Origin of the sequence: Janthinobacterium sp. TND4EL3, from assembly GCF_900156175.1 — a bacterium.
Classification (GTDB): domain Bacteria; phylum Pseudomonadota; class Gammaproteobacteria; order Burkholderiales; family Burkholderiaceae_D; genus Janthinobacterium.
In genome coordinates this window covers 56,266-170,161 of the sequence record NZ_FTMV01000001.1, presented here as the reverse complement: position 1 = coordinate 170,161, position 113,896 = coordinate 56,266, and the positions used below count along the sequence as shown (strand labels likewise).

The 113,896-nt window shown below is 62.8% G+C and carries 100 protein-coding genes and 1 pseudogene (1 of these 101 cut by a window edge); 45 read left to right on the top strand and 56 right to left on the bottom strand.

The window, feature by feature from the left end; genetic code table 11:
- Positions 1-769 precede the first annotated feature (769 nt).
- Positions 770-1,664 (top strand): annotated as a pseudogene (locus BXA07_RS00765) (IS5 family transposase).
- A 290-nt stretch (positions 1,665-1,954) separates the two neighbouring features.
- On the opposite strand, the gene BXA07_RS00760 reads toward BXA07_RS00765, so the two are convergent.
- Together BXA07_RS00760 and BXA07_RS00755 are read right to left on the bottom strand one after the other, a co-directional pair.
- Entirely contained in the window at positions 1,955-3,586 is a 1,632-nt protein-coding gene (locus tag BXA07_RS00760) for an NAD(P)-binding protein (protein WP_076564779.1), read from the bottom strand.
- The gene (locus tag BXA07_RS00755) at positions 3,586-5,097 is read right to left on the bottom strand and encodes a polyamine aminopropyltransferase (RefSeq protein WP_076564778.1); all 1,512 of its coding nucleotides are present in this window, start codon (positions 5,095-5,097) and stop codon (positions 3,586-3,588) included. Before BXA07_RS00755 ends, BXA07_RS00760 begins: the two co-directional genes overlap by 1 nt.
- Before the next feature lie 60 nt (positions 5,098-5,157).
- Here BXA07_RS00755 and BXA07_RS00750 point away from each other — a divergent pair, with 60 nt between their 5' ends.
- From BXA07_RS00750 to rsgA, 7 genes are all read left to right on the top strand, one after another.
- Entirely contained in the window at positions 5,158-5,544 is a 387-nt protein-coding gene (locus tag BXA07_RS00750) for a DUF350 domain-containing protein (protein WP_076564776.1), read from the top strand.
- 31 nt (positions 5,545-5,575) lie between these two features.
- Positions 5,576-6,610 carry an SPFH domain-containing protein gene (locus tag BXA07_RS00745; protein ID WP_076564775.1) on the top strand — a complete coding sequence of 345 codons (1,035 nt, stop codon included), beginning with the start codon at positions 5,576-5,578 and terminating at the stop codon, positions 6,608-6,610.
- A gap of 20 nt (positions 6,611-6,630) precedes the next feature.
- Entirely contained in the window at positions 6,631-8,094 is a 1,464-nt protein-coding gene (locus BXA07_RS00740) for a DUF4178 domain-containing protein (RefSeq protein ID WP_076564773.1), read from the top strand.
- Positions 8,091-8,267 carry a hypothetical protein gene (locus BXA07_RS30720; protein WP_157792409.1) on the top strand — a complete coding sequence of 59 codons (177 nt, stop codon included), beginning with the start codon at positions 8,091-8,093 and terminating at the stop codon, positions 8,265-8,267. The genes BXA07_RS00740 and BXA07_RS30720 overlap by 4 nt, the downstream gene beginning before the upstream one ends.
- A 2-nt stretch (positions 8,268-8,269) precedes the next feature.
- The gene (speD, locus tag BXA07_RS00735; RefSeq protein WP_076564771.1) at positions 8,270-8,635 is read left to right on the top strand and encodes an adenosylmethionine decarboxylase; all 366 of its coding nucleotides are present in this window, start codon (positions 8,270-8,272) and stop codon (positions 8,633-8,635) included.
- A gap of 69 nt (positions 8,636-8,704) precedes the next feature.
- Positions 8,705-9,259, top strand: coding sequence for a hypothetical protein (locus BXA07_RS00730; RefSeq protein WP_070218932.1), 555 nt, complete (start codon positions 8,705-8,707; stop codon positions 9,257-9,259).
- A gap of 268 nt (positions 9,260-9,527) precedes the next feature.
- Positions 9,528-10,592: a ribosome small subunit-dependent GTPase A gene (gene rsgA / locus BXA07_RS00725; RefSeq protein WP_076564770.1), complete on the top strand. Its 1,065-nt coding sequence runs from the start codon at positions 9,528-9,530 to the stop codon at positions 10,590-10,592.
- A gap of 74 nt (positions 10,593-10,666) precedes the next feature.
- Here rsgA and BXA07_RS00720 read toward each other — a convergent pair whose 3' ends face one another.
- From BXA07_RS00720 to mnmG, 13 genes are all read right to left on the bottom strand, one after another.
- A complete protein-coding gene (locus tag BXA07_RS00720; RefSeq protein WP_065307860.1) occupies positions 10,667-11,086 on the bottom strand; it encodes a F0F1 ATP synthase subunit epsilon in 420 nt (139 codons plus the stop codon).
- A gap of 62 nt (positions 11,087-11,148) precedes the next feature.
- A complete protein-coding gene (gene atpD, locus BXA07_RS00715) occupies positions 11,149-12,549 on the bottom strand; it encodes a F0F1 ATP synthase subunit beta (protein WP_034752705.1) in 1,401 nt (466 codons plus the stop codon).
- Between the two features lie 29 nt (positions 12,550-12,578).
- Complete coding sequence (gene atpG / locus BXA07_RS00710; RefSeq protein ID WP_034783836.1) at positions 12,579-13,454, bottom strand: F0F1 ATP synthase subunit gamma; 876 nt, start codon at positions 13,452-13,454, stop codon at positions 12,579-12,581.
- A gap of 62 nt (positions 13,455-13,516) precedes the next feature.
- Complete coding sequence (gene atpA, locus BXA07_RS00705; protein ID WP_034752701.1) at positions 13,517-15,058, bottom strand: F0F1 ATP synthase subunit alpha; 1,542 nt, start codon at positions 15,056-15,058, stop codon at positions 13,517-13,519.
- 78 nt (positions 15,059-15,136) lie between these two features.
- Positions 15,137-15,682 carry a F0F1 ATP synthase subunit delta gene (locus BXA07_RS00700; protein WP_076564768.1) on the bottom strand — a complete coding sequence of 182 codons (546 nt, stop codon included), beginning with the start codon at positions 15,680-15,682 and terminating at the stop codon, positions 15,137-15,139.
- A gap of 2 nt (positions 15,683-15,684) precedes the next feature.
- On the bottom strand, positions 15,685-16,155 hold the full coding sequence (locus BXA07_RS00695; protein WP_071325906.1) for a F0F1 ATP synthase subunit B: 471 nt from the start codon (positions 16,153-16,155) through the stop codon (positions 15,685-15,687).
- 43 nt (positions 16,156-16,198) lie between these two features.
- Complete coding sequence (gene atpE, locus BXA07_RS00690; RefSeq protein WP_034752695.1) at positions 16,199-16,477, bottom strand: F0F1 ATP synthase subunit C; 279 nt, start codon at positions 16,475-16,477, stop codon at positions 16,199-16,201.
- Positions 16,478-16,536: 59 nt separating this feature from the next.
- Positions 16,537-17,346: a F0F1 ATP synthase subunit A gene (atpB, locus tag BXA07_RS00685; RefSeq protein WP_046681851.1), complete on the bottom strand. Its 810-nt coding sequence runs from the start codon at positions 17,344-17,346 to the stop codon at positions 16,537-16,539.
- Positions 17,347-17,397: 51 nt separating this feature from the next.
- A complete protein-coding gene (locus tag BXA07_RS00680) occupies positions 17,398-17,766 on the bottom strand; it encodes an ATP synthase subunit I (protein ID WP_076564767.1) in 369 nt (122 codons plus the stop codon).
- A 281-nt stretch (positions 17,767-18,047) separates the two neighbouring features.
- Positions 18,048-18,935 (bottom strand): ParB/RepB/Spo0J family partition protein, encoded by an 888-nt coding sequence (locus BXA07_RS00675; RefSeq protein WP_076564765.1) that lies wholly within the window; start codon positions 18,933-18,935, stop codon positions 18,048-18,050.
- Positions 18,936-18,999: 64 nt separating this feature from the next.
- Positions 19,000-19,770, bottom strand: coding sequence for a ParA family protein (locus tag BXA07_RS00670; protein ID WP_076564764.1), 771 nt, complete (start codon positions 19,768-19,770; stop codon positions 19,000-19,002).
- Positions 19,771-19,938: 168 nt separating this feature from the next.
- Positions 19,939-20,583 (bottom strand): 16S rRNA (guanine(527)-N(7))-methyltransferase RsmG, encoded by a 645-nt coding sequence (rsmG, locus tag BXA07_RS00665; protein ID WP_076564762.1) that lies wholly within the window; start codon positions 20,581-20,583, stop codon positions 19,939-19,941.
- Positions 20,580-22,517, bottom strand: coding sequence for a tRNA uridine-5-carboxymethylaminomethyl(34) synthesis enzyme MnmG (gene mnmG, locus BXA07_RS00660; RefSeq protein WP_076564761.1), 1,938 nt, complete (start codon positions 22,515-22,517; stop codon positions 20,580-20,582). The genes rsmG and mnmG overlap by 4 nt, the downstream gene beginning before the upstream one ends.
- 317 nt (positions 22,518-22,834) lie before the next feature.
- On the opposite strand from mnmG, the gene sugE reads away from it, so the two are divergent.
- From sugE to BXA07_RS00645, 3 genes are all read left to right on the top strand, one after another.
- On the top strand, positions 22,835-23,155 hold the full coding sequence (gene sugE / locus BXA07_RS00655) for a quaternary ammonium compound efflux SMR transporter SugE (RefSeq protein WP_076564759.1): 321 nt from the start codon (positions 22,835-22,837) through the stop codon (positions 23,153-23,155).
- A gap of 11 nt (positions 23,156-23,166) precedes the next feature.
- Positions 23,167-23,526: an NADH-quinone oxidoreductase subunit A gene (locus BXA07_RS00650; protein ID WP_076564757.1), complete on the top strand. Its 360-nt coding sequence runs from the start codon at positions 23,167-23,169 to the stop codon at positions 23,524-23,526.
- An 83-nt stretch (positions 23,527-23,609) separates the two neighbouring features.
- Positions 23,610-24,767, top strand: coding sequence for an iron-containing alcohol dehydrogenase (locus BXA07_RS00645; protein ID WP_076564756.1), 1,158 nt, complete (start codon positions 23,610-23,612; stop codon positions 24,765-24,767).
- A gap of 3 nt (positions 24,768-24,770) precedes the next feature.
- Here BXA07_RS00645 and BXA07_RS00640 read toward each other — a convergent pair whose 3' ends face one another.
- From BXA07_RS00640 to BXA07_RS00610, 7 genes are all read right to left on the bottom strand, one after another.
- Positions 24,771-26,828 carry a 3-hydroxybutyrate oligomer hydrolase family protein gene (locus tag BXA07_RS00640; protein WP_076564754.1) on the bottom strand — a complete coding sequence of 686 codons (2,058 nt, stop codon included), beginning with the start codon at positions 26,826-26,828 and terminating at the stop codon, positions 24,771-24,773.
- Positions 26,829-26,904: 76 nt separating this feature from the next.
- A complete protein-coding gene (locus tag BXA07_RS00635; RefSeq protein WP_076564753.1) occupies positions 26,905-27,885 on the bottom strand; it encodes a branched-chain amino acid ABC transporter permease in 981 nt (326 codons plus the stop codon).
- Between the two features lie 31 nt (positions 27,886-27,916).
- Complete coding sequence (locus BXA07_RS00630) at positions 27,917-28,801, bottom strand: branched-chain amino acid ABC transporter permease (RefSeq protein ID WP_076564751.1); 885 nt, start codon at positions 28,799-28,801, stop codon at positions 27,917-27,919.
- Positions 28,802-28,964: 163 nt separating this feature from the next.
- Entirely contained in the window at positions 28,965-30,173 is a 1,209-nt protein-coding gene (locus BXA07_RS00625) for an ABC transporter substrate-binding protein (RefSeq protein ID WP_076564750.1), read from the bottom strand.
- 74 nt (positions 30,174-30,247) lie between these two features.
- A complete protein-coding gene (locus BXA07_RS00620; RefSeq protein ID WP_076564748.1) occupies positions 30,248-30,976 on the bottom strand; it encodes an ABC transporter ATP-binding protein in 729 nt (242 codons plus the stop codon).
- Positions 30,976-31,746 (bottom strand): ABC transporter ATP-binding protein, encoded by a 771-nt coding sequence (locus BXA07_RS00615; protein WP_076564747.1) that lies wholly within the window; start codon positions 31,744-31,746, stop codon positions 30,976-30,978. Before BXA07_RS00615 ends, BXA07_RS00620 begins: the two co-directional genes overlap by 1 nt.
- 133 nt (positions 31,747-31,879) lie before the next feature.
- Positions 31,880-33,505: a GMC family oxidoreductase gene (locus BXA07_RS00610; RefSeq protein WP_076564745.1), complete on the bottom strand. Its 1,626-nt coding sequence runs from the start codon at positions 33,503-33,505 to the stop codon at positions 31,880-31,882.
- Positions 33,506-34,977: 1,472 nt separating this feature from the next.
- Between BXA07_RS00610 and BXA07_RS00605 the strand changes: the two genes are divergently transcribed.
- Entirely contained in the window at positions 34,978-35,754 is a 777-nt protein-coding gene (locus tag BXA07_RS00605; RefSeq protein WP_076564744.1) for a 5'-methylthioadenosine/adenosylhomocysteine nucleosidase, read from the top strand.
- Positions 35,755-35,920: 166 nt separating this feature from the next.
- On the opposite strand, the gene putA is transcribed toward BXA07_RS00605, so the two are convergent.
- On the bottom strand, positions 35,921-39,574 hold the full coding sequence (putA, locus tag BXA07_RS00600) for a trifunctional transcriptional regulator/proline dehydrogenase/L-glutamate gamma-semialdehyde dehydrogenase (RefSeq protein WP_076564742.1): 3,654 nt from the start codon (positions 39,572-39,574) through the stop codon (positions 35,921-35,923).
- Between the two features lie 207 nt (positions 39,575-39,781).
- On the opposite strand from putA, the gene BXA07_RS00595 reads away from it, so the two are divergent.
- Positions 39,782-40,237, top strand: a complete 456-nt coding sequence (locus BXA07_RS00595; RefSeq protein WP_010393827.1) for an Lrp/AsnC ligand binding domain-containing protein — start codon at positions 39,782-39,784, stop codon at positions 40,235-40,237.
- 205 nt (positions 40,238-40,442) lie between these two features.
- Positions 40,443-42,008 (top strand): methyl-accepting chemotaxis protein, encoded by a 1,566-nt coding sequence (locus tag BXA07_RS00590; RefSeq protein ID WP_076564741.1) that lies wholly within the window; start codon positions 40,443-40,445, stop codon positions 42,006-42,008.
- Positions 42,009-42,059: 51 nt separating this feature from the next.
- On the opposite strand, the gene BXA07_RS00585 is transcribed toward BXA07_RS00590, so the two are convergent.
- A complete protein-coding gene (locus BXA07_RS00585; protein WP_034783859.1) occupies positions 42,060-43,040 on the bottom strand; it encodes a LysR family transcriptional regulator in 981 nt (326 codons plus the stop codon).
- A 196-nt stretch (positions 43,041-43,236) separates the two neighbouring features.
- Between BXA07_RS00585 and BXA07_RS00580 the strand changes: the two genes are divergently transcribed.
- On the top strand, positions 43,237-43,542 hold the full coding sequence (locus BXA07_RS00580) for a hypothetical protein (RefSeq protein ID WP_076564739.1): 306 nt from the start codon (positions 43,237-43,239) through the stop codon (positions 43,540-43,542).
- Between the two features lie 66 nt (positions 43,543-43,608).
- Here BXA07_RS00580 and BXA07_RS00575 read toward each other — a convergent pair whose 3' ends face one another.
- From BXA07_RS00575 to BXA07_RS00555, 5 genes are all read right to left on the bottom strand, one after another.
- Positions 43,609-44,205: a chalcone isomerase family protein gene (locus BXA07_RS00575; protein WP_076564737.1), complete on the bottom strand. Its 597-nt coding sequence runs from the start codon at positions 44,203-44,205 to the stop codon at positions 43,609-43,611.
- Between the two features lie 100 nt (positions 44,206-44,305).
- Positions 44,306-44,572 (bottom strand): YfhL family 4Fe-4S dicluster ferredoxin, encoded by a 267-nt coding sequence (locus tag BXA07_RS00570; protein ID WP_070218911.1) that lies wholly within the window; start codon positions 44,570-44,572, stop codon positions 44,306-44,308.
- A 14-nt stretch (positions 44,573-44,586) separates the two neighbouring features.
- The gene (gene coaD / locus BXA07_RS00565; RefSeq protein ID WP_034752633.1) at positions 44,587-45,084 is read right to left on the bottom strand and encodes a pantetheine-phosphate adenylyltransferase; all 498 of its coding nucleotides are present in this window, start codon (positions 45,082-45,084) and stop codon (positions 44,587-44,589) included.
- Positions 45,085-45,196: 112 nt separating this feature from the next.
- A complete protein-coding gene (gene rsmD, locus BXA07_RS00560; RefSeq protein WP_170909588.1) occupies positions 45,197-45,856 on the bottom strand; it encodes a 16S rRNA (guanine(966)-N(2))-methyltransferase RsmD in 660 nt (219 codons plus the stop codon).
- Between the two features lie 196 nt (positions 45,857-46,052).
- Positions 46,053-46,949 carry a DUF6279 family lipoprotein gene (locus BXA07_RS00555; RefSeq protein ID WP_076564733.1) on the bottom strand — a complete coding sequence of 299 codons (897 nt, stop codon included), beginning with the start codon at positions 46,947-46,949 and terminating at the stop codon, positions 46,053-46,055.
- Positions 46,950-46,977: 28 nt separating this feature from the next.
- Between BXA07_RS00555 and glmU the strand changes: the two genes are divergently transcribed.
- Positions 46,978-48,354 carry a bifunctional UDP-N-acetylglucosamine diphosphorylase/glucosamine-1-phosphate N-acetyltransferase GlmU gene (gene glmU / locus BXA07_RS00550; RefSeq protein WP_076564732.1) on the top strand — a complete coding sequence of 459 codons (1,377 nt, stop codon included), beginning with the start codon at positions 46,978-46,980 and terminating at the stop codon, positions 48,352-48,354.
- A 586-nt stretch (positions 48,355-48,940) separates the two neighbouring features.
- Here the strand turns inward: glmU and BXA07_RS00545 are convergent.
- Both BXA07_RS00545 and BXA07_RS00540 read right to left on the bottom strand, forming a co-directional pair.
- Positions 48,941-50,941, bottom strand: a complete 2,001-nt coding sequence (locus BXA07_RS00545; protein WP_076564730.1) for a sensor histidine kinase — start codon at positions 50,939-50,941, stop codon at positions 48,941-48,943.
- A gap of 412 nt (positions 50,942-51,353) precedes the next feature.
- Positions 51,354-51,827, bottom strand: coding sequence for an Lrp/AsnC family transcriptional regulator (locus BXA07_RS00540; RefSeq protein WP_076564728.1), 474 nt, complete (start codon positions 51,825-51,827; stop codon positions 51,354-51,356).
- 161 nt (positions 51,828-51,988) lie between these two features.
- On the opposite strand from BXA07_RS00540, the gene glmS reads away from it, so the two are divergent.
- Positions 51,989-53,818, top strand: a complete 1,830-nt coding sequence (gene glmS / locus BXA07_RS00535; protein ID WP_076564726.1) for a glutamine--fructose-6-phosphate transaminase (isomerizing) — start codon at positions 51,989-51,991, stop codon at positions 53,816-53,818.
- Positions 53,819-53,963: 145 nt separating this feature from the next.
- The gene (locus BXA07_RS00530; protein WP_212592257.1) at positions 53,964-55,106 is read left to right on the top strand and encodes a serine hydrolase domain-containing protein; all 1,143 of its coding nucleotides are present in this window, start codon (positions 53,964-53,966) and stop codon (positions 55,104-55,106) included.
- Between the two features lie 27 nt (positions 55,107-55,133).
- Here BXA07_RS00530 and BXA07_RS00525 read toward each other — a convergent pair whose 3' ends face one another.
- Complete coding sequence (locus tag BXA07_RS00525; RefSeq protein ID WP_076564724.1) at positions 55,134-56,033, bottom strand: LysR family transcriptional regulator; 900 nt, start codon at positions 56,031-56,033, stop codon at positions 55,134-55,136.
- Between the two features lie 127 nt (positions 56,034-56,160).
- Here BXA07_RS00525 and msuE point away from each other — a divergent pair, with 127 nt between their 5' ends.
- The 4 genes from msuE to BXA07_RS00505 all read left to right on the top strand — a co-directional run bounded on the left by msuE (position 56,161) and on the right by BXA07_RS00505 (position 61,615).
- On the top strand, positions 56,161-56,742 hold the full coding sequence (msuE, locus tag BXA07_RS00520) for an FMN reductase (RefSeq protein ID WP_076564723.1): 582 nt from the start codon (positions 56,161-56,163) through the stop codon (positions 56,740-56,742).
- A 70-nt stretch (positions 56,743-56,812) separates the two neighbouring features.
- A complete protein-coding gene (locus BXA07_RS00515; protein WP_076564721.1) occupies positions 56,813-57,793 on the top strand; it encodes a DUF1852 domain-containing protein in 981 nt (326 codons plus the stop codon).
- 23 nt (positions 57,794-57,816) lie between these two features.
- Positions 57,817-58,842, top strand: coding sequence for a methionine synthase (locus BXA07_RS00510; RefSeq protein ID WP_076564719.1), 1,026 nt, complete (start codon positions 57,817-57,819; stop codon positions 58,840-58,842).
- A gap of 307 nt (positions 58,843-59,149) precedes the next feature.
- The gene (locus BXA07_RS00505; protein WP_244556136.1) at positions 59,150-61,615 is read left to right on the top strand and encodes a DUF3772 domain-containing protein; all 2,466 of its coding nucleotides are present in this window, start codon (positions 59,150-59,152) and stop codon (positions 61,613-61,615) included.
- Between the two features lie 9 nt (positions 61,616-61,624).
- Here the strand turns inward: BXA07_RS00505 and BXA07_RS00500 are convergent, their stop codons facing one another.
- Positions 61,625-62,113, bottom strand: coding sequence for a DUF2938 domain-containing protein (locus BXA07_RS00500; RefSeq protein ID WP_076564717.1), 489 nt, complete (start codon positions 62,111-62,113; stop codon positions 61,625-61,627).
- Positions 62,114-62,170: 57 nt separating this feature from the next.
- On the opposite strand from BXA07_RS00500, the gene BXA07_RS00495 reads away from it, so the two are divergent.
- The 4 genes from BXA07_RS00495 to BXA07_RS00480 all read left to right on the top strand — a co-directional run bounded on the left by BXA07_RS00495 (position 62,171) and on the right by BXA07_RS00480 (position 66,197).
- On the top strand, positions 62,171-62,821 hold the full coding sequence (locus BXA07_RS00495) for an ArsR/SmtB family transcription factor (protein WP_244556135.1): 651 nt from the start codon (positions 62,171-62,173) through the stop codon (positions 62,819-62,821).
- The gene (locus BXA07_RS00490) at positions 62,821-63,333 is read left to right on the top strand and encodes a ClbS/DfsB family four-helix bundle protein (RefSeq protein ID WP_076564714.1); all 513 of its coding nucleotides are present in this window, start codon (positions 62,821-62,823) and stop codon (positions 63,331-63,333) included. The genes BXA07_RS00495 and BXA07_RS00490 overlap by 1 nt, the downstream gene beginning before the upstream one ends.
- Before the next feature lie 96 nt (positions 63,334-63,429).
- Positions 63,430-65,145 carry an NAD+ synthase gene (locus BXA07_RS00485; RefSeq protein WP_076564712.1) on the top strand — a complete coding sequence of 572 codons (1,716 nt, stop codon included), beginning with the start codon at positions 63,430-63,432 and terminating at the stop codon, positions 65,143-65,145.
- Positions 65,142-66,197, top strand: coding sequence for a bifunctional nicotinamide-nucleotide adenylyltransferase/Nudix hydroxylase (locus BXA07_RS00480; RefSeq protein ID WP_076564710.1), 1,056 nt, complete (start codon positions 65,142-65,144; stop codon positions 66,195-66,197). Before BXA07_RS00485 ends, BXA07_RS00480 begins: the two co-directional genes overlap by 4 nt.
- Positions 66,198-66,221: 24 nt before the next feature.
- Here the strand turns inward: BXA07_RS00480 and BXA07_RS00475 are convergent, their stop codons facing one another.
- Complete coding sequence (locus tag BXA07_RS00475) at positions 66,222-67,055, bottom strand: hypothetical protein (RefSeq protein WP_076564708.1); 834 nt, start codon at positions 67,053-67,055, stop codon at positions 66,222-66,224.
- Between the two features lie 138 nt (positions 67,056-67,193).
- Entirely contained in the window at positions 67,194-68,096 is a 903-nt protein-coding gene (locus BXA07_RS00470) for a LysR family transcriptional regulator (protein ID WP_076564705.1), read from the bottom strand.
- A gap of 127 nt (positions 68,097-68,223) precedes the next feature.
- On the opposite strand from BXA07_RS00470, the gene BXA07_RS00465 reads away from it, so the two are divergent.
- The 3 genes from BXA07_RS00465 to BXA07_RS00455 all read left to right on the top strand — a co-directional run bounded on the left by BXA07_RS00465 (position 68,224) and on the right by BXA07_RS00455 (position 70,515).
- Complete coding sequence (locus BXA07_RS00465; RefSeq protein WP_076564703.1) at positions 68,224-69,660, top strand: MFS transporter; 1,437 nt, start codon at positions 68,224-68,226, stop codon at positions 69,658-69,660.
- The gene (locus BXA07_RS00460) at positions 69,648-70,058 is read left to right on the top strand and encodes a DUF4440 domain-containing protein (RefSeq protein WP_076564701.1); all 411 of its coding nucleotides are present in this window, start codon (positions 69,648-69,650) and stop codon (positions 70,056-70,058) included. Before BXA07_RS00465 ends, BXA07_RS00460 begins: the two co-directional genes overlap by 13 nt.
- 112 nt (positions 70,059-70,170) lie before the next feature.
- The gene (locus tag BXA07_RS00455) at positions 70,171-70,515 is read left to right on the top strand and encodes a hypothetical protein (protein ID WP_076564699.1); all 345 of its coding nucleotides are present in this window, start codon (positions 70,171-70,173) and stop codon (positions 70,513-70,515) included.
- Between the two features lie 25 nt (positions 70,516-70,540).
- Here the strand turns inward: BXA07_RS00455 and BXA07_RS00450 are convergent, their stop codons facing one another.
- Genes BXA07_RS00450 through BXA07_RS00430 form a run of 5 tightly spaced genes read right to left on the bottom strand, consistent with a single transcriptional unit; the run spans position 70,541 to position 77,285 of the window.
- Positions 70,541-71,116 (bottom strand): DUF1349 domain-containing protein, encoded by a 576-nt coding sequence (locus tag BXA07_RS00450; protein WP_076564697.1) that lies wholly within the window; start codon positions 71,114-71,116, stop codon positions 70,541-70,543.
- 25 nt (positions 71,117-71,141) lie between these two features.
- Positions 71,142-72,545, bottom strand: a complete 1,404-nt coding sequence (locus BXA07_RS00445; RefSeq protein WP_076564695.1) for an efflux transporter outer membrane subunit — start codon at positions 72,543-72,545, stop codon at positions 71,142-71,144.
- Positions 72,542-75,634: a MexW/MexI family multidrug efflux RND transporter permease subunit gene (locus BXA07_RS00440; protein ID WP_076564693.1), complete on the bottom strand. Its 3,093-nt coding sequence runs from the start codon at positions 75,632-75,634 to the stop codon at positions 72,542-72,544. Before BXA07_RS00440 ends, BXA07_RS00445 begins: the two co-directional genes overlap by 4 nt.
- A gap of 12 nt (positions 75,635-75,646) precedes the next feature.
- Positions 75,647-76,747, bottom strand: coding sequence for an efflux RND transporter periplasmic adaptor subunit (locus BXA07_RS00435; protein ID WP_076564691.1), 1,101 nt, complete (start codon positions 76,745-76,747; stop codon positions 75,647-75,649).
- A gap of 55 nt (positions 76,748-76,802) precedes the next feature.
- Positions 76,803-77,285 (bottom strand): DUF2165 family protein, encoded by a 483-nt coding sequence (locus BXA07_RS00430; RefSeq protein WP_076564689.1) that lies wholly within the window; start codon positions 77,283-77,285, stop codon positions 76,803-76,805.
- Between the two features lie 125 nt (positions 77,286-77,410).
- On the opposite strand from BXA07_RS00430, the gene BXA07_RS00425 reads away from it, so the two are divergent.
- Positions 77,411-78,070 carry a helix-turn-helix transcriptional regulator gene (locus BXA07_RS00425; RefSeq protein WP_076565589.1) on the top strand — a complete coding sequence of 220 codons (660 nt, stop codon included), beginning with the start codon at positions 77,411-77,413 and terminating at the stop codon, positions 78,068-78,070.
- Here the strand turns inward: BXA07_RS00425 and BXA07_RS00420 are convergent.
- Positions 78,067-79,326 (bottom strand): MFS transporter, encoded by a 1,260-nt coding sequence (locus tag BXA07_RS00420; RefSeq protein WP_076565587.1) that lies wholly within the window; start codon positions 79,324-79,326, stop codon positions 78,067-78,069. The genes BXA07_RS00425 and BXA07_RS00420 overlap by 4 nt on opposite strands.
- A gap of 112 nt (positions 79,327-79,438) precedes the next feature.
- Between BXA07_RS00420 and BXA07_RS00415 the strand changes: the two genes are divergently transcribed.
- Positions 79,439-80,338: a LysR substrate-binding domain-containing protein gene (locus BXA07_RS00415; protein ID WP_076564687.1), complete on the top strand. Its 900-nt coding sequence runs from the start codon at positions 79,439-79,441 to the stop codon at positions 80,336-80,338.
- Here BXA07_RS00415 and BXA07_RS00410 read toward each other — a convergent pair.
- Together BXA07_RS00410 and BXA07_RS00405 are read right to left on the bottom strand one after the other, a co-directional pair.
- A complete protein-coding gene (locus BXA07_RS00410; protein WP_076564685.1) occupies positions 80,335-81,087 on the bottom strand; it encodes an SDR family oxidoreductase in 753 nt (250 codons plus the stop codon). The genes BXA07_RS00415 and BXA07_RS00410 overlap by 4 nt on opposite strands.
- Positions 81,088-81,204: 117 nt before the next feature.
- Positions 81,205-82,248, bottom strand: coding sequence for a methyltransferase domain-containing protein (locus tag BXA07_RS00405; protein ID WP_076564683.1), 1,044 nt, complete (start codon positions 82,246-82,248; stop codon positions 81,205-81,207).
- Positions 82,249-82,376: 128 nt separating this feature from the next.
- Here BXA07_RS00405 and BXA07_RS00400 point away from each other — a divergent pair, with 128 nt between their 5' ends.
- Both BXA07_RS00400 and BXA07_RS00395 read left to right on the top strand, forming a co-directional pair.
- Complete coding sequence (locus BXA07_RS00400) at positions 82,377-83,267, top strand: helix-turn-helix domain-containing protein (RefSeq protein WP_076564681.1); 891 nt, start codon at positions 82,377-82,379, stop codon at positions 83,265-83,267.
- A 57-nt stretch (positions 83,268-83,324) separates the two neighbouring features.
- Positions 83,325-83,729 (top strand): VOC family protein, encoded by a 405-nt coding sequence (locus tag BXA07_RS00395; RefSeq protein ID WP_076564679.1) that lies wholly within the window; start codon positions 83,325-83,327, stop codon positions 83,727-83,729.
- 28 nt (positions 83,730-83,757) lie between these two features.
- Here BXA07_RS00395 and BXA07_RS00390 read toward each other — a convergent pair whose 3' ends face one another.
- On the bottom strand, positions 83,758-86,628 hold the full coding sequence (locus BXA07_RS00390; protein ID WP_076564677.1) for an insulinase family protein: 2,871 nt from the start codon (positions 86,626-86,628) through the stop codon (positions 83,758-83,760).
- A 279-nt stretch (positions 86,629-86,907) separates the two neighbouring features.
- On the opposite strand from BXA07_RS00390, the gene BXA07_RS00385 reads away from it, so the two are divergent.
- The 5 genes from BXA07_RS00385 to BXA07_RS00365 all read left to right on the top strand — a co-directional run bounded on the left by BXA07_RS00385 (position 86,908) and on the right by BXA07_RS00365 (position 92,084).
- Positions 86,908-88,320 carry a HAMP domain-containing sensor histidine kinase gene (locus BXA07_RS00385; protein WP_083707974.1) on the top strand — a complete coding sequence of 471 codons (1,413 nt, stop codon included), beginning with the start codon at positions 86,908-86,910 and terminating at the stop codon, positions 88,318-88,320.
- Positions 88,317-88,859, top strand: coding sequence for a hypothetical protein (locus BXA07_RS00380; RefSeq protein ID WP_076564673.1), 543 nt, complete (start codon positions 88,317-88,319; stop codon positions 88,857-88,859). The genes BXA07_RS00385 and BXA07_RS00380 overlap by 4 nt, the downstream gene beginning before the upstream one ends.
- Positions 88,856-90,223: a sigma 54-interacting transcriptional regulator gene (locus BXA07_RS00375; protein WP_076564671.1), complete on the top strand. Its 1,368-nt coding sequence runs from the start codon at positions 88,856-88,858 to the stop codon at positions 90,221-90,223. The genes BXA07_RS00380 and BXA07_RS00375 overlap by 4 nt, the downstream gene beginning before the upstream one ends.
- Positions 90,224-90,490: 267 nt before the next feature.
- A complete protein-coding gene (locus BXA07_RS00370; RefSeq protein WP_076564669.1) occupies positions 90,491-90,853 on the top strand; it encodes a BON domain-containing protein in 363 nt (120 codons plus the stop codon).
- Positions 90,854-91,070: 217 nt separating this feature from the next.
- Entirely contained in the window at positions 91,071-92,084 is a 1,014-nt protein-coding gene (locus tag BXA07_RS00365) for a bile acid:sodium symporter family protein (protein ID WP_076564667.1), read from the top strand.
- Here the strand turns inward: BXA07_RS00365 and BXA07_RS00360 are convergent.
- Together BXA07_RS00360 and BXA07_RS00355 are read right to left on the bottom strand one after the other, a co-directional pair.
- Positions 92,036-93,499 (bottom strand): UdgX family uracil-DNA binding protein, encoded by a 1,464-nt coding sequence (locus BXA07_RS00360; protein WP_076564665.1) that lies wholly within the window; start codon positions 93,497-93,499, stop codon positions 92,036-92,038. The two genes, BXA07_RS00365 and BXA07_RS00360, sit on opposite strands and share 49 nt — an antisense overlap.
- Entirely contained in the window at positions 93,496-94,728 is a 1,233-nt protein-coding gene (locus tag BXA07_RS00355; protein ID WP_076564663.1) for a putative DNA modification/repair radical SAM protein, read from the bottom strand. Before BXA07_RS00355 ends, BXA07_RS00360 begins: the two co-directional genes overlap by 4 nt.
- Positions 94,729-94,865: 137 nt before the next feature.
- Here BXA07_RS00355 and modA point away from each other — a divergent pair, with 137 nt between their 5' ends.
- Genes modA through BXA07_RS00335 form a run of 4 tightly spaced genes read left to right on the top strand, consistent with a single transcriptional unit; the run spans position 94,866 to position 97,826 of the window.
- A complete protein-coding gene (gene modA, locus BXA07_RS00350) occupies positions 94,866-95,624 on the top strand; it encodes a molybdate ABC transporter substrate-binding protein (protein ID WP_076564661.1) in 759 nt (252 codons plus the stop codon).
- A 15-nt stretch (positions 95,625-95,639) separates the two neighbouring features.
- Positions 95,640-96,311 (top strand): molybdate ABC transporter permease subunit, encoded by a 672-nt coding sequence (modB, locus tag BXA07_RS00345; protein WP_076564659.1) that lies wholly within the window; start codon positions 95,640-95,642, stop codon positions 96,309-96,311.
- A gap of 5 nt (positions 96,312-96,316) precedes the next feature.
- Positions 96,317-97,018: a sulfate/molybdate ABC transporter ATP-binding protein gene (locus BXA07_RS00340; protein ID WP_076564657.1), complete on the top strand. Its 702-nt coding sequence runs from the start codon at positions 96,317-96,319 to the stop codon at positions 97,016-97,018.
- A gap of 40 nt (positions 97,019-97,058) precedes the next feature.
- Positions 97,059-97,826: a TOBE domain-containing protein gene (locus BXA07_RS00335; RefSeq protein WP_076564655.1), complete on the top strand. Its 768-nt coding sequence runs from the start codon at positions 97,059-97,061 to the stop codon at positions 97,824-97,826.
- Position 97,827: 1 nt separating this feature from the next.
- Here BXA07_RS00335 and BXA07_RS00330 read toward each other — a convergent pair whose 3' ends face one another.
- Complete coding sequence (locus tag BXA07_RS00330) at positions 97,828-100,902, bottom strand: response regulator (RefSeq protein WP_076564653.1); 3,075 nt, start codon at positions 100,900-100,902, stop codon at positions 97,828-97,830.
- A gap of 240 nt (positions 100,903-101,142) precedes the next feature.
- On the opposite strand from BXA07_RS00330, the gene fnr reads away from it, so the two are divergent.
- Positions 101,143-101,901 (top strand): fumarate/nitrate reduction transcriptional regulator Fnr, encoded by a 759-nt coding sequence (fnr, locus tag BXA07_RS00325; protein ID WP_076564651.1) that lies wholly within the window; start codon positions 101,143-101,145, stop codon positions 101,899-101,901.
- 124 nt (positions 101,902-102,025) lie between these two features.
- On the opposite strand, the gene BXA07_RS00320 is transcribed toward fnr, so the two are convergent.
- The 6 genes from BXA07_RS00320 to ccoN all read right to left on the bottom strand — a co-directional run bounded on the left by BXA07_RS00320 (position 102,026) and on the right by ccoN (position 107,215).
- A complete protein-coding gene (locus BXA07_RS00320) occupies positions 102,026-102,550 on the bottom strand; it encodes a FixH family protein (RefSeq protein ID WP_076564649.1) in 525 nt (174 codons plus the stop codon).
- A 102-nt stretch (positions 102,551-102,652) separates the two neighbouring features.
- Entirely contained in the window at positions 102,653-104,035 is a 1,383-nt protein-coding gene (gene ccoG / locus BXA07_RS00315; RefSeq protein WP_139335391.1) for a cytochrome c oxidase accessory protein CcoG, read from the bottom strand.
- 4 nt (positions 104,036-104,039) lie between these two features.
- The gene (ccoP, locus tag BXA07_RS00310) at positions 104,040-104,960 is read right to left on the bottom strand and encodes a cytochrome-c oxidase, cbb3-type subunit III (protein ID WP_076564648.1); all 921 of its coding nucleotides are present in this window, start codon (positions 104,958-104,960) and stop codon (positions 104,040-104,042) included.
- Complete coding sequence (locus tag BXA07_RS00305; RefSeq protein WP_076564646.1) at positions 104,953-105,156, bottom strand: cbb3-type cytochrome oxidase subunit 3; 204 nt, start codon at positions 105,154-105,156, stop codon at positions 104,953-104,955. The genes ccoP and BXA07_RS00305 overlap by 8 nt, the downstream gene beginning before the upstream one ends.
- Before the next feature lies 1 nt (position 105,157).
- On the bottom strand, positions 105,158-105,772 hold the full coding sequence (ccoO, locus tag BXA07_RS00300; RefSeq protein ID WP_070223252.1) for a cytochrome-c oxidase, cbb3-type subunit II: 615 nt from the start codon (positions 105,770-105,772) through the stop codon (positions 105,158-105,160).
- 15 nt (positions 105,773-105,787) lie between these two features.
- Positions 105,788-107,215, bottom strand: coding sequence for a cytochrome-c oxidase, cbb3-type subunit I (gene ccoN / locus BXA07_RS00295; protein ID WP_046681775.1), 1,428 nt, complete (start codon positions 107,213-107,215; stop codon positions 105,788-105,790).
- 246 nt (positions 107,216-107,461) lie between these two features.
- Here ccoN and BXA07_RS00290 point away from each other — a divergent pair, with 246 nt between their 5' ends.
- Together BXA07_RS00290 and BXA07_RS00285 are read left to right on the top strand one after the other, a co-directional pair.
- Entirely contained in the window at positions 107,462-109,597 is a 2,136-nt protein-coding gene (locus tag BXA07_RS00290) for a T6SS effector phospholipase Tle3 domain-containing protein (RefSeq protein WP_076564644.1), read from the top strand.
- Between the two features lie 134 nt (positions 109,598-109,731).
- Positions 109,732-111,069, top strand: a complete 1,338-nt coding sequence (locus BXA07_RS00285; protein WP_348532944.1) for a hypothetical protein — start codon at positions 109,732-109,734, stop codon at positions 111,067-111,069.
- Here the strand turns inward: BXA07_RS00285 and ccoS are convergent.
- The 3 genes in view from ccoS to BXA07_RS00270 are tightly spaced (at most 22 nt apart) and all read right to left on the bottom strand, a layout consistent with a single transcriptional unit that may run on beyond the window.
- The gene (gene ccoS / locus BXA07_RS00280; RefSeq protein ID WP_076564642.1) at positions 111,057-111,239 is read right to left on the bottom strand and encodes a cbb3-type cytochrome oxidase assembly protein CcoS; all 183 of its coding nucleotides are present in this window, start codon (positions 111,237-111,239) and stop codon (positions 111,057-111,059) included. The genes BXA07_RS00285 and ccoS overlap by 13 nt on opposite strands.
- Positions 111,240-111,241: 2 nt before the next feature.
- Positions 111,242-113,683, bottom strand: coding sequence for a heavy metal translocating P-type ATPase (locus tag BXA07_RS00275; RefSeq protein ID WP_076564640.1), 2,442 nt, complete (start codon positions 113,681-113,683; stop codon positions 111,242-111,244).
- 22 nt (positions 113,684-113,705) lie between these two features.
- On the bottom strand, positions 113,706-113,896 hold the end of the coding sequence (locus BXA07_RS00270) for a sulfite exporter TauE/SafE family protein (RefSeq protein ID WP_076564639.1). Its footprint extends 580 nt past the window's final position; only the last 191 of its 771 coding nucleotides appear in the window; its start codon lies beyond the right edge, outside the window; its stop codon occupies positions 113,706-113,708.

Genomic DNA, 113,896 nt, shown 5'->3' with positions numbered 1-113,896 from the left:
TCGAGATCCGCTTGGCTATTCACAAGTCACCACCTGCACAATCAAAAACGTAGGTCCAATGTGGGATCTAAAGAAGCTCGATCGGTCAACAAAACCACGGAGCGCGACCAAGCCCAGTTCGTGGAGCTGAACGCTGGCTGTCAGTCGCTCTCGCAGCTTTCGGCCCCGTTCGGGACTGGCAAACGCGAAATCATTCTCTGCGATAACGGCCCTTTAAAAAAGAACGCTACCTGATTTCATCTTCGGTGTGCGTATTGATACCACTCGACGCGGCGCATCTTAGACTCCAAAATCGGAATTGTGCCAAATTGCGCGGCTGATCGAACTAGGTAAACGGCCAAAGCATTTAGCAATAGTTCGGACGCTACCCACGTCATCGAGCATCGTCATCACGACGGTGCACTCTTAAAATCGCGTGTCGTCTCGTACCCGTTCAAGTACACTTCTTCGTGCCTGACGTTGCACCATAGACGCCACTTTCAGATGTTGATTGTGAACACAGATCATGACATGGTTGCAGTAGGGAAAGTCTCTCCAAAACTATCATCTTCACAAATATGTTAATTTATCAATGTTACCCAGATCTGCCAGGCGACTCACCAGGTTTAACCTACACGTCGGTCACTATGACACTTAGGAAGGCACTGATTTATTCATCAAACACCGTTCCCTGCGGTGGACCTACCTGAGACAATAACGGCATCCTGACTGTTCGCCATCAGTCATGCAAAAGAGTTTTTCCGACCTTTAATACGCCGCCAAGAAAAAGCTGACGCGGCGCGACCGCTTCCTGGCCGAGATCGACAGCGTGACGCCGTGGGGCAAGCTGCACAAACTGATCGAGCCGTTCTATCCGAAGGTCGAAGGCGCCGGCCGGCCACTGATCGGACTGGCGCGCATGCTGCGCATTTATGTGGCCCAGCAATAATTCGGCTTGTCTGACGAAGGCATCGAAGACGCGATCTACGACAGCCAATCCACTCGCTCCTTTGTTGGCATCGATCTGGGCTGCGAGTCGACTCCGGACGCAACCACCTTGCTGAAGTTCCGCCACCTGCTTGAAGCCAACGGGCTGAAGCGCAAGGTCTTAGATACGATCAACGGACATGATGATGCGCGAAGGCACCATCGTCGACGCCACGCTAATCGCCGCGCCGCCGTCGACCAAAAACAAGGACGGCAAGCGCGATCCAGAGATGCACCCGTCGAAGAAAGGCAATGACTGGCACTTCGGCATGAAGGCCCACGTCGGCGTCGATGCCGCTTCGGGCCTGGTGCACACCGTCATCGGCACGGACGGAAATGTCGCCGACGCGACGCATGCGCTGCCGCACGGCGACGCCGGCTACCAGGGCGTGGAAAAGCGGCTTGAAAATATCTGCAAATCGGTGACGTGGCATGTGGCCATGAAGCGCTCCAAACGCAAGGCGCTGCCCAACAATAAACTGGGACGCTTGATGGAAAAGCTCGAGCATCTGAAGGCCAGCGTCCGGGCGAAAGTCGAGCATCCGTCCCATGTCGTCAAGAACCGGTTTCGTCATCGAAGAATGCGTTATCGAGGCCTGGCGAAGAACACCACACAGCCCTATACGCTGTTCGCCTTTGCCAATCTGCTGCTGGCCGGCAGGCGCTTTACGATCACCGAATCCCATAGTCCGTCCTGATGACAGAAAGACGCGAAACATCGCGTCGAATGGAGCGAGAAATGGGCTTGAGCAACTAGTCAGTCGACCATTTGGCACGCCAAAGTCGCTACGAAAGCGAATTGATCAGTACTTCCCTAACGCCAATCGATGATCTATGTCAGCGAGGGTGTCAAACTGGCACGCACGCCGCTGCGGTTGCTGGTGGGATGGTTGATAAACTGACTGCCATAGCCGAGAAGCAGTATCTCGTTCTTGATCGGGTATTCCTCAGACACCTTGAGCAAGAATCCGGTACTGCTTTCAATCTATCATGCAGTCGCCAGCCGCGCGGCCCTGTCCCCCCACCACGCCGCTTCCTCGAACACGGAAAAGCCCGACAAATCGGCATGCGCGAACAGGATCGCGCCATCGTGCTCGCGCAGCGCCTTCAAGCCCGCGTTGCTGCGAAATCCCGGTAAGGGAGCCGCCATGGCGTGGCCGCGCACGGTGATGTCGACGCGCTCGACGCAGCTGGCAAAATCGCGCCCATACGCCGTCTTCAAATCGACGCTGGCCAGCGCCAGCAATTGCTGCGGCGTGGCTGTGTCGAGCCACTTGCGCGCTTCCTGCGGCGTGCGGTCGGACAGGGCCACGTAGGCGCTGAAGACGGTTTTCTCGGGCGGGCGCACGCGGATATCCTGGTGGGTCGAGACGACGTAGCCCAGGCCCGGTTCCTGGTACACCACGTTGTCCCAGCACAGGGGCGCATGCGGCAATTCGTCGGGAAAGCGCTTAAGTAAAAAATTCGCCACCATCCACGGCGCATACGCGGGCGTATCGCGTTTCGCGTCAAAGCCATAGTCGGCGATGTTGTTCACCACGCGCGATGCCACGTACAAAGGCATGGCGCAGATGGCCTTGCGTGCGCGGACCAAATAGGTGCGCGGCTGACCGTCGACCAGCTCCAGGCACAGCGCCTCCACGCCCTGTTTTGTGGTGGTCACGGAAACCACCGTGCCCGCATGACGTTTGACGCCCGACGCCTGCTCCATGGCCGTGGCGACCGGTTGCATGCCACCCGGCCAAGTCAGCCAGGCGCCGTTGCCGGCGTTGGCCGCCTGGCCCCAGCGGCTGCAGTAGTAGTGCAGGCCGGCCCAGGCCGACACCTGGTCGTAGCGCGTGCCATAGTCGTCGCGGCAGCAGTAGTTCAAGTACCAGTGCAGGGTGGGCGAGGTATAGCCGTGTTGCTCCATCCAGGCTTTCAAGGTGATGGTGTCGAGCGCCTGCCAGGCCGGGTCTTGCGACGACTCCACGGTGGGGAACACGAACACGCGCTTGCCGTCGTTGCCGCGCGCCTGGCGCAGCTGCTCTACCTGCGCGAAGAAACGCCGGTGCTGCGCCAGCTCTTCCGCCTGCACGCCTTCGGTGGGAATAAAGCCGTCCTGCCACTGGCCGTTGAACAGCAATCGTTCCTCGGGCGCGTGCAGGATGTAGCGTTCGTCGTAATATGGCTTTTCCGCCTGCGGATCGCGCTCGATGATCCCCAGGTCGAACAGGATCTCGCGCACATGGGTCGATTCGGGCGAAGGCAGCGGCAGGTAATGGCCACCGGTCGGATAAGCGAGGTCGCCGAAGTGGCCGCCGGCCGCATTGCCATACGGTTGCGGGCCGTCGACCATCAGGAAATCCGTGTGCCCCAGCTTGTTCAGGCGCCAGGCGGCCGTCAGGCCGGCGATGCCGGAGCCGAGGATGGCCACGTCGGTCGTCATGGTGCGCGATGGCGGCGGCAGCGCCGTGCGCTCGCGCAGCAGCTTGCGCAAATAGTGTCCCTCGCTGCGGCCCGGATACAGCACCCTGGGCGTGATTTCCTGCCAGCGCAGATACGCGGCGATGCTGCCGATGCCGGCGGCGGCCGCCGCCGTGCCACCGGCAGCCCACAGCATGAAGGAGCGGCGCTGCATCAGCGGATCACCCGGTTCCAGTCCTGCTCGAATTCATGCACGAGCGACTGGGTATTCAAGCGGTTCGGCGCCATCGGCAGCGGCTGCATGTCGGGCGGGAAGATGAACATCTCGCGCGTGGTGTCCGCATTCAGGTAGCGCATGGACAGGCGGTATTGCGTCGGCGGTGTGTAGTCGAGCTGGGGCGAGGCAAGGATAAAACCCCATTCGCCGAACGAGGGCACGTAAGCGTGGTAGGGCCAGGTGCGCATGCCCACTTCGCGCAGGGTCGAATTGATGGTCCAGTAGGCGTGCGGGGCAAAGAAGGGCGAGGTCGATTGCACCACCATCAAGCCCTTGGCCGCCAGGTGCTTTTTCACCAGGTCATAGAACGGTACCGAATACAGTTTGCCGAGCGCGAAGCTCGATGGATCGGGAAAGTCGACGATGGCCGCGTCGAACATGTCGCCGTTGTTGCGCAGCCAGACGGCGGCATCGGCATTGACGACGGTGACGCGCTGGTCCGAGAACGCGTTGTTATTTAACTTTGCCAGTTCCGGGCGCGTGGTAAACGCGGCCGTCATGGCCGGGTCGAGGTCGACCACGGTGACGTGTTCGATCTGTGGATAACGCAGGATTTCGCGCAGCGCCAGGCCATCGCCACCGCCCAGCACCAGCACGCGGCGCGCCCATGGCAATGCTTCCAGCACGGGGTGCACCAGCGCCTCGTGGTAACGGTATTCGTCGCGCGAGGAGAACTGCAGGTTGCCATTGATGTACAGCCGCGTATCGTCCTTCCAGCGCGTGATCACCAGGCGCTGGTAGGGCGTCGTGGTGGAATACACGATCTGGTCGCCGAACAGGCCGTGCTCGCCCCACTCCACCATGCGGTCCGACATGGCAAAGCCGGTCACCAGCAGCAGCAGCACGGCGCAGGCGCGCAGGAAGCGCCCCGTGAGGTTCTTCAGCTCGGCGCGAAACACGTAAATGCTCCACAGGCCCACGCCCACATTCAGCATGCCGAACAAAAAGTCCGTGCGCACCAGTCCCAGGTAGGGCGACAGCACCAGCGGAAACAGCAGGGAGACGGCCAGCGCACCCAGGTAATCGAAGGTGAGCACGCGGCTGACCAGTTCGGAAAATTCGGTTTGCCGCGTGTTCAGCGCGCGCATCACCAGCGGCACTTCCATGCCGACCAGTGCGCCGATCAGGAACACCATCACATACAATAAGGTGCGAAAGGGCGCGGCCATCCACGAAAACGTCATGAACAGGATGGCGGCCGACAAGCCGCCGATCAGGCCCACGGCCAGCTCGATGTCGACGAAGCGCGAAAGCACGTCGTCGTCCCGCACATACTTGGAAAAGTGAGCGCCCACCCCCATGGCAAACAGGTAGCAGCCAATGATGGTGGAAAACTGCAGGATCGAATCGCCGAGCAGGTAGCTGGACATGGCGCCGGCGATCAGTTCATACGCGAGGCCGCAGGAGGCGACCACGAAGACGGACAAGATCAGAATCTTTTTGTTCATTGGACTTTTTTTTGTTCTAATATGCGTTGACGTTATCAAATACTCATTGCGAGGAAAGCCGTGCCCGCCATCCTAAACTATCTGATCCATCTTATACTGGCCGCCGCGCTGCTGATTGCCTTTTTTATCATCTACACGCGCGTCACGCCGTATAACGAAGTGCTACTGGTTCGACAGGGCAACCAGGCGGCGGCCCTGTCGCTGGGCGGCGCGCTGCTGGGATTTTCCGCCACCATCGCCTCGTCCCTGATGCACACGGCCGACTACCAGCAATTCTTCGCCTGGGCCTTCGGCGCCATGGTGGTGCAATTGCTCGCCTATGTGGTCACCACGCGCCTGCTGCGCATGTCGAAGGACCAGATCGAATCGAACAACAGTGCCTTTGGCGGCTTGCTGGGCGCCATTTCCCTGTCGATCGGCGCCATCAACGCCGCCTGCATTTCCTGACACCGTTTTATCTTATTCAAGGATATCCAACATGAGCCTCGGCAGCTTTATCAAGAAGCAGTTTATCGACGTACTGCAGTGGAACGAAGAAACGGAAGGCGTACTGGCTTGGCGCTTCCCCATGCAGGACTTCGAAATCCAGAACGGCGCCATCCTGAATGTGCGCGAATCGCAGGTCGCCGTCTTCGTCAACGAAGGCAAGATCGCCGACGTCTTCGGTCCCGGCACGCACAAGCTGACGACGCAGACCTTGCCGCTGCTGACCAACCTGAAAAACTGGGACAAGCTGTTCGACTCGCCCTTCAAGTCGGACGTGTATTACTTCAGCACCCGCGTGCAGACTGGCCGCAAGTGGGGCACGCCGCAGCCGATCACCATCCGCGACAAGGATTTCGACATGATCCGCGTGCGCGCCTTCGGCATGTACTCATACCGCATCGCCGACGCCCGCACCTTCTTCACCGAGATCAGCGGCACGCGCGAAGTGTATACGCGCGACGAGGTGGAAGATCAATTGCGCGGCATTCTGATGTCGAGCATGGCCAGCTCGCTGGGCGGCGCGAATGTTCCCTTCCTCGACATGGCGGCCAACCAGGCGCTGATGGCGCAGGAAGTCAAGGATGGCCTGGCGCAGGCGTTTGCCCGCTACGGCGTGGGCCTCGATGAATTCAACGTGGCCAGCATCAGCCTGCCCGAGGAATTGCAGGCGGCGCTCGACGAGCGTATTTCCGCCGGCATGAAGGGCGGCATGGGCGCCGACAAGATGAGCGGCTACACCAAATTCCAGGTGGCCAATGCCATCCCGCTGGCGGCGCAGAATGAGGGCGGCATGGCCGGCATCGGCGCCGGTCTCGGCGCCGGGCTGTCGATCGGCCAGGTGATGGCGCAAAGCATGGGCGGTGCGCTGCAGCAGCCCGCCCCGGCCCCCGCTCCGGCGGCGCCACCTGCCGAGGAACCGATCGAGGCGCGCCTGGAAAAACTCAAGGGTTTATTGGACAAGGGACTCATTTCGCCGGCCGACTACGACGGCGCCAAGGCTGAACTGCTGAAAAAACTGATCGGCTGATTAGGGCGAAATACGACTGCATGCAAACTGTTTCCTGTCCCAGCTGCGGCGCGGAAGTGCATTTCCGCTCGCATGCTTCCGTGCTCGCCGTGTGCGAGTACTGCCACAGCACCATCCTCAAGGACGCCGATGCCGTCAGGGACCTGGGCAAGATGTCGGCCGTCCTGGAAGACTATTCGCCGATCCAGATCGGCACGGCTGGCGTGCACGACGGCGTGCACTTCACCGTCGTCGGGCGCATCCAGCAGCGCTACAGCGCCGGCACGTGGAACGAGTGGTATCTGCTGTTCGACGACGCCAGCACGGCGTGGCTGGGCGACTCGTCCGGCCTGTACACGCTGACGCGCGAGCGCGGCACGCAGGATGCCCTGCCCGCCTTTGGCGAGCTGGCGCCGGGCAGGCGCTACACGATCTGCGGCGAACCATACACGGCCGCCGAGATCCGCAGCGCCGAATGCATCGCCGGCCAGGGCGAGCTGCCCTTCAAGGTGGGCGCCGGCTGGCGCATCCAGGTGGCGGACTTCCGCAACTACGCGAGCTTCGTCACGCTCGACTACACGGATGGCCCGCAACCGGTCGTCTACCAGGGCGTCGCCGTCACCCTGGACGGTTTGCAGTGCCAGCTGCTGCGCGACGACGATGCTATCGCCAAAAGCGCCGGCAAGTACCGCGGCAAGCTCGATGCACTCGACTGCCCCTCCTGCGGCAGCGGCATCAAATACGTCCCTGGCGCGGCGGCGCAACTGGTGTGTCCTGCCTGCCATGCGCAGCTCGATGCCAGCGGCCCCGAAGCGCAGGTGCTGGCCATCGGCAAGCAGGTGCACGACAACGCCGACATCACGCTGGAACTGGGCGCCAGTGCGAAGATCGGCAATGTGGATTTCACGGTGATCGGCATGATGCGCCGCGCCGACGACGAAGGCAGCGAGTGGAACGAATACCTGCTGTACAACGCACGCGCCGGCTTCTTCTGGCTGGTGGAAACGGACGAGGGCTGGTCGCGCTCGAACGTGCTGCCGAACTGGCCCAACTGGGCCTCGCTGGACGCCGCCAGTTGCACGCTCGATGGCGTCACCTACCGCAAACTGTATGACTACGGCTCGCAGGTCGTGTACGCGGCGGGCGCCTTCAACTGGAAGGTGGCCGTCGGCGACAGCACGCGTGTGTTTGAATTCGAGCAGGGACAGACCAAGCTGGCGGCGGAACTCACGGACGAGGAAATGACCTGGTCGCGCTCCGTGCCCGTCGCCTATGACCAGATGGCCGCCTGGTTCGGCGCCGCCTTCCATGGCGGCGCCAAGGCGCAGAACATCCAGCTGAGCCACCGTGGCATCGCCAAGGTCTTCATGGTCATCGTGCTGGTCCTGAATGCGATCCCCATGTTCGTGTCGTTCTCCAGCACCTTGATGTGGAGTTTGCTGGGCTGCCTGGCGCTGTTCCTGCCCGCCGTTTTCCTCGACAAGAATGCAAAGAATCCCCCATGAGTAAATACGTGATCTATGCCCTGATGGTGACGTTTTCCGTCACGGCCGCCAACTGGGTGCGCATGTTCAAGGTGGCCGGCAGCGGCAGCAGCGGCGGCAGCAGCTGGAGTTCGCGCACGGGCGGCGGCGGCGGCAGCTATGGCGGCGGCTCCAGCGGCGGCAGCCACAAATAAGCATGGCGTCCGCACCGCATCTCCCCCTGGGTACCCATCTGCTGGCCGACCTGTCGGGCATCGCGCCGGAACGCCTGCGCGATTGCGCCGCGCTCGAGCGCCTGCTGCGCGACGCTGCCGTCGCGGCCGGTGCGCAGGTACTGCACGACCATTTCCACAGCTTTGGCCCGGGGCAGGGCGTCACGGGCGTGCTGCTGCTAGCCGAATCGCACATCTCGCTGCATACCTGGCCCGAAGTGGGCTTTGCCGCCGTCGACATCTTCATGTGCGGCGCGGCCCGGCCGCAGCTGGCGCTGGACATCATCCAGGCGGCGCTGCAGGCGGCGCATTGCCAGCTGCAGTCCGTGCGGCGCGCGCCGCCCGGGTAGGCCTGGCGTCGCTGGTGGATCGCGCGGGGATCGCTTACACTGTCGGCTGATCCTCCAACCGTGACTCCCATGCGCCGTTCCGCCCTCCTTGCCCTGCCCCTGCTGCTGCTGGTTTCCGCCTGCGATGACTACACGGCGCCTAGCCTGTACCAGGCCACCACGCCCGAGTGCAAGACGTGGACGGATGGCTCGCGTTTCGAACTGCCGCGCGGTATCAGCATCTACGCCACGCCGCCTGTCACCTTGAAGGAAGGCGGCACGGAGCTGGCGCTGATTTTTACCTTGCCCGTCGGCACCCAGGCCAGTTTTACGCGCCTGTCCTTCCTGCTGGAAGAACCGAAAAAGCCGCCTTTCGCGGAAGCCAAGATACTCACCATTTACCAGCGCGGCATGAACCAGAAGGCGGAGATCGTCGACGTCATCGAGCAGCTGCCCATCATGTTTGCCGCCGTCGGTAACAGCAAGGAAACGCAATGGCGCTTGCGCCTGCAACTGCCGCGCCAGCTGCCGCAGCGCTTTGATCTGTCCATGCCCGACATGCTCGTCGGCGGCAAGCGCTACCCGGTACGCACGTTCACGTACCGCTATTTTCCCGAACGCCAGGCTTACGGCATGTGCAGCTGACGTTGACGGCGGCGCGTGCCGCTGGCACACTGGCGTTTTCCATCACACAGCAGGAGTAGACAACATGCGCCATTCGGATACTGCCGTGCTGTCGGCTGCCTGATCACTGTTTTCCCCCTGCTAAGCATTTTTTAGCTCGCCATTCCCCATACGCGTGATCGCGTAGCCGACGTTCCCCTTCTTTCGTGCCAGTCATCGCGACTGGCGGTGCCTGCACGCGCAGGCTACACGTCCGCATGCGGACGACAGAATCTGGAATCACGCTACCATGATCGCATTCGATTTTGCGCAACTACGCCTTATCGGGCTGCAGCAGGCTATCGCCGGCGCGGCCACCCAACTCAACGTATCTTCCCCCGCCGCGCAGCTGATGCGCGTGAGCGCCGTGCACCGCGACAGCATCGACGTGCACGACGGCAGCCTGGAACAGCCGGCGCAGATCCTGCCGCGCCTGCTGCACGCACTGCTGGAACACGACACCATCCTTGCTGTCGGCGACTGGATCGCCGCCGAACCCGATCTTCACGGCACGCTGTGGATAACGGCGCACTTATCCCCAGTCACGCAGATCGCGCGGCGCGGCAATGACGGCCGGCGCCAGGTGCTGGCCAGCAATGTCGACACGGCCCTGCTGGTGATGGGACTCGATGGGGATTTTAATCCGCGCCGCCTGGAGCGTTACCTGGCCATCGTGCTGGCGGCCCAGGTCAGCCCCGTGGTGGTGCTGAGCAAGGCCGACGTGGCCGACGACGTGCCGGGCAAGCTGGCGCTGCTGAAACAGCGCCTGCCGCCCCACGTGCCGCTGTTCGCCATCGACACGCGCCATGCGTATGACGTGGCCATCCTGGAACCCTGGCTGGGTGCCGGCCAGACCCTGGTCCTGCTCGGCTCATCGGGCGCGGGCAAGTCCAGCCTGACCAATACCTTGTGCACGGCCGGGCAGGCAACGAATGGCGTGCGCCATGGCGACGGCCGCGGCCGGCATACGACGACGGCCCGTTCCCTGCACCTGTGCGCCAGCGGCGCCTGCATCATCGACACGCCGGGCTTGCGCAGCTGGCGCGCCGATGCCGATGCGCAGACCCTGGCCGCCACGTTTGACGACATCGCGGCGCTGGCAGCGACGTGCCAGTTCCGCGATTGCCAGCATGCCAGCGAACCCGGTTGCCAGGTCCGTGGCGCCGTCGACGACGACCGCCTGCGCAACTATCACAAGCTGCTGCGCGACGCGCGACGCAGCGAGGAAACGCCGCTCGAGCGCATCGCCGCGCGCGCCAAATGGAAGACGATCTTGAAGGCGGGGCTGGAAAGAGGAAAGGACAAGCGCCGCTAGTTTTGAGTGAAATCCGTTTGCTGAAAAAAAAGGCAGCCCACGGGCTGCCTTCTGTATTACTGCGTGCGAGCAAATTAATGCTTGCGCAGCTTCTGGATCGCTGCAAGCTGCGCAATCGCGCTGGCCAGCTCGGCTTGCGCTTGCGCGTAGTCGATGCCCGAATCCTTGTTGTGGATATTTTCTTCCGCCAACTTCTTCGCTTCCAGCGCTTTCGCTTCGTCGAGGTCGTGACCGCGGATTGCGGTATCGGCCAGGACGGTCACGGTATCCGGTTGCACTTCCAGCAGGCCGCCGGCAACGAAGACGAACTCTTCTTCAGCCTGGCCGACTACCTTGATGCGGACCGCGCCCGGACGGATGCGGGTAATCAAAGGCGTGTGGCGTGGGTAGATACCCAGCTCGCCCTGTTCACCCGGCAACGCGACGAATTCTGCTTCGCCTGAAAAAATCAGTTCTTCAGCGGAAACCACGTCAACGTGAATTGTGTGTGCCATGTGTGTCCTATCGGGTTGAAGAACCCCGCCGTGTAAGGGGCGGGGTTAGGCCCAGACTTAACTTAGTTAAGTTTCTTGGCTTTTTCGATTGCTTCTTCGATCGTGCCGACCATGTAGAACGCTTGTTCCGGCAGGTGATCGAGTTCGCCCGAAGCGATCATTTTGAAGCCCTTGATCGTGTCTTTGAGCGAAACGTATTTACCAGGCGCGCCGGTAAAGACTTCAGCGACGTGGAAAGGCTGCGACAGGAAACGCTGCATCTTACGTGCACGGGCAACCAGCAGTTTGTCTTCCGGTGCCAGCTCGTCCATACCCAGAATCGCGATAATGTCGCGCAATTCCTTGTAGCGTTGCAGGGTCGTTTGCACGGCACGCGCGGTGTCATAGTGCTCTTGACCAACGATCAACGGATCCAGCTGACGCGAGGTCGAATCCAGTGGGTCCACGGCTGGGTAGATACCCAGGGAAGCGATGTCACGCGACAGCGCAACGGTCGAATCCAAGTGAGCAAACGTGGTAGCAGGCGACGGATCGGTGTAATCATCGGCTGGAACGTAGACGGCCTGGATCGAGGTGATCGAACCGGTCTTGGTCGACGTAATACGCTCTTGCAGACGGCCCATTTCTTCAGCCAGGGTCGGTTGGTAACCCACAGCCGACGGCATACGACCCAGCAGTGCCGATACTTCGGTACCTGCCAGCGTAAAGCGGTAGATGTTGTCGACGAAGAACAGAACGTCCTTGCCTTCATCACGGAACGATTCAGCGATCGTCAGGCCGGTCAGCGCGACGCGCAGACGGTTACCTGGCGGTTCATTCATCTGACCGTAGACCATCGCCACTTTGGAGTTCTCTGGGTTTTCCAGATCGACCACTTTCGCGTCAGCCATCTCGTGGTAGAAGTCGTTACCTTCACGGGTACGCTCACCGACGCCGGCGAACACGGACACGCCGCTGTGCGCCTTGGCGATGTTGTTAATCAGTTCCATCATGTTCACGGTCTTGCCTACGCCAGCGCCGCCGAACAGACCAACTTTACCGCCTTTTGCAAACGGGCAAACCAGGTCGATCACCTTGATGCCGGTTTCCAGCAGTTCTTGCGATGGCGACAGTTCGTCGTATGCAGGAGCGGTGCGGTGGATCGACGCGATCTGCTCGTGCGACACGGGGCCGCATTCGTCGATCGGGTTGCCCAGCACGTCCATGATGCGACCCAGGGTTGCTTTACCGACTGGCACCATGATAGGTTTGCCGGTATTTTGAATCATCATGCCGCGACGCAGGCCATCGGACGAGCCGAGTGCAATGGTACGGACAATGCCGTCGCCCAACTGCTGTTGTACTTCCAGGGTCAGTTCCGAGCCTGCCATCTTCAAGGCATCAAATACCTTAGGCATCGCGTTGCGGGGAAACTCAACGTCCACCACAGCGCCGATACACTGAACGATTTTGCCATCAGCCATGTTCGTTCCTTCAATATAGTTAAATTCGTTTAAACCGCAGCCGCACCGGCGACGATTTCGGAGAGTTCTTTGGTAATCGCAGCTTGGCGGGTCTTGTTGTAGATCAGCTTCAATTCGCCGATCACACTACCCGCGTTGTCGCTTGCAGCTTTCATCGCGACCATCCGTGCCGATTGCTCGGACGCCAGATTCTCCGCGACTGCCTGGTACACCAGCGCTTCTACATAGCGCTCCAGCAATTCGTCGATCACGCTTTGCGCATCCGGCTCGTAGATGTAATCCCACGAGTGGGCACCCTTGTCGGCGACCATCTTGTCGGCCGTCAGGGGCAGCAATTGCTCCACGACTGGTTCCTGCTTCATCGTGTTGATGAATTTGGTGTAGCACAGGTACACTGCATCGATCTTGCCTGCCTGGAACTCTTCGAGCATGACCTTGACAGGTCCGATCAATTTGTCCAGGTGGGGCGTATCACCGGTTTGAATGGCGTGCGCAATGATCTTGACGCCGATGCGATTCAAAAAACCCAAACCCTTGTTACCGATGGCAACTGCTTCAACCCGGTTGCCAGCTGCTTCCAGCTCGCGCGACTTCGACGTCACCTGGCGCAGGATGTTGGTGTTCATGCCGCCGCACAGACCCTTGTCGGTCGTGACAACGATGAAACCCACTGCCTTCGCTTGCGTACCCTGGGCAGCTGCCAGGAACGGGTGCGTGTATTCCGGATTGGCGGTCGCCAGATTGGCGGCGATATTCCGAATCTTGTCACTGTAGGGACGGGCGGCGCGCATACGGTCCTGCGCTTTGCGCATTTTCGATGCGGCAACCATTTCCATCGCCTTGGTGATCTTCTTCGTATTCTCTACGCTCTTGATCTTGCCACGTATCTCTTTGCTTGATGCCATGAGTCCTTACTCCTTCTGCGCGTAGGGCGGCGCCTCACTCGGGGTGGGCGCCGCCTGGCCGCTTAATATGCGCCGGATTTCTTGAAATCAGCAATGGCCGCCGACAGAGTTGCTTCGCTGTCTTTGTCGAGTTGCTTGGTTTCTTCGATCTTGGCCAGCAGAGCAGCTTGCTTGGTCTTCATGTAAGCGTGGACACCAGCTTCGAACGACAGCACTTGCTTGACTGGCACGTCGTCCATGAAGCCTTTGTTCACCGAGAACAGCGATACGGCCATCAGCGAGATCGACAGTGGCGAGTACTGGGCTTGCTTGAGCAATTCCGTCACGCGTGCACCACGGTCCAGCTGCTTGCGGGTCGATTCGTCCAGGTCCGAAGCGAACTGTGCAAACGCGGCCAGTTCACGGTACTGCGCCAAGTCGGTACGGATACCGCCGGACAGGTTTTTGATGACCTTGGTCTGGGCGGCGCCACCGACGCGCGATACGGAAATACCGGCGTTAATTGCAGGACGGATACCGGCGTTGAACAGCGAGGTTTCCAGGAAGATCTGACCGTCGGTAATCGAAATCACGTTGGTTGGAACGAATGCGGACACGTCGCCAGCTTGCGTTTCAATGATCGGCAGGGCCGTCAGGGAACCGGTCTTGCCTTTGACGGCGCCGTCGGTGAACTTCTCGACGTAGTCGGCGTTCACGCGTGCTGCGCGTTCCAGCAGGCGGCTGTGCAGGTAGAACACGTCGCCTGGGTACGCTTCGCGACCTGGTGGACGGCGCAGCAGCAGCGAGATTTGACGGTATGCAACAGCTTGTTTGGACAGATCATCGTAGACGATCAGTGCATCTTCACCGCGGTCACGGAAGTATTCGCCCATGGCGCAACCGGAGTACGGCGAGATGTATTGCATGGCGGCCGATTCCGAAGCGGAAGCGGCGACAACGATGGTGTACTCCATCGCGCCGTGCTGTTCCAGCGAGCGCACGATGTTCTTGATCGACGAGGCTTTTTGGCCAATCGCGACGTAGATACACTTCATGCCCTGGCCTTTTTGATTGATGATCGCATCAATCGCCACGGCCGACTTGCCGGTTTGACGGTCGCCGATGATCAGTTCGCGCTGGCCGCGGCCAACTGGAACCATCGCATCGATCGACTTCAGGCCGGTTTGCATCGGTTGCGAAACGGATTCACGGGCGATCACGCCCGGCGCGATTTTTTCAATCGCGGCCGTCAATTTGGTCTCGATGGCGCCTTTGCCGTCGATCGGCTGACCCAGCGCGTTGACAACGCGGCCGAGCAGCTCAGGACCGACTGGCACTTCCAGAATGCGGCCGGTGCATTTCACCGTGTCGCCTTCGGAGATGTGCTCGTAGGCACCCAGAATCACGGAACCGACGGAGTCGCGTTCCAGATTCATTGCCAGGCCAAACGTGTTGCCTGGGAATTCCAGCATCTCGCCTTGCATCACGTCCGACAAACCGTGGATGCGGCAGATACCGTCGGCGACGGAAATAACCGTGCCTTGATTACGCACTTCAGCGCCGCCGTCAAGACCTTGGATCCGGCTCTTGATCAACTCGCTGATTTCAGATGGGTTGAGTTGCATACTAACTCCTAAAAGTGTTTCTCTCAGCTTGCGCGAGGGGTAAGGGTCTGTCTTAGCTGGCCTGCCGAAGCGCGTGTCTTACGACACCAGTGCAGCGTGCAGTTGCTGCAGCTTGGCGCGCACCGAGGTATCGAGCACTTGGTCGCCAACAACCACGCGCACGCCGCCGAGCAGCGATGGATCCACTGTGACGGCAGGGTTGAGCTTACGACTGAATTTCTTTTCCAGCGTTGCGACCAGCTCGGCCGTTTGGCCTTCGCTCAGATCGAAAGCGCTCGTGATCTCGGCGTCAGCCGCACCTTCCACACTGTTTTTCAACGTATGGAATTGCGCGCCGATTTCCGGCAGCAGGCTGATGCGGCCATTTTCGATCAACATGGTGACGAAGTTTTTCACTTCCTCATTGAGCGGCGATTTCAACAACGACAGGATGGTGGCGGCGACGTCGCTTTCCGAAACTTTCGGATTGCGCGCGTACGCCTGTACCTCGGGGTGGCTACCGATCTGTGCCAGTTCGGACACCAGTTCGGACCACGCCGCGAGGTTGCTTGACTCCTTACCAGCTTGGGCTACGCGGAACAAAGCTTCCGCGTAGGGACGGGCGACGGTTGCGAGTTCTGCCATGATTACAGCTCGACAGCAAGACGCTGCAACATTTCGGCGTGAGCCGTTGGGTTTACTTCACGCTTCAAGATCTGCTCGGCACCCTTGACAGCCAGGTCAGCCACCTGAGCGCGCAATTGTTCGCGTGCTTTCGACAGTTGCTGTTCGGCGTCCGACTGGGCTTGCGCAATGATACGCGCAGCTTCAGCTTGTGCATTTTGCTTGATCTCTTCAGCAACCAGCTGCGCGCGCTTTTCAGCGTCCGCAACGCGTTGCGAAGCTTCTTCACGTGCACTGTTCAATGCCTCTTGCGCACGCTTTTCAGCGACAGCCATCGAAGCCTGACCTTGATCGGCAGCAGCCAATCCATCCGCGATTCGTTTGGCACGCTCATCCAGCGCGTTGTTCAGCGCTGGAAATACGAACTTCATCGAGAACCAGACCAACACCGCGAAGGTGATCATCTGGCCGATGAGCGACATATTGATGTCCATACCTTTGCTCCTAACTAAAAGTTTCTCCTAGGGTTGGAGCGAATTACTGAGCAACAGCCGTCAGAGCGGACAGGAACGGGTTAGCGAACGTGTACAGCAGGGCAACACCAACGCCGATCATCGAGATAGCATCCAGCAGACCAGCGATAACGAACAGTTTGGTTTGCAGTTGTGGCATCAGTTCTGGTTGACGTGCCGAAGCTTCCAGGAATTTGCCACCCAGAATAGCGAAGCCCAGAGCGGTGCCGATTGCGGCCAGGCCGATGATGATTGCTGCTGCCAGAACGGTCATGCTTTGTACTTGTGCGATCAGAGCTTGCATAAAATTCTCCTAAATTTAAAAACGAAAGATACTAAAAAAACAAAATATAAAGTTAATGATTAATGTTTCTCAACCGCAAGGCTCAGATACACAACCGTCAACGCCATAAACACAAAAGCTTGCAAAGTTACAATCAAGATATGGAAAATTGCCCATGGACCACCCAACGCCCACTGTGCCCACCAAGGCAACAACGCGATCAAGATGAAAATCAGTTCGCCGGCATACATATTGCCGAACAGTCGCAGCGACAGGGAGATCAGTTTTGCAACCAGCTCAACCATTTGCAGCAGGAAATTGACGGGTGCCAGGGCGATCGTACCGATCAGGCCGCTCGCATGGAATGGCGCCGTGAACAGTTCCTTGATCCAGCCGCCCAGGCCCTTGGCCTTGATCGAGAAGGCGATCACGCACAGCACGACCGACAGCGACATGGCGAAGGTGTGGTTGACGTCGGCGGTCGGCACGGCGCGCAGTTTATGCACGCCAAACCAGCTCAGGATCTTCGGCAACAGGTCAACCGGCAGGAAGTCCATCGCGTTGAGCAGCCAGACCCACACAAAAATCGTGATGGCCAGCGGCGCGATGACCTTGCTTTTCGCGTGGAAGGCCCCATTAATAGTGTCATTGACGATTTCCATGACCATTTCGACGAAGTTTTGCAACTTGCCAGGGACACCAGCCGTCGCGCGGCGCGACGCCATGTAGAAAACAGCCAGGAAAACAAAGCCCAGGATGGCCGAAATCCAGAACGTATCCAGATTGATCATGCCGTCGGCACTTCTCAGGTGGGCCAGATGGTGACTGATGTATTCTGTGGCGTTGGCTGGGGCAGCATGGCCCGCTTCAATAGCGTGTTCTGTGGTCATAATGAATTTAGATTTGTCGTTTCAGAGCACAACAGGCCCCAAAACCAATGATTAAACAGCGAGCAATGAAAACCAGTATGCTAAGGTTGCCACCGCGAAACCCAAGATCAGCCATAACCAGGCGGCCGACTGAAACAACACCAGTGCCAATATAAACAGCACCGCTGTGATAAATATTTTCACCACTTCTGCGCGCAAATGCGCCCGGAATGCCTTGTTGGCGTCGCTAGAACCGCGAACGACCAGCATGGCATACACCAGGCTACCGATGACTGCGATAGCGCCGCCGTATGCGGCGGACCAGCCTTTGACACTGCCACCAAAAAACAGGGTGACCGTTGCAAAACTGATAGCGATTGCAAGCTGCAGAGCAACTACTTTGTAGACTGGTTTGGCAATATTTTGTTGTGAATCACTCAATTACCAAGTTCCCAGAAAAATCTACACACGCAAAGACACGGGATTATAGTTGGCTTTGATCTATAGAGTCAAACGTTGCTGCACCGCAGCAGGGCAATTGCTGCGCGAAACTGACGCTTTACCGACTATTCGCCGCCATTTGCACCACTATATGGCAAAGCCGCTTGCAGGGCCGCTTCCGGCCGTGTTATCAAGGAATTACGTGATGCGCCCGGAAAGCATGGCCAGTTTGTCCAGCCCGCTTCTGAAGCCACTTTCCCGCCGCTTTGCCAACTTGCTATTTAACCACGCAAGCGGGTCAACAAACCATCGAGCACGTCAAGATCGGCAAAATCGATGACCAATTGGCCACGGCCTTTGTTGCCCATTTTGAACACCACGGGTGTCGCCAGCGCGTCGGACAGCTCTTCTTCCAGGCGCGCGATGTCGCCGGACTTTTCCTTTTGGCGCGGCTCGACCGGGTTGGCCGCTTCCTCGACCGTGCGCGTGACGAGCTTTTCCGTTTCGCGCACCGACAGGCGCTTGGCCACGACCTGATTGGCCAGCGTAATCTGAGTGGCCGCATCGACGGCCAGCAGTGCGCGCGCATGCCCCATGTCGATATCGCCGGCCATCAGCATGGTCTGCACGGGACTGGCCAGATTCATCAGGCGCAGCAGGTTCGACACCGCGCTGCGCGAGCGTCCCAGCGCAGTGGCCGCTTGCTCATGCGTAAAACTGAAGTCGGCGATCAGGCGGTGGATGCCCTGCGCTTCTTCCAGCGGGTTCAGGTCTTCGCGCTGGATGTTCTCGATCAGCGCCATGGCGGCGGCAGCCAGATCGTCCACATCGCGCACCAGCACCGGCACTTCCGTCAAACCGGCCAGTTGCGAGGCGCGGAAGCGGCGCTCGCCCGCGATGATTTCATATTTGACAAGTCCGCTCAGGGTGTCCTGCCCGATCGGGCGCACCAGGATGGGCTGCATCAGCCCTTGCGCCTTGATCGAGGCGGCCAGTTCATTGAGGGCGCCTTCATCCATGCGCGTGCGCGGCTGATATTTGCCGGCTTGCATTTGTGATACGGGCAAGTTCGACGGTTGAGTCGTGTCCGGGCTGGCGAAGTCGCCGCCGCCACCGCCCAACAGGGCGTCGAGTCCGCGGCCCAGTCCTTTTAGTTTTTTCGTAGCCATGCTGTCCTAATCGTGTTTTCAGAGTAAGCGCTCACACCATATTGCGTTCGCGCTTGCCCCTTGTTTACATATGTTTGATGCGCTCGACCATTTCGGCGCCGAAGGCGATGTAGGCCTGGGCACCTTTCGAGCTGGGGTCGAAGGTCACGCCGGGCAAGCCGTACGATGGCGCTTCGGCCAGGCGCACATTGCGCGGAATGATGGTGGTAAACACCTTGTCGCCGAAATGCTGTTCCAGCTGGACCGACACTTGTTGCGATAATGTCATGCGCGGATCGAACATCACGCGCAACAAGCCGATGATCTTCAGGTCCGGGTTCAGGTTGGCATGCACCTTCTTGATGGTGTTGACCAGGTCGGACAAGCCTTCCAATGCGTAGTACTCGCACTGCATCGGGATGATCACGCCATGCGCGGCGCACAGGCCGTTCAGGGTCAGCATCGATAATGCCGGTGGGCAATCCACCAGGATGAAGTCATATTCACTGTCGACTTCGGCCAGCGCATCCTTCAGCCGGCGTTCGCGGTTGTCGAGTTCGACCATCTCCACTTCGGCGCCGGCCAGTTCGCGGTTCGACGGCAGCACATCGAAGCGCCCCGCTTCCGAACGCTGGCGTGCCGTCTTGACATCGGACTCGCCCAGCATGACTTCATAGGTGGACGCCTTCAGGCCGGCCTTGTTGATGCCGGCGCCCATGGTCGCGTTGCCCTGCGGGTCGAGGTCGACCAGCAGCACGCGCTGGTTCAACTTGGCCAGACCGGCGGAAAGGTTGACGCTTGTTGTGGTTTTACCAACACCACCCTTTTGATTTGCTACACAAAAAATTTTGGCCATGTATCTTCTAGTTGTAAAGAGATGCAAACTTCATCGTGCGCCCCGGTATGCGACCGAAACGATTTATACTATTTATTTCATTTATACGATATAAATCGTTTATACGGTTTATATTATTTATACCGTATAAACTATTTATATGATTTATACCGTTTATTTCTTCAGTCTTTAAATTCTTGCTATAAAGACCAGATGACGCTCTGCATTTAGCCCTGGCACCTGGATAGGCCGTAATTGCGTCACTTGCCAGTCTGCCGGCAGTCTCTCTCTCTCGTCCGGTGGTGCCACCCCTTTCAAGGCGATGAATTGCCCGCCCTCGGCCAGCACGTGGTGCGACCAGTTGACGAAGTCGGACAGGTCGGCAAAGGCGCGCGAGGTGATCACATCGAATTTCTGCGCCACTTCCAGCTGTTCCACCCGTTTCGTGTACACGGTGACGTTGGCCAGGCCCAGTTCCGCCTTCACCTGCGTCAAAAATGCCGTCTTCTTGTGCACGGTGTCGATCATCGACACCTTCACGTCGGGCCGCGCGATGGCCAGGACCATGCCCGGCAAGCCGCCGCCGGCACCCACGTCGAGCACGTTTTTGGCATCCGCGAAGGCCGGTACGGCCGCCAGCGAATCGAGCACGTGCAGGGTCAGCATCTGCAGCGGATCGCGCACCGACGTCAGGTTGTACACGCTGTTCCATTTGGCCAGCAAGGCCAGGTAATCGAGCAGTTTTTCCGTCTGATCCGCGCTCAGGTCCAGTCCCAGCGCGGCAATGCCTTCATTCAAAATCTGGGCCAATGCGGCCCGGTCAAACTGCTTCATTCAACAACCTCGTCCTTTAAAGTGGTGATCTGCGCGGCGCCAAAGCCGCGCTTTTTCAGGTGGACCAGCAGCAGCGAAATCGCCGCCGGCGTCACGCCGGAAATGCGCGATGCCTGGCCCAGGGTTTCCGGGCGCTGCTTGTCGAGTTTTTGCCGCACTTCGACCGACAGCGCACCGATATCCAGGTAGTTGAAACCGGCCGGCAGGGCCAGGTTTTCATAGTGTTCGTGGCGCTCGATTTCCTTGCTCTGGCGCTCGATGTAGCCCGCATATTTGAGCTGGATTTCCACCTGCTCGCGTACGGCCGGGTCTTCCACGCCGGGGCCGGCCAGGGCCTGGCCTTCGATGCCCGTCATGCTCATCAGGGTGTCGTAGGCCACGTTCGGACGGCGCAGCAGGTCCGCCAGCGAGTACTCGCGCTCGAGGGCCTGGCCGACGATGCGTTCCGATTCGGCTGCCGCCAGGATGCGCGGATTGACCCACGTGGAACGCAGGCGCTCTAGTTCGCGCGCCACTGCTTCGCGCTTGGTTTCGAACGCCTGCCACTGGGCGTCGCCCACGCAGCCCAAGGCGCGGCCGATTTCCGTCAGGCGCATGTCGGCATTGTCTTCGCGCAAGCTCAAACGGTACTCGGCGCGGCTGGTGAACATGCGGTACGGCTCCTGCACGCCCTGGGTGATCAGATCGTCGACCAGCACGCCCAGATAGGCCTCGGAGCGGCCCGGTACCCAGGCTTCCTTGTCCTGCGTCAACAAGGCCGCATTCAGGCCCGCCAGCATGCCTTGCGCGGCCGCTTCCTCGTAGCCGGTGGTGCCGTTGATCTGGCCGGCGAAGAACAGGCCGGCCACGGCCTTCGTTTCCAGCGAAGCCTTCAAGCCGCGCGGGTCGAAATAATCGTATTCGATGGCGTAGCCGGGGCGCAGGATGTGGGCGTTTTCCATGCCCTTCATCGACTGCACCAGGGCGATCTGCACGTCGAACGGCAGGCTCGTGGAGATGCCGTTCGGATAGAACTCATGCGTCGTCAAGCCTTCCGGTTCGAGGAAGATCTGGTGCGATTCCTTGCCCGAGAAGCGGTGGATCTTGTCTTCGATCGACGGGCAATAGCGGGGGCCGACACCCTCGATCACGCCCGTGTACATGGGGCTGCGGTCCAGGCCGGCGCGGATGATGTCGTGCGTCTGGCTATTCGTGTGCGTGACCCAGCACGGCACCTGGCGCGGGTGCATGGCCGTGTTGCCCATGACGGAAAAGACCGGCACGGGATCGAGGTCGCCCGGCTGTTCTTGCATCACGGAAAAGTCGATCGTGCGGCCATCGATGCGCGGCGGCGTGCCCGTTTTCAAACGGCCCTGCGGCAGTTTCAGCTCTTTCAGGCGGGCCGACAGCGAGATGGCGGGCGGGTCGCCGGCGCGGCCAGCCGAATAGTTATTCAGGCCCACGTGGATCTTGCCGTCGAGGAAAGTGCCGGCCGTCAGCACCACGGCGCGCGACAGGAACTTCAAACCGATCTGCGTCACGGCGCCGACGACCCGGTCGCCTTCGACGATCAAATCATCGACCGCCTGCTGGAACAGCCACAGGTTAGGCTGGTTTTCCAGGCGCGTACGGATGGCGGCCTTGTAAAGAATACGGTCGGCCTGGGCGCGCGTGGCGCGCACCGCCGGGCCTTTCGAGGAGTTCAGGATGCGGAACTGGATGCCGGACTCGTCGGTGGCAATCGCCATCGCGCCGCCCATGGCATCGACCTCCTTGACCAGGTGGCCCTTGCCGATGCCACCGATGGAGGGGTTGCACGACATCTGGCCCAGTGTCTCAATATTATGCGTGAGCAATAGCGTCTTCTGCCCCATGCGGGCGGAAGCGAGGGCCGCCTCGGTACCGGCGTGACCACCACCGACAACGATGACGTCGAATTCTGTAGGAAATAACATGATAAATAGGTAACAGTGCAAGTAAAAATGCGGGAAGAGAGCTCCGATTATAGAGTCTTTTTGCGAGCGTAACCTTCCACGGGCCAATTTTTGCTTAATTTTTACTCAGCAAGGGCGAGTCAACGGCTGTTTCTGTTTCACGTGGAACACGCAGCATGGCCAGGCAGACGGCTGCGGTACCGTGAAATGTTTGCTACAATTGCCGCATCGTCCGCTACCGTGGTCACGCCAGCGGCCAGCGGGACGATCATCCAGGAGGACGGCCTCCCCCATCATGGGAACACACCGGGACGGCCCGCTCTGTATAAGGAGCCGCCATGGCCTGGATACTGTTAATGATTGCCGGCATGCTTGAAGTCGTGTGGGCATACTCGATGAAACTCTCCGCGGGTTTCACCAGACTCACCCCTTCCATTGTCACCATCGTCATGATGATCGCCAGCTTCGGCTTGCTGTCGCTGGCCATGCGCACCCTGCCCCTGGGTACGGCCTACACCATCTGGACGGGCATCGGCGCCGTCGGCGCCTTCGTCGTCGGCATCGTCTTTCTGGGCGAACAAGTCAACGCCATGCGCGTGTGCGCCGCCGTCCTCATCGTGTGCGGCATCGTGCTGATGAAACTATCATCGAGCCACTGAGAGGAATCCCCATGCTCCTCGAAAACTATTTTCCCGTGCTGCTGTTCATTCTGATCGGCATCCTGGTCGGCATCGTGCCCATGCTGCTGGGACGCGTACTCGCTCCGCACAAGCCCGATCCGCACAAACTGTCCCCGTATGAATGCGGCTTCGAGGCGTTCGGCGACGCACGCATGAAGTTCGACATCCGCTTCTACCTGGTCGCCATCCTCTTCATCCTGTTCGATATCGAGGTGATCTTCCTGATGCCGTGGGCGGCCAACGTCAACGCACTGGGCCTGGTCGGCTTCTGGGCCGTCATGGGTTTTCTGGCGATACTGACCATCGGCCTGGTGTATGAGTGGAAACGTGGCGCGCTGGAGTGGGAGTAGCCCCCGCATCTGGTTCCACGTGAAACAGGCGCGGAGCGGGAAAGCGGAGTAAGCTTGGCGCATGTCCATCTTCAGGAGTATGCATGCCCGCCTTCCAGTTCCGCACCGTGCCGCATCTGATCGTTGAACCGGGCGCTGCCGCCCAACTGGGCGCGCACATCGCCCATCACTTTCCCTCGGTGCGCCGCGCCCTGCTCGTCACCGACGCGGGCTTCCTGCGCACGGGCCTGGCCGACGCTCCCCTGCACAGCCTGCGGGTGGCAGGCATCGACGTCCACGTATTTTCCGACGTCCAAGCCGATCCCTCTGAAGCCGTCGTGCTGGCCGGCGTGGCCCAGGCCCAGATGTTTCACGTGGAACTGATTATCGGCCTCGGCGGCGGCAGTTCGCTCGACGTCGCCAAGTTGATCGCCATCCTTGCGCCCGGCCACCAGGAGCTGGGTCAACTGTATGGCATCGGCAATGTCCATGGCCGGCGACTGCCCCTGGTGCAATTGCCGACCACGGCGGGCACGGGTTCGGAAGTCACCAACATCGCCATCGTCACCACGGGCGCCACCACCAAGATGGGCGTGGTCGCGCCGCAGCTGTATGCGGACCTGGCCATCCTCGACGCCAGCCTGACCCTGGGCTTGCCGCCCGCGATCACAGCCGCCACGGGCATCGATGCCATGGTGCATGCAATCGAAGCCTACACCAGCCGGCTGCTGAAAAATCCCCTGTCCGACATGCTGGCACGCCAGGCGCTGTCGCTGCTGCACCCGAATATCGTCACGGCGTGCAGCGATGGAGCCAACTTGCCGGCGCGCCAAGCCATGCTGCTGGGCGCCATGCTGGCCGGCCAGGCGTTTTCCAATGCGCCCGTCGCGGCCGTGCATGCGCTCGCCTATCCCATCGGCGGCCTGTTCCACGTGCCGCATGGCCTGTCGAATGCGCTGGTGCTACCGCACGTACTGCGCTTTAATTTGTCCCATGCGGCGCCCCTGTATGCGCAGCTCGCCACCCTGCTCCGTCCCGGCATGACGGGCAGCGAGGAAGCGCGGGCACAGGCGCTGATCGACGTCATGCAGGATATCGCCGCAGCCACCGGCATCGCGCGCACCCTGCGCGAGGTGGGCATCGCGGCCAGCGACCTGGACCGACTGGCCGACGAAGCCATGCTGCAGACGCGCTTGCTGGGCAACAATCCCCGGCCTGTCACGCGCGCGGATGCGCGGGCCATCTACGCGGCCGCGCTCTGACACTCAGTTGGGCACATCGACCGCGCTGCCCGTCACGCTGATCGCATTGCCAGCTGCCGGCGTTGCCGCTATCGCCGGCACATTCACATTGGTGATCAAGGTCGACGCATCGGCCCGCGTCACCGTGCGCACCACCTGCGACGGCGGCAAGGCTTGCTGGGCATTCAAGTGCGCATACATGGCATCGAGCGCGCGGTTCAGGTAAACGTGCAAGGGCACGATCAAGGACGGCAAGGCGCTGCTGAAGGAATCGAAGTGGTTGGCATGCGTCACCTCAATATAGCGCAGCTTGCTATTTGCCCCCTCCACCGCGGCGTTCAAGCCTAGATAGGCGCGCGACGCGTGATTGACGGGAATCAAGGTATCGCTGCGGCCGTGCACGATGATGGCCGGCTTGCCATTCAATTTTCCGCTGGCAACGACCTCGGCCATGCCGGCGCGCACGCGCACGCTTTGCGCGGCCAGAGTGCCGTCCAGGTTGGCGCCGCTGACGGCGTCGCGTCCCGTCGCCAGGCTGCGCAAGCACAGGAAGCCATCGAGCGACTGATCCGCCAAGCTCGTCGATGGCGACACGCCGGCCGTGTACACCCTGGCGCCGCCCACGCTGTTTTCATATACGACATTGCCGACGATGCCGCTCTGGGTGGCAAAGCTGGCCGCCTTTTGCGCCGACGTGAACGCGATCGGGTTGCCGCCGCCATCCGTCTGCGCAAACGTGAAACCGCATACTTTATCCGTCACGGAAAATTTCCCGTAGGCATACGCATACGTGACGGCCACCAGAATGTTCGTGCCCGCATGCGCCGCCTGCAGGGGATCGGAGTCCGGCAGCCAGCCATACGCCTGCAAGCGCAGTTTTGCATCCGCCTGCTGCGCCGCCAGGTCGGCACCGTTTAACAAGCCTTTGGCCACCAGCGCCGTGCAGCGTCCCGCATTGCCGGCCACGGAAGCGATGCAGGGCTGGTACAGGGCCGCGTAGGTGGCGTAGTCGAACAGGGCACGGCCGGGATTGGCCATCACTACCCCGCCCTGGCGCACGCTGTAGGCCGTGGAAGGCTGCGGTTGCACCTGCGGCTCGCTGGCCGCCACGCCGCTGATCAAGCCCTTCGTATCCTGCTCCGCCGCCAGCAGGGCCGAGCCGGCGCCGTTGGAAATGCTCGACGCGATCGTGATCGTGTTCTTCGGCGTCAGGCGCACGATGCGCGAACTGCCGTCGCGGGCCAGCACGCCGTAGCGCTCGTTCAACACGTAAAACGCCATCTCGACCGCCTGCAGTGTCACCTTGCCCCAGTCCTTTTCCGGGTTCTGCTGCGAGTGCGCATGCTTGAAGGCGATGCGGTTCGGATAGGCGCCGGCCCAGGCCAGCCGGTCGGCGTCGCTCAAGTCCGGCGCGAAGAGCGCGTTCTTGCCGGCAGCCACCCTGCCCGCGCGCACGCCGTTCTGCAGGTTGACGCTGTCATCCTCGAACACATACAGGCCCGTGCCAGAACCCTTGTCCGCATACGCGACGGCGCAGCCCTTCTTCAGGCCCCATTCGCCCGAGCTGCCGATGGCGCCGTAGATGCCGCGCGAACCGCTGGACGTGCCCGTGACGATGCAGGCGCGGTCCGGGTCGAAGCTGGCCGGCACCTGCACCATCAGGGTGACGTTCTTCTTGCCCGTGCCATCGTCGGCATAGGCAATGTATTCGCTGCCCGCGACCAGGCCCTCGCCCGTGCCGATGCTACCGTTGGCATCGACGTTCGGTCCGTACAGGGTGCCGTAGCCGCTGTTGGCGGCGATGTCGAGCACGGCGCGGTAGTTGGCATAAATCGCATTGCGGCGCAGTTCCACCGGCGTCGGCTGTTCGGCATTCGCATACGCGGGCGTGGCACCCGCCAGCCCCGACTTGCCCAGGCCGGCCGTCAGCAGATCGTTTGTCTTGCCATCGTAGTCGGCGCGGGCAATCGTCCCCAGGTAGCCGGGCATCTGGTTCAGCTCTTCGGGTGCATGGTTGCTGCCGCAGGCTGCCAGCAGCAGCGTGCACAGGCCGATGGCCGCGCGCGTACTCGTCGTTTGCATGGTGGTTCTCTCCGATGAAGTCCCAGTGGACGCACAATGAAAAACGCCGGACGATCTGTCCGGCGTTGCTTGAAAATCAGACCGCGGCCTTGGCTGGCCTGGCGCCGAAGCGCGCGATGGCTTCGCCGACGATGCCGCGCCGGAACAGCAGCACGCAGATGACGAAGATCACGCCCGTGACCATGCCCACCGATTCGCCCAGGGTGCCGAACCATTCGATGCCCGTGTGCGTGGCCAGGTAGGTGCCGACATCGCCCAGCTTGTTTTCCAGCGCGATGATCAGCACGGCGCCGAGGATGGGACCGGACAAGGTGCCCATGCCGCCCACCAGTGTCATCAGCACGACCAGGCCCGACATGCCCCAGTACACGTCGGTCAAGGTCTCAAAGCCCAGCACCAGCGTCTTGGTGGCGCCGGCCAGGGCAGCCAGCGAAGCGGACAGCACGATGGCCATCAGCTTGTACTTGTTGACGTCGTAGCCGAGCGAAATGGCGCGCGGTTCGTTTTCCTTGATGGCCTTGAGCACTTGTCCGAACGGCGAATGGATGGTGCGCACGATCAGGGCGAAGCCGGCAATGAAGATGGCCAGCACGACGTAATACAGCACCGTGTCGTTGCCCAGGTCTATCGTGCCCAGCAAGGTTCCACGTGGAACACCCTGCAAGCCATCTTCGCCGCCCGTGAACGGCAGGCGCAGGGCAAGGAAATACACCATCTGCGCCAGCGCCAGGGTGATCATCGTAAAGTAGATGCCCTGGCGGCGGATCGCCAGGCCGCCCATGACCAGACCCAGCCCCGCCCCGGTGAGCACGCCGGCCAGCAGACCGAGTTCCGTCGGCCAGCCCCAGGTGCGCAGCGCGTAGCCGGTGACATAGCCGGCGCCGCCAAAGAAGGCCGCGTGGCCGAACGACAGCAAGCCCGTATAGCCGATCAACAAGTTAAAGGCGCAGGCAAACAGGGCGAAGCACAGCAACTTCATCAGGAAGACGGGATAGCCGTAAAACGGGGCGGCCAGTGCCAGCAGCAGGGCAATGGCGTAGCCTACATTCTTATTCATCGTGGTAGCTCCAATACATGACTGATGAGAATTACTTTTCTTTGCCGAACAGGCCGGCGGGACGCAGCAGCAGCACGATGACCATCACCACGAAGACCACGGTGGCCGAGCCTTCCGGGTAGAACACGCGGGTCAGGCCCTCGATCACGCCCAGGCCCAGGCCCGTGAGGATGGAGCCCATGATGGACCCCATGCCGCCGATCACCACCACGGCGAAGACGACGATGATCAGGTTCGAGCCCATCAGCGGCGAGACCTGGATGATCGGTGCGGCCAGCACGCCGGCGAAGCCGGCCAGCGCCACGCCGAAGCCGAAGGTCAGGGTCACCATCAGCGGCACGTTGATGCCGAACGCTTCCACCAGTTTCGGGTTTTCCGTGCCGGCCCGCAGGTAGGCACCCAACTTGGTTTTTTCGATGACGAACCAGGTGGCCAGGCAGACGGACAGCGAGGCGATCACCACCCAGGCACGGTAGTTCGGCAGGATCATGAAGCCGAGGTCCGTCGCGCCCGCCAGCGCTTCGGGCACGGCATACGGCTGGCCCGAGACGCCGTAGAAGGAACGGAACACGCCTTCCATGATCAGGGTGATGCCGAACGTCAGCAGCAGTCCATACAGGTGGTCGAGTTTATACAGCCAGCGCAGCATGGTCTTTTCGATCAGGATGCCGATCAGGCCGACGAGGATCGGAGCGATGACCAGCATGGCCCAGTAATTGATGTCGAAATAACTGAGGCCCATCCAGGCCAGGAAGGCGCCCATCATGTACATGGCGCCATGCGAGAAGTTGATGACATTGAGCAAGCCGAAGATGACGGCCAGTCCGAGGGACAACATGGCATAGAACGAGCCGTTGACGAGGCCCAGCAGCAGCTGGCTCATCATTGCTGGTAATGGAACGCCGAAAATTTCCATGGCATCACAGTATAAAAAGCACCGCCGAACGACGGTGTGGTATCAAGGGAAACACGCCACCGCAGACGGGCGCGGCGGCGCAAGGCGAACCCTGCAGGCAAAGCGCCTGCAGGAAAGACTGCTCGCACCGGGCGGGCAATCCGTTTGACGGACTGCTACAGCGTTACTTCCACAGCGAACACTTCGATTCAGCCTTGGTCACATACGCTTGCGCGCCGGGCACGGTGGCCACGACCTTGTAGTAATCCCATGGGTATTTCGATTCGGACGGCTTCTTCACTTCCATCAGATACATGTCGTGCACCATGCGGCCGTCGGGACGTACTTCACCGTTCTGGGTGAACATGTCGTTGATCTTGGTCTTCTTCAGATACGCCATGACCTTCTCGGTATCGTCCGTGCCGACGGCCTTGACGGCTTTCAGGTAATTGGCCGCGGCCGAATAATCGGCCGCCTGCAGCATCGACGGCTCCTTCTTCATCTTGGCGAAATAGCGTTTCGACCAGGCGCGCGTTTCCGCATTCAAGTCCCAGTACCAGCCATCGGTCAGGTACATGCCCTGCGTCAGGTTCAGGCCCAGCGAATGGATGTCATTGATGAAGATCAGCAAGCCGGCCAGCTTCATGGACTTCGTCAGGCCGAACTCGTTGGCCGCCTTGATGCTGTTGATGGCGTCGCCACCCGCATTGGCCAGGCCCAGGATCTGCGGCTTGGCTGCCTGCGCCTGCAGCAGAAAGGACGAGAAATCCGAAGCACCCAGCGGATGCTTGACGCTGCCCAGCACCTTGCCGCCGGCCGCCTTGACGACTTCGGCCGTGTCTTTTTCCAGCGAATGGCCGAACGCATAGTCGGCCGTCATGAAATACCAGTTCTTGCCGCCCTGCTTGACGATAGTGCCGCCCGTGCCGCGCGCCAGCGCCACCGTGTCGTAGGCGTAATGCACGGTGTACGGCGTGCATTCCTCGTTCGTCAGGCGCGAAGAACCGGCGCCGATGGCGATGAAGATTTTTTTCTTTTCCGCCGCGACCTTGGCCATGGCCAGGCTGGCGCCGGAATTGGTGCCGCCGATCAGCATGTCGACGCCCTGCTGGTCGAACCATTCGCGCGCCTTCGAGGCGGCGATATCGGCCTTGTTTTGATGGTCGGCGGAAATGAACTCCACCTTCTTGCCGGCGAGAACGACGCCGGCATCGGCGATCGCCATCTTGATGGCTTCCGCGCCGCCGAGGCCGTCGACGTCGGAATACACGCCCGACATGTCGGAAATAAAGCCGATCTTGATGGTGTCGCCCGATACCTGGGCATGCGCGGCAGCGGAAAAACCCAGTGCGCACAGGGTGGCGGTGGCAATGGCGATAGCGTTACGTTTCATAGTGTCTCCGTTGGGATTATTGTTTGCTATTCAGTCGATTGCTGGACGATGACGAGTAAAAAACTACATGGGCACTACACGCCAAGCAGCTCGGTCAATACCGGCATCTTGGCCTCCAGTTCGGATGCAGCAAAAGTCTCGACGATCTGACCGTGCTCCATCACATAAAACCGGTCCGCCAGCGGTGCGGCAAACCGGAAATTCTGCTCCACCATGACGATGGTGTATCCCTTCGCTTTCAGGGTGGTGATCATGCGCGCCAGCCCTTGCACGATGACGGGCGCCAGGCCTTCGGATATTTCATCGAGCAGCAGCAGGCGGGCGCCCGTGCGCAGGATGCGCGCCACGGCCAGCATCTGCTGTTCCCCGCCCGACAATCGCGTGCCCTGGCTGTGCCGGCGTTCCTGCAGGTTCGGGAACATGGCGTAGATTTCTTCCACCGACATGCCCTTCTCGCCGCTGGCCAGGGTCGGCGGCAGCATCAGGTTTTCCTCGGTCGACAGCGAGGAAAAAATACCGCGCTCTTCGGGACAATAGCCGATGCCCAGGTGGGCGATCTTGTGCGTGGCCAAACCTATCGCTTCGGCGCCATGGACTTTGATCGAACCCGTGCGCGCACCCGTCAGCCCCATGATGGCGCGCAAGGTCGTCGTGCGGCCGGCGCCGTTGCGGCCCAGCAAGGTCACCACCTCGCCCTGCTCCACCTTCAAGTTAACGTCGTGCAGGATGTGCGATTCGCCGTACCACGTATGCAACTGTGCAATTTCCAGCGCCGGTGCGTTGCCATTCACTTGTGTCGCCATCAATGCGCCCCTTCCAGTTCGGCGTGGGTGGTGCCCATGTACGCTTCCATCACCTGCGGATTACGCGACACTTCCGCGTAGCTGCCTTCGGCCAGCATGGCGCCGCGCTGCAGGACAGAAATCTTGTCGCAGATGCCGGACACCACGTTCATATTGTGTTCCACCATCAAAATCGTGCGCCCGGCCGAGACCTTCTTGATCAGTTCGGTGACGCGGTGCACGTCTTCGTGGCCCATGCCTTGCGTCGGTTCATCGAGCAGCATCATTTCCGGTTCCATCGCCAGGGTGGTGGCGATTTCCAGCGCGCGCTTGCGCCCGTAGGGCATGTCGACCGTGATGGTGTCGGCGAACTCCGTCAGGTCGACTTCGGCCAGCAAGGCCATGGCGCGGTCGTTGAGCTGGCTCAATGAACGTTCGCTTTTCCAGAAGTGAAACGAGGTGCCCAGCTGGCGCTGCAAGCCGATGCGCACATTCTGCAGCACGGATAAATGGGGGAAGACGGCGGAAATCTGGAATGAACGGATCACGCCCATGCGGGCGATCTGGGCCGGTTTGGCGGCCGTGATGTCTTTCCCGTTGAACAGGATCTGTCCGCCGGTGGGGACCAGGAATTTGGTGAGCAAGTTGAAACACGTGGTCTTGCCGGCGCCGTTAGGACCGATCAAGGCGTGGATATGGCCCCGCTCTACCTTCAGGTTCACCTCGCTGACGGCGGTGAAACCCTTGAATTCCTTGGTCAAATTTCTTGTTTCCAAGATTACGTTTGACATCGTGTCTCCTAGTTGTACTTTTTGTACTACTTAGTCATTTTTATAATACACAACTTAAATTTAACGCACAATACAGTATAACTACGGGGATTTTTCGCCAGTCCGAATGGCGCAAACTCGCGCGCTTGCCCAGCTATTTCCAGGCCGCATGTATCATTTGCGCCGCTTTTTCCGCAATCATCACGGTGGGCGAGTTCGTATTACCAGAAGTAATGTAGGGCATGATGGAAGCGTCGACGACGCGCAATCCAGCCACGCCGATCACGCGCAAGGTGCTGTCGACCACGCTCAAGGCCTCGCCGGCCAGGCCCATGCGGCAAGTACCCACCGGGTGAAAGATCGTGGTGCCGATCTGGCTGGCCGCCTGCGCCAGCTCTTCCTCGCTCTGGAATTGCACGCCAGGCTTGTATTCCTGCGGCGCAAACTTCTTCAGGGCGGGCGCGGCCACGATGGCGCGCGTCAGGCGCAGGGCGTCGGCCGCCACCTTGCGGTCCTGCTCGGTACTCAGGTAATTGGGCACGATCTTCGGCGCCGCATAGCTGTCGGCCGAGGCGATCTGCACATGGCCGCGCGATGTCGGGCGCAGATTGCAGACGCTGGCCGTAAACGCGGGAAACGCGTGCAAGGGTTCGCCGAATTTGTCCAGGGACAAGGGCTGCACGTGGTATTGCAGGTTCGGCGTGGCTTGCTGCGGATCGGACCTGGCAAACGCCCCCAGCTGCGACGGCGCCATCGACATGGGCCCGCTCTGGAACAGCGCATATTGCAGACCGATCTGCATCTTGCCGACGATATTGCTGGCCATTACGTTCAAAGTCTTGACGCCCTGCACCTTGTACACCATGCGCAGCTGCAAGTGGTCTTGCAAATTGCCCCCCACGCCAGGCGAATCCAGCACGGGCGTAATGCCGTGTTCGCGCAGCAAGGCGGCCGGGCCGATGCCGGACAATTGCAGCAATTGGGGCGAGCCGATGGCGCCCGCCGTCAGCAAGGTTTCCCGCCGCGCCGTCGCCTGCCACTGCGTGCCGCCACCGGTCAACACGATGCCCGTGCAGCGCGGCCCCGATGCCGTCGTTTCCAGCAGCAGACGTTCCACGTGGCAGCCGGTCATGATGGTCAGATTCGGGCGCCGCGACGCCGGTTTCAAAAACGCTTTCGAGGTATTCCAGCGGATGCCGCGACGCTGGTTGACGTCGAAATACGCGCTGCCGCTATTGTCGCCGCCATTGAAATCGCTGGTTTTCGGGATGCCCACCTGCTGGGCCGCGTCGCGGAAGGCGTTGAGGATATCCCACGACAGGCGCTGCTTTTCCACGCGCCACTCGCCGCCCACGCCATGGTTTTCCGACGCGCCGCCATAGTAATCTTCGCTTTGCTTAAATAGCGGCAAGACTTTGTCCCAGCGCCAGGAAGCATCGTCCGTCAGGTCCGCCCAGTGGTCGTAGTCGCCGGCCTGGCCGCGCATGTAGATCATGCCGTTGATGGATGAGCTGCCGCCCAGGACTTTACCGCGCGGATACATCAGGCTGCGCCCGCCCAGGCCTGCGTCCGCCTGCGTGGAATACAGCCAGTCCGTGCGGGGATTGCCGATGCAATGCAGATAGCCGACGGGGATGTGGATCCACACGTAATCGTCCTTGCCGCCCGCTTCCACGAGCAAAACGCTGGCGTCCCTGTCGCGCGTGAGCCGGTTGGCCAGCACGCAACCTGCCGTGCCGCCGCCCACGATGATGTAGTCGTATTCGCCTGCCGATTCCAATGAAGCTCCTTTCGGTATGCCATCAAGCTGTCGCGCGGCGTGTCTCCCCGCCGCGTCCCTTTACCAGAGTCTGTCTTTCTTCATCCATGCATGGCTGCTGAGCCGCCTTGAGATTACCACCAGTGCCGGGCCAGGGCGACATTAATCGCATGGCCATCACGATCACCACGTAAACGAACTCGTCTGGCAGCTAAAAAACCGTCCCGAACAGGGGCTGCAAGCTGTGGATAACCGTATGGATATCCACAGGTACGATATGTGAGTAAACGAAATTTTTTTTGGACGACTTTTTTTTATCCCAAAACCATCCCAAGCCGATACAACGCTTACTCAGCGCTTATCCGTACGCCAAGCGATTGTTTACAAGGATAAATCAGGACTTATCCACAGAAGTTGTCGCCGTTAACTACTATTACTATTCTTGTATACGATCTTGTTAAGGTAAACCCGACAACGCGCGCGTTGCCTGACCTTCGCCTTCGGAAAGGTTGACTAGCCTGACTTCAAAACCGCCGAACTGCGTTGGCTGACAAAAAAAAATCCAGCCAACAACTGAGCGACGAAAACCGGCACGGCCGGCATCACGCAGACAGCACTGCCAAACCGTTTTGCAAAATGGAAACGTCAACTGGCTTGAGCAGGCACAGTGCCAGCAAGCGCGTCGATGTCGAAAAGAGGAGGAATTTACAACGATTGTGGATAAGTCATTTGATATCCACAGGATGACTTGTGCGTAAACATGAAGTTATGCGCAGGCCCGCATTTTATACAATTTTGCTCCTCGCGTGATACAGCGATTATGCACGCTTTATTTTGCGCGTAAACGGTTGATCCTGTTGAAAAAAAGCGACTTATCCACAGAAAAAAACGCGTTTACTATTACTACTATTTTTATATATAGATCTATTGTAAACCGACAAAAAAAGCGGAAGTCCGGGGATATTTCCAAGAAGCATGCAAAAAACGTCAAAAAAAAAGCCAACGACAACAGCACGACCCACTGCCAAACCGTCTTCCAGGAAGTACCTGGATGCCGATGTGCGTGAAAGAACCGCGCTCCTGATCGCTCAACTTTGATTGCCAGACAATGATCAGTGCACGCAAACGCCGTCAAACATGTCACTGCAGCAAGAAAAAACGCGATTTTTGCTTGCCGTTGTGGATAAGTGCCTGCATATCCACAGGATGAGATGTGGGAAAAGTCGTTCTTTGTCCACAAGCCAATTTTTATCCCAAACAAGTCCTCCGTAGATACAATGCTTGTGCGCCTACTTTTTTGTGCGCCAAGTCGATGATTTTTATACGGTATACCGACTTATCCACAAAAAAATGGCCGTTTACTATCACTACTATTTTTATGTATACATCTTTATTTAAAACACAGAAACAAACGCGGACGGTGGAAAAGTCGCCGAAACGGCTGTTTTCACTATGTAAACCGTTTTGCAATCTCAAAAACCTGTAAAAACAGCATGAATTCACACAAAAAAATGCGTTTGGGCATCATCAGTGCCTTGCACGAAGAACAGCAGGGGCTGGTAGAGGCCATGCAAGGCCCCCAGAGGCGTTCGCACGGCATGCGCGACTACACCCTGGGAACCCTGTGGAATATCGACGCTGTGTGCGTCCTGTCGCGTCTGGGCAAGGTTGCCGCTGCCATGACAGCTTCTATCCTTGTGGAAAAGTACGGAGTTACCCACATCGTCTTCACCGGCGTGGCCGGCAGTGGGGCTAAACACGTGAAAGTGGGCGATATCGTGGTGGCGGAATCGCTGCTGCAGCACGATATGGACGCCCGACCTCTATTTCCCCGCTTCGAAGTGCCGCTGACGGGACTGCAGCGCTTCGCTACGGATCTGGAACTGAGCACGCAACTGGCAGCTGCCGCGGAAGATTTTTTGCGTGACGATGTCTCCAGCGTGCTCAAGGCGGCCGATATCGCGGCATTTGGCTTGCAGCACACGCAGGTGCACCGCGGCCTGATCGCCAGCGGCGACCAGTTCATCAGCAGCGCCGCGCATCTGCACCAGCTCAAAGTGGATATCCCCGACTTGCTGGCCGTCGAAATGGAAGGCGCCGCTGTGGCGCAAGTGTGTTTTGAACTCGGTGTGCCGTTTACCGTCATGCGCACCATTTCCGACAACGCCAATGAAGAGGCGGCCGTCGACTTCATGCGTTTCGTGCAAACCGTCGCCTCGCCATACGCGTTGACGGTGATCCAGCAATTGTGCCAGCGCCTGGCCGGCTGATTTTTCAGCTAGCGTGCATAAAAAAAGGGCAGAACCACTGGTTCTGCCCTTTGTATTTAAAAACAAAGGAGCCTGAAAAATGTTCAGGGCTAGGCGCCTTGCTGCAGGCAGTACGAATGTACGGCCAGGCAAGGCAACAACGCCATGGACTTTTTCTCAGGTTCCTTTAGACACTGAGCATCATCAAACTGGCGTTTCCGCCCGCTGCCGTCGTATTCACGCACAGCGCCCGCTCGGCGACGAGGCGCCACAGGGGGATGACATCGTCCTGCGTGGTGGCGATGGTGGCCACCAGGGCCCCTTCCCGTGCCGCCAGCAGCGGTTTGAGCTGGCCATCGAGACTCGGTTCGATCATGGCGATCTGGAAATCCTGCTGGACCGACTCCAGGCTGCTGACGACCTGGATGCGGTCCTTCAGCGCCGCCGGCAAGTCGGCCGGGATCAGGTCCGGCGCTTGCGCCAGCACCAGCGCCTGGTTGCCCGTCGCCAGCACGGCTGCCAACTGGTTCATCAAGGTGCCGGACGTGCCCGCCGCGCACAGGATCGTGCCCCGTGCGGCAAAGCTCAGGGTATTGCGCTCGCCCGTCGGGCCTGGCAAGACGGTGGTGCTGCCCAGCAAGGTGGTGCGCGCGTATTCCTGCGCCAGTTGCTGCACCTTGTCGTGGCCGTGCATCTTGGCCCACACGGTCAGCGCGTCGAGCGCCGGCGGCGCCTGGCGCTGATGCTGGGCGCCGGGTGGCGCATTGCGCTGCAGCCGTTTCAGATACAGGGGACCGCCCGCCTTCGGGCCGGTGCCGGACTTGCCTTCGCCGCCGAACGGCTGCACGCCGACGACGGCGCCGACGATGTTGCGGTTGACATAAATATTGCCCACGTGCGCGCGCTGGGTGATGAAAGCGATGGTTTCGTCGATGCGCGTATGGATGCCCAGGGTCAAGCCGTAACCGCTGTCGTTGATCGATTGCACCAGTTGCGGCAGTTCTGCCCGCTTGTAGCGGATCACGTGCAGCACGGGGCCGAAGACTTCGTGCGTCAGCTGCGCCAGCGACTTGATTTCCAGCACGGTCGGCGCGACGAACGTGCCTTTCACGGTCGGCAAATCGAGCGAATAATGGTCGATGGCCATGGTTTTCATCTTGTTGATGTGCGCCAGCAAGTTACTTTGCGCTTCCGCATCGATGACGGGACCGATATCGGTCGCCAGGCGGTCAGGATTGCCAACGCGCAATTCCTGCATGGCGCCTTTCAGCATGTGGATGGTCTTGTCGGCGATTTCCGTTTGCAGGAACAGCACGCGCAAGGCCGAGCAGCGCTGGCCGGCGCTGTCAAACGCCGACGACATCACGTCCTGCACCACTTGCTCCGGCAAGGCCGACGAATCGACGATCAGGGCATTCTGGCCGCCCGTCTCGGCGATCAGGGGAAGGTCGATGCCTTCGGCCACGGCGCGGGCGGCCAAGTTGCGGTTGATCAACTGCGCCACTTCTGTCGAACCCGTGAAAATCACGCCTTTGACGCGCGCGTCGTTGCACAGGCCGGCGCCGACGACTTCTCCGCTGCCGGGCAAGAATTGCAGCGCACCGCGCGGCACGCCCGCCGCGTGCAGCAGCTGCACGGCGCGCCAGGCGATCAGCGGCGTTTGCTCGGCCGGCTTGGCCAGCACGACGTTACCGGCGGCCAGGGCGGCGGCCAGCTGGCCCGTAAAGATGGCCAGCGGGAAATTCCACGGGCTGATGCAGGTGACGGGACCGAGCGCCACGGTGTTTGGCGCGTGTTCCACCTGCGCCGCGTAATAGCGCAGGAAATCGACGGCTTCGCGGATTTCCGCGATGGCGTTCGGCAGCGACTTGCCCGCTTCGCGCACGGCCAGGGCCATCAGCTCGATGTGGTGTTCTTCAAACAGGTCGGCGGCGCGCAGCAAGGCTTGCGCGCGCAGCGACGGCTCCGTTGTCTGCCATTCCATGGCGTAGGCGCTGGCGCTGGCCAGGGCCGTTTCCACGTCGGCCGGCGCCGCTTCCATGACCTTGCCGACGACATCGTCGTGCTGGGCCGGATTGTGGATCACTTGCGTTGGCGTATTCAGGCTGACGGCGCCGTCGATCAGCGGCCCGGCCTGCCATTGCTGCTGCTGCGCCAGGCCGGTGGCCAGGGTGCGCAAGGTGTCTTCATTCGACAGGTCCAGGCCGGCCGAGTTCCTGCGCTCGCTGCCAAACATGTCCAGCGGCAGCGGAATCGACGGATGCGGCAAGCCGCCCTGCAGGCGCGCCTGTTCCAGCGGATCGCGGATCAGGCTATCGATGGCCACGCTTTCGTCGACGATCTGGTTGACGAAGGACGAGTTGGCGCCGTTTTCCAGCAGGCGGCGCACCAGGTAGGCCAGCAGCGTTTCATGCGAGCCGACGGGCGCGTAGATGCGGCAAGGCTTGTCCAGGTTGGCGGGGCCGACGACCTGGTCGTACAGGGTTTCGCCCATGCCGTGCAGGCACTGGAATTCGTAGTCGGTAACGCCGTCGCGCTTCGCCCAGGTAAAGATGGTCGACAGGGTTTGCGCATTGTGCGTGGCAAATTGCGGGTAGATGACGCTGCTGGCATCGAGCAGTTTTTGCGCGCAGACGAGGTAAGACACGTCCGTGTAGACCTTGCGCGTGTAGACGGGATAGCCTTCCTGGCCGTCCACTTGGGCGCGTTTGATTTCCGCATCCCAATATGCGCCCTTGACGAGGCGCACCATGAACTTGCGGCCGCTGCGGCGCGCCAGGTCGATCAGGAAATCGATGGCGAACGGGCAGCGCTTCTGATACGCCTGCACCACGTAGCCGATGCCGTCGAAGCCGGCCAGGTCCGGATCAAAAGCGAGGGCTTCCATGAGGTCCAGTGACAGTTCCAGGCGGTCCGTTTCTTCCGCATCGATATTGAAGCCGATGTTGTACTGTTTGGCCAGCAACAGCAGCGCTTTGACCTTCGGCAGCAATTCTTCCATGACGCGGGCGCGCTGGGCGCGGCTGTAGCGCGCGTGCAGGGCCGACAGTTTCACGGAAATGCCGGGGCCATTCTTGATGCCGCGCCCGTTCGAGGCCTTGCCGATGGCGTGGATCGCCGTTTCGTACGAGGCGTAGTAGCTGGCCGCGTCGGCTTGCGTCAGGGCCGCCTCGCCCAGCATGTCGTACGAGTAGCGGTAGCCGCGCGTTTCATTCTCGCGGCTGTTTTTTAACGCTTCCTCGATGGTCTGGCCCGTGACGAACTGGTTGCCCAGCATGCGCATGGCCAGGTCGACGCCCTTGCGGATCAGCGGCTCGCCGCCTTTGGCGATGAGCTTGGTCATGGCCGAGCCGAGGCCCGACTCGCTGCTGGTACTGACCAGTTTGCCCGTGATCAGCAAGCCCCAGGTGGCGGCATTGACGAACAGCGACGGCGATTCGCCCAGGTGCTTGCGCCAGTCGCCCTTGCTGATTTTGTCGGCGATCAGGCGATCGGCCGTTTGACTGTCGGGTATACGCAACAGCGCTTCGGCCAGGCACATCAGCGCAACCCCCTCTTCCGATGATAGCGAGAACTCGTGCATCAGCGCATCGACGCCGGACGCGCGCGTGCGTTTCTGGCGCACGGCCGACACCAGCCGGTGCGCCAGGGCCTGGCCTGCGGCCGTCGTTTCGGTGCTGCTGGCGCGCACTTGTTGCAACAGCCACTGCACGGCGGAAACCTCGTCGCGCCTATAGGCGGCGGTGATGGCGGCGCGGTGGGGCGTCGCTTCGGGCAGGATTTCCGCCTGGAGCGCGGCAAAGGGAATCGGGGTAAAAGCCGAGGGGCCTGCAGGGTGCATAAGTGCTCTTTACAAGGAAAAAGGGGACGAAAACGCCCGCCTTGCCTGCTCTTTTTTGGTGCAAAAAAATACAGAAAGTCGGACGTTAAGATGATTCGATTGTAAAGGGGATTCTTATGGATTAATTCTGGTAATACAGGGGGCTAGCAATAGATAGTTTTTGATGCGACAATTTAACCAAATAATATTAATTTGGGGGTGATGGTAATGCTGGACAAGATCAGTAAGAAAATCTTGATGGAATTGCAGAGCGATGGACGCATCAGCAATGTGGAGCTGGCCGCGCGCGTGAACTTGTCGCCGGCGGCCTGTCTGGAGCGCGTGCGCAAATTGCACGAATCCGGGTACATCATGGGCTATACGGCCCAGTTGAACCCGCAGCTGCTCGACGTGTCGCTGCTGGTATTCATCGAAGTCGTGCTCGATCGCACGACACCGGAAGTGTTCGACGCCTTCAAGCATAGCGTACAAATCATTCCAGAGGTACTGGAATGTCATATGGTGGCCGGCGGTTTCGATTACCTGGTCAAGGCGCGCGTCAAGGACATGGCTGCCTACCGCGAATTCCTGGGCAAGACGCTGTTGCAAAAAGGTGTGCGGGAAACCCACACTTATGCCGTCATGGAAGAGGTCAAAAACACCACCAAATTGCCGATTAAGTGACCGCGGTGTAGTGCTCCCGTTTTTCTGATTGAGCTATCGGAACAAATGTTGTAGGGTAGAACTACAATTCTGCCATCCGGTAGCCGCCTGAAACGACGCGCAGACGTCAGGTTCAGGGTGCAAGGTGGGCAATCGTGCCCATGCGCATACGGTTACGGCCTCTCCCCCCGCGGGAGGGGCGACGGGTTCTCGCAGCGGGGGACAAATGAAGCAGTTGCAGCATCAGCTGGTGCGTTTCTTTGTATTCACTGTTCTGGCCATGGCCGTGGCCTGTTGTCTGGCCTATCTGTTGCTGCTGGCGCTGGGCGGCGGCGACCATCCCTATCTGATTGCCTGCGTGGCGGCCGTCACGGGCGCCGCGCTGCTGGCCTTCGCCGGCCGCTCGCGCGGCGAGCCGGGCTTGCACCAGTTTGCCGACACCGTCGGGCACGCCATCGACGCCATCATGATCGGCGCGGCGGAAACCTCGTATTTTGTCGATTCCGTCAAACAGAAGGTGGACCTGGACGTGCGCACGGCCAGCGAGATCGCCGACAGTTCCGGACAGAACGCCGTGATGACGGAAAAGATCGCCGCCAATGCGGAACGGGCCGCCAAGGTGGCCGCCGGCGTGCGCGTGGAAAGCGTGGCGGCGCGCGCCGAAGTGGACCAGGGTTTGCGCCGCATCAACAAGGCACGCGAAGAAGCGCAAGGCGCCTCCAGCGCCATGCTGGGCCTGCAGGAAAAATCCAGACGCATCACGGGTTTTACGGAAGCCATTTCCGATATTTCCGCGCGCACCAACTTGCTGGCGCTGAACGCCGCCATCGAGGCGGCGCGCGCAGGTGAACACGGTCGCGGCTTTGCCGTGGTGGCCGGCGAAGTGCGGCAACTGGCGCAGCGCACCAAGGAAGCGTCCGATGAAATCAGCGTGATGGTGCGCGAAATCAATGAACAGGCGGAAAAAGCCGCGCAAGGCATGACGGCGCTGGCCAGCGGCGTGACGGAAGCGGCGCGCAACGTGGAAAGCGTGCACGGCTCGCTCAGCCATATCGAGGAATCCTCGGGCGTGTCCGAGGATGAGATCGGGCAAATCGCCCGCGCCTCGCGCGAACATGTCGAGACGACGCAGCTGATCGCCGACGCCATCGGGCAAATCCGCGACAGCATGCTGTCGACGAATGCCGAATTGCCGCGCGCCACGCAGTCGGCGATGGCCCTGGCCGAGCGGGCCGAAGTGATCGCCGGCGCCCTCGGCGAAGCGAACGTGGCCACGCCGCACGATGAGATCCGCGAGGCCGCCCGGCGCGCCGCGCGCGAGGTGGGCAAACTGTTCGAGCAAGCGATCGCCTCGGGGCGCATTACGCGCGAAGCCCTGTTCGACCGGCATTACCGCCCCATCCCGAACACCAATCCGCCCAAGCACAACACGAAGTTCGACGCCTTTACGGACAAGGTGCTGCCGGACCTGCAGGAAGGCGTGCTGGCGGCATTGCCCCACCTGGCCTATGCGGGCGCCGTCGACAACAATGGATATTTTCCAACGCACAATAAGAAGTTCTCGCAGCCGCTGACGGGCGATTACGCCACCGATATGGTCAATAACCGTACCAAGCGCATCTTCAGCGACCGCACAGGCAAGCGCTGCGGCAGCAACACCAAGCCCTTCCTCTTGCAAACCTATAAACGCGACACGGGCGAAGTCATGCACGATTTATCGGTGCCCATCCACGTCGAGGGCAAGCACTGGGGCGGCTTTAGAATTGGCTATAGATCCAGCACTCACGCATAAAAAAAACGCCTGATGTTTTTCATCAGGCGTTTTTTTGTTCCGTACCGGGTTCTATTCGACGTGCGGCTTCGGCGCCACGCCGCCGCCGGCCGCCGTGGCCGTCCGTAACGTGGGCGTGTTCATGCTTTCCAGGTGGTTGCGCAGCCACTTGTGGGCAGGGCTGCGGGCGTCGCGCTCGTGCCACAGCATGTCCAGGTGCACGGCCGGCAAGGTCAAGGGCAAATCCTTGTACAGCAGGGACTCCGTCATGCCCGTCGAGGCGATCAGATGGCGCGGCAAGACGGTGATCAGGTCGGAATTGGCGACAACTCTGCCTGCCGTGAAGAACTGGTTGACCGTCAACAGGATGCGCCGCTCGCGGTGGATCTGCGACAGCGCTTCGTCGATCAAGCCATGCGCCCGGCCGGAAAAGCTCACCAATAAATGGTTGGCCGCGCAATAGTTATCCAAGGTCAATTCCTTGTCGGCCAGTGGATGGCCGCGCCGCATCACGCATACATATTTGCCGGAATACAGGCGCTCGTGGCGGATGGGCGAACCCGTTTCGCTCGACAGTTGCGCCGCCACGCCGGGAAAGAAGCCCACGGCCAGGTCGATGTCGCCGCGCAGCAGCATGGGCCGCGGTTCGCGCGTCGTCAGCGGCATCATGCGCACGTTGACGCCCGGCGCTTCGCGTTCGATCGAGCGCATCAGCGAGGGCAGCCAGAAGGCGGCTGTCGCATCGGCCATGGCCATGCGGAACGTGGCGTGCGTTTTCGACACATCGAAGGTTTCCGGCGTGACGGCCGCTTCCAGGCTGGCCAGGGCCGAGCGCACGGATGGCCACAGGGCTTCGGCGCGCGGCGTGGGTTTCACGCCATATGCCGTGCGGATCAGCAATTCGTCACCGAGGCTTTCGCGCAGGCGTTTGATGGCGTTCGATACCGCCGGCTGCGTCATCGCCAGGTGGCCCGCTGCGCGCGTCAGGTTTTGTTCCGTCATGACGGCGTCGAAAACACGCAGCAAGTTCAGATCCAGCGTCAGAAAACTCATGGAAAGCCCAAGATAAAAGTTGAATTCAGATAATTAGTCAGAGTGTAAACCGCGCCGGGCACGAATATTTTCACTCGTAAAAAAATATTACAGTTTTCCATTCACGATTCATATAATTGGTATCAAGAAATGGAATTAGATTTATATGTTGCACTGCACTATAGTACCGTCAAATTCTATAATGCACTGGAACAGTATGTCTACCTTCGCCTCCGCCCTGTACGCAGTATCCGCACCCGTGCTGGAGATTTCCCTGCTCAACACCCTGCAAATCGCCCTGGTGATCGTGGCCGTGGGGGCTTTCGCCCTGCTGTTCAAGCCTTTGCTGGTGGGCATAGCCCGCGCCATGGTACTGGTCGTGCGTCCCAAGCTGAGCCGCGAAGAGCGTTTGGCGCGCCAGCAGATGCGCGAAGCGCAGGCGCTCAAGCGCACGCTGGGCAAGATGGATGGCGTATCGCCCAGCAATGCCGCCGAACTGCGCGCCCTGTCGACGCGTGCCTGAGCGTTAAACTGTTGCAGAAAGACAAGCCGGTGCATGCACCGGCTTTTTTTACGCCTGCGTCGTGCTTCAGGCCACCTCGCCCAGCAGGTGGGCGCGCAGGATGGTGTCGGCCGGATGGGCGCCGATCCAGATTTTCAGCAGCGCATTGTAGAAGGCCAGGTCCGGCACCTTGTCGCCCACCTGCTTGCCATTGAGTTTGCACAAGGTTCCCTCGTCCGGCAGCCAGTCCACGGTGAGAATGTCGCCCTTTTTCAGGCCCTGCACCATTTCGAACATGGCGCCGAACTGCATCGTCTGGCTCAGCAAACGCGTGCGGTCGGCCTGGTCGGAACTGCGCTTCAAGCCCTGCATGAAGGCCTGGCCCAGTTCGTCGGAGGTGATATTGCGCAACATGACGATTTCCAGGCGGCGCGGGCCGGGCAGCGCCAGGATGTCGTCCAGCTGGGTTTTCTTTTCCGGCAGGTACAGCGCGATCGTGTAGACCTTGAAGATGATCTTGTAGCGCACGCCGGCGCCGTTGAGCTTGAGTTCACGGCTGGCCAGGTGCACCGTCTCGTCGAGCTTGACGCCGCCCACGTCGACGGCCAGCGCAGGCTGCGCCAGGCCGGCGCACAGGCAGGCGGCTGCCAGGGAGAGGCCAAAACGGGATGTGCTGATATGCATCTTCTACCTCCGTGAAACCGTGTGCTGCGGATACGTCAGCACACAGTGTAGAACAGTTGGCAGAAGCTGGCGCCACGCAGGAGGGGCGAGGGCGAAATGCTCAGGGTTTGGCGGCAGGCAGTTCCGCCTGCAGGCGTTCATACTTGGCCATCAATTGCTCCGGGCTTTCGCGCCAGGCGGGATTGAAGGGGATGCAGCTGACGGGGCACACTTGCTGGCATTGCGGCTCGTCAAAGTGACCCACGCATTCGGTGCACTTGTTGGGATCGATTTCGTAGATTTCCGCGCCCATGTAGATCGCGTCATTCGGGCACTCGGGCTCGCAGATGTCGCAATTGATGCATTCGTCGGTGATCAGTAATGCCATGATTTCACTCTTACTTATTGCGATGAGGCAGCGTTGGCGGCGATCTTGTTTTGCAGCCAGCGGTTCACCGAGGGGAAGACAAACTTGGAGACGTCGCCGCCCAGCGCCGCGATTTCGCGCACGATGGTGCCCGAAATGAACTGGTACTGGTCGGATGGCGTCAGGAACATGGTTTCGACATCGGGCAGCAGGTAGCGGTTCATGCCCGCCATCTGGAATTCGTATTCGAAGTCGGAAACGGCGCGCAAGCCGCGCACGATGACGCGCGCCTCGTGCTTGCGCACGAAATCCTTGAGCAGGCCGGAAAAGCTTTCCACCTGCACGTTCGGATAGTGACCGAGCACTTCGTTGGCGATTTCCAGGCGTTCGTCGAGCGAGAAAAACGGTTGCTTGTTCTTGCTGTCGGCCACACCGACGATCAGCTTGTCAAACAGACCCGATGCGCGGCGCACCAAATCTTCATGACCGCGCGTGAGCGGATCGAATGTTCCTGGATAAACGGCTACAACCATTGCGGCTCCCTGATGATGCACCAATATAGACGCGCATTATGCCTGAAATTGGTGACCACCTTGGTGCTGAGCCTCGGGCCAGGGCGCTTTTTTGCCTCATTTATAGGCAGATTCAGGCAGTTGCCGGCACTTTGTTGTAAGTTAGCAAATGATAATAAACGGTGCCCGCCTTGTCGGCGCGGATGACTTCCCATGGCGCCATCCACTCGGGCTTTTCCAGTGCGCTGGTTTCATCGAAGACCAGCGGCAAGCCCGATTCCGCGTACACGATGCCGCCTTCCTTGAGCAGATTCGCGCACAGCGGCAGCACCTTGGCCAGGAAATCCTGCTGGTACGGCGGGTCGAGGAAGATCAGGTCGAAGCGCTGGCCGCGCGCTGCCAGGCCTTGCGCCGTCAGCAGGGCGTCGCCGCGCAGCAATTGGACATTCTCGGCGCGCAATTTCGTCTTGTTTTCTTCCAGCTGGCGGATCACGGGCGTGTGGGTGTCGACCATGGTGACGGAGCCTGCGCCGCGGCTGGCCGCTTCAAAACCCAGTGCGCCGCTGCCGGCGAACAGGTCCAGCACCTGGGCGTTGGTCCAGTCGCCGTCGCGCAAGTGGTTGATCCAGTTGAACACGGTTTCGCGCACGCGGTCCGGCGTCGGGCGCAAGCCCAGTGCCTGCAAGACAGGCAGCACGGAGCGCTTCCACTGGCCGCCGATGATGCGCACCTGGTTCGGTGGCGGAGCGTGGTGGACGGGGACTTTGGCGGGTTTCTTAATTTTCTTTTGCATGGGCATTTGAAACACCTAACAAAACCTACTGCGCGTCGCGACTTGCGGCCTGCGATGCTCACTGTGCATTCGCACAGCTGCGCTTCTTAGCCACAACTCACTGCCGCTCGCTACGGTTTGTTAGGCGTTCCATTTCTTCAATTTGATGGCGGCCACTATAGCATATGGCCCCCTCCCCCCTGCTGGCGCTGCCTGGCTATTTGGCTTGCGTGGCCAGCGAGTTGAAATCGTCGATCCAGCCCTGCATGCGCTTGACGGCGTGGGCTTTTTGCGCCGGCGTGGCGATCTTGATCACCGTCAAGACCATCTGCGCCGTGCTGTCCTGGTAAGCGTCGAAGAAGGCCTTGCGTTCGGAGTGTTCGAGGCGCTCGAAACTGTCCTTGATCAGGGTATTGATCAGGGTCACGGTGGCGTCCTTGCCGAGCTTTTCCTGCTGTACTTTTTTGACCAGGTTCAATACATTCTGCTGGCGCCGCATGCGTTCGTCGAGCCAGATCTCGTTGTTCAGCGGACGCGCGTCGGACGCCTTGCGGATGATGGCTTCCTGCTCGCTGCTGAAACCGCCGAACCACAGCTCGAATTGCTCCATGGCTTTCTTGTAGCGCAGCTTCTGGCGCTTCTCCTGGTCGCCGCTCAGGTATTTCTTGCGGTAGTCGTCATTGTTCGACTTGAACTTCTTTTCCATCTGCGCGATCTGTTCCGGCTTGAGCGAACGGGCCAGCTCGGCCAGGTCCGGCGCCGCCTTCAGCAGCAGCGTCTGCGTGCGGTGCTTGATCTCGCCGTAGTCGGCCAGCAGATCGGCCTGCGTGATGTTGCCCTGTAACTGCTTCTGGGCCGTGTGCAGGATTTCCACATAATCCTTCAATTGCGTCTTGCGGTGCCAGTCGAACAGCTTGCCGATATCGTCGCGCACCCAGCCCTTCTGGTCGCGGTCCAGGTCGACATACGCGTTCAGCCACCAGTACAGCACGGTGTCGCCATTGTTGTAGGCCAGGCGCAAGCCGCTGCAGCCGGCCATGACGACCAGCATGATGGCCAGCACCGCAGTGCGAAAGCGGCGGGAGAGGGGGGCGTGCGTGTTAAACTTTTCCATATTCTTAACTTTTAAAAAATTACGGTCTATGAACGTTGTCATTCTCGCCGCCGGTATGGGGAAACGCATGCAGTCGGCGCTGCCAAAAGTACTGCACCCGCTGGCTGGCAAGCCGCTGCTGTCGCATGTGATCGATACGGCGCGCAGCCTGGCGCCGTCCCGATTATGCGTGATTTACGGGCATGGGGGCGCTGCGGTGCTCAAGTTGCTTGACGACTACAAGACCGGGCACGGCCTGGCCGTCGACGCCGCCGAGCAAACGCAGCAACTGGGCACGGGTCATGCGGTGCAGCAAGCCGTGTCCCTGCTCGACGAATCGGTGCCGACCCTGATCCTGTACGGCGACGTGCCGCTGACGAGTGCTGTTTCCCTGCAAAAACTTGTGGATGCGGCCGGCAGCGACAAGCTGGCCATCCTGACGGTGGAACAGGACGATCCTTTCGGCCTGGGCCGCATCGTGCGCGAACAAGGCGCCATCGTGCGCATCGTCGAAGAAAAGGATGCCACGCCCGAGGAGCGCGCCATCCGCGAAATCAACAGCGGCATCATGGTCGCGCCCACCGTGCCCCTGAAGAAATGGCTGTCGTCCCTGTCGAACAATAATGCTCAAGGGGAATATTATCTGACCGATATCGTTGCCCAGGCTGTCACCGATGGCGTGGCCGTCACTTCGGCCCACCCGGCTGCCGTGTGGGAAGTGGCGGGCGTCAACAGCAAGGTGCAGCTGGCCCAGCTCGAACGCATCCACCAGAACAATATCGCGCAAGCCTTGCTGGAACGGGGCGTGACCCTGCTGGACCCGGCCCGCATCGACGTGCGCGGTGAACTCATCTGCGGCCGCGACGTCACCATCGACGTCGGCTGCGTGTTCGAAGGCCGCGTGGAACTGGGCGACGGCGTGCGCGTGGGCGCCAACAACGTGATCATCAACACCACGGTGGCGGCCGGCGCGCACATCAAGCCCTTCTGCCATCTCGAGGACGCCGTCGTCGGCGCCGCTTCCCTCATCGGCCCCTACGCGCGCCTGCGCCCCGGCGCCGTGCTGGCGGAAGACGTGCATATCGGCAACTTCGTGGAAGTGAAAAACAGCCAGATCGCCGCGCACAGCAAGGCCAACCACCTGGCCTACATCGGCGACGCCACCATCGGCTCGAAGGTCAACATCGGCGCCGGCACGATCACCTGTAACTACGATGGCGTGAACAAGTTCCGCACGGTGATTGAGGACGACGCTTTCATTGGCAGCGACAGCCAGCTGATCGCCCCTGTCACCGTCGGCAAGGGCGCCACCCTGGGCGCCGGCACGACCTTGTCGAAGGATGCGCCGGCAGGCAAGCTGACTGTTTCGCGCGCGCGGCAAGTGACCATCGACGGCTGGACGCGTCCCGTGAAAATCAAGAAGTAAACAGAAAGTCCACTTTGGCACACAGGCAGGCCTTGCGGCCTGCCTTTTTTATTGGCTCTGTCCCCGTCAAGTAGGGGATTTCCTGGAATCCTGCTCCGTCCCGGCTGTCTGACTGTACATGGCAGGCCAACTGGCATGGCGCTCGATACGCGATGCCAGCCGTATCCGCTCGCCAGAAGCGTTATTAAAAGCAACGCTGGATGCATGCCCACACCTGACGGTGACATAGCCTTTTTGTTTGTGGATAACTATGTGGGTAAGCCTATCAGCAAGTGCGGGATAAGCTTGTGGGCAAGCCTGCGGACAAGCTGTGTGTAAAATTTCCGGACTCGCCTGTCATGCGCCTTGCGCTTCCCTTCCTTTGGATTTTCAGCATTTTTCTGCCCGGCGAGCCGGTTTACCGATCCATTGTGGGTAAGTTTGTGCATAAGCCTGAGGATAAGCCGTGCATAGCCTTTGCATAAATGGGGATAAGTGCCACCTCGCCCATTTTGCCTGAAGCCATCTTGTGGGTAAGTCTGTGGACAAGAGCCTGGAAAGGGGGTGGATAAGTATTGTTTGATATCAAGTCAATATCGGCATCATCTCAAGCCGGCAGGTGCAGGGCGAAACTGATGGTGCCGTTGGCCCCGGCGCTGGCCAGCGTGACCTGGCCGCCGTGCAGTGTGGCGATGCGCTGCACCAGGTACAGGCCCAGCCCCGCGCCCGGCTTATGCTGGGCGATGCGGCCACGGAAGTATTTCTGGAACAGGCGCGGGATTTCATCGGCGGGCAGCGGCTCGCCCTCGTTGCTGACGACAATCTGCACGCGGCCGTCCCCGAGCGTGGCGGCCTGCATGCGGATCGCCTGGGTCTGCGGCGCGTGCCGGTCGGCATTGCTGAGCAGGTTGCGCAGGGCTACGCGCAGCAGGCTGGCGTCGGCCACGATGTTGTCGGGCAGCGCCTGCACGCTGGCCTCGATGCGTCCTTCCGGCCACTCGGCCAGCACGGCTGTCAGCAGGGCGCGCAAGTCGCATGGCTGGGGACGGAACGTCGCCGCGCTCGTTTCCATGCGGTCGGCACTCAGGTATTCGTCCACCAGCGCGGTCATGCGGCCGCTCGCTTCGCGCAGGTTCTGGCAGCGCTGCAGGGTTTTTTCCCTGGTCGCATCCGTATTGCGGGCGATTTGCTGGGCCGTCGTATTGATGATGGCCAATGGCGTGTGAAATTCGTGCGACACCATGGCAACAAAATCCAGTTGCTCTTCGCGCGTACGGGTTTCCACCGCCAGGGCCGTGCGCAATTCACCCTCGAGTGCGGCGCGCCGGCCGATTTCCTGCTGCAGCGCCGTCGTGCGCAGGGCCACCTGCTCTTCCAGCCGTTCATTGAGGGCCTGCACGGCGCGCACGGCCTCGGCCTGCGCCCGGTCCTTGGCGCGGCGCAATTCGGCATAGCGGCGGTTGAGGCGCAGGCTCATCAGCATCATGTGCACGAAGGCGCCCAGGGTGGCCGCATGGTTGGTCCAGAAATTCGGCGGCACGATCGCCATATTGCGCAGGAAACTGATCACCACGCCCGCGTAAAAGATGCCGAAAATAAATAGGAAGGCGTGCGCCGGCCGATGTCCGCGCAGCGCCAGCCAACTGGCCAGGCCGATGAACAGCACGATCAATGGCAAGGCCGTCATTTGCACGACAAGCACGCCCGCCGCATAGTTGCCCCCCAGTACCAGCAGTGCGCCGAACAGCGCCGCAACAGCCGTCGCCGCCACCACGGCGCGGCTGAAACGCGGATACAGCGCGGGCAATTCCAGTTGTAGCGTGGAAAAGCGTGCGCCGACGGCGATCGACATCGCCATCGACATGCCCAGCATGGGGTCGGACAGCCAGTTCGGCATGGCGAAGATCTGCTGCGGAATGGCGATCGTCAGCGCTTCCGTCGTGGCGTTGGTCAGCACATACAGCAGATACCAGCCGCTATGGGCTTCGCGCGTCATGCGCCAGAAAAAGACATGGAACAGTATCAGCAGTAAATAGCTGCCGAATTGCAAACCGTAATACAGATATTCGCGGCGCGAGGAAGCGTCGAAGCTGGCGCTGGGCAGCAAGGTCAGCTCCGTCGACATGGCTTTCTTGCTGTGCAGGCGCACCAGCCAGCGCTGCGGCTGCTCCGCCTGCAATTGAAACGGAAACACTGCCTGGCGCGCATCGATGGGCCAGGCATCGTGGGCCACGTCGGCGCCCGCCTGCTGCATGAGCCAGTGGCCTGCCTGATCCTGGCGGTACAGGCGCACGTCATCGAGTACGGCATTGCTAAACCGCAAGACCCATTCGTCGGGCGACTGCGTTGCGCGCGCCACGTCCAGGCGCAGCCAGATCGCGTCCTGCGTGTAGCCGGCGCTGACGGGGCCAGGCAGCGGGCGCCAGCCCGATGCCGCCAGCGCGGCGTCCGGTCCCAACTGGCCGGTCGTATCGCGCAGCATCTGCAGGTGGCCGCTGGCAGAGACGGGCCGGCCATCGGCCGGCAATACCAGTGCTGCGGCTGCCGCGTGTCCGGGAAGCGCTTGCAGGGCGGCGAGAATCAGGCCAATGGCGAACAGGATTTTCATGGCGGGGCAGCTTACCATGGACGGCATGCACCGCTTGCCACGCCGCTTGTCGGCCGGCAGGGATTTCCCCGACGATGAGAATACCGACGCGCAAGGGCGTCCCTGAACTTGCCGTCCGTGCATGCTTGTGGATAAACCTGTCGATAAGTAGTGCAAAAGCCTGTTGGCAAGCTGTGTGAAAACGGTGCAAAAGTCACCTTGTTTCCTCCGAGAGATCTGACTTTTGATAAGGGGGGGCTTGATTGCGCGGGGGGCTGGCGGCCCGCCAGTCCGTTCAATGGAAAAAAGCATGCTGTCATCGGCTGTTTGCTGTCACAGCCCTGTGCATAAGCCTGTGCAAAAGCGCCGTATAAAGGGTGGGCAAGCCGCGTATAACATTGTGCGCAAGCCGTGGATAAAGATACCTGGCCCATCAGACGGCGATGCGCGTCTCGAATTTGCTGCGAAATGTGGAAAAATAGCTTTTCACGTTGCGCACATTGGCGTGCGCGGCAAACAAACGGTGCGCCAGCGCGTGGTAGGCGGGCATGTCGGCCACCTGCACCATCAGCACGAAGTCGGGGCCGGGCGAGACGCGGTAGCATTGCAGCACGGCAGGTTCGTCCGCCACGAGCTGCTCGAATTCCGCCATGCGTTCCGCCGCCTGCACGTCGAGCGTGATTTCGACGATGGCCGTCAGGCGCGCGCCCACCAGCTGCGGTGCGACGATGGCCACTTGCCGTTCGATGACGCCACTTTCCCGTAAATGCTTGACCCTGCGCAAACAGGTGGGCGCCGAGACATGCACGGCCTGGGCCAGCTCGCTGTTGGTTTGCGATGCGTCAACTTGCAAAGCGTTCAGGATGCGACGATCGATCTCGTCGAGAGCAATGTTGTTCTCGTTCATGATTTTGATGAATTGGAAAATATGTCGAGTATAAATGAAAGAATATTTCATCTTAAAATGGATGTGAAATATTCGGTCAAAAATACACAGATTTAGAAAGCATATTTCATCTGCTCTGCATTAGCATGCGTGCATTGATGAATTTTTAGACAGAGGTTTCCATGTGCGGCATCGTCGGCGCAGTAGCGCAACGTAATATCACTCCCATCCTGCTCGAAGGCTTGAAGCGCCTGGAATACCGCGGCTACGATTCCTGCGGCATCGCCCTGCATGCCGACGGCCGGCTGCAGCGTTCGCGCTCCACCTCGCGCGTGGCCGAGCTGGAAAAGCAGATCGGCGAAGAAGGCCTGGGCGGTTTTACGGGCATCGCCCACACGCGCTGGGCCACGCATGGCGCCCCTGTCTCGTTCAATGCCCACCCGCACTTTTCCCCGACGGAAGAAAACGCCCGCGTGGCGCTGGTGCACAACGGCATCATCGAAAACCACGACGAACTGCGCGCCGAACTGACGGCCTTGGGTTACGTCTTCCAGAGCCAGACGGATACGGAAGTGATCGCCCACCTGGTCGAGCACATGTATAACGGCGACCTGTTCGAGACCGTGCAGCAGGCCGTCAAGCGCCTGGACGGCGCGTACGCGATCGCCGTGTTCTGCCGCGACGAGCCGCACCGCGTCGTGGCCGCGCGCCAGGGCTCGCCCCTGATCGTCGGCCTGGGCAACGGTGAAAACTTCGTCGCGTCCGACGCCATGGCGCTGGCCGGCACGACCGACCAGATCATCTACCTGGAAGAAGGCGATGTGGTCGACCTGCAACTGTCGCGCTGCTGGATCGTCGATGTCGATGGCAAGCCCGTCGAGCGCGAAGTGAAAACCGTGCATGCGCACACGGGCGCGGCCGAGCTGGGCCCGTACCGCCACTACATGCAGAAGGAAATCTTCGAACAGCCGCGCGCCATCGGCGACACGCTCGAAGGCGTGACGGCCATCATGCCGGAATTGTTCGGCGACGGCGCCTATAAAATCTTCAAGCAGATCGACCGCGTGCTGATCCTCGCCTGCGGCACCAGCTCGTATGCGGGCATGACGGCAAAATACTGGATCGAGTCGATCGCCAAGGTGCCTGTCAGCGTGGAAGTGGCCAGCGAATACCGCTACCGCGACAGCGTGCCGCACCCGAACACGCTGGTCGTCACCATTTCGCAAAGCGGCGAGACGGCCGATACCCTGGCCGCCCTGAAACATGCGCGCAGCCTGGGCATGCAGCACACCCTGACCATCTGCAACGTGGCCACCAGCGCCATGGTGCGCGAGTGCGCGCTGGCCTACATCACGCGCGCCGGCGTGGAAGTGGGCGTGGCCTCCACCAAGGCGTTTACGACGCAGCTGGCGGGCCTGTTCCTGCTGACGCTGTGCCTGGCGCAAGTCAATGGCCACCTGTCCGAAGAGCAGGAAGCGGCGCACCTGAAAGCCATGCGCCACCTGCCCGTCGCCATCGCTTCCGTGCTGGCGCTGGAACCGCAGATCATCGCCTGGTCCGAAGAATTCGCGCGCAAGGAAAACGCCCTCTTCCTGGGCCGCGGCATGCACTACCCGATCGCCCTGGAAGGCGCGTTAAAGCTGAAGGAAATCTCGTACATCCACGCCGAAGCGTATCCGGCCGGCGAGCTGAAACACGGCCCGCTGGCCCTGGTGACGAATGAAATGCCGGTCGTCACCATCGCACCGAATGACGCCCTGATCGAAAAGCTGAAATCGAACATGCAGGAAGTGCGCGCCCGCGGCGGCCAGCTGTACGTCTTTGCCGACGTCGATTCGCGCATCAACTCGGGTGAAGGCCTGCATGTGATCCGCCTGCCCGAGCACTACGGCGATCTGTCGCCGATCCTGCACGTGTGCGCCTTGCAATTGCTGGCCTACCACACAGCCCTGGCGCGCGGCACGGATGTGGACAAGCCAAGAAATCTGGCCAAGTCGGTGACGGTGGAATAAGCCGGGCCGGCGCCACCCGGACCATCCAGCATGAACGCCACCTCCGGGTGGCGTTTTCTTTTAATCTGGAAACCAGGCGCGTGTCTTTTTTCTGCCGCCGCCGAATCCCTTGTGCGAGAATGCCCCTCCCCCTTTGATGGTGCGCATGATGACCAAACTCGCCGCAATCATGACTGGAATGACCCTCGTGCTGGCAGCTTGCAAGCCCGCTGCCACGGCACCTGCGCACGACGTTCCTGCGGCCATGCGCCAGACCGCGACCACCCTGCTGCAATCGCCATTGCTGCACGCGACCTCGATTGCCGTCGTGTATCGCGGCAAGCAATTCATGCTGCATCAAGGCGAGCTGAAGACCGGCAAAGCCAATCCGCCGGACGATACGACGCTGTATGAAATCGGCTCGGTCAGCAAGACTTTTGCCGGTCTGCTGCTGGCGAATGCCGTGCTCGACGGCAAGGCGGCGCTCGACGATCCCATACAAACGTACCTGCCGGCCGCCTACCCGAACCTGCAGTCGCAAGGGGAGCCCATACGCTTGCGCCATTTGATCACGCACACGAGCAATATGCCGGGCATGCTGCCATTGCAGGTCAACACGGTCCTGAAGGATTTCACGGCACACGCCACGCCGGCCAAGCTCAATGCCGCCTACGCCGATTACGGACAACGGCAATTCTGGCAGGACTTGCACACCGTCAGCATCCAAGGTCCGCTCGGCAAGGACTACGCCTATTCCAGCGCCGGTACGGAACTCGTGGCGCACACGCTCGAAACAATCTACGGCATGCCCTATGCAGCCCTGCTTACGCAATGGCTTGCGCGCGAAGCGGGCATGCAGGATACCAGGCTGAGCATCACCGCCAACGATGCCGGCCGGCTGGCGCCCGGCTACCACAGCGACAATCCCGCCGTCACCACGCCGATGCCGCAACTGCCCTGGGGGGCGGCAGGCAACCTGAAGTCGACGATGCCGGACATGGCGAAATACCTGCGCCTGCAATTGAGCACCCATCCCGCCGTCGTCGAATCGCACCAGCCGCTGGTCCGCTTTCAGGACGACTTCAGCATCGGCTATTTCTGGAACATCGGCAACAATCGCCAACTGGGCACGCATTACGTGCACCATGGCGGCGTGCCCCGTGCGCAAAGCTACGCCTACGTCGTTCCCAAGTATCAGCTTGGCGTCTTCATCATCACCAACCAGAGCGGCGACGCTACGGCCGGCGCCATGGAAAGCGCGCTGGCGCATCTTTTCGACACCGTGGAAGCCATGGAAGGCGCGCGGTAGCCGGCCCCGGCGAACAGGCGTGCGCGCTTAGCTTCCCTGCGCAACGACAGGCTGGCGCGCCAGTGCGATGAAGGCGCGCACGTAGTCGATGGCCGTGTCCGTCTCGCGTGCGCCCAGGAAGATCTGCTTGGCGATGCCGCGCGCGCCCAGCCGCACCGGCACCACGTCCATCTTGGCCGCATATTCCTCGACCAGCCAGCGCGGCAGGGCCGCCACGCCGCGGCCGCTGGCCACCATCTGCAGCATGATGTCGGTCGTTTCGATGGCCTTGTGCCGCTTCGGCGTGACGCCGGCCGGCAAGAGGAACTGGTTGTAGATGTCCAGGCGTTCGATGTCGACGGGGTAGCTGATGAGCACTTCCCGGGTCAGTTGCTGCGGCTGCACATACGCCGCCCCGGCTAGCGCATGGCCCTTGGCCACGACGAGCACCTGCTCGTAGTCGAACACGGGTTCGAAGGTCAGCCCCGGCTTGTACAGCGGGTCGGGCGTGACCAGCAGGTCGATCTCGTAGCCGAACAGCGCGCCGATGCCGCCGAACTGGAACTTTTGCTTGACGTCCACATCCACGTCGGGCCAGGCGGCCAGATACGGCGACACGATCTTGAGCAGCCACTGGTAGCAGGGGTGGCATTCCATGCCGATGCGCAGCGCACCGCGCTCGCCCTGCGCGAATTGCCCCAGGCGCTCTTCGGCCAGGTCCAGCTGCGGCAGCACCCGGTTCGCCACCGCCAGCAGGTACTGGCCGGCCTGCGTCAGGCGCAAATTTCTCCCTTCGCGCAGCCAGACGTCGGTACCCAGCTGCTGTTCCAGCTTTTTCATGCTGTGACTCAGGGCCGACTGGGTCAGGTGCAGCACGCCTGCGGCGGCCGTCAACGACCCTTGTTTTTCGACCTGCTGGACGATGCTGAGGTGGATGCGTTCAAGCATTGGAATGAGCCATATTCATGGATGTATGAAATATGACCATTATACTTCATCGATTCCTCCCGCTATCATCCACTTCCCTGTTGCCGGCATTCTTCGCCCTCGCGCATCACTCCCTATGAAAGCAAACATGACACGTCCACTGCGTCTAGTCGCCGTCTCCGGCGGACTGCAACGCCCGTCCAAGGCGGCAGCCCTGGCCGAGCACCTGATGGACCTGATCGCCGATGAAGTGCTGTGCGAACAACGCCTGGTCGAACTGGGCCAGCTGGCACCGCAACTGGCCGGCGCCGTCTGGCGCTCGCAGCTGCCCGAGACGGTGGAGCGCGAACTTGCTGCCGTCGAGCAAGCGGACATCGTGGTGGTGACCACACCGGTCTATCGCGGCGCCTACACGGGGCTGTTCAAGCACTTCTTCGACTTCATTCATCAGGACGCCTTGATCGACAAGCCAGTGTTGCTGGCGGCCACCGGCGGCAGCGAGCGCCATGCCCTGATGATCGATCACCAGTTGCGGCCGCTGTTCAGCTTCTTCCAGGCTCGCACCTTGCCGCTGGGCGTCTACGCGACCGACAAGGATTTCCTCGACTACCGTCTGCAGGACGAGGCCTTGATCCAGCGGGCCGCACTGGCGGTGCAGCGGGCCTTGCCCTTGATCGCATTGACGCGCCCTGCGAGCTCGGCCACGACGCAAGAGCTGGCCGCCGCCTGATACGCATCAACCCGGTCGCCAAGCAATCAACACATTCATTCTTTCTCAGAATTCAGGACAGCAGATCACCATGAGCAACGATTTCATATTCAGCATCAAGAGCATTGTTTTCGATGAAAACTATCATCCATCGGATAACACGCGCCTGACGACCAACTTTGCCAATCTGGCCAGGGGAACGAGCCGCCAGGAGAACTTGCGCAATACCCTGAAAATGATCGACAGCCGCTTCAACAGCCTGGCGCACTGGGACAACCCGAAGGCGGACCGCTACTCTGTCGAGCTCGAAATCATTTCCGTCGAGTTGAATATCGATGTCCAAGGCGGCAATATTCCGCTGATCGAGATATTGAAGCCGAATATTGTTGATCAAAAAACCGGAGAACGCATCGACGGCATCGCAGGGAATAACTTCTCGTCCTACGTGCGCGATTACGACTTCAGCGTGCTGCTGCCAGAGCACAACAATAATAAATCCACCTTCAGCACGCCAGAGAACTTCGGCGATTTTCATGGCAAGCTGTTCAAGCACTTTGTCCGATCCGATGTTTACAAAGAGCACTTCAAGAAGCTGCCGGTGATCTGCCTCAGCGCATCGAGCAGCAAGACCTATCGGCGCACGGACAACCAGCATCCCATCCTGGGCGTCGAGTATCAGCAAAATGAGTTCTCCTCGACGGATGCCTATTTCGAAAAAATGGGCATGCAGGTGCGCTATTTCATGCCGCCAGACAGTGCCGCCCCGCTGGCGTTTTATTTTATCGGCGACCTGCTGGCCGACTACAGCAATCTGGAGCTGATCGCCACCATCAGCACGATGGAAACATTCCAGAAGATTTATCGGCCCGAGATTTACAACGCCAATGCCGCGGCGGGCAAATGCTATCAGCCCAGCCTGAAGAATCAGGATTATTCATTGACGCAAATCGTCTATGACCGCGAAGAGCGCAGCGAGCTGGCTGTCAAGCAGGGCAAATATACGGAAGAGCACTTCATCAAGCCCTACAAGCATCTTCTTGAACAGTGGGCTGCCGCCACGCTCGTTGATTAATCACCATACACGAAACCACCATCATGAAAAAATTGTTACCTACTTCCACTGCCGGCAGCTTGCCCAAACCTTCCTGGCTGGCGCAGCCTGAAAAACTCTGGTCGCCGTGGAAATTACAGGACGAGGAATTGATCGAGGGCAAACAGGATGCCTTGCGCTTGTCGCTGCAGGAGCAGCAGCAGGCAGGCATCGATATCGTCAGCGATGGCGAGCAGACCCGCCAGCATTTTGTCACCACGTTCATCGAGCACCTGAGCGGCGTCGATTTCGACAAACGCGAGACCGTCCGGATTCGTGACCGCTACGATGCGAGCGTGCCGACCGTCGTGGGCGCCGTGAGCCGCCCCAAGCCGGTGTTTGTCGACGACGCCAGATTTTTGCGCCAGCAAACCACGCAGCCGATCAAATGGGCGCTGCCAGGTCCGATGACGATGATCGATACGCTGTATGACAGCCACTATAAAAGCCGCGAAAAGCTGGCCTGGGAATTTGCCAGGATCCTCAATCAGGAAGCGCGGGAACTGGAAGCGGCCGGCGTCGACATCATCCAGTTTGACGAACCCGCCTTCAATGTGTTCTTCGATGAAGTGAACGATTGGGGCATCGCCACCCTGGAGCGGGCAATCGAAGGGCTCAAATGCGAAACGGCCGTGCATATCTGCTATGGTTACGGCATCAAGGCCAATACGGACTGGAAAAATACGCTGGGGTCAGAATGGCGCCAATATGAGGAATCGTTCCCCAAGCTGCAGCAGTCGAATATCGACATCATCTCGCTGGAATGCCACAACTCGCGTGTGCCCATCGACCTGATTGAACTCATACGCGGCAAAAAAGTGATGGTCGGGGCCATCGACGTGGCCAGCAATACCATAGAAACGCCGGAAGAAGTCGCCAACACCCTGCGCAAGGCGCTGCGCTTTGTCGATGCCGACAAGCTCTACCCGAGCACCAACTGCGGCATGGCGCCCCTGGCGCGTGGCGTGGCAAGAGGCAAATTGCATGCGCTTAGTGCCGGTGCGGAAATCATCCGAAGGGAAATCGCCTAGCCGGCTGGTGAAGTACCGAAGTTTTGGTGAAAAGCAAGGAATTCGCTCAGCGAATTCCTTGCTTTTTCGTTTGGCAATTCGCTGCGTGCTTGCGCGGACATGCTCATCTATATCCTGCAACTTCTTGCCGCACGAAAATTTCCGCCATCTATCGCAGGAGTGCGCTAGTCTGTCGCTGTTTGCCGTACAGTTCAGCAACTCCCGTAACACCCATCGCCCCGCTGCCGGCCGCCGCTGCTCTTTGCTGCTGCGCCTGCCGGCGATGCCGTTCCGCTTTCACCCGTATTGACCTGGCCCATAGGACCGCATGATTTCATTCCCTCCCTCCCACTCCTTGTCCGCGCGCCCGCGCTGGCGCGGCTGGCTGCTGCCGCTGCTATTGAGCCTGCTGCTGGCTTGTTCCCTATCAACACCTGCCGCCTGGTCGCAACCCGTCGACGATGCCGCCACGGCCGACCAGCGCCTCGACGGCTTGCGCAAGCAGATCACGAGCATCCAGAAGGCGCTCGATGGCGACGCCGACCTCGATGACGCGACCCTGTCGCAGATGCGCGCCGACGCGCTGGCGGCCAGCGCCGAGGCCGACAAGGTGGCCGATTCGCTCGCGCCCACGCTCGCCAGCGTGCAGGCGCGGCTCGCCGAGCTGGGCAAGCCGGCGGCGGGCACGAAAGATGCCCCGGACGTGGCAGCGCAGCGCAGCCAGCTCGACCGCACCAGCAGCGCGCTCGACGCGCAGGTCAAGCTGGCGCGCCTGCTGGCCGTGGAAGCGACGCAGGCGTCCGAGCAGGTGTCGACGGCGCGCCGCGCGCAGCTGCAGGCGCGTCTGGGCGAGCGCACGGCCTCGATTTTGGCCGGTTCTTTCTGGAAACAGCTGCATGCGGAATTGCCGCAGAATCTGCAGCGGCTACGGGCGCTGGAGGGGGAATTGGCGAACGCGGCGCGCGCCACGCCGTGGTCGGCCTGGGGCGGCTTGCTGGCGGGCATCGTGGCCGTGATCGGCGCCAGCATCTGGGCTTCGCGCTACCTGCTGGTGGTGACGGCCACGCGCGTGCCGCATGGCCGCCTGCGCCGTTCGTTGCATGCGCTGGCCGTGCTGGTGCTGGCGGCCGCCACGCCGGGACTGGTGGCGGAATTGCTGGCCATGGGCTTGCGGTGGGAGGGCGGCCTGTCCGAAAAAACCTCGACTTTCCTCAGCAGCTTGATCGGCATCATCTGTTTTGCCGGTTTTACGGCGGGCCTCGGTCATGCGCTGCTGTCGCCGTGGCGCGTCTCGTGGCGGCTGCTGCCGCTGCCCGACGCGCTGGCGCACCGCATGCGCAATTTCCCGTCGATGTTTTCCTTCATCGTCGTGCTCGTGTGGGCGACGGAACGCGTCACCATCGTCATCAACGCGGGGCTATCGACGGCCGTGGCCGTCAATTGCATCGTCGCCCTCGTGATGAGCACGACGATCGCCTATGGCCTGATGCGCGCCGAGCGCTGCTGGCGCCAGCTGCGCGAGGCCGACCCCGCCACCCTGCTCACGCCGCTGTGGCTGCGCTGCGTCACGGTGCTGCTGTGGCTGGCGCTGGCATCCAGCGTCATCAGCTTGCTGGTCGGCTATGTGGCCTTCGGCAGTTTTGTTGCCAAGCAAATCGCCTGGGTCATCGTGGTGGTGGGCAGCACCTATCTGCTGACGGTGCTGGTCGACGATATCTGCATGCTGCTGGCCTCGACGCCGCCGCCGCCGGACGCCGTCAACCCCGTGCTGGCCACGCCCAAGGCGCGCGACCAGGCGGCCGTGCTGCTGTCGGGCATCGGCCGCGCCATCGTCGTGCTGCTGGCGCTGATGCTGCTGCTGGCGCCGTTCGGCGAAGGGCCGGGCGAGCTGTTCCAGCGCGTCGGCAAGCTGCAGGATGGCCTGGCCATCGGCGAAGTGGCGATCCGCCCGTCGGCCCTGATCCAGGCGCTGCTGGTGCTGGTCGTCGGCTTCGTTGCGCTGGGCCTGTTCAAGCGCTGGCTGCAAAACAGCTATTTGCCGACCACCAATCTCGATTCCGGCATGCAAGTGTCGTTCATCACCCTGTTCGGCTATATCGGCGGCGTGCTGGCCGTGGCGCTGGCCCTGTCGGCGGCCGGCATCGGCCTCGAACGCATCGCGTGGGTGGCGTCGGCCTTGTCGGTGGGTATCGGCTTCGGCTTGCAGGCCGTGGTGCAGAACTTCGTTTCCGGCCTGATCCTGCTGGCCGAGCGCCCCGTGAAAGTGGGCGACTGGGTGTCGCTCGGCGGCGTGGAAGGCGATATTCGCCGCATCAATGTGCGCGCCACGGAAATCCAGTTGGGCGACCGTTCGACGGTGATCGTGCCGAACTCGGAATTCATCACCAAGACGGTGCGCAACGTGACCCTGGCCAATCCCCTCGGCCTGGTGCAGGTCAAGCTGCCGCTGCCGCTGGGCACGGATGCGCAGGCGGCGCGCGCGCTGATCCTGTCCGCGTTTGTCGACAATCCCGACGTGCTCGACACGCCGGCGCCCAGCGTGCAGCTCGACGGTATCGACAACGGCCTGCTGCTGTTCAACGCCACCGGCTATGCCTCGTCGCCGCGCCTGACGTCGGGCATCCGCAGCGCCCTGCTGTTCGAGCTGCTCAAGCGCCTGGACGCGGCGCATATCGCGATCGCCAAGCCCAGCACCATGGTGCTGAGCACCGTGCCGGCGCAGTCCGAGGCGCCGCTGATCCCGGCGGTGGCCGCCGCCCCGGCGCCCGCCCCCGTGCCGCCGCTGACGAGCTAGCCGGACAAGTCAGCGCACGGTGGACCACAGCAGGGCCGCCAGGTACAGGCCGACGCCGAACGCCGTGTGCGCCATCAGGCTGCGCAGGCGGGCAGCCGCCGGATGCGGCGTCTTGCTGGCGGCCAGGCCGGCGCCCATGCCCGGCTGCAAGATGCAAAATGGCGCGGCCACGCTCACGAGGCCCGCCAGCAAGGCCGGCGCGAACGTCGGCCCTTGCACCCACTCCTGTCCCGCCAGCGCCAGCAGCATGGCCGCAAACAGCACGCCGACCGCATAGTGAAACGTCCAGCCCAGGATGGCTTCATCGCGCACGGGCGCCGCCTGGGCGATGTTGACGTGGCGCAAAGTGCCGCGCGACAAATGACCGAGCCAGCGCCCCACCATGGCAAAGTTCAGCGAGGGTATGCACCAGAAACGTTTTAATGCCACCGCCCATATGTCCATCACCGCCGTCGCGCCCACGCCGATCGCCAGCGCATCGAGCCAGAGTATTTGCATCGTGTCTCCCTTATAACATTCAATTAATTGCTTGAATGTTATAAGGGTGCTAGCATCATGTCAATGAAAAATGCCGATATCGAATTGCTCACCGGTTCCGCCGGATTTGCCCATATTTTAGGCAGCGCGCCGCGCTTGCGCCTGCTCGAACAGATCGCGCACGGCGAACATGCGGTGGAGCAGCTGGTGGAGTTGACGGGCCTGTCCGTGGCGAATACCTCGCAGCACTTGCAGCAGTTGCGGCGCGCCGGTTTCGTGCAGGCGCGGCGCGACGGCAAGCGCGTGCTGTACCGCCTGGGCAGCGGCCCGGTCATGCAGCTGCTTGCCGCGCTCGACGTGTATGCGCAGCACCAGCGCAGCGAATTGCAGGCGCTGGGCCGGGGCGACCACGTGGAAGCGATCACGGGCGACGAGCTGCTGGAACGCATGCAGGAAGCCAGCATCACCGTGCTCGACGTGCGGCCCGCGCAGGAATTTGCCGCCGGCCACTTGCCCGGGGCGATCAATATTCCGTTTGACGATTTGCAGCGCCGCCTGGGTGAATTGCCCGCGAACGCGGAAATCGCCGCCTACTGCCGCGGTCCGTACTGCGTGCTGTCCGTGCAGGCCGTGGCGGCCCTGCGCCAGCATGGCTTGCCTGCGCGCCGCCTCGGCAGCGGCTACGACGACTGGCAGGCGGCCGGCTTGCCGGTGATCCGGGCGGCGTGATGGCGATCCCCAACAGCAAGCAGGAGCTGGTCGAGGCGATGACCACGACGTATGCCAAGCTGATGCAGGAACTGGCGTGCGTGCCGCCGGCCCTGGCGCGCGATCCCGTGCTGGAGGGGCAAGTGCAAGGCACGCGCATGAGCGTGTGCGATTTGCTGGCCTACCTGGTGGGTTGGAACGAGCTGGTCTTGCACTGGCACGCGCAGCTGCGCGATGGCAAACGCATCGAGGACATCGCCTTTCCCGCCGAAGGTTTCACGTGGAACGCTCTGGGAAAACTGGCGCAGCGCTTTTATGCGGACTATGCTGAGCTGAGCATGGACGACTTGCTGCAGCGCCTGGAGCAGGCGAAAGACCGGCTGCTGGCGCTGATCGACGCGCACGACGATGCGCAATTGTATGGCCAGCCGTGGTACACGCATTACACGATGGGGCGCATGATCCAGTTCAATACGTCGTCCCCGTATGCGAATGCGCGCACGCGCTTGCGGGCGTGGCGCAAGACCTTGTAGGGGCAGGATCGGCAGGCTTGCACGATTGCATCAGTACGCTCAGAAAATTTTTCAGGCAGGATAGTGGTTTCAAGCGGAACCAATTGAAGGATCACCATGCTGACCATCGCCCTCGCCCAGATGAATCCCACCGTGGGCGACTTCGACGCCAATGTCGCCGCCATCACCGCGCGCATGGCCCGCGCGAGCGGCGATGGCGCCGACCTGCTCGTGTGCCCGGAACTGTCGCTGTGCGCGTACTACCCGGGCGACCTGTTCGAGGACGCCGCCTTCCTGCGCGCCATGCAGCAGGCGCTCGACACCCTGCTGCAGGCATCCACGCGCTGGCCGGCGCTGGTCACCGTCATCGGCACGGCGCGGCCCAATCCCGGCGTCGGCAAGCCCCTGTACAACGCCCTGCTGGCCATCCGCGACGGGCATATCGTCGCCGAATACTACAAGCAGCTGCTGCCCACCTACGGCATCTTCGACGAGGGCCGCCACTTCGAGCCGGGCCCGCCCGGCGCCTGCACCCTCGCTATCGCCGGCTGCAAGGTCGGTTTCATGATCTGCGAGGATGGCTGGAATGACGACGGCCGCGCCTACGCCGTCAATCCGTTCGAGGCCCTGCACGCGGCGCGGCCGGACCTCATCGTCAGCATCAACGCCAGCCCGTCCGACATCGGCAAGCGCGCCCAGCGCCACGCCGTGTTTGGCGCCGCCTGCCAGCGCGTGCACCTGCCCTTGTTGTACGTCAACCAGGTGGGCGGCCAGGACCAGCTCGTGTTTGACGGCGCCTCGTTCGCCATCTCGCCGGGCGACGGCCTGCAATTCGAGGCGGCCCGCTTCGTCGAGGATTTTCCATTGCTGCGCTTTGCCGATGGCCGTTTCGCGCGGCCCGATGGTCAGCCCTTCCCCGTGCCGGACCCGGACGGCATCCCCGCCGTCGAGTTTGCGCGGCGTCAAATCGTGCTTGGCTTGCGCGACTACGCGCGCCGCTGCCGTTTTAGTAAAGTCGTCGTCGGCTGCTCGGGCGGCATCGATTCGGCGCTGACCCTGGCCCTGGCCGTCGAGGCGCTCGGTGCCGACAGCGTGGTGGCCATCACCATGCCGTCCGTGTTTTCCAGCGCCGGCTCCGTCACCGATTCCGTCGCCCTGTGCGCCAACCTCGGCATCGCGCTGTACACGCATGCCATCCGCGACATCGTGGCGCAGTACGAAGCCGGCTACGCGGCGGCCTTCGACGGCAAGCTGCAGGGGCTGCCGCTGGAAAACCTGCAGGCGCGCGTGCGCGGCACGATACTGATGGAATACTCGAATGCGTTTGGCGCCCTGCTGCTCACCACCGGCAACAAGAGCGAAATCTCGGTCGGCTACTGCACCCTGTACGGCGACACGAACGGGGGCCTGGGCTTGATCGGCGACCTGTACAAGACGGAGGTGTTCGCCCTGTCGCGCCACATCAACGCCAGCGCCGGGCGCGAACTGATTCCTGTCGCCGTGCTCGAAAAACCCCCGTCGGCGGAGCTGGCGCCGGGCCAGCGCGACACCGACAGCCTGCCGCCGTACCCGGTGCTCGATGAAATCTTGAAGTGGCATATCGAGGGACGGCGCCTGCCGGCGGCCGAAAGCGCGCAGGCGCTGACCCTGGTCGACCAGCTGCGCGAGACGGACGAGGGGCGCGCGCTCGTGACGCGCATCCTCGGCATGGTCGCCCGCAACGAATACAAACGGCGCCAGGCGGCGCCCATCATCCGCGTGCGTTCGCGCGCCTTTGGCAGCGGCCGCCAATTGCCGATCGCCGCCCACTACCCCACCGGAGACGACGCATGACCTTCGCCTATCCAGCCGACGCGGCCATCCTGATCGGCCGCTTCCAGCCTTTCCATAACGGCCATGCCGGCTTGCTGCAGAAGGCGCTGGCGACGGCGTCTCAGGTGGTGGTGGTGCTCGGTTCCGCCTTCCATGCGCGCAGTCCCAAGAACCCGTTCACGTGGCAGGAGCGGGCCGCCATGATCGCCGCCACCCTGCCCGAGGCGCAGCGCGACCGCGTGCATTACGTGGCCGTGCGCGACTACTACGACGACGGCCTGTGGGCCGACGCCGTGCGGCACGCCGTGGCCGGCGCCGTGCCACGGGCGCAGCGCGTGACCCTGGTGGCCTGCTTCAAGGACGCCACCAGCTATTATCTGCACCATTTTCCGCACTGGCAGCTGCTGAACCTGGAGATCGATCCCGGCGCACCGATAGGCGCGACGGCCATCCGCAACGTGCTGTTCGAGGCCGAGGACGTGAACGTGTCGCTGAGCGCCGTGGCGCAGCTGCTGCCGGCGGCCATCGGCCAGTACCTGAAGGCGTGGACCTTATTGCCGTGGTACGCGCCGCTGGTGCAGGAATACCGCGCCATCGAGGCCTACAAGGCGCGCTGGAAGGTGGCGCCGTATCCGCCCATCTTCACCACCGTCGACGCGCTGGTGCAGACGGGCGGCCACGTGCTGCTCGTGCGTCGCGGCGGCTATCCGGGCAAGGGATTGTGGGCCTTGCCGGGCGGCTTCCTGGAGCCGCGCGAACGCCTGCTGCAGGGCGCCCTGCGCGAGCTGGCGGAAGAGACGCAGCTGGGCGTGCTGGCGCCCACCCTCGTCGAGGCGCTGGTCGGCGTGGCCGTGTTCGACCACCCGGACCGCAGCCAGCGCGGGCGCACCATCACGCATGCGCATTATTTCGACCTGAAGACGCGCCAGCTGCCGGCCGTGACGGCCGCCGACGACGCGGCGCTGGCGCAATGGGTACCGGTGACGGTGCTGCCGGCCATGGAAGAGGAATTCTTCGAAGACCACTTCCATATCCTGAACCACTTCCTGCACCTCACGCACGAGGGGCGCTGAAGGACGGGGCCGGCCCGCAGCGCGTCAGGACGTCATGCGCTCCCAGCCATGCTTGACGGCCGCCTTGAAGTCGTCCCACGCCGACTGGGGATACGTGTGTTCCCAGTTGCTGCGCAGCTCGGGTTCGACCTGCTCCCAGTGCTGGCCGCGGTAGCTGTCGCTGCCCGCCATCGAGTGGCCGTAGCGGTAGGCGGGATCGTAGTCCTCGAAGCGCGCGCCGCTGGCCGCATACACGCGGTTCCAGTGCGCCTGGTAATACTGCTCGTCGTCGTCGCTGGTGCGCGGCAGGTTGTCGGCGCTGGGATAGTGGCGCACGGTGGCGCCGCCGCGCGCTCCTTCCGGCGGCATGCTGCCGGCAAATTGCTGCGATGACGAGGCATCCTGCCGGTTCACGTTGCCGGCCGGCATGCCCTGCTGCGACGGCGCGCCCGACTGCATGCTGGCGCCCTGGCGCATCGCGCTGTCGTAGTGCGGCGCACCCTGCCAGCCGCCGGCGCGCCAGCTGTCCGCGTGCGCATCGATGTCGATGGGCGCATAGCGCTCGACGAGGTCGGTGGCGCGCTGGATGTCGGCGTCGCTGGCCTCTTCCAGGGTCAGCACGATATGGCCGCGCCGCACGGCTTCCGCATAGATGTGGCGGTCGGCGTGGCTGCCGAACAGGTCAGTAAAGAAATGCTTGACGCTGTCGAGCAGCGTCTCGCCATCGTCGTGGCGGGCGTCCGCCGTGCCGGACGCCGCGTCGCTGCCCGCATCGTGCAGGCGGATGTTGGCGCTGGGAAAGCCAGCGGTGATGAGGTCTAGCCGCGCATGCTCGGCCATGTCGCGCTGCGCGAAAACTGCTGCCAATGTATGTGCCATGATGGTCTCCAATCGGTGAACAACGTCCCTTCAGTGTAGGCCGTGAAAAACGAAATGGGCGCTCGTTTGCCCCTTGGAAATCGTTGTATGCAACAAGTATTGACGACGTGACACTGGCGCCGTGGCGCCACGTGAAACTTATGCGGGCGTGCCCACGAAAGCGCGCAAAAAGTCGATAAAGGCGCGCACCTTTTCCGCAATATGCTGGGTGTTCGGATACACGGCATACACGCCCTGCTGGGGAAAGGCGACGTCGGGCAGCAGGCGGCGCAGGCGTCCCGCGCGCACCTCCGCCTCCACCTGCCACTGCGGCAGCAGGGCCACGCCGCAGCCGCCCAGGGCAAAGCCCAGCAGGGCCGAGGCGGAGTCGGACTGGATGACGGCGTCGTCCTGCACGGCAAAGGCGGCCGGGCCGTCCGGCGTCTGCACCTCCCAGCGCAGCGGCGAGGCCAGGCGGCTGTGCGCCAGCCAGCGCGCGCGCTGCAAGTCGGGCAAGGTGGCGATGCCCTGGCCCGGCAGGCTGGCCAGGTAGGCGGGCGAGGCGACGGGCCAGATCGCATACGGCTCGATCAGCGCGGCGCGGTAGCTCGAATCGTTGAGCGAACCCATGCGGATGGCCACGTCGTAGCGGCCCGAGATCAGGTCTTCATGCGAGGATGACGACGAATGCTGGATCTGCAGCTGCGGATGGGCGGCGGCAAAGGCGATCAGCGCGGGGATCACCGTGCGGCTGCCGTATTCGACGGTGGTGGTCAGGCGCAGGGTGCCGCGCAAGCCCTGGTGGCCCTGGCGCGCCGTCTCGATGGCGCCGTGCGCTTCGCTCAGCACGCGCTGGCAATCCTCGTAAAAGCGCCGCCCCACGTCCGTCAGCGCCAGGCTGCGCGTGCTGCGCGTGAGCAGCGACACGCCCAGCTCCGCCTCCAGCTGTTTCAAATTAAAACTGACGACGGCCTTGCTCTGGCCCAGCACGGCGGCGGCGGCCGTCAGCGAGCCGGCGTCGACGATGGCAATAAAAATACCCAGGCGGTCGAGACTGATCATAAATAAGAATGAGTAAACATGCGGCTTCCAGAGGTTTGTCAAAAATTATTTGACAGTGTAATCGGGGCTGGCCCGTTACGCAAACGGCCTGCGGCGCTTAAGCTGGCCGTTTGCCATTCGGAGCACCATGGACTACCGCAAAAAGGTCGCCGCCATCTATCTGCTGGGGTTTTTCGTCGACCTGATCAACATGTTCATCACCAGCGTGGCCTACCCCGACATCGGCCATGCCCTGCACGCGTCGGTGGCGCAGCTGGCCTGGATCAGCACGGCCTACATCCTCGGCTTGACCATCGTCATCCCCGCCAGCGCCTGGCTTGCTGCTTATTATGGCAGCAAAACCGTGTTTATGTCTTCTTTGCTAATCTTTTTATGTGCCAGCGTGGGCGCCGGGCTGGCGCCATCGATCGAGGCCCTGATCGCCTGGCGCTGCGTGCAAGGCCTCGGTGGCGGCTTGCTCATTCCGCTCGGGCAAAGCATGACCTACCAGCTGTATCAACCTGCCGAGCGTCCCGGCCTGTCCTCCGTCATCATGCTGGTGGGCTTGCTGGCGCCCGCCCTGTCTCCCGCCTTGGGCGGCGTGATCGTCGACAGCCTGTCGTGGCGGGCGATTTTCTACCTGAACGTGCCCATCGCCGCGCTGGCGCTGCTGCTGGCCGCCTGCTGGCTGCGTCCCGACCCGCCGCGCGTGGCCGGCTCGGTGCCCCGGCTCGACGTGGCCGGCCTGCTGGCGGGCAGCACGGCGGTGTTGCTGCTGTTGCTGGGCCTGACCATGCTGGGCACGCCGGGCGCGCTGCTGACAGGCGCCGGCGTGCTGGCGCTGGGCGCCGCCTGCGCCTGGGCCTACGTGCGCGGCGCCTTGCGCAAATCCGCGCCGCTACTGAACCTGCGCCTGGCCGCCGAGCCGCTGCTGCGCATCTCGATGCTGATGTATCTGCTGGTACCGGGCGTCTTCATGGGCGTGAGCCTGCTGGCCATGCTGTACCTGCAGGGCGTGCTGGGCATGCCGGCGTCGACGGCGGGCGCCTTGATGCTGCCATGGGCGCTGGCCTCGTTTGGCGCCATTGCGCTGACGGGCAAGAGCTACCGCCGCGTGGGTCCGCAGCCGCTGTTTATCGCTGGCGCGCTGCTGCAGGCGGCCGGCATGCTGATGCTGCTGCGGGTGGACTCGGCGGGCCAGTTATTCTGGCTGGCGGGAGCATATGCCGTGATGGGTTTTGGCGGCGGCTTGTGCAGCAGCACGGCGCAAAGCACGGCGTTTTTGCGCACGCCGGACGCGCAACTGAGCCAGGCCAGCGCCGTGTGGAATATCAACCGCCAGCTGGGCTTTTGCCTGGGCGTGGCGCTGCTGAGCGTACTGCTCAACAGCCTGCTGGCGGCGCAGGCAATTGCGACGCTGGACGACCCCGCCCTGCATGCGCGCGCGGCGCACATTTTTCACTGCTGTTTCGCCCTCGCCGCTGTCTCGTGCGTGCTGCCTTTGGCCCTGTGCCTGCGCATCGACAACCGCGCCGTTCTCGACCTTTTATCCCGCCCTAAGGAAAGTAAAAAATGCGTGCCATGACCCCCTGTTTTGACGATGTTTTATCCACGCATGTGCTGATCCGCGAGTGGCTCTCCGGCGGCGCCACGGCGCCCGACCATTGCGCTGCTTTGCTTGCCCGTTTCTCGCCTGATTTCACGATGGTGGCGCCCGGCGGAAGGCAGCTCGATCGCGCTGGCCTGGCGGCGTTTTTCCAGGGCGCCGGCGGCAGCCGCCCGGGCTTGCAGATGCGCATTTCGGATCTCGTTCTGATACAGGACAGCGCGGCCGGCGCCACCGTCTCCTACCGCGAATTCCAGTCCATGCCCGGCGCAGAAAACACGGTGCGGCTGTCGACCGTCTTGTATGAAAAAACGCCTGCCGGCGAGCTGCTGTGGCGCCATTTGCACGAGACGTGGGCGGCGCCGGCGACTGCGTAAAGCAGCACCGCGCGCGGCATTTTCCTACAGGAAGACTAGGCGCGCGCTGGCTGCGTAGTAGGAATTATCGGCTCAAGATGGGATTTTATCGACTATTGGCAGGAGAAGCGCGATGAACGATACCCCCTTGAAGCCCGCAGACCAGGCCCGCAATCGCGGCACGGACAAGACCGCTGCCGCGCAAGCGGATGGCGACGCCTATGCCAGCCAGGGCGGCGGCAAGCCCGCCAGCGGCAATGTCGCCAGCGGCCACTGGGCGAACAATGTGATCACGCCGCAGGGGCCGCCCGACGCCGTGGAGCAGGAAAACCTGTCCACCCTGGGACAGCCGGAACACCGCGACCGCGTCAAGGGCGTGGCGCAGCAGCCGCACAGCGAAGCGGGCAAGCTGGCCGATGACAGGCCGGGACGCAACGAGTCGAAGGACGTGCACCGCTCGCTCAACCAGCACGAATGAACAGCTGCGATTTTTTGCTGGAAGATCAGCTCAAATCATGCAACGCTTTTTGCAGCGCGGGACCGGTGGAAAACTGCGAAAACACCACCTCCAGCCCACCGCGTTCCGGTGTGCAGCACATGGGACCCACGCGGTAGCGGGGGGCCTCGGGAAACGGCGCCAGGCGCAGTAGCGGCCACAGCTTGCCGTCGATCGAATACTGCACCCGGATCACGCCCTGTTCCACCGTCACGCGCAGCCAGAAACCGTCCGCCATGGCGGGCGCGATACCGACGGCCCAATCCGATTTGTCCAAGGTCAATACGGTGCTCAATAACAGCTGGCCGTCGGAGAATTCGACGCCGCACTTGATCCAGTTTTGTTCATCGATGCGCACCATCATGCCGGCCTGGTCGTACAGCGCGGAGTACTGCGCCGCCACGTGCAGCTGCGCCGTAAAATCGCCGGCGATTTCCGTGCCGAAGAAGTGGCCGCTGTCGCGGATAAAACCATATTGAGTCTTGCGCCAGAAATCCGTTTTTTCATCCGTCATCACGCGCAACTGCGCGCCGTCGGCGGACCAGGTTTCCGGTGGATTGAGCCAGCTGCCTTGCGTGAACATCGCATCTCCTCGTGAGCAAAAAATGCTACATAGTTTGCCCCCATCCCAGCGCCTTGTACAGGGCGATCGCATCGATGTAGGACGCCGTTTCCGCCTGCAGCGCTTCGCGCCGGATATCGTACAAGGCGCGCTGGTTTTCCAGCACGGCCTGGTAGCTGCCGGCACCGCCCTGGTAGCGCGTCGTGGCGATGCCGAGCGCCGCGTTGCCGTGGCGCGCCGATGCCAGCAGTGACGCGAGACGCGTCTGGTTTTCCGCCAGCTGCGTGATGGCGTTTTCCACGTCTTCCTGCGCCAGCAGCATCGTGTGTTCATAGCGCGCCAGCGCGCCCTGCGCCTCGGCCCGCGTGCCGCGCAGGCGGGCCTTCACACTGCCCAGGCGGAAGGCCGGATAGCTGACGGAGGGCGCCACCTCAAAGGCGCGCGCGCCGCCGTCGAACACGCCGCTGCCGCGCAGGGCGAAGAAGCCCAGAAAGCCGCCGAGGCTCAGGCGCGGATACAGGTCGGCCGTGGCGGCACCCACGTCTTCGCTGGAGGCGGCCAGCAGGCGCTCGGCGCGCACCACGTCGGGCCGCTGCTTGATCAGCCGGTTCACGTCGCCCAGCGGCAGCTGGCCCGCCAGCGGCGCCTGCTGCCGCGGTGTCGTCGCCAGGGCGATGGCGCCCGCAGTGTCTGTGCCAGGTCGTTGGCCGCTCAAGACATCGAGCCGGTACTGCGCCTGGCGCAGGCCCGCCTGCAACGGCGGCAATGCCGCCTCGCTGCGCGCCAGGTTGGCCAGCGCGTTGTGGCGTTCTTCCGGCAAGCCGCTGCCGGCGCGGATGCGCGCGTCGGTCAATGCCACCGTGTCGCGCCAGCTTTGTATCTGCGCCTGCGTCAGCGCCAGGTTTTGCTGGTAGCCCAGGGCCTCGTAGTAATTGCGCGCCACCTCGGCGGCAATCGTCAGCTGCATTTGCCGCAAGTCCGCCTGCGCCGCGTCGGCGCGCGCCTGCGCCGAGCGGGAAATATGCGCGAGGCGGCCGAACAGGTCGATCTCCCATTGCGCGTCGAAACCCACGCGCGTATTCGTGCTGGCGGCGCGGCTATCGGGCGTGTCCTGTTGCACCGTGCGCTGCCATCCCGCCTGGCCCGTGACGGCAGGCAGTTCATCGAGCCGGCGCTCGTCGAAGACGGCGCGCGCGGCCAGCAGATTCGCCTGCGCTTGCGCGATATCAAGGTTGTGTTCGAGCGCGCTGGCGATCAGCTGCGACAGCCGTGCATCGTCAAAAAACGTCCACCAGGCGGCGTTGCTGGCCGCTGTTTGAGTTGGCGCAAACTGCGCCTGCTGGGGGCTGGCCAGGGTGATGGCGGGCGTGCCCGGCGTGACGTAGGCGGGGCTGACGGCGCAGCCGGCCAGCACGGGGAAAAGGGCAATAAGATAGCGGTAATTTTTCATGGGGATTCCTTCAGCGCCTGCGACAAATCGCGGGCGCGCGGCGTGGCATGGTCGGCCGTGTGGCGGCGGGCCAGAAAGGTGTACACGGTGGGCAGCACGAACAGGGTAAAGAAGGTGCCGATCAACATGCCCGAGACGATCACGACACCGAGGCCGAAGCGGCTGTTAGCGCCCGCGCCGGAAGCGAACAGCAGCGGCACGAGGCCCACCACCATGGCGGCCGTCGTCATCAGGATCGGGCGCAGGCGGATCTGCGCCGCCTTGCGGATGGCGCTGATGCGGTCCAGCTGCTCATGCACCTGCAATTCGTTGGCAAATTCCACCATCAAAATGCCGTGCTTGCTGATCAAGCCGATCAGGGTCACGAGGCCGATCTGCGTGTAGATGTTGACGGTGGCATAGCCGAGCGCCAGCGGAATCAGGGCGCCGCAGATCGATAGCGGTACCGTGATCAGGATGATCAGCGGGTCCGTCAGGCTTTCGTACTGGGCCGCCAGCACCAGGTAGATGACGACGACGGCCGCCAAAAAGGCCAGCAGCAGGGCATTGCCTTCCGTGGCGAACTGGCGCGCATCGGACTGCCAGTCGTAGCTGAAGCCGGGTGGCAAAGTCTTCGCCACGCCGTCGAGGAAGGCGACGGCGTCGCCCAGGGTCACGCCCGGCGCCGGCACGCCCTGGAACGTGGCCGCGTTTTGCTGGTTGAACTGCGTCAGCATGTTCGGCTCGATCTGTTCCGTTACCGAGACGACGGCGGACAGGGGCAGCAGGCTGTCGTCGTCGGCGCGCACGTACTGCTGCGTCAGCGCTTGCGCCGTGAGTCGCTGTTCGCGCGGGCTTTGCGCGATGACGTCATAGGCGCGGCCATCCATGCCGAAGCGGTTCAGGTAATTCTCGCCCACCAGCACGGCCAGCGATTCGCCGATGTCCTGCATGCGGATGCCCAGGCTGTTCGCCTTCGAGCGGTCCACGCGCACTTTCACGACGGGGTTGTTGTAATCGAGGTCGCTGTCGACGACGGCAAACAGGCCGCTATCGCGCGCGCGCTGCTTGACGTCTTCCATGGTGCGGAACAGGGTGGCGTAATCCTGCGCGCTGCGCAAGACCATCTGCACGGGCAAGCCGCCGCTCGATCCGGGCAAGGGCGCCAGCTGGAAGGCGAAGATGCTGGTGCCTTCCACGTCTCCCGCGGCGTGCTGGAGTTCGGCCTGGATGACGGCCGCGTTGCGCGCGCGTTCGGCCCACGGCGTGAGGTTGATGCCGCCGATGCTCGATGCGGGTCCTTCGCCGCCGTTGATGATCCAGCGCGAGTGCGTTTCGGGGATATTCTTGTAGATGGCATCGAGCTTGTACGAAAAGCGCTCGACGTAATCGAGGTTGGCGTGCTGCGGCGCCTTGATCGCCGTCAAGACGCTGGCCTGGTCTTCCGCCGGCGCCAGTTCGCGCTGCGGCAGCAGGTACAAAAACGGCAGGCTCACCATCACCAGCGCGGCGAAACCGGCGCTGAGCCAGCGGTGATGCAGCGAGCGGTCCAGCAGGCGCGCATAGCGGCTGGTCAGACCTTCGAAGAAATGCTCGGCGGCGCGCGCCATGCGCCCTTCCGATTGTTTCGGCTGCAGCAGCAAGGAGCTCATCACGGGCGACAAGGTCAGGGCCACCACGCCCGACACCACCACGGCGCCGGCCAGGGTCAGCGCGAATTCCTTGAACAGCGCGCCCGTGAGGCCCCCCATCATGCCGATCGGCGCATACACGGCCGCCAGCGTGATCGTCATGGCGATCACGGGGCCGGCCACTTCGCGCGCACCGACCAGCGCGGCGGCCACGGGCGTCTTGCCTTCCTCGATATGCCGGTGCACGTTTTCCACCACGACGATGGCGTCGTCGACCACCAGGCCCACGGCCAGCACCATCGCCAGCAGGGTGAGCAGATTGATGCTGAAGCCGAAGGCCAGCATCAGCGCCGCCGCGCCCAGCATCGACAGCGGTATCGTCACGACGGGAATCAGCACCGAGCGCAAGGAACCCATGCACAAATAGATGACGATGACGACGATCAGCAGCGCTTCGAGCAGGGTGTGCGCCACCTCGTCGATGGACGACTGGATGAAGCGCGCCGTCTCGAACGCCAGCTCCACTTTCACGCCGGGCGGCAGGGTTTTCTGGATCTCGGGCAGCAGCTTCTTGATGCCGTCGACGATCACCAGCGGGTTGCCGCCGGGCGTGGGCGACAGGCCCAGGTACACGGCCGGCACGCCATCCATGATGCCGCTCGTTTCCGTCGCGGCCGCGCCCAGTTCCACCGTGCCCACGTCCTTCAGACGCACGAGCGATGCGCTGTCATCGCCGCCCTTGGTGATGACCATGTCGCGGAACTCGGCCACGCTGGTCAGATCCGTGTTGACGCTGATGTTGGAGACGACAAACTGCCCTTTGACTTTGCCCGGTGCCGCCTGGTAGTTATTGCGCCGCACGCTATCGGCCACGTCGGCCGCCGTCAGGCCCCGCGCCGCCAGTTTTTCCGGGTCGATCCACAGGCGCATGGCCAGCTGCTGGCCGCCATACACGTCGACTTTCGCCACGCCGTCGATGGTGGCGAACATGGGCTGCACCACGCGCGCCAGGTAGTCCGTCAGCGCGGGCGCCGAGACGCTCTCGCTTGCAAAGCCCACGTAGGCCACGGCCGAGGAATCGCCGGCCGAACGCTCGATGACGGGATCAAAAGCGCCCTCCGGCAATTTATAGCGCACCTGGTTGACCTTGGCCATGACTTCCGTCAATGCCTGCGTGGAATCGCGGTTCAGTTCCATGCGCACGGTGACGGTGCTGCTGCCCTGCACCGACGACGAGGTCAGGTAATCGATGCCTTCCACGGACGACACGGCTTGCGCAATCGGCTGCGTGACAAAACCCTGCATCAGTTCCGCCGAGGCGCCCGGATACGTGGTTTTCACGGTGATGGTCGATGATTCGAGCATCGGATACTGGCGTATCGGCAGTTGCAGGATGGCGATCACGCCCAGCATCAGGATCAGGGTGCTGATCACCAGCGCCAGCACGGGGCGGCGCACGAATAGGTCGGTAAATTTCATGGCGGCCTTTCCTTACGAACCGGCCTTGGGCGCGGCGCGCTTGGCCTCGTCCAGGGTGTTGGCGACTGCCTGCACGGCCATGCCGTCGGCCAGTTTCAGCTGGCCCGAAGCGACCACGCGCTGCCCTTCGCGCAAACCGTCCAAGATGGCGACACGGCCCCCTGCCCGCTCGCCCAGTTTGACGCCTACGCGCTTGACGGTGAGCGGCTGTTTGCCCTCCTGCTGCGCCACAAACACCGTGTCGCCGTAGGCGCTGTAGGTCACGGCCGTTTCCGGCACCGTCAGCTGCTGGCCCGCCTCGCGCGCCACGCGCACATTCGCGTACATGCCCGCTTTCAGCGCGCCACGGGGATGGGTCAGCGCCGCCTGCACCTGCACCATGCGCGAGCGGGCGATCAGCGGGTCGATGGCGTTGATCTTCGCCGTAAAGACGTCGCCCGGATATGCGTCCACCAGCACTTGCACGGCCTGGCCCGGCGCCAGCTTGGCGCTGCTCTGTTCATCGAGGGCGAAGTTCACCAGCAGCGACTTCGTGTCGATCAGGCTGGCCACCGTGTCGGCCGCGTTCAGGTACTGGCCCGCGTGCACCTTGCGGATGCCCAGCTGGCCCGCGAACGGGGCGCGAATGGTCTTTTGCGCGATCAGCGCCTCCGTCTGGCGCACGTCGCCCAAGGCCGCGTCGCGCGCGGCCAGGGCGCTGTCGAGTTGCTCCTGCGTGGCCGCCTTGTCCCTGACCATCTGCGCCGTGCGCGCATGGCTGCTTTCCGCGTTTTTCAGCTGTGCGCGCTGGCGCAGCAGGGCTGCCTGTTCCTGCGCATCATTGAGCTTGACCAGCACGGCGCCAGCGGCCACGCTTTGTCCCGATTCGAACAGGATCTGCGTGACCCGGCCGCCCGTTTCGGCGGCCACCTGCACCTGGCGCGCCGCTTCCAGTTCGCCCACGCCGGTAAAAAAACGTTCCTGCGTGCCCAGCACGACGGGCACCAGCGCCACCTTGGTGGCCGGGTAGGCGGCGGCATCGGCCGCATGCGAATCTGCCCGTGGATACAGGGCGGCGCCCGCGATGGCGAGCGTGATGGCCAGCGCGGAAGCGCCGACGATTTTCGTATTCATGATGAAGTCCTTTACAGCAGTAAAAGGGAGAAAGAAGAGGCGCAGCGGAGGCTGGTCAGGTCCGCTGCGCGTTGAAGAGGACGAACAGGGCGATGGTCCACAGCAGCAGCACCAGGTGCGTCGTCTGCAAGCCTTCCTGCGCGATCCAGTAGCCGAACCACAGGCCGCCCAGGTGCATCAGCAGCAAGAAGGCGGCCATGGCGCACAGGGCCAGGTTCAGCCAGGGCAAGCCGGCGGCCAGGCCATCGCCGAGCAACAGCGCCACGCCCGTCCAGGCGGCGATGGCGGCCAGCAGTTGCAGCGCCAGCACCACGCCCAGCGAGAGCCGGTGCAAGGTCAATGAGGTGAGCGCACGGCGCAGCAGCGGCGTCTGGATGGTCGGGTCCTGGCGCAACGGGTCCATGCGCATGGTGTTGCCGATGGCCCAGACGGAACCGTGGAAGGCGTGCAGGTTGTTGATGGCAGCCAGGGTGAGCCAGGTGGCCAGGCCGGTGGCGAGGATGGCGTGAAACAGCCAGATGGAGTGAGACAGTTGCATGGGAAAATCCTGTCAAAAGAGTACCTTGCCGACGTGCAGGCGTGGAAATTCCTCGACAGCGGGGAGCTACCGGCCTATTATGCAAGCAATTAGTTGGTTAACTGGCCCCATGATAGTTGAGCGAAATGAATTACACAAGTAAACGTTTGGATAATAGCGAGGCGCCGCAAACGACGGAGCGCATCCTGTATTTCATCAAGACCAAGGGACCCGTCTCCACGGCGACCCTGGCCAAGACCCTGGACATGACGGGCGAGGCGGCGCGCCAGCAGGTGCAAAAGCTGGTGGCGGCGGGCCTGATCGAAGGGCGCCAGGAAGCGCAGGCGGGCGCGGGCCGGCCGCGCCAGAACTGGGTCTTGACGGAAGCGGGCAATGCGCGCTTTCCCGATACGCATGCGCAGCTGACGATCAAGCTGATCGGCTCCGTGCGCCAGCTGTTCGGCGAGGCGGGGCTGGACAAATTGATCACGCAGCGCGAAGAGGAAAGCCGCAGCGCGTACGCGCTCGCATGCTCGGCGCCGGACTTGCCCACGCGCTTGCAGCAACTGGCGGCCGTGCGCGATGAAGAGGGGTATATGGCGCGCGTGGAAGCGGACGGCGGCGACTGGCTGCTGATCGAAGACCACTGCCCCATCTGCGCCGCCGCGCGCACCTGCCAGGGCTTTTGCCGCTCGGAACTGCAGCTGTTCCAGGAAGTGGTGGGCCCAGGCGCCAGCATCGTGCGCGAACAGCACGTGCTGGCGAACGCGATGCGCTGCGTCTATCGCATTTCGCCGCTGCCTTAAGGCTTGGGAAACAGGGGCCGGGCGGCCAGCGCCACCAGCCCCGCCAGCCACCACACGACGGCCCAGCTGCTGGCCGCCAGCACGTGCGGCAGCGTGACGGGCGTGAGGAACAGGCCCACGTAGACGGCCGTGTTCGCCATACCCAGGGCCGTGCCCGCGCTGGCGCCACCCGCTTCCGTGGCCAGCTCCGTGTAGGCCACGCCATGCCAGGCGGACACGGCGATACCGGCGGCGACGACGCCCGCCATCAGCAGCCAGCCCGGCGCATCGCACGCGGCGGCCAGTCCCAGCAGCATGAACGCGGCCAGCGCCACCAGGGCCGAACCGCGCAGGTAGGCGGGCCGGTTGGCGCGGCGGTCCGTGTGGCGCCCGCTCCAGATGCGCATGATCATGGCGCCCGCCTGCAGGGCCACCATCACGGCCGTGATTTCCGCCAGGCCCAGGTGGCCGTCATCGTGCAGGAAGACGGTGGCATAGCTGAGCACGGCGAACTGCGGCACGCACAGCAAGCCGATGGCGGCCACCATGCGCCAGACCCGGCGATTCTTCAGGGGCGACCCTGGCTTGCCCTGCAACAGGCGTTTGGACGCGTTTTGCGGGGCCGTGGCGGCCTCGGCAGAGAAATGAGGCTCATGCATCCAGCGCCATGTCAAAAACGCCGACAGGCCGCATACGAGGGCCAGGGCGCCAAACACGGGCATGAAGCCATGGCGCGACGCGAGGCTGGGCAGGATCAGCGCGCCGAGGCCGCCGCCGAGCGGCACGGCCGTCTGGCGGATGCTCATGGCGAAACCCCGTTCGCCCGCGCCGAACCAGCGCATCACGGCACGCCCGCTGGCGCCGTTCACGCTGCCGCCCAGCACGCCGACCAGGGCCAGCCCCGCCGACAGCGCCCATAAGGGCGGCACGGACCCGTCAGCGGGGGTGATCCACAGCAGCAGGGCCAGCAGTGCCAGCATGGTGCCCAGCAAGCCCGTCAGCAGCACGGGTCGGTCGCCCCAGCGGTCGGTGGCCATGCCCCATGGCAGTTCGGTCAGCGCCACGCCCAGGCCCATGGCGCCCAGCGCCACCCCCAGTTCCGTATTGCTCAGGTGATAGCCGCTGCGCAGCCAGATGGCCGTGGTGGGCATGCCGTTGGCGGCGGCGGAAAAGCTGGCGTTGGCCGCCACGCCGACGGCCAGCACTTTCCAGCGGTGGGCGTCGCCCGGCGCGGTGACGGAGACAGGAACAGGAATGGCTTGGCAGCTGGTACGCATGGCAGGGACGGGAAAGTGGTTGACCCTGGCAGTGTGGCGCGCTACGATCATTCTGAATATCAGATTATTTACATCAAACCATCCCATAAAACAGGACGATTGCCGTCACGCCATGCACCAGCTGAATTTTGACATCGCCTTCCTGCGCAGCTATGTGGCTGGCATCGAGCTGGGCAGCTTTGCCCGCGCGGCCGACAAGGTGGGCCGCTCCACCTCGGCCGTCAGTGCGCAGCTGAAAAAACTCGAGGAGCAGGCGGGCCTGCCCCTGTTCCGCAAGGATGGCCGGGGGCTGGCACTGACGCCGGCCGGCGAAGTGCTGCTTGGCTATGCGCGTCGCCTGCTGGAACTGAACGACGAGGCGGCCGTCGCCTTGCGCGGCGTGGAACTGGACGGCTGGATCAAGCTCGGCCTGCAGGAGGATTTCGGCGAAGCCTTGCTGCCCGACGTGCTGGGGCGTTTTGCCCGCGCCCATCCGAAGGTGCGCATCGAGGCGCACGTGGCGCGCAACACGGAACTGATGGACCGGCTCACCATGGGCCAGCTGGACCTGGCCCTGCTGTGGGGCGGCGCGTGCATCGCCGACGTGGCGGCCTATCCGCCGCAGCTGCGCCGGCGCATCGCCGAGCCGGCCATGCGCTGGATCGCCTCGTCCAGCCTGGCATGGCGGCCCGAGCCGGGCGAAGCCTTGCCCCTGATTATGTTCGACCGCGAATGCCTGTTCCAGCGCTGCGCCACGCAGGCGCTGGACCGGGCCGGCATCGCCTGGCGCATCGCGTTTACCAGCCCCAGCCTGGCTGGACTGTGGGCGGCCGCGGCAGCCGGGCTGGGCGTGACGGTGCGTACCGGCCTGGGCTTGCCGCCGTCCGTGCGCGTGCTCGACCACGCGGAGGCGGGCTTGCCCGCCCTGCCCCCGCTGACGCTGGAATTGCTGCATGCATCAAACGTGCCCGGGCCTCCCGTCGAGCGGCTGGCGGCCCTGATCGTCGAGTCGCTGCAGCAAGACGCCGCTTAAAACGCCTGTGCCGTGGGGCGCAGCACGATTTCATTGATATCGACGTCGGCCGGCTGCTCGATCGCATACGCGATGGCGCGCGCCACGGCATCGGCGGGAATGGCGATCTGGTAGAACTCCTTGACGGCCTTGGCGCTCTCGGCGTGGCTGCTGCCCTCGCTCAATTCCGTGTCGACGGCGCCCGGTGCAATGACGGTGGTGCGGATGGTGCCGCCGCTGGCCGCCAGCTCGTGGCGCAAGCCTTCCGAAATGGCGCTGACGGCAAACTTGGTGCCGCTGTAGACGGTGCCGCCCGGGCTGAAGACCTTCAGCCCCGCCACCGACGAGATATTGATGAAGTGGCCGCTGTTCTGCGCCTGAAAATGCGGCAGGACGGCGGCGATGCCGTTGAGCACGCCTTTGATGTTGATATCGATCATGTTGTTCCATTCATCGACCTTCAGGGCGCTCATCGGCGCGATGGCCATCAACCCCGCATTGTTGATCATCACATCGACCTTGCCGAACACGGCCAGGGCCGTGTCGACCAGGCGCTTCAGATCCTCGGGCTGGGTGACGTCGGTCTGGGAAATGGCGGCCTGCCCGCCGGCGGCCGTGATTTCCTCGGCGATGGTAGTGAGCAAATCCATGCGGCGCGCACCGAGCACGACGCAGGCGCCCAATGCGGCCAGATGGCGCGCGGTGGCTTCTCCGAGGCCGCTGCTGGCACCGGTGATGACGACGACTTTCCCTGCAATAGCTTGACTCATGATGGGTTCCTTGTGAAGGCAGCACAGTGCTGCGGATGACATCGATCAATGCCGGCACAGCTTAGCGCATTTGCGTCCTTTTTTGCTATAAAAAAGATAATTACTAAATGGTAATTGTTAGGCGCGAGCAATCAGCACTTGCACGGGCGCCATGGGAAAATCGCTGGCGCCGTACTGCTCTACTTGCTGCCAGCCCGTGTCGCGCAGCAGCTGCGCCAGTTCTCCCTGGCGCGTGACGGCGCGGCCCAGCATGCGCATCGGCAAGTAATACGGCAGCACGCGCGCCGCCTCGCCCGCCGTCGCGGCGATTTCCGCCTGCACGCAGACGAACACGCCGCCGGGTTTCAAGGCCGCATGGATCTTGCGCAAGGCCGCCGCCATGTCGGGCACGAAGTGCAGCACGGATGAGCACCAGACGAGGTCGTAATCGCCGCCGATATCGTCGCTGTCCAGGTCGCCGCCCAACGTTTCCAGGCGGTCCGATAGTTGCGCATGGGCGATGTTCGCGGCCGCCACGGCCACCGTTTCCGGCCAGTCGAAAACGCAGCCGTGCACGCCCGCGTGGGCTTGCGCCAGCGCAATGGCCACCCAGCCGGGGCCGCCGCCAAGGTCCAGCAAGTTCATGGGCGTAGCGCGTGCCGCGAACGGGGCGATGCGCTGCATCACGGACAGCGCGGCGCGCATGGTGACGGCGCGCTGTTCCTGGCCGATCTGCTGCTGCGCGGCGGCGGCCCAGTTGCTGCCATTGGCAGCGCGGTACGGCGCCGCTTTGCCGCCGTCGCGCACCAGCGCGTTCAGCTGCGTGGCGAAATGGCGCAGCGCGTGCAGCCGGTACAGCCAGGCGTCGCCGCAAAAGGCAAGGGAGTCGCGGCAGAAATACTGCACGGTGGCGGCCGTGCAGCGGTAGCGTTGATCGCTGGCCTGCGCACCGGCATCGGCCCCGTCGCGCTCCAGCACCTGCATGCTCCACAGCAATTCGAGCAGCAGGGCCGTGTGCGGCGCATGCAGCGACAGGGCCTGCGCCAGTTGCGCCGGCGTGTGCGGCACGGTCAGTACATCGAGTATGCCCAGTTCCAGGGCGGCGGCCAGGCCGTCCGCCTGCACGGGCGCGACGGCCAGGTCCCAGTACGGCTGCAGGGCGTGTTGCGTATCAAATGACATGATCTTCCTTTCGGTGAAGTAGGCATCAGCGTCATTTTATGCAACAATGAGAATAATAATCATTTGCATTTGTATGCGGCGCGGCGTTTTTCGTATGCGGGACGGCGCGCGGGAAAACGGGAGGAGCGATGATGGAACAGGACAGGGCTGCGGCAGGCTGGACGCGGCGCCAGCTGGACCCGGGATTGAAAGAGTGCCGCGCCGACCAGCGCCAGGTCGACCAGGGCGTGCTGCTCGTGCATTCCGACTACCGGCCGCGGCTGGCGCTCGTCGAGCCATCGCAGCATGACGACGGGGGCGGCATGGTGATCACCATCGGGCTGGCAGGCGCCTCCGGCTACGTCACGCGCGATGGCGGGCAATTGCGTTTCCAGGGCGGCCATACGACCATGACGGTGTTCCAGCACGTCAGCGGCGAGCGCCGTTTCGAGGCGCAGCAACGGGCGGCGCAGTTGCGCGTGCTGGTCGACGAGCAGGCGCTGGCGCGCTACTGTCCGCAGGGCCTGGCATCGCTGCTGCCCCATGGCGGCGCGCGCCAGCTGGCGCATGCGGCCACCACGGCAGCTGTCGCCCAGCACGCGCGCGCCCTGCTGCGCGCGGCGGACCCGCTGGCCGTGCATATCGGCGTGCTCAGTATCCTGGCGGAACAGCTGCGGGGCTTGCAGCCGCCGCCGCTTGCCATGCCGCGCTGGAGCGAGGCCGACATCATCAAACTGGAGCGCGCCTACGCGCTGATGCAGGAACAGATGGCGCAGGCACTCACGCTCGATTACCTGTGCGCGCAGGCGGGCCTGAGCTTGTTCAAGCTCAAGCAGGGATGGCGCTACCGCTATGGCGACAGCCCGCAGCGCACCCTGCTGGCGCTGCGCATGCAGCGGGCAAAGTTGCTGCTGGAAAATGGTTGCCAGGTGGCGCAGGCGGGCTGGCAGACGGGCTACCGCCATCCGCCCAATTTCAGCGCCGCCTTCAGCCGCTATTTCGGCTACGCGCCGAAGACCGTGGGACGCGCGGGCGGGTAAACAGCCGGTGTAGAATCGGCGGGCAGCAACTACTCATACGACCCACAAGGAGACATGATGGCCCGCAAAATCTTTGTCAATCTGCCCGTCCAGTCGCTCGAACGTTCCGTCGCGTTTTTCACGGCGCTGGGCTTCAGTTTCAACGCCCATTTCACCGATGAAACGGCGACCTGCATGATCGTCACCGACGACATTTTCGTGATGCTGTTGACGCACGACAAATTCAAGCAATTCACGCCCAAGCAGCTGTGCGATACCACGGTGGCGACGGAAGTGCTCGTGTGCCTGTCGGCCGAGAGCCGCGGCGAGGTCGATGCGCTGGTGGCCAAAGCCGTTCAGGCGGGCGGCAGCATCTACAAGGAGCCGATCGATTACGGCTTCATGTATGGCCACAGTTTCCAGGATCTGGATGGACATCAATGGGAATTGATGTACATGGAAGCGGATTCAATACCGCAATAGTTGCGGTATTGAATCCGGTACAGCGCGCTTAGCTGGCCAGCGCCAGCAGATCGACCACGTCCAGCCCGGCCAGGTCTTGCGTCGTGTTGCCCGCAAACGCGGCGCGGCTTTGCTGGCCGTTTTTCAGCCAGGTGCGCGTGACTTCCTTGATCTGGCTCAGGGTGCAATTGAGCACGCCGGTGCGGAATTGCTGGCGCACGGCTTCCGTCGTGCCCCGTTGCTGCATGTTCCACGCCGTCAGCGCTTCCGCGTACGGCGAATGCGGCTTGTCGAGGCCCTTGATGACGCAGATGATGGCTTCTTCCACCTGCTCTTGCGAGAAATCGCCGGCTAGGATCTGGTCCAGCGTCGTGCCGAAGTCGGCGAACGTGCCGGCCAGGCGCGGATCGCGGTAGGAGCTCAGCGTGAACGTGCCGGCGCCGGCCGCGTAGCTGGCGCTGCCGCCATACGCGCCGCCCTTTTCGCGCAGGGCCGTATGCAGCACCTGGTTGGTCATCAGTTCGGCGGCGACGGCCAGGGCCGAGGCGTCCGGATGATGCACGCCCGGCACGGCCCAGGAAACGAAGCAATGGTTGATCTGGCTTGTCGCATGCAGGGCCGAATTAGCCAGCGGCAATGCTGCCGGCGTTGCTGCTTCAGCAGGCGCGGCCGCGCCAGTGGTGGCGGCCGGCAAGTCCAGCAGGCGGGCCAGGATTTCTCCATCCTGCTCCAGGCCTGCGCACAGCACGGTCGGCGGCTGGGCGATGATGTGCGCGTGCAGGGTGTCGAGCTCGCGCGCGATTTCCTGCAAGCCCTCGGAGGTCTTGCTCAGCTGCTGCAAGCGGCGGTAGAACGGCAGGGCGGCGGGGCCGCCGACGATGTCGTCGAAGCGGCGCGTGGCCGACAGCGGCGCCGTCGAGGCCAGCATGGCGTAGCGGTTGCCCGACTCTGCCAGGCTGCTTAATTTGTCCTGCACTAGGCTTTCGATCAGGAAGGCCAGGCGCTCTTCTTCGTCGAAGCGGGGCTTGGCGATCCAGGCCGACAGCACGGCGGCAATCGCTGCGTGTTCTTCGCGCAAGCCGCTGGCCGAGAACGACAATTCCACGCGCATCGCCTGTTGCGGGCGGGGAATGGCTTCCAGGCCGATGTGGAACGAGGGCACCATGCTCTGGCGCCAGGCGCTGGCGTCGTCGAAGGACATGTCGCCCACGCCCAGTTCCGGCGCCAGGTCCGTGTACAGGCGCAGCCATGGCCACGACGCTTCCGGCAGGCCCGACACGTCGTACAGCACGTTGGCGTAGCTGATGCCGTTCGAGGCGATGGAAAACGCCACGGCGCCGTCGACGGCCGGTGGAATCGGCAAGGCCGGGCGCGGCGATGCGCTGACGTCGCCCGGGCGGATGCGCGGCAGCACTTCCGAATTCGACGGCAGTTGCTGATGCGCTTCCAGCGCGGCCGATTCGGCGACGATGTGTTCGCGCTCGGCATCCGTCAGCTTCGCCTGCAGGGCCGCCAATGTGGCGTCTTCCTGCGCGGCGCGGTCCGTGAAGAAGGCGGCATCGGGCACCACGCGCGTCGTCAAGCGGGTCGGGTTGGCAATGAGATCGCGCACCAGCTGCTTGAAGAATGCCGGGTCCTCGATCTGCTGTTCCAGCGTTTCCAAAATCGCCGCATTGTCGAAGGCGTCCATGACGTTGCCGTCGTACATGGCCAGCGGCAAGGCGTGCAGCAAACGGCCCAGGCCGTAAGGCATGCGGCCGCTGCTGATTTCGCGCTGGCTGTATTTGATGTCGCGCAAGGCCGCGTGCAGCACGGCGGCGGGTATGCCCTCTTGCGCCGTTTCTTCCAGGGCCGTCCAGATGCGCTGGTGCGCATCGGCGATCTGTTCTTCCGTCAAGCCTTCCATGCCGATGTGGAACACCATCTGGCGGATGCCCGCGTCGCGGCCATTCATGTCCGATGGACGGCCATAGCCGGCCGATTCCATGGCGCGCATGACGGGCGCCGACGATTCGCCCAGCAAGCCGTGCGACAGCAGATGCGCGTGGTAGTAGGCGACGGGGTCGCTCGACTCGCCCATCAGCCAGGCAAATTGCAGGCCGAATTCGTCGTCGCGCGCTTCCTGCGACGGAATGTTGACGACGTTTTCCTGCGGCGCCGTCCACGCGGGCGCCAGCTGCGGCAGGCGGCGCGGGCTAAAGCCGCTGAGCTTGGAGAGCACGCGCTCGCTTACCTGTTCCTGCACGGCCGACGCTTCGATATTGCCGGAAGTCATGATCACGGCTTGCGACGGGTGGTAGTGGCTGGCGTGGAATTCTTTCAGCATGGCGTGCGTCAGTTCCGGGATCACGAGGGGATCGCCGCCCGACTCCACTTCATACGTCGTGCCCTTGAGCAAGGCGCTGGCGATGCCGCTGTCGAGCGCGCGCATGGGGCTGTTGAAGGCGCCCTTCATTTCATTGAAGACGATGCCCTGGTACACGAGCTTGTCGCCTTCGAAGGCGTGGCGCCAGCCTTCCTGGCGGAAGTTCAGGTAATCGAGGTTGGGGAAGAAGGCCGCATCGAGGTACACGTCGAGCAGGTTGAAGAAATCCTTGCGGTCCGTGCTGGCGAACGGGTAGACGGTGCGGTCCGGATAGGTCATCGCATTCATGAAGGTGGCCGTCGAACGGCGCAGCATCGAGAAGAAGGGGTCGCGCACCGGGTAGCGGGCCGAACCGCACAGGGCCAGGTGTTCGAGGATGTGGGCGCGGCCGTCGCTGACCTCGGGCACAGTGGGAAAGGCCACCAGGAACACCATTTCAGCCTGCTCGGTATGCATGTGGATATGGCGCATGCCCGTGGCGGGGTCGACGTATTGCTCGATGGTCGCCTGCAAGACTGGAATGAAGTTGCTGCTGACTTTTTCAAATGTGCTCATGCGGTATGGGATCTCTGCGGTAGGTGATTCGGATAGTCGGTGGGGCTGCATCACATGTGGGGGCAAAGTGGCGCAATGCCAGGGCCGGCGGCCAATTTGATGCCTGTGTGAATTTTTCCCTATTGTACTAGGAGTATTCATGCGCCGCCGACGTGGCCTTGCCGGCGGCCGGAAAAGCCACAGTGTTGTTGAATTTGCCATTTTCGGATAGGTGGCGTCCGCGAATCGGCGCTTCGCGTACCATGCGTTTTTTCATCAGACCGTAGCGAAGGCCGCATCTTGTCCAGACTTTCCTTTCGCCAATTATTGTTCGCCGCCTTCATCTTGACGGCGGGTATTTTGACGGCCACGTCCGTGCAAGCCTTGCTGACCCTGGAACACCTGGCGCGGCTGGGGCGCGAGACGGCGGCGCAGGCGATTACCCTCACGGAACAGTCGCAGCGCCTGTCCGAGCGCACCCTGGCCATGGAACGCAGCGCGCGCCAGTTCCTCGTGCTGGACGACCCCGTGTTTCGCGAGCGCTATGCGGCCGCGCGCGACGAAGCGACGGCGGCGCTGCAAATGCTGAACCGCGCCACGCCCCATTTCGCACCCCAGCTGGCCGACGAGTGGACGGCGCAGGCGCAAGCGGCATGGGAAGTCTTGCAAGCCGGAAAACGCCGCAAGCGGGACGGCCACGCCGTCGTGTATCGGGCGTTTGCGCGCATGACGCAGATCAATGACAGCCTGGCGCGCGAGAGCAAGACGGCCATCGGCAGTCGCAACGATGCGCTGCTGGTGGAGCTGGAGCGCCAGCGCCGCCTGCTCAGCGCGCTGGTCATCGGCGCCGTGCTGCTGGCGGCCGTGCTGGCCACCTGCTTCGGCTTTTTATTGTCGCGTCCCTTGCGCCGCATCAAGACGGCCATCGAGCGCCTCGGCGACAAGCGCTATGACCAGCCCATCGTCGTCGGCGGCCCGGCCGACACGCGCCGCCTGGGCCAGCAGCTGGACTGGCTGCGCCAGCGCCTGGCCGATCTCGATGCCGACAAGGAGCGCTTCTTGCGCCACATCTCGCATGAGTTAAAAACACCGCTGGCGGCCCTGCGCGAAGGCGTGGCCCTGCTGGAAGACGAAGTGGCCGGCAAGCTCAGCGAGGGCCAGCGCGAAATCGCCGGCATCCTGCAGCAAAACACGGCGTCCCTGCAAAACCAGATCGAAGACTTGCTGCGCTACAATACCGCCGCCTTTGACGCCCAGCATCTGGCGCACAGCAAGGTCGACCTGCTGGTTCTGCTGCAAGATGTGGTGGCGGGCCAGCGCTTGCAGTGGCAGGCGCGCCGCCTGGAGGTCGAGGTGCAGGGCGCGTCCCTGATCGTGCAGGCCGACCGCGACAAGCTGGCCACGGCCCTGGCGAACCTGCTGTCGAATGCCGTGCGCTTCAGCCCGGAAGGCGGCACCGTGCGCTTCAGCCTGGCTTGCGAAGGCGGTCGCGTGCGCATCGATTGCATCGACGAGGGGGCCGGCGTGGCGCCCGAGGACGCCGCGCGCATTTTTGAACCGTTTTACCAGGGAGTGCGCCAGGCAAGCGGCGCGCGCAATGGCAATGGCATCGGCCTGTCCATCGTGCGCGAATACATCGCCGCCCACGATGGCAGCGTCACTCTTTTACCGCGCCAGGCTGGCGCGCATTTTCGGATAGAACTGCCCTTATGATGACGAGAATTTCCGTGGCCGCCATGGCCGCCTGTGCGCTGCTGTTGGGCGCTTGCGCCAGCAAGCCCGCCAAACAGACGCCCGTGCTGGTGCAGACGCCGCCCCGCGTGGTGGTGGTGGCCGATCCCCAGCTGACCGAACTGCTGGCGTACCAGAACGCCTTGCGCCTGATGACGCCGTCGGAACTGGCGAAAGCCCAGCTGGACCTGGCCAAGGCCGATACGGCGCCGCAGAACGTCATCCGTCGCGCCATGCTGCACGCCAGCGTGCGCGCGCCGGGCGACCTGGCCCGCGCGCAAGCCTTGCTGGAACCGCTGGCCACGGCCACGGGCAAGGACGCGCAATTGCTGGCGCCGCTGGCGCAATTGCTCGTCGGCCAGTACGCGGAACTGCGCCGCCAGGAAGACAGCATCGACAAGCTCAACACCCAGCTGCGCGACGCCCAGCGCCGCAACGACTTGCTCAATGAAAAACTGGAAGCGCTGAAAAACATCGAGCGCAGCCTGTCCGTGCGCCCTGCCGCGGGAGCGGCGAAATGAGCGAGCACGCCCACATTCTATTGGTCGACGACGATCCCGACCTGCTGCGTTTGCTGACCATCCGCCTGAAGGCGGGCAACTATCGCGTGACGGCCGTGGGCAGCGCGGAAGCGGCGCTGGCGCGTCTGGCCGTGGAATTGCCGGCCCTGGTCATTACCGACGTGCAATTGCCGGGGCGCGACGGCCTGGCCCTGTTCGATGAAATCCGCCGCCAGCACGCGGCCCTGCCCGTCATTTTGCTGACGGCGCACGGCACCATACCCGACGCCGTCGACGCGACGGCGCGCGGCGCCTTTGCCTACCTGACGAAGCCGTTCGATGGCAAGTTGCTCATGGAAAAGGTGGCGTACGCCGTCAACCTGTCCACCGTCATGCCGGCGCAAGCATCCGGCGACGAGAGCTGGCGTGCCGAACTGATCAGCCGCAGCGCGCAGATGGCCGAGCTGCTGGCCGAAGCCAGGCTGGTGGCCGGCTCCGACGCCAGCATCCTGATCCGCGGCCCCAGCGGCACGGGCAAGGAATTGCTGGCGCGCGCCCTGCACAACGCCAGCCGCCGCGCCAAGGCGCCGTTCATCGCCGTCAATTGCGGCGCCATTCCCGAGCAGCTGCTGGAATCGGAACTGTTCGGCCACGTCAAAGGGGCGTTTACGGGCGCCGTCGGCAACCGCGAAGGTTTGTTCCAGGCGGCCGACGGCGGCACCCTGTTTCTGGATGAGATCGGCGACATGCCGCTGCCGCTGCAGGTGAAATTGCTGCGCGTGCTGCAGGAGCGGGCCGTGCGCCCCGTGGGCGCCGACCAGACGCGCCCGGTGGACGTGCGCCTGCTGTCGGCCACGCACCGCGACCTCGATGTGGCCATGGGGGAAGGGCAATTCCGCGAAGACCTGTATTACCGCCTCAACGTGGTGACCCTGACCCTGCCGCCGCTGGCCGAGCGCCGCGAAGACATTGCCCTGCTGGCCAACCATTTCCTGCAGAAACTGGCGGCCAAGTACCAAAAAACCCTGAACGGTTTCGCCCCCGATGCCCTCACGGCGCTGGTGGCGGCGCCATGGCCCGGCAACGTGCGCCAGCTGGTCAACGTCGTCGAGCAGGTGTGCGCGCTGGCCACGGCGCCGCTCGTGCCCTTGTCGCTGGTGCAGCGCGCCCTGCGCGTGCCGTCGCTCGAAGCGCTCAGCTACAACGAAGCGAAGCAGCGCTTCGAGCGCGACTACCTGATCCAGCTGCTGCGCCTGACGGATGGCAACGTGGCCGACGCGGCCCGCCTGGCCGACCGCAACCGCACGGAGTTCTACCGCTTATTGCAGAAATACGAGCTGACGCCGGCCCTGTTCCGGGCCGACGGCGACCCTGTCGCTGAATAGCGACAAAAATAAAGTATTCATAATCAACGACTTATCTTAAAACATTGATATTGTTGCCATACCTTGTCGCTGTCTGGCGACAAAAGGCCCCGTTTTTCGGGCCGGATCCGGCCGAAACGGGCTGGAAAAATCGCGTGTGAATATAAGTGGTTGATTTTGAAGGGAAATTAAAAGCTGGCACGGTGCTTGCTGTATGGGTAGGTGTGACGCTTCAAAGTGTTGCTTTATCTAAGTAAGAAGCTTTTAACTTCATTGAGAGGAACTACCATGCAAACATCGAAACTGTTCAATACCCTGGTTGCCGCTATCGTACTGTCGGGCGCCTCGATCACCGCTTCGCATGCAGCTGACTCCGCCCCAAAAGCACAAGCTCCTGCTGACACCGTCGTGGCCGCCAACGCCGCCGCCGCCGTCCCTGATGAAACCATCACTTCCTCGGCCAAGGCCGCCCTGAGCGCCGATGCGCAAGCCGCCGCCCTGCCAGTCAAGGTGGCAACCAAGCAAGGCGTGGTCGTCCTGTCGGGCGACGTGCCGAGCGCCGAAGCGGGTGACCGCGTCGTGCAGATCGTCGCTTCCGTGAGTGGCGTGAAAGAAATCAAGAACGAGCTGAAAGTCAAAGCCGCCGGCTAACCCCCTCGCGGTAACGCCCTCGCGCTGTACTTTACTCCGGGTTGCCCTGTCTGCGGACAGGGCATTTTTTTTGCCCATGCGCTTGTTGTTGGCAAGCCATGTTTTCAGGCAAGTAGCTGGGCAATAGGGTTAGAATAGCCAGCACTGGCGCCGTTTCCGGCGCTTTTTGTCATCCATGGCGCAGTGTTGCAAGGCTGGGCCGCTACCAGGCTACCGCATGTCTTCTTTCTCTCCCGCCACCCTGTTGCGCAATCTGAAACCCGACAATTTCACCATCGCCCTGCTCGTCACCGTGGCGCTGGCCAGCTTCCTGCCCTGCACGGGCCAGACGGCCGTCGTCTTCGGCCATATCACCACGGTTGCCATCGGCGCCCTGTTCTTCCTGCACGGCGCCAAGTTGTCGCGCGAAGCCGTGGTGGCCGGCGTCATGCACTGGCGCCTGCATTTGCTGGTGCTGGCCAGCACCTTTATTTTGTTCCCCCTGCTGGGCCTGGCCCTGCGTCCGCTGGCGCTGACCTTCCTCACGCCCGATCTGTACGTGGGCATTTTGTTCCTGTGCGCCCTGCCATCCACCGTGCAATCGTCGATTGCCCTGACGGCCATGGCGCGCGGCAACGTACCGGCCGCCATCTGCAGCGCCTCGGCCTCGAATTTCATCGGCATTTTCCTTGCGCCCATCCTCGTGGGCTTGCTGGTGGCCAAGGGCGCGGAAAGCAAGTCGTCGGTCGACGCGGTATTGTCGATTGTCATGCAATTGCTGCTGCCCTTCCTGGCCGGCCAGTTCCTGCGCCGCTGGATAGGCCGCTGGGTCGACCGCCACAAGGCCATGCTGAAATTCGTCGACCAGGGTTCCATTTTGCTGGTGGTCTACACCGCCTTCAGCGAAGCCGTCAGCGAAGGCCTGTGGCACACGATTTCCGTGGAAACGCTGGTGGCGCTGGGCGTGTTCAGCATCTTGCTGCTGGCGCTGGTCCTGGGCTTGATGACCTTCATCAGCCGCCGCCTGGGCTTTAACAAGGAAGACGAAATCGCCATCGTCTTTTGCGGCTCGAAGAAAAGCCTGGCCAGCGGCGTACCGATGGCCAAGGTCTTGTTTGCCACGCACTCGCTGGGCATGGTGATTTTGCCGCTGATGCTGTTCCACCAGATTCAGCTGATGATCTGCGCCGTGCTTGCGCAGCGCTATGCGCGGCGCGACGAGGCGCAGGAAGTGCCGGCGGCGACGCCGTGATGCGGCTCCTGCAGTAGCCGCAGCGCCTGCCGCAAACCATCGACTATTGCCGCATACGCCTGGCGCCGGCTCTCTTCGTCCCGTGCGCGCAGCACATATGACGGGTGATACACGGTCACCACCCAGCGCCCGTCGTGTTCGATGGGCGTGCCGATCAGCGGCGTCATGCTGGCCGCGCCATCCTGCAGCACGGCTTTCAATGCCGTGCTGCCCAGCGCCACGATTACCTGTGGTTTGCCACGTTCGATCTCTTCTTCCAGCCAGCCATGACAGGCGAGGATTTCGCGCTGCGCAGGCGTCTTGTGCAGGCGGCGCTTGCCGCGCGGTTCCCACTTGAAATGCTTGACGGCATTGGTCAGATAGATGCTGTCGCGCGCCATGCCCGCTTCCTGCATGGCCTGGTCCAGCAGCGCACCGGCCGGGCCGACGAAGGGCAGTCCGGCCAGGTCTTCCTGGTCGCCCGGCTGCTCGCCAACCAGCATGATGCGGGCGGTGTGCGGGCCGATGCCGGGCACGGCCTGGGTGGCGCTCTTCCATAACTCGCAGCGGCGGCACTGGTCCAGCGTCGTGGCAGTCGCGCGCGCGGGCTGGGCCCGCTCGGACTTGATCTGGATCATGGCGGCGCCCTGGCGCTGTCCCACGCTGGCCGTCTGGCCCGTGCGGCGCTCGCCGTTGGCCGCACCGCTCAGCATGGCGGGCACGATGGCACCTTCGGGTAAATTTTTCCAGAAGCGCGCGGGGATGTGGCTATGCAGCAAGTCGGCATTCACGCGCGCGGGATTGAAGATGCTGCGGTAATACGTCAGCCACAGCGCTTCGCCCGCATCGTCGATGTCGGCCGCGCCACGCAGCAGGGCCGGTCCCGCGTGCAAGGTGGCGCCGTCCCACAGCATGCTGGCGCCGGGCGTGGCGATCATCCAGCTGATGGAGCCCATGCGGCGCGCGAAGTGGCGCGCCACTTGCGGCAGCACCTCGTGCACGGGTTCGTACCAGGCGACAAAACGCGGTGCCCCTTGCGCCTCGTCGCGTTCGCGGAAGCGCACATACGCATGCATGTCGTGCTCCTCGCGGTGCACGGCCTTGACCATGGCGTGCAGGCGCGCGCCGTCCGCGTCGGCCGGGGACACCACGTCGTGCTGGCCCAGCTGCCAGCGCCAGAGCACCTGGTACAAAAAGGCCCAGCGATCCGGGGCGCTGAAACAGGCGGCGGCCTGCAGCAGTTCCACCAGCTGGCGGGGCAGGCGCAGCATGGGGGCATCGGTAGCGGTCGCCTCTGGCGGGGAGGAAAACAGGTCGCCGCCGTCTGGCTGCGCGAGCCAGGCGACGTTAGCGGGCGGCACCTTGAGCGCGATCAATTCGCGTGCCGCCGCGCGCCACTCGTCGAAGGACTGCGCCAGCCGGACGACGGCGTTCATGCCGCCTGCAGCTCCGGCCACAGATGCATTTGCTGCGGCGCCTCCGCCATGGCGCGGCGCAGGTGTTCCGATGCCGTGGTGTCGCGCGCGGGAAAGTAGTCGGCCGTGATGACGAAGGGGGCGATTTTCTTCATGCTGCAGCGCAGGCGCGACAGGTCGGCGTAGCGCACCTGCCGCAGGCGGCGCAGGTCGACGATGCGCTGCGCGTTGCGCAGGCCGATGCCGGGCACGCGCGCGATCAAGTGCTGCGCCGCGCGGTTCAAGTCCAGCGGAAAATGTTCGCGGTGCGCCAGCGCCCACGCCAGTTTCGGATCGATGTCGAGCGCCAGGTTGCCGCCGCTGGCGGGCAGCAGTTCGTTGGCCTGGAAACCATAGCTGCGCAGCAAGAAATCGGCCTGGTACAGCCGGTGTTCGCGCAGCATGGGCGGCGGCGCCAGCGGCACGCTTTTCGGGCTGTCGGGGATGGGGCTGAAGGCCGAGTAGTACACGCGCTTGAGCTTGTAGCTGCCGTACAGGGTTTCGGCCGTGGCGAGGATCTGCTGGTCATCGCTGGCGTCGGCGCCGACGATCATCTGCGTGCTTTGCCCGGCCGGCGCGAAGCGGGGCGAGCGCGGTTCTTCCGCCTTTTCGTCGAGCTTGCGGCGGATGGCACCCATGGCCAGCTTGATCGTGTGCACGCTCTTTTCCGGCGCCAGTTTCTGCACGCTGTCCTGGGTCGGCAGTTCGATGTTGACGCTGAGGCGGTCGGCATAGCGGCCCGCCTGCGCGATCAGGGCCGGATCGGCGTCGGGGATGGTTTTCAGGTGGATGTAGCCGCGGAACTGATGGACCTCGCGCAACTCGCGCGCCACCTGCACCAGCTGCTCCATCGTGTAGTCGGCCGAGCGGATGATGCCGGAGCTGAGGAACAGGCCGTCGATGTAGTTGCGCAGGTAAAAGTCGGCCGTCAGCTTGACCACTTCGGCCACCGTAAAGCGCGCGCGCGGCACGTTCGAGCTGCGGCGGTTGACGCAGTACTGGCAATCGTACAGGCAGTAATTCGTCAGCAGGATCTTCAGCAGCGAGACGCAGCGCCCGTCCGGCGTGTAGCTGTGGCAAATGCCCATGCCCGTGGTGGCGCCAAAGCCATCCTTGCCGATGGAATCGCGTTTGGGCGCGCCGCTGCTGGCGCAGGACGCATCGTACTTCGCCGCATCGGCGAGGATTTCCAGCTTGTCCGTCAATTCCATGGCTTGCCTCGATATACTGTGTTTATATACAGTATATCAGGGAATCCGCCTTGCGCAGGCTTGACCAGATGCATGGCAGAACGTTATATATCGGTGTATATTACGGGCCTTGTTCTCTTCTCTTTAAGGATACGACCATGCGCCTCACCTCCCTCGCCAAGTTCCTCGGCACCGCCCTGCTCGCTACCGCCGCCACCTCCGCCCTTGCCGGCGAAGTGGTGGTGTCGGCCGCGGCCAGCCTGACGAACGCGTTCAAGGATGCGGCGCAAAGCTATGAGGCGCAGTATCCGGGCAGCAAGGTGTCCCTGAACTTTGCCGCTTCGGGCGTGCTGCTGCAGCAGATCGTCAAGGGCGCGCCCGTCGACGTGTTTGCCTCGGCGGACCAGGAAACCATGGATGCGGCGCAAAAGCAGGGTCTGGTGCTGCCGGCCGACCGCATGGACTTCGTCGGCAACAGCCTGGTGCTGATCGTGCCGCACGATAGCAAGCTGGGCATCAAAGCTTTGGCCGACCTGACGCACAAGGGCGTGACCCGCGTGGCTATCGCCAACCCGGCCAGCGTGCCCGTCGGCCGCTATTCGGAAGGCGCGCTGAAGAAGGCGAAATTGTGGGATGCCGTGCAGCCCAAGGCCATCAGCACGCAGAACGTGCGCCAGTCGCTCGATTACGTGGCGCGCGGCGAAGTCGATGCGGGCTTCGTGTATGGCACGGACGCGGCCATCATGAAGGATAAAGTGAACGTGGTGCTCGAAGTGCCGCTCGACGCGCCCGTGCTGTATCCGATCGCCACCATCAAGGACAGCGCCAACCACGCGGAAGCGAAACGTTTCGTCAGCTACCTGCAGACGGCGCCGGCGCAAGCCATCCTGGCCAAGTACGGCTTCAAGAAACCCTGACGCTACCGCACCCGCATGGATATCGCCTGGACCGCGCTGGCCCTGTCGCTGAAAGTGGCGGCGTGGGCCACGGCGCTCAATTTGCTGCTCGGCATAGGCACGGGCTATCTGCTGGCGCGCGCCCGCTTTCCTGGGCGTAACTTGCTCGATGCCCTGCTGACCCTGCCGATGGTGATGCCGCCCACCGTGCTCGGCTATTACCTGCTGGTGTTATTGGGCCGGCGCGGCCCCCTGGGCATCTGGCTGCAGGACAACTTCGGCATCAACCTGATCTTTACGTGGCAGGGCGCCGTCATTGCTTCCACGGTGGTCGCCTTTCCCCTCGTCTTCAAGCCCGCGCGCGCCGCCTTCGAAGCCGTCGACGGCCAGCTGGAGCAGGCGGCCCGCGTGCTGGGCATCTCGGAGCTGGCGATCTTCTTTCGCGTCACGTTACCGCTGGCCTGGCGCGGCATCCTGGCCGGCGTGCTGCTGGGCTTTGTGCGCGCGCTCGGTGAGTTCGGCGCCACCCTGATGGTGGCCGGCAGCATTCCGGGCAAGACGCAGACCCTGTCGGTAGCCGTGTATGAAGCCGTGCAGGCGGGCCAGGATGACGCCGCCAACATGCTGGTGCTGATCACTTCGCTCGTCTGCATCGCCGTGCTGCTGGCCGCCGGCCGCCTGGCGCCCGGGCGCATCGTACACAAATGACACCCATGCAACTCGACCTCGACATCCGCGCCACCTTGCGCTCTGGCAAACGCCGCTTCGACATGCACGTGCAATGCACGTCCAGCAGCCAGCGCATCGCCGTGTATGGCCCCTCCGGGGCCGGCAAGAGCATGACCCTGAAAGCCATCGCCGGACTGTTTACACCGGAGGCGGGCCATATCCGCCTGAACGGACGCACCCTGTTCGATTCTGCCGCCGGCATCAACTTGCCGCCGCAGCAGCGCAATGTCGCCTACCTGTTCCAGGATTACGCCCTGTTCCCGCACCTGACGGTGCGCCAGAACGTGGGCTTCGGGCTGAGCCGCGGCTGGTTCAACCCGCGCGCGCGCGAAAAATTGCAGAAGGTCGAGCATTGGCTCGATGCCTTCCACTTGCAGGAACTGGCGCACCAGTTCCCCGACGAGTTGTCCGGAGGCCAGCGCCAAAGGGTGGCGCTGGCGAGGGCGCTCGTGGCTGAGCCGGCCGCGCTGCTGCTCGACGAGCCGTTTGCCGCCCTCGATCCGGCCCTGCGTGTCAAAATGCGGCTGGAACTGAGCCAGTGGCAGCAGCGCCTGGACGTGCCCATGATCCTGATCACACATGATCCGGAAGATGCGCGCATCCTGGGCGAACATGTGCTGTACTTGCGCGACGGACAAATTGATAGCATGGCAGAAAATAAGGCATTGGGTGAACGCATTGGATAAATCAGCGGCAGCGGAAATCGGCCTGCAAGGCTCGGTATGGATGACGGTGGGCGGAGAGCATCTGGGTGGCGCCGGCAGGGTGGAATTGCTGGGCGCCATCGCCGAGTGCGGCTCCATCACGCAGGCGGCCAAGCTCGTCAAGATGAGCTACAAGGCGGCCTGGGACGCCATCGACGCGATGAACAACCTGGCCGGCGAGCCGCTGGTGGAGCGCCTGACGGGCGGCAAGGGCGGCGGCGGCACGCGGCTGACGCCACGGGGGCGCCAGCTGGTCGACAATTTCCGCATCATCGAGCGCGAGCATGCCCGCTACCTGCGCCAGCTGGGCAGCCAGGCGGAAGGCATCGCCGACGATCTTTTACTCATACGGAGAATGGCCATGAAAACCACGGCACGCAATCAATTCCTCGGCAAAGTTGCCGAACTGAAACAAGGCGCCGTCAACGACGAAGTCACGCTGGAATTGCCGGGCGGACAGCATATCGTGGCCATCGTCACGCAGGGCAGCAGCGCCAGCCTGGGCCTGGCGCCGGGCGCGGAAGCGTTTGCGCTGATCAAGGCCTCGTCCATCATCCTCGTGGCCGACAGCGCCGGCGCGCGCTTTTCGGCGCGCAATCAATTGTCCGGGGTGGTGACGCGCGTGCAGACGGGTGCCGTGAACACGGAAGTGGTGCTGGATTTGCCCCGTGGCGGGACCATCGCCGCCATTATCACGAACCAGAGCAGCACCGAGCTGGGCATTGAGATCGGCAGCAAGGTGACGGCAATATTTAAAGCGTCCAGCGTGATTCTGGGCGTACCCGCATAAATTAATCTTTTAAGCGCGACAACCAGTCCGCCGCCGCCGCCAGCGCCTGCTCCAGCTCCTGCGCCGCCTGCGCCAGCAGGGCCGGCACTTCGTCCAGGCGGCCGCCGTCGATGGCTTCCTCGGTGGCGAAGGCGGCGCGGATCAGGCGCTTCGTGCCCAGGGTCCCCACGGAGCCGCGCACGCTGTGCAGGATGCGCGCCACGTCGCTGTGGCGGCCCGCCTGCAAGGCCGTTTCGGCGTCGCGCAGGGGCGTCATGCCCTTGTTCAGCGCGTCTTCCACCATGCGCCGCAGCACGCCGCGGCCCTTCGCGTCGCGCCCCATCACGCGCATCAGCGGCGCCATGGAAAACACCTCCTCATCGGCGACGCGCGCCGGCCCTGCCGCCTGCACCTGCGGCCGCTTGGGCAGATGGCGCGCGATGACGGCCATCATCTCTTCCACCACCACGGGCTTGGCGATGAAGTCGCTGATGCCGGCCGTCATGCAGCGCTCGCGCTCGGACGCCAGCACGCCGGCCGTCATGGCGATCACGGGCAGGGTCAGGCGCAGTTCCGTGCGGATGATGTGGGTGGCGCTGAAACCGTCCATGACGGGCATCTGCATGTCCATCAGCACGATATCGTAGCGCAGCGCTTCCGTGCGCAGCCGTTCCACGGCCTGCAAGCCGTCGCCCACCACGTCCAGCGTGGCGCCCATGTGTTCGAGGATGCCGCGCGCCACGGCCTGGTTCAAATGATTGTCTTCCACCAGCAGGAAATGCACGCCGGCCAGTTCCGTGCCCAACGGCTGGTGCAGGATGCGCTGTTCGCCCCCGTCGTGCTTGGTAATGAGCGCCTGGTGCAGGGCGTCGAACAGGCTGGAACCCGTGATCGGCTTCATCAGCACGACGTCGGCCTCGGCCGCGCTGGAAATTTCTTCCAGGTGGTTGCGGGCGAAGGCGTTGACCATCACGACGATGGGCTGGCGCTGGCCGGCGGCCGCCTGGCGGATGGCCTTGGCCGTGGCCAGGCCGTCCATCACGGGCATGTGCCAGTCGGCCAGCACCACGTCGTAGGGCTGCTGCTGCGCCAGGCGCTCGCGGTACAGCTCGATGGCGGCAAAGCCGGAATCGACTTCGTCGGCATTCCAGCCCCAGGCCTCGATCAGTTTGACGATCAGTTCGCGCGTGGTGCGGTTGTCGTCGGCCACCAGCAGGCGCAGCTGGCCCAGGGCCGGCGTGCGCCGCGTTTCGGCTGGCTGCGCCTGCAGGTCGAACGGCACGCTGAACCAGAAGCGGCTGCCCTTGCCTTCGCTGCTGGCGACGGCGATCTCGCCGCCCATCATGTGGATCAGCTGCTTGCTGATGGCCAGGCCCAGGCCCGTGCCGCCGAAGCGCCGCGTGATGCTCTGGTCGCCCTGCGAAAACGCGGCAAACAGCTGCTGTTGCTGCAACTCCGTCATGCCGATGCCCGTATCGCGCACTTCGAAGCGCAGCCAGGCGCGGTCTGGCTGGCTGTCGGCCAGGCTGACGGCCACCACGACTTCGCCTTGCTCCGTGAACTTGATGGCGTTGCCGGCCAGGTTGACGAGAATCTGCTGCAGGCGCTGGGCGTCGCCCACGAGGCGGCGCGGCACGTCGGGCTCGACGGCGATGGCCAGTTCCAGCTCCTTTTCGCCCGCATTCATCGTCATCGTCGTGGCCAGCGTGTTCATGACCTCGTCGAGATCGAATTCGACGGGCGACAGCTCCATGCGGCGCGCCTCGATCTTCGAATAGTCGAGCACGTCGTTGAGTATGCCCAGCAGCGACTGGCCCGCCACGCGCACCATGGTCAGATACTTGCGCTGTTCCGTATCGAGCTTGGTATTTCCCAGCAGATACACCATGCCCAGCACGGCGTTGAGGGGCGTGCGGATTTCATGGCTCATGTTGGCCACGAAATCGCTCTTCGCGCGGTTGGCCGCCTCGGCCCGGTCGCGTTCCTGTTCCAGTTCCGCCGCGCGCGCTTCGAGCTCCTGCTGCAGGCGGTCGCGTTCGCTCATCAGGCCGTTGAACGCTTCCGTCAGTTCGCCGATCTCGTCGCGCTGCTGCACGGGCACGGGCGTGAAGCGGCTGCCGGTGGTACGCAGCGCCTGCAGGGTGTCGCGCAGGCGCACCAGGGGCGACAGCAGGCGCACGGTGACCCAGCCCAGCACGGCTGCGGCCAGCAGCGAGGCGAGCGTGCTCCACAGCACCAGCCGGTATAGCACGCCGTCGAACGGTTCGAAGGCGTCGTCGAGGGGCAGCGAGGCGGCCAGCAGCCAGTTTACGGATTTCAGACGCTTGAAACTGTTGACGGCCGTAACGCCGCGGCTGTTGGTGCTGACCATGCTGCCTTCGCCATCGTCCTTCAGCAGCTGGGTGGTGGTCAAGTTGGCGTTCGGCTTGCGCGGTTGCAGCAAACGGCTGGTGTCGGGGTGCAGCACGTAGCGCGGTTCGGCGCCGCGCGTGAGGATGAAGTAATAGCCGCTCTTGCCGATCTTTTCCGAGCGCAAACGGCCCAGCAGGTTGTCCTTGTACAGGCGCAATACACCGATCACCACGCCGGCCACCTGGCCGTCGGCGGCCAGCACGGGCGCCGCCATCTGCACGATGGGCATGCCGCTCGATTTGCCCAGCATCGGTTCGGTGATCATGGGCTGGCGCGTGCGCAGCACGGTCTGGAAGTATTCGCGCTCGGCAACATTGATGCCGGCGCGCCCCGCCACTTCGGGCATGTCGGCCACGACGGCGCCATGCGCGTCGAGCACCAGCACGTCGTCGAACAGCACCAGCATCGAGCGGCGCGAATAGTATTGGCGCAACTGGGCGGGCTGGCCGATCAGTTCCGGCGGCTGCTGCCTGGCCGTCAGCGTGACGATCTGCAGCAGCATGGCCAGCTTGTCGTCGAGTTCGGCGGCGGTGCGGGTGATCAGCGATGACTGCTGGCTCAGCAGTACCCGGGTGAAGTCGTCGCGCATGTGCTGCACCTGGATCATGGTGACCAGCGCGATCATGGCGATCGAGGTCAGGCTGGTTGCCAGCGCGACTTTTGCTTTGATGCCGAGAGGCTTCATGATTTCCTTTTTCAGTACCGGGCGGTACAGGCGGCAGATAATGCTGTTAGGAATTTTCCTATCAATACATCAACTTGGCAAGCGGCGCCGCGCAAATGGCCCTCCCCGCATGGGCTTTTGACGATGTTGCCATATAATTAAAGTCCGAACGTCGTTTATTCAGTGAAATTGCGGTGAAATTGGCACACGGCAACCGTGTATGCAGTAAACTTGTTATTGCATTTTCTAAAAGGTACCGACATGACTGAAGCGCTACTCTCTCCAACCTTGCCCACCGTGAACGTGGAAGCGTTGCGTGCGCGATGCTCGACCTGCAGCATGCATCAATTGTGCCTGCCGATGGGCCTTGATGTGGGCGACATGGACAGGCTGGACCAGATCATCGGCCGCCGCCGCAAGATCGCGCGCGGCGCCTCGCTGTTCCGCATCGGCGACTCGTTCCAGAACCTGTACGCGATCCGCCTGGGCCACTTCAAGACCTACCAGATCAATCCGGGCGGCGAAGAGCAGGTGACGGGTTTCCAGATGGCCGGCGAACTGCTGGGCATGGATGCCATCAGCGCCGACCGCCACCACTGTAATGCGGTGGCCCTGGAAGACAGCGAAGTGTGTGAAATCCCGTTTTCCAGCCTGGAACAATTGCTGGGCAATATGCCGACCCTGCTGCGCCATTTCCACCGCATGATGAGCCAGGAAATCACGCGCGAGCAAAGCGTGATGTTGCTTTTGGGTAACATGCAGGCGACGCAGCGTTTTGCCGCCTTTATCGTCAACCTGGCGTCGCGCTATGAAGCACGCGGCTACTCGGGCAGCAAGTTCCAGCTGCGCATGTCGCGCGAGGAAATCGGCAACTACCTGGGCCTGACCATCGAGAGCGTCAGCCGTTTATTGTCGAAATTCAAAAAGGAAGGCTGGCTGCGCGTCTCGAACCGCGAGATCGAGATCTTGCAGCCTGCCAAGTTGAAGGCTATTACGGCCGGCACGGACGTCTGCAAATAACAGCACCGTCAAAACCTGCTGCGCGTCGCGCTTTGCGGCCTGCGATGCTCGCTGTGCTATAGCACAGCTGTGCTTCTCAGCCACAAATCACTGCCGCTCGCTACGGTTTTCCCGGCACTGTACCTTATAGTTCCTCATCGGCGTGCAGCGCGATGCTGCGCTGCAGCGGCCACGTCCAGATGCCGGACAGGCGCCATTCGCGCTTGTCGTTTTCCACCAGTACTTGCCAGCGGCTGCGCTCGAGCATCGGCAGCGCCACCGAGAAATTACCCTGGGCATCGGGCTGCACCAGCAGCTTGATATCCTTTTCCGGCAGGGTCGCATGCGCCAGGTGCAGCAGCAAAGGCTTCTGGTACGCCTTGCCGAAGCTGTGCACGGAGCCGCTCAGGCGCGCTGCAGCGACGTCATACGACAGGGCCGTATCCATCGCCAGGTCGCTGGCGACCGTGTCGCGCTTCAAATCCTGGTTGATGGCCTTGCCCTGCTTGTAATAATCGCCCACCACCAGCGCATCGGGTTGCGTAAACGCAATATAGCCCATGAAACTGCCGACGACCACGGACAGGCCGGGACCGATCATCAGCAGCCATGGCCAGCGATGCTTGTACCACGGGGCAACGGGGGCTTGCAGCTTGAGACTGTCGGACATGGTATTTCTCCTGTTTAAACGGCCAGTCCCCATGCGGGGACTGACCTTCCTGCAACTTCGTGGCGGCGGCGAGGGCACCCGCTCCCCGTCCGCCTTTCCTTGTTAACGTGGCACGATGAAGACCGCGCTTTCACGCACATGCAGCGCCGGGTCGTCCAGCGATTGCAATTCGATCGCAATCTTGTTCGAGCCTTTCTCGCCCACGCCGTGCGGCACGCGCAGGCGGATCGGCCAGCCCAGCGTTTCCGTCGGCTGCAAGGTCACTTCTTCGCGCGTCAGCAAGGTCAGGCCCGGCAAGCCGGAAGCGCTGATTTTGAAATGCTGGCTTTGCTCCGAGGTGTTCATGATCTGCAGGCGGTAGACGTTTTCGATCATGCCGTCTTCCACTTCGCGTCCCATCGAACCGCGGTCGCGGATCACGTCCATCTTCAGCGGCGTGCGCAGGGCCAGCGAAGTACACACGGCGATGATGATCAGGGCCAGGATGGAAGTGTAGATCAGGACGCGCGGGCGCATGGCGCGCTGGCGTATCTGCTTCGAATTGAAGTTGTTTTCCATCGCATGGTCGGTACTGTAGCGTATCAAGCCACGCGGCCGCTCGACCTTGTCCATCACGGTATTGCAGGCATCGACGCAGGCGGCGCAGCCTATGCATTCATACTGCAGGCCGTTGCGGATATCGATGCCGGTCGGACACACCTGCACGCACAAAGTACAGTCGATGCAGTCACCCAGCTTGTCGTTGTTGCCGGCCTTCTTGCTCATGGCGCCGCGTGGTTCGCCGCGCTTGGCATCGTAGGTGATGATCAGGGTGTCCTGGTCGAACATGGCGCTCTGGAAACGCGCGTAGGGACACATGTATTTGCACACCTGCTCGCGCAGCCAGCCCGCGTTGCCGTAGGTTGCCAGGCTGTAGAACAAGACCCAGAACCATTCCCACGGACCGAAGTTCAGGGTGGTCACCGAATGCGCCAGTTCCTTGATCGGCGTGAAGTAGCCGACGAAGGTAAAGCCCGTCCACAGGGCGATGGCGCCCCATGCCAGGTGCTTGGCCGTCTTCTTGAACGCTTTGCGCACGGAGGGGCCCTGCTTGTCGAGGGCCATGCGCGCGCTGCGCGTGCCCTCGATGCGGCGTTCGACCCACAGGAAGATTTCCGTGTACACCGTTTGCGGGCAGGAGAAGCCGCACCACACCCGCCCCGCAATGGCCGTGACGAGGAACAGCAGATAGGCACAGATGATCAGCAGGGCCGCCAGATAGATGAAATCCTGGGGCCACAGCACGACGCCGAAAATGTAGAACTTGCGCGTGGTCAAATCGAACAGCAGGGCTTGCCTGCCATTCCAGGTCAACCACGGCAAGCCGTAGAACGCCAGCTGGGTAAGCCAGACGCATACCCATCGCCAGGTAGCGTAGCGTCCTTTGGCCTCGCGAGGGTAGATTTGCTCGCGGGCCGCATACATCTTGATGACTTGAGGTTCCATTACATCATTTCACGGGCGTCTGGGGATTCGACAAGCTCCAGACATAGGCTGACAGCACGTGCACTTTCGATTCCCCGAGGAAATCGCTGAATGCCGGCATGGTGTTGTTGCGCCCCTTGCGGATGGTTTCCATGATGGTATCGGCGCTGCCGCCGTACAGCCAGATCTTGTCCGTCAGGTTAGGCGCGCCCAGCATCGGGTTGCCCTTCGCATCGGCGCCGTGACAGGCCATGCAGGCGCCGAACTTGCCCTTGCCCAGCACGGACTTGACGGGGTCCGAGGTGGAGCCGGACAGGCTCAGCACGTAGTGGGCCACGTTCTCGATATCCTTCTCGGAACCGAGCGCGGCGCCCATCGGCGGCATCTGGCCATTGCGGCCGTGCATGATGGTGGTCTTGATGGTGGCAGGATCACCGCCATACAGCCAGTCCTTGTCCGTCAGGTTGGGGAAGCCCTTGTTGCCGCGCGCATCCGAGCCGTGGCATTGCGCGCAGTAGGTCAGGAACAGACGCTGGCCGATGGCTTGCGCCTGCGGATCGGCGGCCACCGTCTTGATATCCTGGCTCAGGTACTTGTTGAACAGGGGGCCGTAGTCGGCTTCCGCCTTCTTCAGCTCTTCCTCGTACTGGCCCGTGGATTTCCAGCCCAGGCTGCCGGCGTAGGTGCCCAGGCCCGGGTACAGGAACAGGTAGGCCAGCGCGAAGACGATGGTGATGTAGAACAACCACATCCACCAGCGCGGCATCGGCGTGTTGAGTTCCTTCAAGTCCTCGTCCCAGACGTGGCCCGTGGTGCCGTCGGCGGGGGCGCCGGCGGCCACTTTCACTTTCGACTGCGAGTACAGCAGCACACCGCAGCCGATGATGCCCAGCAGGGACAGCACGACGATGTAGATATTCCAGAAGCCATTGGTAAAGTCAGCCATGGTTGCGCTCCTTCGCCAGGTTCGTCTCGGCCTCGGCCGGATAGTCGAGCGCCTCGTCGGCGAACGGCAGGCGTGCCGCCGCGTCGAAGTCGCCATTGCTGCGGCTGAACGTCCACCACAGGATGCCCACGAATGTCATAAAGGAAACCACCGTCATGACGCTGCTGGCGCTGTCAAACAGGTTCTCGATTGCCATGCTAATTCCTTGTTTTGATTAATGTACCGAGGCCTTGCAGATAAGCGACCAGGGCGTCCTCTTCCGTCTTGTCCTGCAGCTGTGCCGGGCCGGCGGCGATTTCTTCATCGCTGTACGGCTGGCCCAGGCGCTTCAGGGCGCGCATCTTCGGCATGATGTCGTCGGGTACCAGCTTGGTCTTCGCCAGCCATGGGTAGGCCGGCATGTTCGACTCGGGCACCACGTCGCGCGGGTTGTTCAAGTGCGTGCGGTGCCATTCGTCGCTGTAGCGGGCGCCCACGCGGGCCAGGTCCGGCCCCGTGCGCTTGGAACCCCACTGGAACGGACGGTCATACACGAACTCGCCGGCAACCGAATAGTGGCCATAGCGTTCCGTTTCCGCGCGCAGCGGACGCACCATCTGCGAGTGGCAGTTGTAGCAGCCTTCGCGCACGTAAATGTCGCGGCCCGCCAGGCGCAGCGGCGAATACGGCTTCAGGCCGGCGACCGGCTCCGTCGTGCTCTTCTGGAAGAACAGGGGAACGATCTCGACGGCGCCGCCGATGCTGATCACCACCGTGACCAGGGCGATCAGCAGCCAGGGGTTTTTCTCAATCCATGCATGTGAAAATTTCATTTGCTTTCGCTCCTATCAGGCGTGCGCCGCGTTCAGTTCTGGAATGCGGGCGACGGGGAGTTTGCTGCCGCGCAAGGTCATCCAGGTGTTGTAGCCCATGATGCACATACCCGACAGGTACAGCAGGCCACCGGCCACGCGCACCACGTAGTACGGATACGTTGCTTTCACGCTTTCGACAAAGGTGTAGGTCAGGGTGCCGTCCGGATTGACTGCGCGCCACATCAGGCCCTGCATCACGCCGGCGATCCACATGGCGGCGATGTACAGCACGATGCCGATGGTGGCCACCCAGAAGTGCACGTCGACCAGGCGCGTGCTGTGCATCTGCGTGCGGCCCGCCAGGCGCGGCAGCAGGTAGTAGATCGAACCCATGGTGATGAAGCCCACCCAGCCCAGGGCGCCCGCATGCACGTGGGCAACGGTCCAGTCGGTGTAGTGCGACAGCGAGTTGATGGTCTTGATCGACATCATCGGACCTTCGAAGGTGGCGATACCGTAGAACGACAGCGAAACGATCATGAATTTCAGGATCGGGTCGGTGCGCAGCTTGTGCCAGGCGCCCGACAGGGTCATGATGCCGTTGATCATGCCGCCCCAGCTTGGTGCCAGCAGGACCAGCGAGAAGACCATGCCGATCGATTGCGTCCAGTCAGGCAAGGCCGTGTAGTGCAGGTGATGCGGGCCGGCCCACATGTAGGTGAAGATCAGCGCCCAGAAGTGGACGATGGACAGGCGGTACGAGTACACGGGGCGCTCGGCCTGTTTCGGGATGAAGTAGTAGACCATGCCCAGGTAGCCGGCGGTCAGGATGAAGCCCACCGCGTTGTGGCCGTACCACCACTGGATCATGGCGTCCTGCACGCCTGCATAGGCGGAATACGACTTGGTGAACGAGGCTGGCATGACGGCGCCATTGACCACGTGCAAAATCGTCACGGCCAGGATGTAGGCGCCGAAGAACCAGTTCGCCACGTAGATGTGCTTGACCTTGCGCTTGATCAAGGTACCGAAGAAGACGATGGCGTAAGCGATCCAGACGACGGCGATGAGGATGGCGATAGGCCATTCCAGCTCGGCGTATTCCTTGCCGCGGGTCAGGCCCATGGGCAGGCTGACGACCGCGCACAGGATCACGGCTTGCCAGCCCCAGAACGTGAAGGCGGCCAGCTTGTCGGAAAACAGGCGTACCTGGCAGGTGCGTTGCACTACGTAGTACGAGGTGGCGAACAGGCCGCAGATGCCGAAGGCGAAAATCACCGCATTCGTGTGCAGCGGACGCAGACGTCCGTATGTCAGCCATGGTATGTCGAGGTTCAGGGCAGGCCAGGCCAGCTGAGCGGCGATGATAACGCCAACCAGCATGCCGATGATGCCCCATACCACAGTAGCGACCGCGAATTGCTTCACGATCTTGTAGTTATAGTTCAGCGATTGATCCACAAAGACTCTCCCTGGAATTACTATTTATGATGGTGGCCAGAGAGTAAGTGTTTGATCGCGAAAAAACTTTGATGTGGATCAAAATTCCCCGGATGAAATAAGCGTAGCGAAGTGGCATCGAAATAAAGTGATATTCCGGTCAAAAAAACCGTGCAAGATCCCTGCAACGGCTGGCTTGACATGGCGTAAAACGTTCATGGAAGCAATGGCCTACAGTGGCTTGTCCAGACACGCCCAAGGCCCGCCATGGAAGACCCCGAACGTCGCGATCCGTTTGATGCCCAGGTGGACATGGTCGTGGGCAAGGCCGAGGGTACAACCCTGTTCAGTCACTGCCTGCTCGATTGCCTGCAGCAGATGCCGTCGCCGGGCATCGTCATCTTCGTGCATGGCGTCAATTCCGACGGCGAGTGGTACCGCGCGGCCGAAGCAGGCCTGTGCAAGGGCCTGAACACGCGCATGAAGCGCTGCGACGAGCATATGGCGCATGCCACGGCGCAGGGCGGGCAGCTGACGCCGGTGGGCTATCGAAGCGAACTGAGCGATGACGGCTATGTCGATCCCGACTATACGGCCGCCACCTTCATCGTGCCGCAAGCGCATTTCTCGCCCGTGATCCAGTTCCGCTGGGGCTACAAGGCCAGCGACAGGGAATTGCAGCAATATGGCGATTCGGTCTACCTGAACGAACACGCTTACTGGGGCGGCGGCCCGTTCGCCAATGGCTGCTCCTCCCTGCCTGACCTGTGGGGCGAGGGACTCTCGGACGCCCTCTTCCTGTTCATCCATATCGAGCATCTGAATCCCGTCAACGACCGCATCGTGTATGCCTGCCCGCCGCGCCCCTATTTCGTGCTGGCCGCGCTGCGCCTGGCGCACCTGGTGGCGGCCATCCGCCGGCAGCAGGCCGACGTGCCGATTACCCTTGTCTGCCACAGCCAGGGCAATATGGTGGGCATGGCGGCCGCGTTTCTGGGCAATAAGATGGCCAAGGTGCAGGATGCGGCAGGCAAAAGCGGGCGCTGCGTGGCCGATACTTATGTCTTGTGCAACCCTCCGTACAGCCTGTTGCGCAGAAACGATACGGAAGGCTGGCTGCAGGGGCAAGTCAGGGATGTCGATGGCAATGTGGGCCGGCAAAGCGGCGAGGCGCGCCGCAAGACCCTGGCGGCGTTTTTCGACATCGTGCGTGGCCAGGCCACGGAGCCGCCCATGTCTGCCGCGCTGGCGGACATGGCCGCCAACGTGCGCCATGATTTCACCCTGGACAAGGACAGGGCCGCCTATGCCTGCGGCCCGCAGCCGACGACGCGCGGCCGCGTCACCCTGTATTGCAATCCGCACGACCGGGTGATTTCCGCCACGCCCATCCAGGGCATGGGCTGGTTGGGTCTGAGCGCCGAAGAGATCAAGGCCACGCGCGGCGACGGCGTGTTCAGCCAGCGCGTGTTTGCGCAAGGCTTTCCCGTTGGCAAGCGCGCTGACTATGACTATTGGAGCAACCATTATCGCCAGCCCGCGCGGGGCAGCGCCGATTTCTGGCATCCCCGTTCGCCGATTTCCAGATACGACCCGGACAAGGGCGTGCGCGCCAGCGCCAGCGCGGCAGGCAAGGCGGCGACCGTACGCACCGCCGCCGCCACGTCAGCGCTGATGAAGTGGCTCAAGACCCCCATCAATGCCGTGCCGCCCGACGACTGGCGCATCCCCGTGACGGCGCCCGCCTTGCCTGAAGTGTTTACACCGCAGGCCATGCGCTTTGGCGTACCCAGCCCGCAGTTCGACCAGGATCTCGATCCGCCCGGCACGCACCGCCAGGAGGGCAAGGCACGCCCGGCAGGCGAGCCGTATGCCGATACAAGCGTGGGCGGCACGCCGCAGGGCGACCGCGATACCGAGGCGGCACTGCGCTACGAAGACCACGCCCGCCTGCGCATGAAGGCCCGCCGCGGGAAGCTCGACGGCCTTGACGGCAAGGCGATGATGGAAGACGACCTGTCCACCGCCACGCCGGAATACTTGCAATGGCGCAAGCAGGAAATCCAGGGGCAACTGGCGGCCACCTGCGACACGCATGCGACCGACCATTCCACCATCCTGACTAATCCTGGGCACGCTGAAAAGGCGCTGGCGTATGACGTGGCGATTGGGGTGTGTCATATCAGCGAGAAGGCGATGCGACAACTGCGCATTGCGGCAGATTGGCGTCTTTTAATTACTGGTAATGAAATGCTGCCATTGAAAATATTTCGTGAGTATTTTTTGACGGGAATGTTCAAGGAACTGCCATTGCTGGATTGGGTGAGCAGCAGTGGCAGCACGGGAAGCATGCCTTCTGAAATTGTGGATGAGCGCATGTACAAGCGCCCGGAGACATCCTGATGTACAACTTGATTGCTACTCTTCCGCGCAGGCTGGGCTGGAGCATCTTTGTTTTCAGTCTTGCGTCTGGTATTGCACTTTGGTCGGTATTGCAGGCCCCGCCAATCGACGTTCCTCTTGAAGAAGGATTGCTGATGAAACGACTATTCTTGATGCCGGCATTGCTGGCGCTTGCCGTGCTTTTTTTAACATCGGCCTGCGCCAGCAAGGCACCTGTGGCGTCACCATTTGCCGCCGTTATCCCTGCTGCGCCCGCGCAACCGTACATGGCGCAGGTGGTGGGCGTGCAGTGGCTCAATCCCCTGCAGCGGCGCGATTATCCGACCGAGTGGCAATTGCTGTGGACGCTGGGCCTGGCCAAGCCGAACAAGGACGATAGCAAAGTGAAAGAGAACCCCGTGCGTTTTGGCAAGGTGCAATCGATCGGCATGATTGCCTATGGTAACAACGGTAGCGAAACCTTTAAAGGCTACCATCAGCAATACGTTGCCGAGTTAATTTATCGCTTTCGTGACATTTATTTTTCCAGCAAAGAGTATTTTTACAACGCCCATTCGCTGACCGACAAATCCACGCGCCGTGAACTGGCCGGCATTCGTGTCGAATATGCGCTGCCTGCGGGACGTCTTGATCCCATAGAAGCTGGAGAATATGTGCAGGATACAATCAGGCGCGCTTTCAGCATCGGCAACCCCCATTTCCCCGATTCCTGGACCACGGCCACGCCGCCCGACGTGCGCGTGACCCTGGGCGGCGCCAACGCGGGCTTTACATCCCTGGCGGCGGGCCTGGCTTACCTGCAGGCCAATCCCGACAAGACGGTGTGGGTGATGAACTGGGATGCGCCCAGTTATCCGCCCAAGGATGAGCAGATCAATGAAAACATGGTCTTGCTGGTGCTGGCCGGTCCCGGCTACAAGACGCAGCGCGCACCGCTGGCCTGGCTGGGCTTTCCCGCCACGCGCAAGGTCGCCGATTTCAGCGCCGGCAAGGGCGCTGCCCCGCGCGCCGTGCAGGCGTGGAGCGCTGCCATCGACGCTGCCGCCAGGAACGCGCAAGTGAACGACGACGCCATCGGCTACGTCATCCACGATGCGGGCAGCACCTATCCAGTCTCGTCAGAACGGCTCGGCCCGCTGGCGCAAAGCCTGACGCAGCAATTGCCCGACTTTGATTTCAACAAGCAGACGTTCAACATGCCGGAACTCCTGGGCGAGACGGGCGCCGGCACGGCGCTGACCAACGTGGCACTCGCTATCGCCCATGCGAACCATGTGGGCCGGCCCGTGCTGGTGGCGGGCAGCAGCGACAGCGAGAGCGCGACTGCCGTGGTGGTGGCGCCGCCGGCCGTGGTGCGGCCCGTCGACCACGAACAGCCGTGGTTCCGCGCGCGCGGCGGCAATACCGTGTTCTTGCCGTGGTGGGGCCGGCGCTTCGATGCGCGGCCGGGGTCGCAAGGCTATTCGCGCTGAGGCGCGGGCGGGGAGGCCGCTTCCGGCGGCGTATCGTCGTCCTGCAGCACGCGCAGGCCCGGTCCGACGAGGTCGTCGAACTGGCCGCTGTCCGAGGCCGTGAAATACACCCACAGCGCGATGAAGACGACCACGACGCTCAAGGGGATGAGGAGATACAGTGCTTCCATGTTCAGGCTTTCCGCAGGCGCAGGGCGTTGGCGATGACGACCGCCGAGCTGGCGGCCATGCCGACGCCGGACAGCCAGGGGTTTAAAAAGCCCAGCGCGGCGGCCGGGATGGCCGTCAGATTGTACAGCGTGGCCCAGCCCAGGTTTTCGCGGATGATGCGCATGCTGCGCGCCGCCGTCTTGGCTGTATCCAGCACGGAAACCAATTGGCTCGACAGCAGCACCGTGTCCGCATGGGCTTGCGCCAGCGCGGCGCCGGAACCCATGGCGAACGAGACGTCGGCGCCGCTCAGCACGGCGGCGTCGTTGATGCCGTCGCCGACCATGGCCACGACGGCGCCCGTGGCCTGCAATTGCTGCACGAAGTCGAGCTTTTCGTCGGGCAGGCACTCGCCGCAGGCCGTGGCGATGCCCAGCTCGGCCGCCACGCTTTGCGTCAGCGCTTCCTGGTCGCCGCTCAGCAGCACGACCTGCTTGCCATGCCGGTGGAAATATGCGACGACGTCGCGCGCTTCCGGGCGCAGCGCGTCGCTGAGCAGGAAACGCGTCAGCCAGCGCCCCTGCGTGCCCAGGTACAGCGGCGTCATGCCCTGCATGCCGACGGCCGTGTCGCCCAGCGGCGGACCGGCGACGGCGGCGACAAAGGCCGCATTGCCCAGTCGGTAGCGCACGCCGTCGACCACGCCTTCGAGGCCCTGGCCCTGCACTTCCTGCAGGTGCTGCGCATGCGCGCGCGGCTGCGGTCCTGGCAACCCTTCGGCGGCGTCAAGGATGGCTTGCGCCAGCGGATGGGCGCTGCCCGCTTCCAGCGCGGCGGCCACCTGCAGGCAGTCGTCTTCCGCCATGCCGTCCAGGCCCTCGATCTGCTTGAGCACGGGCCGGCCCAGCGTCAATGTCCCCGTCTTGTCGAAGACGATGTGGGTGGCGCGATGCAGGGTTTCGAGCACGTGCGGCTGGACGATCAGCACGCCGCGCCGCAGCAGGCTGTCGGTGGCGGCCGCCAGCGCCGTCGGCGTGGCGAGAGACAGCGCGCAGGGGCAGGACACGACCAGCACGGCAATGGCCACGGGCCAGGCTTGCGCCGGATCATGCCAGCTCCAGAAGGCGAACACGGCGACGGCAAACAGCAGCAGGCCCAGCACGAACCAGGCGGCGACCTTGTCGGCCCACTGCGCGATCTGCGGCTTGCCGCTGCCGGCCCGCTCGATGAGTTTCAGCAGGTCGGACAGGGTGCTTTCGCGCGCCGGCTTGAGCACGCGCAAGATCAGCGCAGCGCTGGCGTTGATGGCGCCGCCCGGCACCCGCTCGCCCGTCTTGCGGCGCTGGGCCGCGCTCTCGCCCGTCAGCAGCGATAAATCGAGCGCGCTCGTGCCTTCGATGATGACGCTGTCGGCGGCGATCGCCTCGCCCGGCTTGACGAGGATGACGTCACCGACGGCCAGGCTGCCGGCCGGCACCAGGGTGGTGGCGCGGTTGTCGGGAAAGCCCGCCATCAGCGAGGCGGAAGCGGGCAAGGCGTGCTGCAGGCGTTCGAGGGCCGATGCCGCCTTGCGGCGCGCCTGCAGCTCGAAATAGCGGCTGCACAGCAGTAGAAAAATGAACATCGTGGCCGAGTCGTAATACACCTCGCCGCGCCCCGTAAACGTCGCCACCACGCTGCCGAAGAAGGCGGCCAGGATGCCCAGGGCCACGGGCACGTCCATGCCCAGGGTGCGCGCGCGCAGGCTGGCCCAGGCGCCCTGGAAAAACGGCATGGCGGAATAGCAGATGGCCGGCAAGGTGAGCAGCAAACTGGCCCAGCGCATCAGGCTGGCCATGCTGTCGTCCAGCGTGCCATCTTCGGCCGCCAGGTAGGACGGCGCCACGTACATCATCACCTGCATCATCGACAGGCCGGCGACGAACAGCTGGCGGCCCAGCGTCTTGCTGGCTTTTTGCAGGCGCTCGCCATGGCGCACGGCGTCGTACGGATAGGCCGTGTAGCCCACTTGCCGCACGGCTTGCAGGATGTCGCCCGGCTCGCACTGCGCGCGGCTCCAGCGCACGTACAGGCGCTCCGTGGCGACGTTCAGGCTGGCCGCCTGCACGCCGGGCAGGCGCGTCAATTGGCGCTCGATCAGCCAGACGCAGGCGGCGCAGCGGATGCCTTCGACGGAAAGCGTTGCTTCGCAGCTGCTGGCGTCGCGCGCGAATTGCGCGTCGTCATTGCTGTACAAACGCAGTTCCGGCGGCACCATGGCGGCGCCGGCCGCGTTGACGGCGTATTCGTCGCGGTCGCGGTAGTAGGCGCTCTGGCCGATGTCGACGATGGTTTGCGCCACCGCTTCGCAGCCGGGGCAGCACATGGCGCGCGGCACCTCGTCGATGGTGACGTTCCAGCTGGAACCGCCGGGGACGGGCAAGCCGCAATGGAAGCAGGCGGAGGATTGTAAAACAGCATTCATAGGTTTGTTTTCATGCGTCTTTTCATGGATGGCCCGTGACGCACAGGGCGTCGAGCCAGCCCAGCGAGACGCCGTTGGCGGCGCGCAGCAGGCCCAGCAGGCCAAAGCCCAGCACCAGCAAGCCGCTGGCGATGCGCACGGGGCGGCGCTGCATCTGCGCGCGCAGCCGCGTGCCCAGCAAGCCCATGCCCAGCAGGGTGGGCAGGGTGCCCA

Bases quoted from the DNA above. Each gene is read 5' to 3' on its own strand.
- atpA (WP_034752701.1), bottom strand. From the start codon at position 15,058: ATGCAACTCAACCCATCTGAAATCAGCGAGTTGATCAAGAGCCGGATC.
- glmU (WP_076564732.1), top strand. From the start codon at position 46,978: ATGAACGTTGTCATTCTCGCCGCCGGTATGGGGAAACGCATGCAGTCG.
- BXA07_RS00390 (WP_076564677.1), bottom strand. From the start codon at position 86,628: ATGAGCACATTTGAAAAAGTCAGCAGCAACTTCATTCCAGTCTTGCAG.
- BXA07_RS00700 (WP_076564768.1), bottom strand. From the start codon at position 15,682: ATGGCAGAACTCGCAACCGTCGCCCGTCCCTACGCGGAAGCTTTGTTC.
- BXA07_RS00330 (WP_076564653.1), bottom strand. From the start codon at position 100,902: ATGAAGCCTCTCGGCATCAAAGCAAAAGTCGCGCTGGCAACCAGCCTG.
- BXA07_RS00360 (WP_076564665.1), bottom strand. From the start codon at position 93,499: ATGAACGCCGTCGTCCGGCTGGCGCAGTCCTTCGACGAGTGGCGCGCG.
- BXA07_RS00500 (WP_076564717.1), bottom strand. From the start codon at position 62,113: ATGCAAATACTCTGGCTCGATGCGCTGGCGATCGGCGTGGGCGCGACG.
- BXA07_RS00595 (WP_010393827.1), top strand. From the start codon at position 39,782: ATGCTGGACAAGATCAGTAAGAAAATCTTGATGGAATTGCAGAGCGAT.
- BXA07_RS00755 (WP_076564778.1), bottom strand. From the start codon at position 5,097: ATGAACAAAAAGATTCTGATCTTGTCCGTCTTCGTGGTCGCCTCCTGC.
- BXA07_RS00615 (WP_076564747.1), bottom strand. From the start codon at position 31,746: ATGTCAAACGTAATCTTGGAAACAAGAAATTTGACCAAGGAATTCAAG.
- BXA07_RS30720 (WP_157792409.1), top strand. From the start codon at position 8,091: ATGAGTAAATACGTGATCTATGCCCTGATGGTGACGTTTTCCGTCACG.
- BXA07_RS00440 (WP_076564693.1), bottom strand. From the start codon at position 75,634: ATGAAATTTACCGACCTATTCGTGCGCCGCCCCGTGCTGGCGCTGGTG.
- BXA07_RS00470 (WP_076564705.1), bottom strand. From the start codon at position 68,096: ATGATCAGTCTCGACCGCCTGGGTATTTTTATTGCCATCGTCGACGCC.
- fnr (WP_076564651.1), top strand. From the start codon at position 101,143: ATGACTGAAGCGCTACTCTCTCCAACCTTGCCCACCGTGAACGTGGAA.
- BXA07_RS00490 (WP_076564714.1), top strand. From the start codon at position 62,821: ATGGCGATCCCCAACAGCAAGCAGGAGCTGGTCGAGGCGATGACCACG.
- BXA07_RS00650 (WP_076564757.1), top strand. From the start codon at position 23,167: ATGCTCCTCGAAAACTATTTTCCCGTGCTGCTGTTCATTCTGATCGGC.
- BXA07_RS00590 (WP_076564741.1), top strand. From the start codon at position 40,443: ATGAAGCAGTTGCAGCATCAGCTGGTGCGTTTCTTTGTATTCACTGTT.
- BXA07_RS00645 (WP_076564756.1), top strand. From the start codon at position 23,610: ATGCCCGCCTTCCAGTTCCGCACCGTGCCGCATCTGATCGTTGAACCG.
- BXA07_RS00760 (WP_076564779.1), bottom strand. From the start codon at position 3,586: ATGCAGCGCCGCTCCTTCATGCTGTGGGCTGCCGGTGGCACGGCGGCG.
- atpD (WP_034752705.1), bottom strand. From the start codon at position 12,549: ATGGCTGATGGCAAAATCGTTCAGTGTATCGGCGCTGTGGTGGACGTT.
- BXA07_RS00430 (WP_076564689.1), bottom strand. From the start codon at position 77,285: ATGCAACTGTCTCACTCCATCTGGCTGTTTCACGCCATCCTCGCCACC.
- BXA07_RS00355 (WP_076564663.1), bottom strand. From the start codon at position 94,728: ATGGAATTGACGGACAAGCTGGAAATCCTCGCCGATGCGGCGAAGTAC.
- BXA07_RS00530 (WP_212592257.1), top strand. From the start codon at position 53,964: ATGATGACCAAACTCGCCGCAATCATGACTGGAATGACCCTCGTGCTG.
- BXA07_RS00635 (WP_076564753.1), bottom strand. From the start codon at position 27,885: ATGAATAAGAATGTAGGCTACGCCATTGCCCTGCTGCTGGCACTGGCC.
- BXA07_RS00275 (WP_076564640.1), bottom strand. From the start codon at position 113,683: ATGAATGCTGTTTTACAATCCTCCGCCTGCTTCCATTGCGGCTTGCCC.
- BXA07_RS00525 (WP_076564724.1), bottom strand. From the start codon at position 56,033: ATGCTTGAACGCATCCACCTCAGCATCGTCCAGCAGGTCGAAAAACAA.
- BXA07_RS00395 (WP_076564679.1), top strand. From the start codon at position 83,325: ATGGCCCGCAAAATCTTTGTCAATCTGCCCGTCCAGTCGCTCGAACGT.
- rsmG (WP_076564762.1), bottom strand. From the start codon at position 20,583: ATGAAGCAGTTTGACCGGGCCGCATTGGCCCAGATTTTGAATGAAGGC.
- BXA07_RS00730 (WP_070218932.1), top strand. From the start codon at position 8,705: ATGCGCCGTTCCGCCCTCCTTGCCCTGCCCCTGCTGCTGCTGGTTTCC.
- BXA07_RS00410 (WP_076564685.1), bottom strand. From the start codon at position 81,087: ATGAGTCAAGCTATTGCAGGGAAAGTCGTCGTCATCACCGGTGCCAGC.
- rsgA (WP_076564770.1), top strand. From the start codon at position 9,528: ATGATCGCATTCGATTTTGCGCAACTACGCCTTATCGGGCTGCAGCAG.
- sugE (WP_076564759.1), top strand. From the start codon at position 22,835: ATGGCCTGGATACTGTTAATGATTGCCGGCATGCTTGAAGTCGTGTGG.
- atpG (WP_034783836.1), bottom strand. From the start codon at position 13,454: ATGGCATCAAGCAAAGAGATACGTGGCAAGATCAAGAGCGTAGAGAAT.
- BXA07_RS00290 (WP_076564644.1), top strand. From the start codon at position 107,462: ATGGAAGACCCCGAACGTCGCGATCCGTTTGATGCCCAGGTGGACATG.
- BXA07_RS00555 (WP_076564733.1), bottom strand. From the start codon at position 46,949: ATGGAAAAGTTTAACACGCACGCCCCCCTCTCCCGCCGCTTTCGCACT.
- BXA07_RS00480 (WP_076564710.1), top strand. From the start codon at position 65,142: ATGACCTTCGCCTATCCAGCCGACGCGGCCATCCTGATCGGCCGCTTC.
- BXA07_RS00580 (WP_076564739.1), top strand. From the start codon at position 43,237: ATGTCTACCTTCGCCTCCGCCCTGTACGCAGTATCCGCACCCGTGCTG.
- atpB (WP_046681851.1), bottom strand. From the start codon at position 17,346: ATGACCACAGAACACGCTATTGAAGCGGGCCATGCTGCCCCAGCCAAC.
- BXA07_RS00675 (WP_076564765.1), bottom strand. From the start codon at position 18,935: ATGGCTACGAAAAAACTAAAAGGACTGGGCCGCGGACTCGACGCCCTG.
- BXA07_RS00370 (WP_076564669.1), top strand. From the start codon at position 90,491: ATGCAAACATCGAAACTGTTCAATACCCTGGTTGCCGCTATCGTACTG.
- BXA07_RS00435 (WP_076564691.1), bottom strand. From the start codon at position 76,747: ATGAATACGAAAATCGTCGGCGCTTCCGCGCTGGCCATCACGCTCGCC.
- BXA07_RS00605 (WP_076564744.1), top strand. From the start codon at position 34,978: ATGAATTCACACAAAAAAATGCGTTTGGGCATCATCAGTGCCTTGCAC.
- BXA07_RS00285 (WP_348532944.1), top strand. From the start codon at position 109,732: ATGAAACGACTATTCTTGATGCCGGCATTGCTGGCGCTTGCCGTGCTT.
- ccoG (WP_139335391.1), bottom strand. From the start codon at position 104,035: ATGGAACCTCAAGTCATCAAGATGTATGCGGCCCGCGAGCAAATCTAC.
- modB (WP_076564659.1), top strand. From the start codon at position 95,640: ATGGATATCGCCTGGACCGCGCTGGCCCTGTCGCTGAAAGTGGCGGCG.
- ccoO (WP_070223252.1), bottom strand. From the start codon at position 105,772: ATGAAATTTTCACATGCATGGATTGAGAAAAACCCCTGGCTGCTGATC.
- BXA07_RS00445 (WP_076564695.1), bottom strand. From the start codon at position 72,545: ATGAAAAATTACCGCTATCTTATTGCCCTTTTCCCCGTGCTGGCCGGC.
- rsmD (WP_170909588.1), bottom strand. From the start codon at position 45,856: ATGCAAAAGAAAATTAAGAAACCCGCCAAAGTCCCCGTCCACCACGCT.
- BXA07_RS00450 (WP_076564697.1), bottom strand. From the start codon at position 71,116: ATGTTCACGCAAGGCAGCTGGCTCAATCCACCGGAAACCTGGTCCGCC.
- BXA07_RS00400 (WP_076564681.1), top strand. From the start codon at position 82,377: ATGATGGAACAGGACAGGGCTGCGGCAGGCTGGACGCGGCGCCAGCTG.
- BXA07_RS00670 (WP_076564764.1), bottom strand. From the start codon at position 19,770: ATGGCCAAAATTTTTTGTGTAGCAAATCAAAAGGGTGGTGTTGGTAAA.
- msuE (WP_076564723.1), top strand. From the start codon at position 56,161: ATGACACGTCCACTGCGTCTAGTCGCCGTCTCCGGCGGACTGCAACGC.
- mnmG (WP_076564761.1), bottom strand. From the start codon at position 22,517: ATGTTATTTCCTACAGAATTCGACGTCATCGTTGTCGGTGGTGGTCAC.
- BXA07_RS00475 (WP_076564708.1), bottom strand. From the start codon at position 67,055: ATGGCACATACATTGGCAGCAGTTTTCGCGCAGCGCGACATGGCCGAG.
- BXA07_RS00365 (WP_076564667.1), top strand. From the start codon at position 91,071: ATGTCTTCTTTCTCTCCCGCCACCCTGTTGCGCAATCTGAAACCCGAC.
- BXA07_RS00340 (WP_076564657.1), top strand. From the start codon at position 96,317: ATGCAACTCGACCTCGACATCCGCGCCACCTTGCGCTCTGGCAAACGC.
- BXA07_RS00335 (WP_076564655.1), top strand. From the start codon at position 97,059: ATGACGGTGGGCGGAGAGCATCTGGGTGGCGCCGGCAGGGTGGAATTG.
- BXA07_RS00305 (WP_076564646.1), bottom strand. From the start codon at position 105,156: ATGGCAATCGAGAACCTGTTTGACAGCGCCAGCAGCGTCATGACGGTG.
- BXA07_RS00425 (WP_076565589.1), top strand. From the start codon at position 77,411: ATGAATTACACAAGTAAACGTTTGGATAATAGCGAGGCGCCGCAAACG.
- BXA07_RS00510 (WP_076564719.1), top strand. From the start codon at position 57,817: ATGAAAAAATTGTTACCTACTTCCACTGCCGGCAGCTTGCCCAAACCT.
- BXA07_RS00505 (WP_244556136.1), top strand. From the start codon at position 59,150: ATGATTTCATTCCCTCCCTCCCACTCCTTGTCCGCGCGCCCGCGCTGG.
- BXA07_RS00495 (WP_244556135.1), top strand. From the start codon at position 62,171: ATGTCAATGAAAAATGCCGATATCGAATTGCTCACCGGTTCCGCCGGA.
- BXA07_RS00585 (WP_034783859.1), bottom strand. From the start codon at position 43,040: ATGAGTTTTCTGACGCTGGATCTGAACTTGCTGCGTGTTTTCGACGCC.
- BXA07_RS00320 (WP_076564649.1), bottom strand. From the start codon at position 102,550: ATGTCCGACAGTCTCAAGCTGCAAGCCCCCGTTGCCCCGTGGTACAAG.
- BXA07_RS00455 (WP_076564699.1), top strand. From the start codon at position 70,171: ATGAACGATACCCCCTTGAAGCCCGCAGACCAGGCCCGCAATCGCGGC.
- BXA07_RS00640 (WP_076564754.1), bottom strand. From the start codon at position 26,828: ATGCAAACGACGAGTACGCGCGCGGCCATCGGCCTGTGCACGCTGCTG.
- BXA07_RS00515 (WP_076564721.1), top strand. From the start codon at position 56,813: ATGAGCAACGATTTCATATTCAGCATCAAGAGCATTGTTTTCGATGAA.
- BXA07_RS00375 (WP_076564671.1), top strand. From the start codon at position 88,856: ATGAGCGAGCACGCCCACATTCTATTGGTCGACGACGATCCCGACCTG.
- BXA07_RS00745 (WP_076564775.1), top strand. From the start codon at position 5,576: ATGAGCCTCGGCAGCTTTATCAAGAAGCAGTTTATCGACGTACTGCAG.
- atpE (WP_034752695.1), bottom strand. From the start codon at position 16,477: ATGCAAGCTCTGATCGCACAAGTACAAAGCATGACCGTTCTGGCAGCA.
- BXA07_RS00620 (WP_076564748.1), bottom strand. From the start codon at position 30,976: ATGGCGACACAAGTGAATGGCAACGCACCGGCGCTGGAAATTGCACAG.
- BXA07_RS00545 (WP_076564730.1), bottom strand. From the start codon at position 50,941: ATGAAAATCCTGTTCGCCATTGGCCTGATTCTCGCCGCCCTGCAAGCG.
- ccoP (WP_076564648.1), bottom strand. From the start codon at position 104,960: ATGGCTGACTTTACCAATGGCTTCTGGAATATCTACATCGTCGTGCTG.
- modA (WP_076564661.1), top strand. From the start codon at position 94,866: ATGCGCCTCACCTCCCTCGCCAAGTTCCTCGGCACCGCCCTGCTCGCT.
- BXA07_RS00720 (WP_065307860.1), bottom strand. From the start codon at position 11,086: ATGGCACACACAATTCACGTTGACGTGGTTTCCGCTGAAGAACTGATT.
- BXA07_RS00740 (WP_076564773.1), top strand. From the start codon at position 6,631: ATGCAAACTGTTTCCTGTCCCAGCTGCGGCGCGGAAGTGCATTTCCGC.
- BXA07_RS00465 (WP_076564703.1), top strand. From the start codon at position 68,224: ATGGACTACCGCAAAAAGGTCGCCGCCATCTATCTGCTGGGGTTTTTC.
- ccoS (WP_076564642.1), bottom strand. From the start codon at position 111,239: ATGGAAGCACTGTATCTCCTCATCCCCTTGAGCGTCGTGGTCGTCTTC.
- BXA07_RS00415 (WP_076564687.1), top strand. From the start codon at position 79,439: ATGCACCAGCTGAATTTTGACATCGCCTTCCTGCGCAGCTATGTGGCT.
- BXA07_RS00485 (WP_076564712.1), top strand. From the start codon at position 63,430: ATGCTGACCATCGCCCTCGCCCAGATGAATCCCACCGTGGGCGACTTC.
- BXA07_RS00570 (WP_070218911.1), bottom strand. From the start codon at position 44,572: ATGGCATTACTGATCACCGACGAATGCATCAATTGCGACATCTGCGAG.
- speD (WP_076564771.1), top strand. From the start codon at position 8,270: ATGGCGTCCGCACCGCATCTCCCCCTGGGTACCCATCTGCTGGCCGAC.
- BXA07_RS00420 (WP_076565587.1), bottom strand. From the start codon at position 79,326: ATGCGTACCAGCTGCCAAGCCATTCCTGTTCCTGTCTCCGTCACCGCG.
- BXA07_RS00540 (WP_076564728.1), bottom strand. From the start codon at position 51,827: ATGAACGAGAACAACATTGCTCTCGACGAGATCGATCGTCGCATCCTG.
- putA (WP_076564742.1), bottom strand. From the start codon at position 39,574: ATGCACCCTGCAGGCCCCTCGGCTTTTACCCCGATTCCCTTTGCCGCG.
- coaD (WP_034752633.1), bottom strand. From the start codon at position 45,084: ATGGTTGTAGCCGTTTATCCAGGAACATTCGATCCGCTCACGCGCGGT.
- BXA07_RS00630 (WP_076564751.1), bottom strand. From the start codon at position 28,801: ATGGAAATTTTCGGCGTTCCATTACCAGCAATGATGAGCCAGCTGCTG.
- BXA07_RS00625 (WP_076564750.1), bottom strand. From the start codon at position 30,173: ATGAAACGTAACGCTATCGCCATTGCCACCGCCACCCTGTGCGCACTG.
- BXA07_RS00695 (WP_071325906.1), bottom strand. From the start codon at position 16,155: ATGGACATCAATATGTCGCTCATCGGCCAGATGATCACCTTCGCGGTG.
- BXA07_RS00405 (WP_076564683.1), bottom strand. From the start codon at position 82,248: ATGTCATTTGATACGCAACACGCCCTGCAGCCGTACTGGGACCTGGCC.
- BXA07_RS00575 (WP_076564737.1), bottom strand. From the start codon at position 44,205: ATGCATATCAGCACATCCCGTTTTGGCCTCTCCCTGGCAGCCGCCTGC.
- BXA07_RS00380 (WP_076564673.1), top strand. From the start codon at position 88,317: ATGATGACGAGAATTTCCGTGGCCGCCATGGCCGCCTGTGCGCTGCTG.
- glmS (WP_076564726.1), top strand. From the start codon at position 51,989: ATGTGCGGCATCGTCGGCGCAGTAGCGCAACGTAATATCACTCCCATC.
- BXA07_RS00460 (WP_076564701.1), top strand. From the start codon at position 69,648: ATGCGTGCCATGACCCCCTGTTTTGACGATGTTTTATCCACGCATGTG.